At 63.8% G+C, this 108,675-nt stretch carries 122 protein-coding genes and 2 tRNA genes (2 of these 124 cut by a window edge); 59 read left to right on the top strand and 65 right to left on the bottom strand.

The genetic code is table 11. The features are described 5' to 3' along the window. Positions 1-310: the 3' end of a serine hydrolase gene (locus AC07Y0_RS14045; protein WP_498678243.1), read on the top strand. 1,007 nt of this gene lie to the left of the window's left edge; 310 of the gene's 1,317 nt are visible here — the last part of the coding sequence; its start codon lies off the left edge, out of view; it ends in the stop codon at positions 308-310. Positions 311-375: 65 nt separating this feature from the next. On the opposite strand, the gene AC07Y0_RS14040 is transcribed toward AC07Y0_RS14045, so the two are convergent. The 4 genes from AC07Y0_RS14040 to AC07Y0_RS14025 all read right to left on the bottom strand — a co-directional run bounded on the left by AC07Y0_RS14040 (position 376) and on the right by AC07Y0_RS14025 (position 2,976). Further along, a complete protein-coding gene (locus AC07Y0_RS14040; protein WP_498678242.1) occupies positions 376-663 on the bottom strand; it encodes a type II toxin-antitoxin system RelE/ParE family toxin in 288 nt (95 codons plus the stop codon). Continuing rightward, a complete protein-coding gene (locus tag AC07Y0_RS14035) occupies positions 620-844 on the bottom strand; it encodes a hypothetical protein (RefSeq protein WP_498678240.1) in 225 nt (74 codons plus the stop codon). The genes AC07Y0_RS14040 and AC07Y0_RS14035 overlap by 44 nt, the downstream gene beginning before the upstream one ends. 77 nt (positions 845-921) lie before the next feature. Next, positions 922-2,337 carry a metalloprotease TldD gene (tldD, locus tag AC07Y0_RS14030; protein WP_498678238.1) on the bottom strand — a complete coding sequence of 472 codons (1,416 nt, stop codon included), beginning with the start codon at positions 2,335-2,337 and terminating at the stop codon, positions 922-924. Between the two features lie 114 nt (positions 2,338-2,451). Continuing rightward, positions 2,452-2,976 (bottom strand): invasion associated locus B family protein, encoded by a 525-nt coding sequence (locus tag AC07Y0_RS14025; RefSeq protein ID WP_498678236.1) that lies wholly within the window; start codon positions 2,974-2,976, stop codon positions 2,452-2,454. 318 nt (positions 2,977-3,294) lie between these two features. On the opposite strand from AC07Y0_RS14025, the gene coxB reads away from it, so the two are divergent. The 10 genes from coxB (at position 3,295) to ispH (ending at position 11,383) form a co-directional block, all read left to right on the top strand. After that, the gene (gene coxB, locus AC07Y0_RS14020; protein WP_498680240.1) at positions 3,295-4,179 is read left to right on the top strand and encodes a cytochrome c oxidase subunit II; all 885 of its coding nucleotides are present in this window, start codon (positions 3,295-3,297) and stop codon (positions 4,177-4,179) included. Between the two features lie 18 nt (positions 4,180-4,197). Further along, entirely contained in the window at positions 4,198-5,880 is a 1,683-nt protein-coding gene (ctaD, locus tag AC07Y0_RS14015) for a cytochrome c oxidase subunit I (protein ID WP_498678234.1), read from the top strand. An 88-nt stretch (positions 5,881-5,968) separates the two neighbouring features. After that, complete coding sequence (locus tag AC07Y0_RS14010; protein ID WP_498678232.1) at positions 5,969-6,925, top strand: heme o synthase; 957 nt, start codon at positions 5,969-5,971, stop codon at positions 6,923-6,925. Beyond that, positions 6,925-7,062, top strand: a complete 138-nt coding sequence (locus AC07Y0_RS14005; protein WP_498678230.1) for a cytochrome c oxidase system small membrane protein — start codon at positions 6,925-6,927, stop codon at positions 7,060-7,062. The genes AC07Y0_RS14010 and AC07Y0_RS14005 overlap by 1 nt, the downstream gene beginning before the upstream one ends. Before the next feature lie 17 nt (positions 7,063-7,079). After that, entirely contained in the window at positions 7,080-7,688 is a 609-nt protein-coding gene (locus tag AC07Y0_RS14000; protein ID WP_498678228.1) for a cytochrome c oxidase assembly protein, read from the top strand. A gap of 57 nt (positions 7,689-7,745) precedes the next feature. Further along, positions 7,746-8,624, top strand: a complete 879-nt coding sequence (locus AC07Y0_RS13995) for a cytochrome c oxidase subunit 3 (RefSeq protein WP_498678225.1) — start codon at positions 7,746-7,748, stop codon at positions 8,622-8,624. Between the two features lie 193 nt (positions 8,625-8,817). After that, the gene (locus AC07Y0_RS13990) at positions 8,818-9,201 is read left to right on the top strand and encodes a DUF983 domain-containing protein (RefSeq protein WP_498678221.1); all 384 of its coding nucleotides are present in this window, start codon (positions 8,818-8,820) and stop codon (positions 9,199-9,201) included. Continuing rightward, positions 9,194-9,928 (top strand): SURF1 family protein, encoded by a 735-nt coding sequence (locus AC07Y0_RS13985; protein WP_498678219.1) that lies wholly within the window; start codon positions 9,194-9,196, stop codon positions 9,926-9,928. Before AC07Y0_RS13990 ends, AC07Y0_RS13985 begins: the two co-directional genes overlap by 8 nt. Positions 9,929-10,010: 82 nt before the next feature. Continuing rightward, a complete protein-coding gene (locus AC07Y0_RS13980) occupies positions 10,011-10,376 on the top strand; it encodes a DUF1304 domain-containing protein (protein WP_498678216.1) in 366 nt (121 codons plus the stop codon). Positions 10,377-10,378: 2 nt separating this feature from the next. Further along, positions 10,379-11,383, top strand: coding sequence for a 4-hydroxy-3-methylbut-2-enyl diphosphate reductase (ispH, locus tag AC07Y0_RS13975; RefSeq protein WP_498680239.1), 1,005 nt, complete (start codon positions 10,379-10,381; stop codon positions 11,381-11,383). 204 nt (positions 11,384-11,587) lie between these two features. On the opposite strand, the gene AC07Y0_RS13970 is transcribed toward ispH, so the two are convergent. Both AC07Y0_RS13970 and AC07Y0_RS13965 read right to left on the bottom strand, forming a co-directional pair. Continuing rightward, positions 11,588-11,821, bottom strand: coding sequence for a type II toxin-antitoxin system RelE/ParE family toxin (locus tag AC07Y0_RS13970; RefSeq protein ID WP_498678214.1), 234 nt, complete (start codon positions 11,819-11,821; stop codon positions 11,588-11,590). A 55-nt stretch (positions 11,822-11,876) separates the two neighbouring features. Continuing rightward, positions 11,877-12,122, bottom strand: coding sequence for a type II toxin-antitoxin system ParD family antitoxin (locus tag AC07Y0_RS13965; protein WP_498678213.1), 246 nt, complete (start codon positions 12,120-12,122; stop codon positions 11,877-11,879). 188 nt (positions 12,123-12,310) lie between these two features. On the opposite strand from AC07Y0_RS13965, the gene AC07Y0_RS13960 reads away from it, so the two are divergent. The 3 genes from AC07Y0_RS13960 (at position 12,311) to AC07Y0_RS13950 (ending at position 14,203) form a co-directional block, all read left to right on the top strand. Then, on the top strand, positions 12,311-13,276 hold the full coding sequence (locus tag AC07Y0_RS13960) for a homoserine kinase (RefSeq protein ID WP_498678211.1): 966 nt from the start codon (positions 12,311-12,313) through the stop codon (positions 13,274-13,276). Then, positions 13,273-13,743 carry a ribonuclease HI gene (rnhA, locus tag AC07Y0_RS13955; protein WP_498678210.1) on the top strand — a complete coding sequence of 157 codons (471 nt, stop codon included), beginning with the start codon at positions 13,273-13,275 and terminating at the stop codon, positions 13,741-13,743. The genes AC07Y0_RS13960 and rnhA overlap by 4 nt, the downstream gene beginning before the upstream one ends. Before the next feature lie 151 nt (positions 13,744-13,894). Then, positions 13,895-14,203, top strand: a complete 309-nt coding sequence (locus AC07Y0_RS13950) for a Dabb family protein (RefSeq protein WP_498678208.1) — start codon at positions 13,895-13,897, stop codon at positions 14,201-14,203. Here AC07Y0_RS13950 and AC07Y0_RS13945 read toward each other — a convergent pair. Next, a complete protein-coding gene (locus AC07Y0_RS13945; RefSeq protein ID WP_498678207.1) occupies positions 14,200-14,829 on the bottom strand; it encodes a TetR/AcrR family transcriptional regulator in 630 nt (209 codons plus the stop codon). The genes AC07Y0_RS13950 and AC07Y0_RS13945 overlap by 4 nt on opposite strands. A 177-nt stretch (positions 14,830-15,006) precedes the next feature. On the opposite strand from AC07Y0_RS13945, the gene AC07Y0_RS13940 reads away from it, so the two are divergent. Next, a complete protein-coding gene (locus AC07Y0_RS13940) occupies positions 15,007-15,612 on the top strand; it encodes a hypothetical protein (protein ID WP_498678206.1) in 606 nt (201 codons plus the stop codon). Positions 15,613-15,653: 41 nt separating this feature from the next. On the opposite strand, the gene AC07Y0_RS13935 is transcribed toward AC07Y0_RS13940, so the two are convergent. Continuing rightward, positions 15,654-16,145: a peroxiredoxin gene (locus tag AC07Y0_RS13935; RefSeq protein WP_498678203.1), complete on the bottom strand. Its 492-nt coding sequence runs from the start codon at positions 16,143-16,145 to the stop codon at positions 15,654-15,656. Positions 16,146-16,214: 69 nt separating this feature from the next. Continuing rightward, positions 16,215-17,045, bottom strand: a complete 831-nt coding sequence (locus AC07Y0_RS13930) for a protein-disulfide reductase DsbD domain-containing protein (RefSeq protein ID WP_498678201.1) — start codon at positions 17,043-17,045, stop codon at positions 16,215-16,217. A 198-nt stretch (positions 17,046-17,243) separates the two neighbouring features. Here AC07Y0_RS13930 and AC07Y0_RS13925 point away from each other — a divergent pair, with 198 nt between their 5' ends. Both AC07Y0_RS13925 and AC07Y0_RS13920 read left to right on the top strand, forming a co-directional pair. Beyond that, a complete protein-coding gene (locus tag AC07Y0_RS13925; RefSeq protein ID WP_498678199.1) occupies positions 17,244-17,849 on the top strand; it encodes a YqgE/AlgH family protein in 606 nt (201 codons plus the stop codon). A gap of 108 nt (positions 17,850-17,957) precedes the next feature. Beyond that, entirely contained in the window at positions 17,958-18,593 is a 636-nt protein-coding gene (locus AC07Y0_RS13920) for a LysE family translocator (protein ID WP_498678198.1), read from the top strand. Positions 18,594-18,639: 46 nt separating this feature from the next. Here AC07Y0_RS13920 and AC07Y0_RS13915 read toward each other — a convergent pair whose 3' ends face one another. The 4 genes from AC07Y0_RS13915 to thrC all read right to left on the bottom strand — a co-directional run bounded on the left by AC07Y0_RS13915 (position 18,640) and on the right by thrC (position 24,953). Next, positions 18,640-21,486, bottom strand: coding sequence for an EAL domain-containing protein (locus AC07Y0_RS13915; protein WP_498680238.1), 2,847 nt, complete (start codon positions 21,484-21,486; stop codon positions 18,640-18,642). Positions 21,487-21,548: 62 nt separating this feature from the next. After that, a complete protein-coding gene (locus AC07Y0_RS13910; RefSeq protein ID WP_498678196.1) occupies positions 21,549-22,163 on the bottom strand; it encodes a GNAT family N-acetyltransferase in 615 nt (204 codons plus the stop codon). Between the two features lie 72 nt (positions 22,164-22,235). Next, on the bottom strand, positions 22,236-23,534 hold the full coding sequence (locus AC07Y0_RS13905; protein ID WP_498678195.1) for a M16 family metallopeptidase: 1,299 nt from the start codon (positions 23,532-23,534) through the stop codon (positions 22,236-22,238). 21 nt (positions 23,535-23,555) lie between these two features. Continuing rightward, the gene (gene thrC, locus AC07Y0_RS13900; RefSeq protein ID WP_498678194.1) at positions 23,556-24,953 is read right to left on the bottom strand and encodes a threonine synthase; all 1,398 of its coding nucleotides are present in this window, start codon (positions 24,951-24,953) and stop codon (positions 23,556-23,558) included. Positions 24,954-25,269: 316 nt separating this feature from the next. Here thrC and AC07Y0_RS13895 point away from each other — a divergent pair, with 316 nt between their 5' ends. Beyond that, positions 25,270-25,842: a hypothetical protein gene (locus AC07Y0_RS13895; protein ID WP_498678192.1), complete on the top strand. Its 573-nt coding sequence runs from the start codon at positions 25,270-25,272 to the stop codon at positions 25,840-25,842. A 118-nt stretch (positions 25,843-25,960) separates the two neighbouring features. After that, entirely contained in the window at positions 25,961-26,878 is a 918-nt protein-coding gene (locus AC07Y0_RS13890) for a diacylglycerol/lipid kinase family protein (protein WP_498678190.1), read from the top strand. 54 nt (positions 26,879-26,932) lie between these two features. Here AC07Y0_RS13890 and AC07Y0_RS13885 read toward each other — a convergent pair whose 3' ends face one another. The 4 genes from AC07Y0_RS13885 to AC07Y0_RS13870 all read right to left on the bottom strand — a co-directional run bounded on the left by AC07Y0_RS13885 (position 26,933) and on the right by AC07Y0_RS13870 (position 29,490). Further along, entirely contained in the window at positions 26,933-27,622 is a 690-nt protein-coding gene (locus AC07Y0_RS13885) for an HAD family hydrolase (protein ID WP_498678187.1), read from the bottom strand. 89 nt (positions 27,623-27,711) lie between these two features. Continuing rightward, on the bottom strand, positions 27,712-28,284 hold the full coding sequence (locus tag AC07Y0_RS13880; RefSeq protein WP_498678186.1) for a TetR/AcrR family transcriptional regulator: 573 nt from the start codon (positions 28,282-28,284) through the stop codon (positions 27,712-27,714). Continuing rightward, positions 28,284-28,631 carry a DMT family transporter gene (locus tag AC07Y0_RS13875; protein ID WP_498678184.1) on the bottom strand — a complete coding sequence of 116 codons (348 nt, stop codon included), beginning with the start codon at positions 28,629-28,631 and terminating at the stop codon, positions 28,284-28,286. Before AC07Y0_RS13875 ends, AC07Y0_RS13880 begins: the two co-directional genes overlap by 1 nt. 172 nt (positions 28,632-28,803) lie before the next feature. Beyond that, complete coding sequence (locus AC07Y0_RS13870; protein ID WP_498678181.1) at positions 28,804-29,490, bottom strand: ArsR/SmtB family transcription factor; 687 nt, start codon at positions 29,488-29,490, stop codon at positions 28,804-28,806. 400 nt (positions 29,491-29,890) lie between these two features. Between AC07Y0_RS13870 and AC07Y0_RS13865 the strand changes: the two genes are divergently transcribed. The 7 genes from AC07Y0_RS13865 to AC07Y0_RS13835 all read left to right on the top strand — a co-directional run bounded on the left by AC07Y0_RS13865 (position 29,891) and on the right by AC07Y0_RS13835 (position 34,290). Continuing rightward, positions 29,891-30,220: an NIPSNAP family protein gene (locus AC07Y0_RS13865; protein ID WP_498678179.1), complete on the top strand. Its 330-nt coding sequence runs from the start codon at positions 29,891-29,893 to the stop codon at positions 30,218-30,220. After that, positions 30,217-30,561, top strand: a complete 345-nt coding sequence (locus AC07Y0_RS13860) for an antibiotic biosynthesis monooxygenase family protein (protein ID WP_498678177.1) — start codon at positions 30,217-30,219, stop codon at positions 30,559-30,561. Before AC07Y0_RS13865 ends, AC07Y0_RS13860 begins: the two co-directional genes overlap by 4 nt. 67 nt (positions 30,562-30,628) lie before the next feature. Next, positions 30,629-31,297: a GntR family transcriptional regulator gene (locus tag AC07Y0_RS13855; RefSeq protein ID WP_498678173.1), complete on the top strand. Its 669-nt coding sequence runs from the start codon at positions 30,629-30,631 to the stop codon at positions 31,295-31,297. Between the two features lie 200 nt (positions 31,298-31,497). Continuing rightward, positions 31,498-32,085, top strand: a complete 588-nt coding sequence (locus AC07Y0_RS13850) for a biotin transporter BioY (RefSeq protein WP_498680237.1) — start codon at positions 31,498-31,500, stop codon at positions 32,083-32,085. A gap of 19 nt (positions 32,086-32,104) precedes the next feature. Next, entirely contained in the window at positions 32,105-32,527 is a 423-nt protein-coding gene (locus AC07Y0_RS13845) for a DUF1284 domain-containing protein (RefSeq protein WP_498678172.1), read from the top strand. Positions 32,528-32,653: 126 nt separating this feature from the next. Beyond that, on the top strand, positions 32,654-32,998 hold the full coding sequence (locus tag AC07Y0_RS13840; protein ID WP_498678170.1) for an MmcQ/YjbR family DNA-binding protein: 345 nt from the start codon (positions 32,654-32,656) through the stop codon (positions 32,996-32,998). Between the two features lie 161 nt (positions 32,999-33,159). After that, positions 33,160-34,290 carry a site-specific DNA-methyltransferase gene (locus tag AC07Y0_RS13835; protein WP_498678167.1) on the top strand — a complete coding sequence of 377 codons (1,131 nt, stop codon included), beginning with the start codon at positions 33,160-33,162 and terminating at the stop codon, positions 34,288-34,290. A 124-nt stretch (positions 34,291-34,414) separates the two neighbouring features. Here AC07Y0_RS13835 and AC07Y0_RS13830 read toward each other — a convergent pair whose 3' ends face one another. Further along, positions 34,415-34,777, bottom strand: coding sequence for a nuclear transport factor 2 family protein (locus tag AC07Y0_RS13830; protein ID WP_498678165.1), 363 nt, complete (start codon positions 34,775-34,777; stop codon positions 34,415-34,417). A gap of 139 nt (positions 34,778-34,916) precedes the next feature. Here AC07Y0_RS13830 and AC07Y0_RS13825 point away from each other — a divergent pair, with 139 nt between their 5' ends. Then, the gene (locus AC07Y0_RS13825) at positions 34,917-36,773 is read left to right on the top strand and encodes an O-linked N-acetylglucosamine transferase, SPINDLY family protein (RefSeq protein ID WP_498678162.1); all 1,857 of its coding nucleotides are present in this window, start codon (positions 34,917-34,919) and stop codon (positions 36,771-36,773) included. A gap of 6 nt (positions 36,774-36,779) precedes the next feature. On the opposite strand, the gene AC07Y0_RS13820 is transcribed toward AC07Y0_RS13825, so the two are convergent. The 4 genes from AC07Y0_RS13820 to mutY all read right to left on the bottom strand — a co-directional run bounded on the left by AC07Y0_RS13820 (position 36,780) and on the right by mutY (position 39,275). After that, positions 36,780-37,136 (bottom strand): XRE family transcriptional regulator, encoded by a 357-nt coding sequence (locus AC07Y0_RS13820; RefSeq protein WP_498678161.1) that lies wholly within the window; start codon positions 37,134-37,136, stop codon positions 36,780-36,782. Beyond that, a complete protein-coding gene (locus AC07Y0_RS13815) occupies positions 37,120-37,479 on the bottom strand; it encodes a type II toxin-antitoxin system RelE/ParE family toxin (RefSeq protein WP_498678158.1) in 360 nt (119 codons plus the stop codon). Before AC07Y0_RS13815 ends, AC07Y0_RS13820 begins: the two co-directional genes overlap by 17 nt. 80 nt (positions 37,480-37,559) lie before the next feature. Next, complete coding sequence (locus AC07Y0_RS13810; RefSeq protein WP_498678156.1) at positions 37,560-38,174, bottom strand: HAD family hydrolase; 615 nt, start codon at positions 38,172-38,174, stop codon at positions 37,560-37,562. A 3-nt stretch (positions 38,175-38,177) separates the two neighbouring features. Next, positions 38,178-39,275, bottom strand: coding sequence for an A/G-specific adenine glycosylase (gene mutY, locus AC07Y0_RS13805; protein ID WP_498678155.1), 1,098 nt, complete (start codon positions 39,273-39,275; stop codon positions 38,178-38,180). Between the two features lie 84 nt (positions 39,276-39,359). Between mutY and AC07Y0_RS13800 the strand changes: the two genes are divergently transcribed. The 3 genes from AC07Y0_RS13800 (at position 39,360) to AC07Y0_RS13790 (ending at position 44,850) form a co-directional block, all read left to right on the top strand. Next, positions 39,360-39,857 carry a DUF721 domain-containing protein gene (locus tag AC07Y0_RS13800; protein WP_498678153.1) on the top strand — a complete coding sequence of 166 codons (498 nt, stop codon included), beginning with the start codon at positions 39,360-39,362 and terminating at the stop codon, positions 39,855-39,857. Positions 39,858-40,005: 148 nt separating this feature from the next. Next, the gene (locus AC07Y0_RS13795) at positions 40,006-40,890 is read left to right on the top strand and encodes a DsbA family protein (RefSeq protein ID WP_498678152.1); all 885 of its coding nucleotides are present in this window, start codon (positions 40,006-40,008) and stop codon (positions 40,888-40,890) included. Between the two features lie 495 nt (positions 40,891-41,385). Beyond that, on the top strand, positions 41,386-44,850 hold the full coding sequence (locus tag AC07Y0_RS13790; protein ID WP_498678150.1) for a chromosome segregation SMC family protein: 3,465 nt from the start codon (positions 41,386-41,388) through the stop codon (positions 44,848-44,850). 41 nt (positions 44,851-44,891) lie between these two features. Here AC07Y0_RS13790 and AC07Y0_RS13785 read toward each other — a convergent pair whose 3' ends face one another. Continuing rightward, positions 44,892-45,803, bottom strand: a complete 912-nt coding sequence (locus AC07Y0_RS13785) for a GGDEF domain-containing protein (protein ID WP_498678149.1) — start codon at positions 45,801-45,803, stop codon at positions 44,892-44,894. A gap of 157 nt (positions 45,804-45,960) precedes the next feature. Beyond that, positions 45,961-46,758: a class I SAM-dependent methyltransferase gene (locus AC07Y0_RS13780; RefSeq protein WP_498678148.1), complete on the bottom strand. Its 798-nt coding sequence runs from the start codon at positions 46,756-46,758 to the stop codon at positions 45,961-45,963. A gap of 107 nt (positions 46,759-46,865) precedes the next feature. Between AC07Y0_RS13780 and AC07Y0_RS13775 the strand changes: the two genes are divergently transcribed. From AC07Y0_RS13775 to ppdK, 5 genes are all read left to right on the top strand, one after another. Then, the gene (locus AC07Y0_RS13775; protein ID WP_498678146.1) at positions 46,866-48,005 is read left to right on the top strand and encodes an ABC transporter substrate-binding protein; all 1,140 of its coding nucleotides are present in this window, start codon (positions 46,866-46,868) and stop codon (positions 48,003-48,005) included. A gap of 1 nt (position 48,006) precedes the next feature. Further along, on the top strand, positions 48,007-49,074 hold the full coding sequence (locus AC07Y0_RS13770; protein WP_498678144.1) for a FecCD family ABC transporter permease: 1,068 nt from the start codon (positions 48,007-48,009) through the stop codon (positions 49,072-49,074). Then, positions 49,068-49,823, top strand: a complete 756-nt coding sequence (locus tag AC07Y0_RS13765; protein ID WP_498678143.1) for an ABC transporter ATP-binding protein — start codon at positions 49,068-49,070, stop codon at positions 49,821-49,823. Before AC07Y0_RS13770 ends, AC07Y0_RS13765 begins: the two co-directional genes overlap by 7 nt. Before the next feature lie 147 nt (positions 49,824-49,970). Then, positions 49,971-50,411: an Ivy family c-type lysozyme inhibitor gene (locus AC07Y0_RS13760; protein ID WP_498678141.1), complete on the top strand. Its 441-nt coding sequence runs from the start codon at positions 49,971-49,973 to the stop codon at positions 50,409-50,411. Between the two features lie 149 nt (positions 50,412-50,560). Further along, complete coding sequence (ppdK, locus tag AC07Y0_RS13755; protein ID WP_498678139.1) at positions 50,561-53,239, top strand: pyruvate, phosphate dikinase; 2,679 nt, start codon at positions 50,561-50,563, stop codon at positions 53,237-53,239. 16 nt (positions 53,240-53,255) lie between these two features. Here the strand turns inward: ppdK and AC07Y0_RS13750 are convergent, their stop codons facing one another. Beyond that, positions 53,256-53,585, bottom strand: coding sequence for a hypothetical protein (locus AC07Y0_RS13750; RefSeq protein ID WP_498678136.1), 330 nt, complete (start codon positions 53,583-53,585; stop codon positions 53,256-53,258). Between the two features lie 125 nt (positions 53,586-53,710). Here AC07Y0_RS13750 and AC07Y0_RS13745 point away from each other — a divergent pair, with 125 nt between their 5' ends. After that, entirely contained in the window at positions 53,711-54,817 is a 1,107-nt protein-coding gene (locus tag AC07Y0_RS13745; protein ID WP_498678134.1) for a hypothetical protein, read from the top strand. Between the two features lie 288 nt (positions 54,818-55,105). Next, complete coding sequence (locus AC07Y0_RS13740; protein ID WP_498678132.1) at positions 55,106-56,017, top strand: DUF1499 domain-containing protein; 912 nt, start codon at positions 55,106-55,108, stop codon at positions 56,015-56,017. Positions 56,018-56,021: 4 nt separating this feature from the next. On the opposite strand, the gene AC07Y0_RS13735 is transcribed toward AC07Y0_RS13740, so the two are convergent. The 3 genes from AC07Y0_RS13735 to AC07Y0_RS13725 form a co-directional block, all read right to left on the bottom strand. Further along, positions 56,022-56,951: an MBL fold metallo-hydrolase gene (locus tag AC07Y0_RS13735; RefSeq protein WP_498678131.1), complete on the bottom strand. Its 930-nt coding sequence runs from the start codon at positions 56,949-56,951 to the stop codon at positions 56,022-56,024. Continuing rightward, positions 56,948-57,244, bottom strand: a complete 297-nt coding sequence (locus AC07Y0_RS13730; RefSeq protein WP_498678129.1) for a cupin domain-containing protein — start codon at positions 57,242-57,244, stop codon at positions 56,948-56,950. Before AC07Y0_RS13730 ends, AC07Y0_RS13735 begins: the two co-directional genes overlap by 4 nt. Before the next feature lie 410 nt (positions 57,245-57,654). Further along, a complete protein-coding gene (locus tag AC07Y0_RS13725) occupies positions 57,655-58,215 on the bottom strand; it encodes a type 1 glutamine amidotransferase domain-containing protein (protein WP_498678127.1) in 561 nt (186 codons plus the stop codon). A gap of 243 nt (positions 58,216-58,458) precedes the next feature. On the opposite strand from AC07Y0_RS13725, the gene AC07Y0_RS13720 reads away from it, so the two are divergent. Then, positions 58,459-58,533: transfer RNA gene (locus tag AC07Y0_RS13720), tRNA-Gln, on the top strand. Between the two features lie 454 nt (positions 58,534-58,987). Here the strand turns inward: AC07Y0_RS13720 and AC07Y0_RS13715 are convergent. From AC07Y0_RS13715 to AC07Y0_RS13660, 12 genes are all read right to left on the bottom strand, one after another. Beyond that, positions 58,988-59,461: a VOC family protein gene (locus AC07Y0_RS13715; protein WP_498680236.1), complete on the bottom strand. Its 474-nt coding sequence runs from the start codon at positions 59,459-59,461 to the stop codon at positions 58,988-58,990. A 113-nt stretch (positions 59,462-59,574) separates the two neighbouring features. Further along, the gene (locus tag AC07Y0_RS13710) at positions 59,575-60,018 is read right to left on the bottom strand and encodes an SRPBCC family protein (RefSeq protein WP_498678125.1); all 444 of its coding nucleotides are present in this window, start codon (positions 60,016-60,018) and stop codon (positions 59,575-59,577) included. 100 nt (positions 60,019-60,118) lie between these two features. Continuing rightward, positions 60,119-60,373, bottom strand: a complete 255-nt coding sequence (locus AC07Y0_RS13705; RefSeq protein ID WP_498678123.1) for a hypothetical protein — start codon at positions 60,371-60,373, stop codon at positions 60,119-60,121. Between the two features lie 220 nt (positions 60,374-60,593). Next, positions 60,594-61,580 carry a UDP-glucose 4-epimerase GalE gene (gene galE, locus AC07Y0_RS13700; RefSeq protein ID WP_498678121.1) on the bottom strand — a complete coding sequence of 329 codons (987 nt, stop codon included), beginning with the start codon at positions 61,578-61,580 and terminating at the stop codon, positions 60,594-60,596. A gap of 97 nt (positions 61,581-61,677) precedes the next feature. Next, positions 61,678-64,083 (bottom strand): polysaccharide biosynthesis tyrosine autokinase, encoded by a 2,406-nt coding sequence (locus AC07Y0_RS13695; protein ID WP_498678118.1) that lies wholly within the window; start codon positions 64,081-64,083, stop codon positions 61,678-61,680. After that, entirely contained in the window at positions 64,080-65,147 is a 1,068-nt protein-coding gene (locus AC07Y0_RS13690; RefSeq protein ID WP_498678116.1) for a glycosyltransferase family 2 protein, read from the bottom strand. The genes AC07Y0_RS13695 and AC07Y0_RS13690 overlap by 4 nt, the downstream gene beginning before the upstream one ends. Next, positions 65,144-66,085: a glycosyltransferase family 2 protein gene (locus tag AC07Y0_RS13685; RefSeq protein WP_498678115.1), complete on the bottom strand. Its 942-nt coding sequence runs from the start codon at positions 66,083-66,085 to the stop codon at positions 65,144-65,146. The genes AC07Y0_RS13690 and AC07Y0_RS13685 overlap by 4 nt, the downstream gene beginning before the upstream one ends. After that, on the bottom strand, positions 66,082-67,104 hold the full coding sequence (locus AC07Y0_RS13680) for a glycosyltransferase family 2 protein (protein WP_498678114.1): 1,023 nt from the start codon (positions 67,102-67,104) through the stop codon (positions 66,082-66,084). The genes AC07Y0_RS13685 and AC07Y0_RS13680 overlap by 4 nt, the downstream gene beginning before the upstream one ends. After that, entirely contained in the window at positions 67,094-68,308 is a 1,215-nt protein-coding gene (locus AC07Y0_RS13675; protein ID WP_498678111.1) for a glycosyltransferase family protein, read from the bottom strand. The genes AC07Y0_RS13680 and AC07Y0_RS13675 overlap by 11 nt, the downstream gene beginning before the upstream one ends. Before the next feature lie 34 nt (positions 68,309-68,342). Next, positions 68,343-69,134 carry an endo-1,3-1,4-beta-glycanase ExoK gene (gene exoK, locus AC07Y0_RS13670; RefSeq protein ID WP_498678109.1) on the bottom strand — a complete coding sequence of 264 codons (792 nt, stop codon included), beginning with the start codon at positions 69,132-69,134 and terminating at the stop codon, positions 68,343-68,345. Positions 69,135-69,140: 6 nt separating this feature from the next. Further along, positions 69,141-70,223, bottom strand: coding sequence for an acyltransferase family protein (locus tag AC07Y0_RS13665; protein ID WP_498678107.1), 1,083 nt, complete (start codon positions 70,221-70,223; stop codon positions 69,141-69,143). 440 nt (positions 70,224-70,663) lie between these two features. Continuing rightward, on the bottom strand, positions 70,664-72,142 hold the full coding sequence (locus AC07Y0_RS13660; protein WP_498678106.1) for a lipopolysaccharide biosynthesis protein: 1,479 nt from the start codon (positions 72,140-72,142) through the stop codon (positions 70,664-70,666). A 120-nt stretch (positions 72,143-72,262) separates the two neighbouring features. Here AC07Y0_RS13660 and AC07Y0_RS13655 point away from each other — a divergent pair, with 120 nt between their 5' ends. Beyond that, positions 72,263-73,228 carry a glycosyltransferase family 2 protein gene (locus AC07Y0_RS13655; protein ID WP_498678105.1) on the top strand — a complete coding sequence of 322 codons (966 nt, stop codon included), beginning with the start codon at positions 72,263-72,265 and terminating at the stop codon, positions 73,226-73,228. Between the two features lie 76 nt (positions 73,229-73,304). Beyond that, positions 73,305-74,258, top strand: coding sequence for a polysaccharide pyruvyl transferase family protein (locus tag AC07Y0_RS13650; protein WP_498678103.1), 954 nt, complete (start codon positions 73,305-73,307; stop codon positions 74,256-74,258). On the opposite strand, the gene AC07Y0_RS13645 is transcribed toward AC07Y0_RS13650, so the two are convergent. Both AC07Y0_RS13645 and AC07Y0_RS13640 read right to left on the bottom strand, forming a co-directional pair. Then, positions 74,249-75,268, bottom strand: a complete 1,020-nt coding sequence (locus AC07Y0_RS13645; RefSeq protein ID WP_498678101.1) for a glycosyltransferase family 2 protein — start codon at positions 75,266-75,268, stop codon at positions 74,249-74,251. The genes AC07Y0_RS13650 and AC07Y0_RS13645 overlap by 10 nt on opposite strands. Positions 75,269-75,400: 132 nt before the next feature. Continuing rightward, positions 75,401-75,694 carry an exopolysaccharide production repressor protein gene (locus AC07Y0_RS13640; RefSeq protein WP_498678098.1) on the bottom strand — a complete coding sequence of 98 codons (294 nt, stop codon included), beginning with the start codon at positions 75,692-75,694 and terminating at the stop codon, positions 75,401-75,403. Positions 75,695-76,440: 746 nt separating this feature from the next. On the opposite strand from AC07Y0_RS13640, the gene AC07Y0_RS13635 reads away from it, so the two are divergent. From AC07Y0_RS13635 to AC07Y0_RS13610, 6 genes are all read left to right on the top strand, one after another. Beyond that, positions 76,441-77,118 carry a sugar transferase gene (locus AC07Y0_RS13635; RefSeq protein ID WP_498678096.1) on the top strand — a complete coding sequence of 226 codons (678 nt, stop codon included), beginning with the start codon at positions 76,441-76,443 and terminating at the stop codon, positions 77,116-77,118. A 64-nt stretch (positions 77,119-77,182) separates the two neighbouring features. After that, on the top strand, positions 77,183-78,451 hold the full coding sequence (locus AC07Y0_RS13630) for a polysaccharide biosynthesis/export family protein (RefSeq protein WP_498678095.1): 1,269 nt from the start codon (positions 77,183-77,185) through the stop codon (positions 78,449-78,451). Between the two features lie 7 nt (positions 78,452-78,458). After that, positions 78,459-79,751 (top strand): O-antigen ligase family protein, encoded by a 1,293-nt coding sequence (locus tag AC07Y0_RS13625; RefSeq protein WP_498678094.1) that lies wholly within the window; start codon positions 78,459-78,461, stop codon positions 79,749-79,751. Beyond that, positions 79,748-80,779 carry an acyltransferase family protein gene (locus tag AC07Y0_RS13620; protein WP_498678092.1) on the top strand — a complete coding sequence of 344 codons (1,032 nt, stop codon included), beginning with the start codon at positions 79,748-79,750 and terminating at the stop codon, positions 80,777-80,779. The genes AC07Y0_RS13625 and AC07Y0_RS13620 overlap by 4 nt, the downstream gene beginning before the upstream one ends. Positions 80,780-81,060: 281 nt before the next feature. Then, on the top strand, positions 81,061-81,729 hold the full coding sequence (locus AC07Y0_RS13615; RefSeq protein WP_498678091.1) for an SH3 domain-containing protein: 669 nt from the start codon (positions 81,061-81,063) through the stop codon (positions 81,727-81,729). 20 nt (positions 81,730-81,749) lie between these two features. Next, on the top strand, positions 81,750-82,061 hold the full coding sequence (locus AC07Y0_RS13610; RefSeq protein ID WP_498678090.1) for a hypothetical protein: 312 nt from the start codon (positions 81,750-81,752) through the stop codon (positions 82,059-82,061). A gap of 143 nt (positions 82,062-82,204) precedes the next feature. On the opposite strand, the gene AC07Y0_RS13605 is transcribed toward AC07Y0_RS13610, so the two are convergent. Beyond that, a complete protein-coding gene (locus AC07Y0_RS13605) occupies positions 82,205-82,510 on the bottom strand; it encodes a hypothetical protein (protein ID WP_498678088.1) in 306 nt (101 codons plus the stop codon). Positions 82,511-82,780: 270 nt separating this feature from the next. Here AC07Y0_RS13605 and AC07Y0_RS13600 point away from each other — a divergent pair, with 270 nt between their 5' ends. Continuing rightward, complete coding sequence (locus tag AC07Y0_RS13600) at positions 82,781-83,020, top strand: DUF2798 domain-containing protein (RefSeq protein WP_498678086.1); 240 nt, start codon at positions 82,781-82,783, stop codon at positions 83,018-83,020. Positions 83,021-83,311: 291 nt separating this feature from the next. Here the strand turns inward: AC07Y0_RS13600 and AC07Y0_RS13595 are convergent, their stop codons facing one another. Both AC07Y0_RS13595 and AC07Y0_RS13590 read right to left on the bottom strand, forming a co-directional pair. Beyond that, positions 83,312-83,641 carry a hypothetical protein gene (locus AC07Y0_RS13595; protein ID WP_498678085.1) on the bottom strand — a complete coding sequence of 110 codons (330 nt, stop codon included), beginning with the start codon at positions 83,639-83,641 and terminating at the stop codon, positions 83,312-83,314. A gap of 126 nt (positions 83,642-83,767) precedes the next feature. Then, on the bottom strand, positions 83,768-84,196 hold the full coding sequence (locus AC07Y0_RS13590) for a hypothetical protein (protein WP_498678083.1): 429 nt from the start codon (positions 84,194-84,196) through the stop codon (positions 83,768-83,770). 139 nt (positions 84,197-84,335) lie between these two features. Between AC07Y0_RS13590 and AC07Y0_RS13585 the strand changes: the two genes are divergently transcribed. Then, on the top strand, positions 84,336-85,301 hold the full coding sequence (locus AC07Y0_RS13585) for a flagellin N-terminal helical domain-containing protein (protein WP_498678081.1): 966 nt from the start codon (positions 84,336-84,338) through the stop codon (positions 85,299-85,301). 93 nt (positions 85,302-85,394) lie between these two features. Here AC07Y0_RS13585 and AC07Y0_RS13580 read toward each other — a convergent pair whose 3' ends face one another. After that, positions 85,395-85,793, bottom strand: coding sequence for a hypothetical protein (locus tag AC07Y0_RS13580; protein ID WP_498678079.1), 399 nt, complete (start codon positions 85,791-85,793; stop codon positions 85,395-85,397). A 125-nt stretch (positions 85,794-85,918) separates the two neighbouring features. On the opposite strand from AC07Y0_RS13580, the gene AC07Y0_RS13575 reads away from it, so the two are divergent. Both AC07Y0_RS13575 and AC07Y0_RS13570 read left to right on the top strand, forming a co-directional pair. Beyond that, the gene (locus AC07Y0_RS13575; RefSeq protein WP_498678077.1) at positions 85,919-86,092 is read left to right on the top strand and encodes a hypothetical protein; all 174 of its coding nucleotides are present in this window, start codon (positions 85,919-85,921) and stop codon (positions 86,090-86,092) included. A gap of 14 nt (positions 86,093-86,106) precedes the next feature. After that, a tRNA-Pro gene (locus AC07Y0_RS13570) sits at positions 86,107-86,183 on the top strand. An 86-nt stretch (positions 86,184-86,269) separates the two neighbouring features. On the opposite strand, the gene AC07Y0_RS13565 is transcribed toward AC07Y0_RS13570, so the two are convergent. Together AC07Y0_RS13565 and AC07Y0_RS13560 are read right to left on the bottom strand one after the other, a co-directional pair. After that, positions 86,270-87,379, bottom strand: coding sequence for an integrase (locus AC07Y0_RS13565; RefSeq protein WP_498678075.1), 1,110 nt, complete (start codon positions 87,377-87,379; stop codon positions 86,270-86,272). A 199-nt stretch (positions 87,380-87,578) separates the two neighbouring features. Further along, positions 87,579-88,145, bottom strand: a complete 567-nt coding sequence (locus AC07Y0_RS13560; protein WP_498678073.1) for a hypothetical protein — start codon at positions 88,143-88,145, stop codon at positions 87,579-87,581. A 129-nt stretch (positions 88,146-88,274) separates the two neighbouring features. On the opposite strand from AC07Y0_RS13560, the gene AC07Y0_RS13555 reads away from it, so the two are divergent. After that, a complete protein-coding gene (locus AC07Y0_RS13555) occupies positions 88,275-88,811 on the top strand; it encodes a hypothetical protein (RefSeq protein WP_498678072.1) in 537 nt (178 codons plus the stop codon). Between the two features lie 221 nt (positions 88,812-89,032). On the opposite strand, the gene AC07Y0_RS13550 is transcribed toward AC07Y0_RS13555, so the two are convergent. Then, positions 89,033-89,443: a hypothetical protein gene (locus AC07Y0_RS13550; RefSeq protein ID WP_498678069.1), complete on the bottom strand. Its 411-nt coding sequence runs from the start codon at positions 89,441-89,443 to the stop codon at positions 89,033-89,035. 82 nt (positions 89,444-89,525) lie between these two features. On the opposite strand from AC07Y0_RS13550, the gene AC07Y0_RS13545 reads away from it, so the two are divergent. The 4 genes from AC07Y0_RS13545 (at position 89,526) to AC07Y0_RS13530 (ending at position 90,905) form a co-directional block, all read left to right on the top strand. After that, positions 89,526-89,855 carry a helix-turn-helix domain-containing protein gene (locus AC07Y0_RS13545; protein WP_498678068.1) on the top strand — a complete coding sequence of 110 codons (330 nt, stop codon included), beginning with the start codon at positions 89,526-89,528 and terminating at the stop codon, positions 89,853-89,855. Between the two features lies 1 nt (position 89,856). Then, positions 89,857-90,111 carry a hypothetical protein gene (locus tag AC07Y0_RS13540; RefSeq protein ID WP_498678067.1) on the top strand — a complete coding sequence of 85 codons (255 nt, stop codon included), beginning with the start codon at positions 89,857-89,859 and terminating at the stop codon, positions 90,109-90,111. Positions 90,112-90,211: 100 nt separating this feature from the next. Continuing rightward, positions 90,212-90,391, top strand: coding sequence for a hypothetical protein (locus tag AC07Y0_RS13535; protein WP_498678065.1), 180 nt, complete (start codon positions 90,212-90,214; stop codon positions 90,389-90,391). A 121-nt stretch (positions 90,392-90,512) separates the two neighbouring features. Next, positions 90,513-90,905 (top strand): hypothetical protein, encoded by a 393-nt coding sequence (locus AC07Y0_RS13530; RefSeq protein WP_498678063.1) that lies wholly within the window; start codon positions 90,513-90,515, stop codon positions 90,903-90,905. Between the two features lie 174 nt (positions 90,906-91,079). On the opposite strand, the gene AC07Y0_RS13525 is transcribed toward AC07Y0_RS13530, so the two are convergent. The 7 genes from AC07Y0_RS13525 to AC07Y0_RS13495 form a co-directional block, all read right to left on the bottom strand. Beyond that, positions 91,080-93,446: a tail fiber domain-containing protein gene (locus AC07Y0_RS13525; RefSeq protein WP_498678061.1), complete on the bottom strand. Its 2,367-nt coding sequence runs from the start codon at positions 93,444-93,446 to the stop codon at positions 91,080-91,082. Between the two features lie 71 nt (positions 93,447-93,517). Continuing rightward, entirely contained in the window at positions 93,518-94,195 is a 678-nt protein-coding gene (locus AC07Y0_RS13520) for a hypothetical protein (protein ID WP_498678059.1), read from the bottom strand. Further along, positions 94,192-95,514, bottom strand: coding sequence for a tape measure protein (locus tag AC07Y0_RS13515; protein WP_498678056.1), 1,323 nt, complete (start codon positions 95,512-95,514; stop codon positions 94,192-94,194). The genes AC07Y0_RS13520 and AC07Y0_RS13515 overlap by 4 nt, the downstream gene beginning before the upstream one ends. Positions 95,515-95,617: 103 nt before the next feature. After that, positions 95,618-96,217, bottom strand: coding sequence for an HK97 family phage prohead protease (locus AC07Y0_RS13510; RefSeq protein ID WP_498678055.1), 600 nt, complete (start codon positions 96,215-96,217; stop codon positions 95,618-95,620). Between the two features lie 74 nt (positions 96,218-96,291). Beyond that, complete coding sequence (locus AC07Y0_RS13505) at positions 96,292-96,888, bottom strand: hypothetical protein (protein ID WP_498678053.1); 597 nt, start codon at positions 96,886-96,888, stop codon at positions 96,292-96,294. After that, on the bottom strand, positions 96,885-97,376 hold the full coding sequence (locus tag AC07Y0_RS13500; protein ID WP_498678051.1) for a hypothetical protein: 492 nt from the start codon (positions 97,374-97,376) through the stop codon (positions 96,885-96,887). Before AC07Y0_RS13500 ends, AC07Y0_RS13505 begins: the two co-directional genes overlap by 4 nt. Positions 97,377-97,590: 214 nt before the next feature. Further along, entirely contained in the window at positions 97,591-98,694 is a 1,104-nt protein-coding gene (locus AC07Y0_RS13495; RefSeq protein WP_498678049.1) for a hypothetical protein, read from the bottom strand. A 60-nt stretch (positions 98,695-98,754) separates the two neighbouring features. Here AC07Y0_RS13495 and AC07Y0_RS13490 point away from each other — a divergent pair, with 60 nt between their 5' ends. The 3 genes from AC07Y0_RS13490 to AC07Y0_RS13480 all read left to right on the top strand — a co-directional run bounded on the left by AC07Y0_RS13490 (position 98,755) and on the right by AC07Y0_RS13480 (position 100,588). Further along, on the top strand, positions 98,755-99,189 hold the full coding sequence (locus tag AC07Y0_RS13490; protein ID WP_498678047.1) for a hypothetical protein: 435 nt from the start codon (positions 98,755-98,757) through the stop codon (positions 99,187-99,189). Positions 99,190-99,439: 250 nt separating this feature from the next. Continuing rightward, positions 99,440-99,769: a hypothetical protein gene (locus tag AC07Y0_RS13485; RefSeq protein WP_498678045.1), complete on the top strand. Its 330-nt coding sequence runs from the start codon at positions 99,440-99,442 to the stop codon at positions 99,767-99,769. A 213-nt stretch (positions 99,770-99,982) separates the two neighbouring features. Further along, complete coding sequence (locus tag AC07Y0_RS13480) at positions 99,983-100,588, top strand: BRCT domain-containing protein (protein WP_498678042.1); 606 nt, start codon at positions 99,983-99,985, stop codon at positions 100,586-100,588. Between the two features lie 592 nt (positions 100,589-101,180). On the opposite strand, the gene AC07Y0_RS13475 is transcribed toward AC07Y0_RS13480, so the two are convergent. The 6 genes from AC07Y0_RS13475 to AC07Y0_RS13450 form a co-directional block, all read right to left on the bottom strand. Next, positions 101,181-102,497 carry an AAA family ATPase gene (locus AC07Y0_RS13475; RefSeq protein ID WP_498678041.1) on the bottom strand — a complete coding sequence of 439 codons (1,317 nt, stop codon included), beginning with the start codon at positions 102,495-102,497 and terminating at the stop codon, positions 101,181-101,183. Next, positions 102,498-102,887: a hypothetical protein gene (locus AC07Y0_RS13470; protein WP_498678039.1), complete on the bottom strand. Its 390-nt coding sequence runs from the start codon at positions 102,885-102,887 to the stop codon at positions 102,498-102,500. Continuing rightward, the gene (locus tag AC07Y0_RS13465; protein ID WP_498678037.1) at positions 102,871-103,110 is read right to left on the bottom strand and encodes a hypothetical protein; all 240 of its coding nucleotides are present in this window, start codon (positions 103,108-103,110) and stop codon (positions 102,871-102,873) included. The genes AC07Y0_RS13470 and AC07Y0_RS13465 overlap by 17 nt, the downstream gene beginning before the upstream one ends. Positions 103,111-103,429: 319 nt before the next feature. Further along, positions 103,430-103,927 carry a DUF2165 family protein gene (locus tag AC07Y0_RS13460; protein ID WP_498678034.1) on the bottom strand — a complete coding sequence of 166 codons (498 nt, stop codon included), beginning with the start codon at positions 103,925-103,927 and terminating at the stop codon, positions 103,430-103,432. Between the two features lie 136 nt (positions 103,928-104,063). Beyond that, complete coding sequence (gene sigJ / locus AC07Y0_RS13455; RefSeq protein ID WP_498678030.1) at positions 104,064-104,951, bottom strand: RNA polymerase sigma factor SigJ; 888 nt, start codon at positions 104,949-104,951, stop codon at positions 104,064-104,066. Between the two features lies 1 nt (position 104,952). Continuing rightward, positions 104,953-105,384: a carboxymuconolactone decarboxylase family protein gene (locus AC07Y0_RS13450; protein ID WP_498678029.1), complete on the bottom strand. Its 432-nt coding sequence runs from the start codon at positions 105,382-105,384 to the stop codon at positions 104,953-104,955. A gap of 269 nt (positions 105,385-105,653) precedes the next feature. On the opposite strand from AC07Y0_RS13450, the gene AC07Y0_RS13445 reads away from it, so the two are divergent. Further along, the gene (locus AC07Y0_RS13445) at positions 105,654-105,935 is read left to right on the top strand and encodes a DUF6522 family protein (protein ID WP_454744963.1); all 282 of its coding nucleotides are present in this window, start codon (positions 105,654-105,656) and stop codon (positions 105,933-105,935) included. Between the two features lie 84 nt (positions 105,936-106,019). Here the strand turns inward: AC07Y0_RS13445 and cysN are convergent, their stop codons facing one another. The 3 genes from cysN to AC07Y0_RS13430 all read right to left on the bottom strand — a co-directional run. Continuing rightward, on the bottom strand, positions 106,020-107,495 hold the full coding sequence (gene cysN / locus AC07Y0_RS13440; protein WP_498678027.1) for a sulfate adenylyltransferase subunit CysN: 1,476 nt from the start codon (positions 107,493-107,495) through the stop codon (positions 106,020-106,022). Position 107,496: 1 nt separating this feature from the next. Then, the gene (gene cysD / locus AC07Y0_RS13435) at positions 107,497-108,447 is read right to left on the bottom strand and encodes a sulfate adenylyltransferase subunit CysD (protein ID WP_454744965.1); all 951 of its coding nucleotides are present in this window, start codon (positions 108,445-108,447) and stop codon (positions 107,497-107,499) included. A gap of 176 nt (positions 108,448-108,623) precedes the next feature. Then, a protein-coding gene (locus AC07Y0_RS13430) for a phosphoadenylyl-sulfate reductase (RefSeq protein ID WP_498678023.1) crosses the window boundary here: on the bottom strand, positions 108,624-108,675 show its 3' portion. Its footprint extends 698 nt past the window's final position; only the last 52 of its 750 coding nucleotides appear in the window; its start codon lies beyond the right edge, outside the window; its stop codon occupies positions 108,624-108,626.

Here is a 108,675-nt window from a genome sequence, read left to right as displayed (position 1 = left end):
CTTGACGCCCGAGGCGGAAATCCCGCTTGCGGCACCGAAGGCTGAGGCCCGGATGGCCGGCGGATGGCAGATCCAGATCGCCGCCGCCGCCAGCGCCAAGGCCGCGATGGAGCTTCTCGCCGACGCCAAGGCGAAGATCGGCGGTCCGTTGAACGATCGCGATACCTATACCGAAGCCGTGACCCGCGGCGGCGCGACCTTCTACCGCGCCCGCTTCACCGGTTTCGCCAGCAAGACCGAGGCCCGCTCGGCCTGCGACCAGCTGGTGAAGAACCGCTACGACTGCGTGCTGATGCCGGCGAGGGGCTGACTGTTACTTGATCGATGGATGCCTGAAGGCCCGCTGCCCGCATGGCGTGGTTGGGCGCCTGCGTGTCAATCGCAACGGTCCGGGCATTTCCGTGCCGTGTGGAGGATCGTGAGGATTTCGATGGTCGCCTGCACACGGTAGACGATGATGTACGGCGTGCCTGGGACAACGAGTTCGCGCGTCTTGGCGACCCGACCCAGCCGTCCGATTTCCGGGTGACAGGCAAGGAAGGCCGCAGCTTCCAGCAGTCTTCGCACGATTGTCTCGGCAGAGCGTGGGCTGTCCTCGGCGATATACGAGCCTATGTCGTCAAGATCCTGAACCGCAGTTTGCGTCCAGCGAATCTCGTCCATTCGAAACGAATTTGCGGATGACCGATTTTACCGTCTCGTGAGAAGCAAATCGTCCTTCGTCTGCATCCTTGAGACCGGCCTCGATCTTCTTGCGCTGCCAAACCTCACCCTCTGCGCTCGCGGTCTCTTCGACCGGAAACGCCAGTTCGTCAAAGGGAATGTGCGGCGGTACGTGGTTCATAATTTTTACTATGCCAGATCCCGGAAAAGTTGCAATCCGACGCGAAGGCCCCAAAGCAGAGTGCGACCCGCGGGCCCTTACGCCCGCGTTCCGCCCACCGTTACCTGGTCCATCCGCAGATGTGGCTGGCCGACGCCGACCGGCACCCATTGGCCGGCCTTGCCGCAATTGCCGATGCCCTTGTCGAGCGCCATGTCGTTGCCGACCATGGAAATGCGCTTCATCGCTTCCGGCCCGTTGCCGATCAGCATGGCGCCCTTGACCGGCGCGCCGATCTTGCCGTTCTCGATCATGTAGGCCTCGGTGCAGCCGAAGACGAACTTGCCCGACGTGATGTCGACCTGGCCGCCGCCGAAGGAGACGGCATAGATGCCGTTCTTGACGGACGAGATGATTTCTTCCGGGCTCTTGTCGCCGCCGAGCATGTAGGTGTTGGTCATGCGCGGCATGGGCTGGTGCGAATAGCCCTGGCGGCGCCCGTTGCCGGTCGCCTTCATGCCCATCAGCCGGGCGTTCTGGCGATCCTGCATGTAGCCGACCAGCCGGCCGTTCTCGATCAGCACGTTGTAGGCCGAGGGCGTGCCCTCGTCGTCGATGGTGATGGAGCCGCGCCGCGCGTCGATCGTCCCGTCGTCGACCACGGTCACGCCGGGCGCGGCAACCATCTCGCCCATCAGGCCGGCGAAGGCCGAGGTCTTCTTGCGGTTGAAGTCGCCCTCGAGCCCGTGGCCGACCGCCTCGTGCAGCATCACGCCCGGCCAGCCATTGCCGAGCACCACGTCCATGGTGCCGGCCGGCGCGTCGATCGCCTCGAGATTGACCAGCGCCTGGCGTAGCGCCTCGTCGGCGCCTTGCCGCCAGCTCTCTTCCGTCAGGAAGTCGGAAAACGCCATGCGTCCGCCGGTGCCATAGGAGCCGCTTTCCTGCCGGTCTCCCTTGCCGGCGATGACGGAAATGTTGATCCGCGTCATCGGCCGGATGTCGCGCACCCGGTGGCCGTCGGCGCGCAGGATCTCCACCACCTGCCAGCTCGCGGCGATCGAGGCGGTGACCTGGCGCACGGTATCGCCCTTGCCGCGCAGATAGGCGTCGATTTCGGCAAGCAGCTTGACCTTCTCCTCGAAGGAGGGCGCGCCGATCGGATTGCCTTCGCCATAGAGCTTGGCATTGGTGCGCTGGGGCGCGCTGGCATAGGAGCCGGAATAGCCATGGGTGACGGCGCCGACCGCATCGGCGGCACGCGACAGCGCAGCCAGCGAAAGTTCCCCCGCATGGGCGTAACCGACGGCTTCGCCGGCGACGGCGCGCAGGCCAAAGCCCTGGTCGGTGTTGAAGCTGCCGCCCTTCAGCCGCCCGTTGTCGAAGGTCAGTGATTCTGCCTGGGCATGTTCGACGAAAAGCTCCCCGTCATCGGCGCTGCCGAGTGCTTTTGACACATGCTGACGCAGCGTCATTTCGTCGCAGTCGAAGAGGCCGAGAAGGTCGGTGGTCATGGATGTCTCCTTGCAGTGCTTGCTCCGATGTAGGCGCATTGCGCCCTGCGGACAAGGTTCGACCGGAGCCATGGCCCCGGTCGCGTCACTTTATAGATCATAGGAAGGGTGCTCTCAGGGCAGCTTGTCGTAGCCTTCGCCGAAGCCGGCAAGCTCGATCGGAATGCCGACCCGGTCCTGGTCGGCCGACTCGCGCAGCGCGAACACCGCGTTCTTGCCGGCCCGCAGGATCTTCATCAGTTCCTCGTCGATCTCGACTTCGACATAGCAGCCTTCGGAGAAGCAGCGGGTGAAATAGGCGCGGCCGATATTGTTGCCGTCGACATAGAGCTCCATGCCGTCCTTCAGCAGGACGCCGAGCGGGGCGAGGATGCGCAGGATCTTCGCCTTGCGGTCCGCGGTCTTCAGCACCACCACGGACAGGCCGACTTCGGGGCGGTCCTCGGCGATGACGTTCTGCATCAGTGCGCATTGCTCGGTGGAGGCGCCGGCGGGCGTATCGCAGATCACCGACCACGCGCCATGATTGGAACGGATGGTTCCGGGCTGCTGTTGCTGGGCCTCGGCCGGAGCGACGAGCGCGGCAACGACGATGGCGCTTGCGATCAGGCCCGACCGGTAAAGTCTAGGAAGACCCATGGGTACCTCTGGAAATCGAATCATCCCTGACATTCATGGCGTCCGGGCGGGCAAAATGAAAGCCCCGGCCCGTGTTTTCCAAGGGAGTGAGGCTTAATTGCGACCGCTGTTGCAGCCGTGCCGGCCGCCGCAGGCGATGCAGGCTGGATTGTCGGTGGATGGCTCGCGAGCGGAATTGATGAACAGCAAAAATGCGGCCGTGGCATTTGCCCGGGCGTATTGCGAATGCGGCCAATCTGTGATTTTAAACGCTGATGATAGCATGAATTTTGCGTATTGATTTGATGTGGATCAAACGCTTGTGGGAGAGACATCGTGATGAAGAGAGCTTTTGCAGCTTTGGCCGCCCTGGCCTGTCTGCTTTTCGCCTCCGGCAGTTTTGCAGACCAGCCGACAGAGTGGCAGATGGACTTGCAACAGGCGGCGACGCCGATCATGGAGCAGATTCGCTGGTTTGAGAACTACACCTTGTGGTTCATCGTTCCGATCACCGTCTTCGTCCTCCTTCTCCTGGTCGTGGTCGTCGTGCGCTTCCGCGCATCCGCCAATCCCGTTCCCTCGAAGACCAGCCACAACACGGCGATCGAGATCGTCTGGACCGTCGGTCCGGTGCTGGTCCTGCTGTTCTTCGCGATCCCGTCCTTCAATCTGCTTTCCGCCCAGCTCACCCAGCCGGAAAACCCGGATGTGACGGTCAAGGCGACCGCCACCCAGTGGCAGTGGAACTACGAGTACCAGGGTGGCACGGAAGTGGCCTTCGACAGCTACATGCTGAAGGAAGAAGACCGCACCGCCGCCGGCAAGGAAGACAAGAGTGTCTATCCGCGCCTGCTGGCCGTCGACAATGAAATGGTCATTCCGGTCGGCAAGACCGTGCGCATGCTCGTCACCGCGGCGCCCACCGACGTCATTCATGCCTTCGCCATGCCGGCCTTCGGCGTGAAGATCGATGCCGTTCCGGGACGTCTGAACGAAACCTGGTTCCGCGCCGATCGCGAAGGCCTCTACTACGGCCAGTGTTCGGAACTCTGCGGCAAGGACCATGCCTTCATGCCGATCGCCATCCGTGTCGTGTCGGCTGACAAGTATGCCGCCTGGCTCGAGGCTGCTGCGTCGGATCTCGCCGGTGCCAACAAGGCGCTCATGGCTGCGGTGGACGGTGCGGACAAGTCCGTGCAGCTCGCCGACAACGTTTCGAACTAAGGAAGAGGAGTGCGGACAATGGCTGGACCTGTTGCCCACGAAGATCACGCCCACGGTTACGGCGCGCATCACGACAATCATGACCATAAGCCCGGTTTCTTCACCCGTTGGTTCTTTTCGACCAACCATAAGGACATCGGCACCCTCTACCTGATCTTCGCGATCTTCGCCGGCCTCGTCGGCGGTGCGCTCTCCGTCGCCATGCGCATGGAGCTGCAGGAGCCCGGCATCCAGATCTTCCATGGTCTGGCCTCGATCGTTTACGGCTTCGAGGGCGACGCTGCCATCGACGGTGGCAAGCACATGTTCAACGTGTTCACCACCGCCCACGCGCTGATCATGATCTTCTTCATGGTCATGCCGGCCCTCATCGGCGGTTTTGCCAACTGGATGATCCCGATCATGATCGGCGCTCCGGACATGGCCTTCCCGCGCCTCAACAACATTTCCTTCTGGCTGGTCATTCCCGCCTTCCTGCTGCTGGTGCTGTCGATGTTCGTCGAAGGCCCGGCTGGCGCCTACGGCGTCGGCGGCGGCTGGACGCTCTACCCGCCGCTTGCGACCTCCGGCCAGCCCGGACCGGCCGTCGACCTGGCGATCTTCGCGATCCACATCTCGGGTGCCTCGTCCATCCTCGGCGCGATCAACTTCATCACCACCATCCTCAACATGCGCGCCCCGGGCATGACGCTGCACAAGATGCCGCTGTTCGCCTGGTCGGTGCTCGTCACCGCGTTCCTGCTGCTGCTCTCGCTGCCGGTTCTGGCAGGCGGCATCACCATGCTTCTGACCGACCGCAACTTCGGCACGACCTTCTTCGCGCCGGAAGGCGGCGGTGACCCGATCCTGTTCCAGCACCTGTTCTGGTTCTTCGGTCACCCGGAAGTCTACATCCTGATCCTGCCCGGCTTCGGCATCATCAGCCACATCGTCTCGACCTTCTCGAAGAAGCCGGTCTTCGGTTACCTCGGCATGGCCTACGCCATGGTCGCGATCGGTGCCGTCGGCTTCATCGTTTGGGCCCACCACATGTACACGGTCGGCCTGTCGCTTGCCGCGCAGCGCTACTTCCTGTTCGCCACCATGGTCATCGCAGTGCCGACCGGCATCAAGATCTTCTCGTGGATTGCGACGATGTGGGGCGGTTCGCTGTCCTTCCGCACGCCCATGGTCTGGGCGATCGGCTTCATCTTCCTGTTCACCGTCGGTGGCGTCACCGGCGTACAGCTGGCCAATGCCGGTCTCGACCGTTCGCTGCACGACACCTACTACGTGGTCGCCCACTTCCACTACGTTCTGTCGCTCGGCGCCGTGTTCGCCATCTTCGCCGCCTGGTACTACTGGTTCCCGAAGATGACCGGCTACATGTACTCGGAATTCCTCGGCAAGCTGCACTTCTGGGTGATGTTCATCGGCGTCAACATGGTGTTCTTCCCGCAGCACTTCCTCGGCCTCGCCGGCATGCCGCGCCGCTACATCGACTATCCGGACGCATTCGCCGGCTGGAACTATGTCTCGTCGATCGGCTCCTACATCTCGGCCTTCGCTGTGCTGATCTTCCTGGTCTGCGTCTTCGAAGCTTTCGCCAAGAAGCGCATCGCCGGCAACAACCCGTGGGGCGAGGGTGCGACCACGCTCGAATGGCAGCTGTCTTCGCCGCCGCCGTTCCACCAGTGGGAGCAGCTGCCGCGCATCAAGTAAGCGCAGGCCTGGCCTCAAAGCATAGCGGGTGCCGCGCCCTTCGGTGGCGCGGCACCCGACAAGAACAGACAAGCATGGGACGGAGACAATGACGGTTATTGATAGTCGCGACCTCGCGGGGCTCGAAGGCGACGTCCGCCTTTCGGAAGCCACTGCGCGCGATTTCTTCGCGCTTCTGAAGCCGCGCGTCATGTCGCTCGTCGTATTCACCGCCTTTGCCGGCCTGGTGCTGGCGCCGGGCGACATCAATCCCTTTCTGGGCTTCATCGCCATCCTGTGCATCGCGGTCGGCGCCGGCGCATCCGGTGCGCTCAACATGTGGTACGATGCCGACATCGACGCCGTCATGACGCGGACCGCATCGCGTCCGATTCCGGCCGGTCGCATCGCGCCCACCGAAGCGCTCGCCTTCGGCCTGATCCTGTCGGTATTCTCGGTCTCGATCCTCGGCATCATCGTCAACTGGTTTTCGGCCGGCCTGCTTGCCTTCACCATCTTCTTCTATGCCGTCGTCTATACGATGTGGCTCAAGCGCTCGACGCCGCAGAACATCGTCATCGGCGGTGCTGCCGGCGCCTTCCCGCCCATGGTCGGCTGGGCCTGCGTGACCGGCGGCGTGTCGCTCGACAGCATCGTGCTGTTCATGATCATCTTCCTCTGGACGCCGGCCCATTTCTGGGCGCTGGCGCTGTTCAAGATGCGCGACTACGGCTCCGTCGGCGTGCCGATGCTGCCGAACGTATCGGGCGAGCGCGTCACCAAGCACCAGATCGCCCTTTACGCGGTGCTGACCGCGGTGACGGCCGTGATCCCGACCTTCACCGGCCTCGCATCGTTCTACTACGGCCTGTTTGCCGGGGCCCTCGGCCTCTATCTCGTCATCTGTTCCATCGCCGTCTGGCGCATGCCGGACGGCGACGAGAAGATGGTCCCGGCCAAGAAGCTGTTCGCCTATTCGATCGTCTATCTGTTCGCAGTCTTCTCGGCCCTATTGGTCGATCATTACGTCGCGACCCTCGCGACGCTTTTCGGAGGTGCCGCCTGATGGAAACCATCAAGCTGAATGATGCGCAGAAGAAGTCGCGCCGCGGACGCAATATCGCGCTCGGCGTCGTGCTCGCCGCGCTTGTCGCCATTTTCTACGTCGTGACGCTGATCAAGTTCGGCGCAGTCGGCAGTTGAGAGCAGGGGAGGTCCGCGTGGCGATGACAGGCAACGATACGACGGCGACACCGCGCGGCAATGCGCGGATCCTGCTCGCCTGCGTCGTTTTCGTCGGCTGCATGCTCGGCGTTTCCTTCGCATCGGTTCCGCTCTATCGGCTGTTCTGCCAGGTGACCGGCTACAACGGCACGACGCAGCGCGTCGAGCAGGTCTCCGACGTGGTGCTCGACAAGAGCATCAAGGTCACCTTCGACGCCAACGTGTCCTCGGGCCTCAACTGGGAATTCAAGCCGGTCGATCGTTCGATCACGCCGAAGATCGGCGAGACGGTGCAGATCAACTATACCGCGACCAACCGTTCGCCGGTGGCGACCACGGGCCAGGCGATCTTCAACGTGACGCCGATGGAAGCGGCGGCCTATTTCAACAAGGTCGAATGCTTCTGCTTCACCGAAACCGAGCTGAAGCCCGGCGAAAGCCTGGAAATGCCGGTGGTCTTCTTCATCGATCCGGCCATCGTCGAGGCCGCCGAGACGAAGGACATCGGAACGATTACGCTGTCCTACACCTTCTATCCGCATGAGGGGGAGAAGCCCGTGGCATTGCTGCCGCAGCAGGGTGACAAGGGACAGCCGAAACTGTGAGAGGAGGGGTCCGGTCCGCCGGGCTCTAAGGAAATTTGACATTCGGGGATTGCTGACATGGCCGAAGCGCATCAGAAGAATCACGACTACCACATCATCGATCCGAGCCCCTGGCCGGTCTTGGCCGCGATCGGGGCCTTCATCATCACCTTCGGTGGCGTGTCCTACATGCGCTATCTGTCGGGCGGATCGTTCAAGATGTTCGGTCTCGAACTGGCCAATCCGTGGCTGTTCTACATCGGCCTCGCCATCATCCTCTACACGATGATCGGCTGGTGGTCGGACACCATCAAGGAAGCCCACGAAGGCGCCCATACCCGCGTCGTGTCGCTGCACCTGCGCTATGGCATGATCATGTTCATCGCTTCCGAAGTGATGTTCTTCGTCGCTTGGTTCTGGGCCTTCTTCGATGCCAGCCTGTTCGCCAACGAAGCGATTCAGGCGAGCCGCGTCGAGTTCACCGGTGGCCAGTGGCCGCCGCAGGGCATCGAGGTTCTCGATCCCTGGCACCTGCCGCTCTACAACACCATCATCCTGCTGCTGTCGGGCACGACCCTCACCTGGGGCCATCACGCCATGCTGCACAACGACCGCAAGGGTCTGGTCAGCGGCCTCGTGCTGACGGTTGCGCTCGGCGTCCTGTTCTCCGCCGTTCAGGCCTACGAATATGCCCACGCCCCGTTCGGCTTCAAGGAAAGCATCTATGGTGCGACCTTCTTCATGGCGACCGGCTTCCACGGTTTCCACGTGCTCGTCGGCACGATCTTCCTGACCGTCTGCCTGCTGCGCGCGATGAAGGGCGATTTCACTCCGAAGCAGCATTTCGGCCTGGAAGCTGCCGCCTGGTACTGGCACTTCGTCGACGTGGTCTGGCTCTTCCTGTTCTTCACCATCTATGTCTGGGGTGGCTGGGGCGCGCCGCTCGCCCACGGTTGATCCGGGCGAGACGGCTAGGAACACGGGCGGCACCTGCGGGTGCCGCTTTTTTTTGTCGGCGGCTGCAGCCTCCGTCCAGATTGACCGAATGGCTGTGCGCATTTGCGGTTTGTGGATCGCGGCGTATAAGCCAAGGTATGAATAGCCGGGGCGGTGGCGGCTGGCCGGCCAATGCGCAGCTGAAAGGAAGATCATGAGCGAGGACAATGCCCATTTTGCACCCGTCGATCCGGTCAAGGCCGGACTGACCGCCTCGTGCCCGCGCTGCGGCCAGGGTCGCCTCTTCGACGGCTACTCCAAGGTCAAGCCGCGCTGCAGCAATTGCGGTCTCGACTATTCCTTCGCCGATTCCGGCGACGGCCCGGCGATCTTCGTCATCCTGCTGGCCGATTTCCTCGTGGTCGGTCTCGCGGTCTGGACCGAGCTGACCTACCAGCCGCCCGTCTGGCTGCATTTCGTCCTGTTCGGACCGCTGGCGATCATCGTCTCGCTCTGGCTGCTGCGCACCATCAAGGCGGTGCTGATCGCCCTGCAATACCGCAACAAGGCGTCCCAGGGGACGATCGATCGTGGCTGACGTGCCGCGCCGCGGCCCTTTCCGGCTCGTCTTCACCATCGCAGCGGTCGCCGTCGCGATGGCGATCCTGCTGTCGCTCGGCACCTGGCAGGTGAAGCGGCTCCACTGGAAGGAGGCGCTGATCGCCGACATCGAGGCACGCCGCAACGCAGCCCCCCTCGACCTGGCCGGCATCGAGGCGATCCTGGCGAAGGGCGGCGACGTGGACTACCGGGCCGCCGCTGCCGAGGGGACCTACCTCAACGACAAGGAGCGGCATTTCCTCGCCACCTTCCGCGGCCGCGCCGGTTTCTACGTCTACACGCCGCTCCAGCTCGCCGATGGCCGTTACCTGTTCGTCAACCGCGGCTTCGTGCCCTATGAACTGAAGGAGCCGGCAAAGCGTCCGGAAGGACTGCTGGTCGGTCCGCAATCCGTCGAGGGGCTGGCCCGCGCCCGACTGGGCGAAAAGCCGTCCTCGCTGGTGCCGGACAATGACGAGGGCAAGAACGTCTTCTACTGGAAGGACCTCGACCGCATGGCCGCAAGCACCGGCCTGCCGGCCGACAAGGTGCTGCCCTTCTTCCTCGATGCCGACGCAACTCCGGTGCCGGGCGGCATGCCGGAAGGCGGGGTGACCGAGATCGACCTGCCCAACAGCCACCTGCAATATGCGATCACCTGGTACGGACTGGCGCTGGCGCTTGCCGGTGTCGTCCTCTACGCGGTCTTTTGCCGCAAAACCTGAACCCGCAGGCGGGGCGGGGCACACAATGCCTCGCCGGCCTGTTCCGAAGTGCAACGCGCCCGGTGCGCCCAAGGAGAGACTGATGAAACTCGTTGCCGATCTGCTGGTCGCCCTGGTGGCGCTGGAACATGTCTATATCCTGGTGCTGGAAATGTTCCTGTGGACCAAGCCCGCCGGCCTGAAAGCCTTTGCCATGAAGCCTCAGCAGGCCGAGGCGACCAAGGTGCTCGCGGCCAATCAGGGCCTCTACAACGGCTTCCTGGCGCTCGGCATGTTCTGGGCAATTGCCCAGCCGAACCCCGATTTCGCCTTCCAGCTGAAGCTGTTTTTCCTTGGCTGCGTCTTCGTCGCCGGCCTATATGGAAGCGTGACGGCGTCGCGGAATATCCTTTACATCCAGGCGCTTCCCGCCGTGCTCACGCTGATCCTTGTCCTGCTGGCTGCTTGATGATGAATGAGACCGTGTCCCGACCGCCCCTGACGATCCGCCTGTGCGGCCCGCGCGGCTTCTGTGCTGGTGTCGACCGCGCGATCCAGATTGTGGTGCTCGCGCTGAAGGGCTATGGCGCACCGGTCTACGTACGCCACGAGATCGTCCACAACCGCTATGTGGTCGAGGGGCTGGAGGCCAAGGGCGCGGTCTTCGTCGAGGAACTGGACGAGATCCCTGCCGAGCACCGCGAGAAGCCGGTCGTCTTCTCCGCCCATGGCGTGCCTAAATCCGTGCCGGCGGATGCCCAGGCCCGCAATCTCTTCTATCTCGACGCGACCTGCCCGCTGGTCTCCAAGGTCCACAAGCAGGCCATGCGCCACCAGCGCCTCGGCCGCCATGTCGTGCTGATCGGCCATGCGGGCCATCCTGAGGTGATCGGCACCATGGGGCAATTGCCGGACGGCTCGGTGTCGCTGATCGAGACGATCGAGGACGCCGACCGCTACGAGCCGGTCGATGCCGACAATCTCGGCTACGTCACCCAGACGACGCTCTCGGTCGACGACACCGCCGGCGTCATCAAGCGGCTGCAGGAGCGCTTCCCCAACCTGACGGCACCTTCCGCCGACAGCATCTGCTACGCCACCACCAACCGCCAGGAAGCGGTCAAGCAGGCGGCGCCCGGCTGCGACCTGTTCATCATCGTCGGCGCCCCCAATTCGTCCAACTCCAAGCGTCTCGTCGAAGTGGCGCTGAAGGCGGGCGCCAAACGCTCGCTGCTGGTGCAGCGCGCCGCCGAGATCGACTGGGACGACATCGGCCCGATCGGCACGCTCGGCCTGTCTGCCGGCGCGTCCGCCCCGGAAGTGATCGTCAACGAGATCATCGAGGCCTTCAAGGCCCGCTACGCCGCGACGATCGAGCTTGCCGAATTCTCGATCGAAAACGAACACTTCCTCGTTAACCGCGAACTGCGCGACATCGAACTCACCCACGACGACATGGCCTGGGTGAATGGGTGAGACGCGGCCGAGCGCGCCAAGCGCGCTCGGAGAAACGATCCGGCGAATCGTTTCTAGCGTCGAACGCCCGGAGCCTAAAGCGAAGGGCCGGGATACGTTTCTGCATGTTCCCATTCGGCAAAGCCCGGGCAATCGATCCGGTCAATCGTTTTTGGCAACGAACGTGCTGAGCCTTAGCGATGCGCCGGCAGAATGGTCGGGCGTCTACAAATGCTTCTCGGACAACATTCGTTCGTGAAGAAGCCGGACGACGAATATGTCGATGTCGCGCTTGCGATAGTAGATAACGTGACTTCCATGGCGGTATCGACGGTAGATCCGTCCCGATCGTTCGTGAGCAAACTGCGCACCCATGTCGGGATGCGCGGCAAGCAGATTGAGGGCTTCCTCGATCCCCGCCATATAGGCGGTCGTCTGCGCATCGCCGAACTGGGCCATGCTGTGCCTTACGATTGAGACGATGTCTTTCTCCGCCGACCGTGAGAAGACAAAGCTACCCGCCATGCCGGGATGCTTTCGCTTTCGCGACAATGTCACTGAGCGAATGGGGGCTTTCCCCGCTTTCCTCTCCTTCGTCCAGAGCGTCCAGAAGGGCCTCGTGCTTCGCTTCTTCCTGTTCCAGGAGTCGAAGCCCGGCCTGCACCGCTTCACTCGTCGAACCGTATCGGCCGCTCGCGGTCAGCTTCGATAGGAAAGCGGTAAAATGCTCGCCAAGCTTGAGGCTCGTCGTATTGCTCATCGGCCACACGTCTCCAACCCTGATACTCAATATTACTGCGTATTGGTGACTACAACAACCGGACTGTGTCCGGCTGGTGGCTCCGGTGTCTCCCGCATTTTCTGTGCCGCATGTCCCCGCAGGGCTGGTGCGCACCGCCTGCCCGTTATATGCCTTGCCGAACATCGAAGCGGCTCGGAACCTCAATCGTGGCAGTCTACACCGACATCAACGAAATCGACCTCAAGGCCTTTCTCCAGCAGTACGACGCCGGTGAGCTCCTGTCCTACAAGGGCATTGCCGAAGGGGTCGAGAACTCCAACTTCCTGCTGCACACGTCGAAGGCGCCGCTGATCCTGACGCTGTACGAGAAGCGCGTCGAGAAGAACGACCTGCCGTTCTTCCTCGGGCTCATGCACCATCTCGCCGATCGCGGCCTGTCCTGCCCGCTGCCGCTGCCGCGCAAGGACGGCGCGCTGCTGGGCGAGCTGTCCGGCCGCCCGGCGGCGCTGATCTCCTTCCTGGAAGGCATGTGGCTGCGCAAGCCCGAGGCGAAGCACTGCCGAGAAGTCGGAAAGGCGCTGGCCGCCATGCATGTGGCCGGCGAGGGTTTTGACCTCAAGCGCCCCAATGCGCTGTCGCTCGAAGGCTGGAAGACGCTTTGGGCGAAGTCGAAGGACCGCGCCGACGAGGTCGAGACCGGGCTCGAGGCCGAGATCGGCGACGAGCTGGCCTTTCTGGCGAGCCATTGGCCGGCGGACCTGCCTGAGGGCGTCATCCATGCCGACCTCTTCCCCGACAATGTCTTCTTCCTCGGCGAAGAACTGTCCGGGCTGATCGATTTCTATTTCGCCTGCAACGACTTCCTGGCCTACGACCTGTCTATCTGCCTCAATGCCTGGTGCTTCGAGAAGGACGGCGCCTACAACATCACCAAAGGCATGGCGATGATCGAGGGCTACCAGTCGGTGCGACCGCTTTCCGCCGCCGAGATCGACGCCCTGCCCATCCTGTCGCGCGGCTCGGCCCTGCGTTTCTTCCTGACCCGGCTCTACGACTGGCTGACCACGCCGGCCGGCGCCCTGGTGGTCAAGAAGGATCCGCTCGAATATCTGAAGAAATTGCGCTTCCACCAGAAGGTGACGACCAGCGCCGAATACGGGCTCAAACCATGAAGCATGTCGATATCTTCACCGATGGCGCCTGTTCGGGAAATCCCGGCCCGGGCGGCTGGGGCGCCGTGCTGCGCTATGGAGAGACGGAAAAGGAACTCTTCGGCGGCGAGGCCGACACGACCAACAACCGCATGGAGCTGATGGCGGCGATCTCCGCGCTTTCCGCCCTCAAGACCCCGTGCGAGATCGACCTCTACACCGACAGCAAATATGTGATGGACGGCATCTCGAAGTGGATCTTCGGCTGGAAGAAGAACGGCTGGAGGACGGCCGACAAGAAGCCCGTCAAGAACGGCGAACTCTGGCAACAGCTCGACGTCGCAAACCAGAGCCATAAGGTCAAATGGCACTGGGTCAAGGGCCATGCCGGCCATCCGGAGAACGAGCGCGCCGACGAACTCGCCCGCAAGGGCATGGAACCCTTCAAGAAACCCAATCTCGGGCGCGCCCTGATGCAGGGCCGGTGAGGGCAGGCGTCGTCGCCTGGTCTTGAGGGACGAGCGGTCTCCTGGATCGGCGTCTGTCCGTCTTCTGACATGGCCTCGCTTTCCCGCCTTGCCATCTCGCCCGTTGGCCCTATCCTGCCTTGGCAAAAGACCACACAGGGAGAGACACACCATGATCCAGCACTGCGTGTTCCTGCGCTTCAAGGCGGCGACGCAAGAGGCAGAGAAGCAGGCGATCTATGAGGGCATTGCGGCGCTGAAAGACGTCGTACCGGGCATGCTGGACGTCAGGTTCGGCCCGAATGTCTCGCCGGAGGGCCTGAACGGCGGCTATCTCGACGGCTTCATCATCACCTTCGAGGACGCTATGGTGCGGGACTATTATCTCAAGCACCCCGACCACGTCGTCGTCGGCGACCGCATCGTCAAGGCGACCGACGGCGGACTGTCCGGCGTTCTGGTCTTCGACATGGAAATCTAGCCGGGATCACCGTCCAAATCGACGCGTGGCCTGGCGTGCCCCGGATCTTTTCGCAGCCTATCCATGAACAGGTCGAGCGAACGCACCATCTGCTCTTCCGGCGGTCGTCGCACCTGCCATTCGGGATAGTGGCCGTCGATCCACAGCCGGGCAAGGCCGTAGGCCAAGCCGCGCAATGTCACCATCAGGTCGTCGGCGTCGATGTCGGCGGAGAGCTCGCCGCAAGCGCGGGCCCGGTCGATCAGGTCGACCATCAGCAGGCGGATGGCCTCGTTTTCGTCGACCAGCCGCGCCGACGACTGAAAGTCGATCAGTGTCCGTGAACTGACGATCTGGAAATGCGTTGGGTTTTCCGTCGCCCAGCGCAGATAGCCGCGCCCGATCGCACGCAATTCTTCCAACGGGGAGCGCTCACCCGCCTCGGCCAAAGCATCCGCTACGGCTGCGGTCAGTCGCGAGATGGCCTGCTCGGCGACGGCCGTCAGGAGCGCGGTCTTGCTGGCAAAATGTCGGAACGGCGCACCGGACGAAACACCAGCCTTTCGGGCCACATCGCGCACGGAGATGTTTTCGACGCCTTTTTCCTCGATCAGCGCAATCGTCGCGGCAATCAGCGCCTCGACCAAATTGCCGTGGTGATAGCGCCCGGATACTCCGGCCTCGCGTGGAGAAGCATTGCGATTCGTCATGAATTCACCCTAGCACGTGATCACGATTTCGTAAGCAGTGCTTACATCCCTTGATGAAGGAGAATTCGCATGTAATCATTGCTTACATTCAATGAGCCAAGGAGCGCGGAAAACATGCCGTATCTGTTCGAAGGAGGGCGTCTGACCCTCACTGTCACCATCATTCTTCTCACCGCGGTGCTGGTGCCGTATCTTCTTCTGGATGACGTAGTGGAGTCCGCGCGCATGATCATCCGTGGAACCGCCCGCACCTCGCTGCTGCTGTTCCTGATGGCATTCGTGGCCTCGTCCATGGCCCGGGTCTTTCCGGGCTGGCTGACCAGCTGGCAAAGGCGAAACCGCCGCTATCTCGGACTGGCTTTTGCCGTGTCGCACGCCCTGCACCTTGTGGCGATCGTCACCTTCGCGCGGCTGGATCCGGTTGCCTTCTGGCAGGTGACGAACACGTCCATGGTGGTGACCGGCGGTCTCGCCTATCTGTTCATCGCCGCCATGGCGGCCACCTCATTCGACCGCGCCTCGGCCTTGATCGGTCCGCGTGCCTGGTCGCTGCTGCATCGAGTGGGCGCATGGTACATCTGGCTTTCCTTTGCCGTCGCCTTCGGCCGGCGGGCGGCAATTGATCCGGCCTATTGGCCGGCCATACTGCTGATCGCGGCTGCCCTTGTCATTCGCATCCTGGCCTGGGTTCGGATGCGGCGGCAGGTTCTCCGGGCGTGACGCCCCGCAGTTGCGGCGGGGCGTTTGCAGCTTCGTCTGCCTCAGCCGTTCAGTTGTTCCAGCATCGCTGCGGCGGCCGAGACGGTCGCCTGGCCGGGAGTTTCCTCGACGTTCAAAGACTTCACCACGCCGTCCTCGACCAGCATGGAATAGCGCTTCGAGCGCACGCCGAGGCCGCCGCCGGACAGGTCGGCATCGAGGCCGAGCGCCTTGGTGAAGGCCGCGTTCCAGTCGGCGAGGAAGTGGATCTTGCCCATGCCGCCGCTCTGCTGCGCCCAGACGCCCATGACGTGCCAGTCGTTGACCGAAATGACCGCGATGTCGTCGACGCCGCGCGCGAGGATCGCGTCGCGGTTTTCCAGGTAGCCCGGAAGGTGGTTGAGCGTGCACGTCGGGGTGAAGGCGCCCGGCACGGCGAACAGCACGACCCGCTTGCCCTTGAACAGATCGTCGGTCGAAAGCTCGACGGCGCCGTCCGCTGTCTTCTCCTTGAAGGTGGCCTGGGGCAGGCGGTCGCCGACTGCGATGGTCATGGAATTCTCCTCGCTGGTTTCGGGCGGGCCGGGTTCGGCACGCCGTTCGCCGCGAAATATAGATTGACGCTAGTCAAAGGCAAGGGTGGTTTCCATGGCCCGCCCGCCGGCCTTGACCAGCAGACCCCAGCGCTTGCCGTGGATGTCGTACTTGCGCGGCAGCCCGCTGATCGGCAGGACGACGGTCAGCGCATTGCCTTCCAGCCGGTGCTCGTCGTTGCCGAAAAAGACATGGCCGCTCGGCCCCGTGACGAAGATCTCGGCCTCATCCGGCGCGGCCCCTTCGGGCACGGTCAGCGTCAGCGACAGCTGTTTGCCGTCGGTCGACAGTGCATGCGACTGGACGGAAAAGTCCGGGGAGGGCGCCTCGGGCAGGGTCTTAAGTGCCGCGGCCACGATCTCCGCCTCCTCGGCCTTTGCCGTTTCGCTGAGCGTCAGCGACAGCTGGAATTCGGCCTGGAAAGGAATGCAGATGTTGCGGCAGATGCCGATGAACACGGAGGCCTTCAGTTCGCCGGAGGACGAACTGCCGGCAGATCCGGAAAGCACCAGCGGCAGGGTCACGGGGCCGTCATAGCCGATGTCGCGCAGGTCGCCGTTGTCGATCCGCTTGGGCACGGGATAGCCGATGTCGCTCAGCGTATAGCCGCTGTCCGGGGCAAGGGTGATGGAGGGCGGTATGCCGGCATCGCCGGGCTCGCGCCAATAGGTGATCCAGCCGGGCGAGGGTTCGATCTGCAGCGCGGCAGCGCGCTTGCCATCCGCATCCGCCGGCAGCACGACGAGGCGCATGCGTCCCCCCTCGTTCAACGCCCAATCGCTGCTCTCCGCCCGGGCGTCGGCAACGAAGCCAAGCATGGCGCCGGTCAGTGCAATCAATGCGAGGAAAGGTCGGCGCATTTTCGCAGGTTCGAGACACATCATGGATCAGCCGTTTAGACCAAGCATTGCCGCTTCACCAGTAACGCTTGCGGTACCGGGATCATTTTTAGTTGATTGATGAGCGATCCTGCCCCATCTTCTCCTAATAGACGGGATCCGCGCTGGACCATCCGGTCTCGAACCAGCGCCCCGGCAGGGGCCAGTGGAGGGTGGAAAATGGCTTTCTCGACGCTGAAGAAGGATCGCGAACGGGGCTTCCTCGACGGTCAGCTGCTGATCGCCATGCCCGGCATAGCCGATGGCAATTTCGCCCGTTCCGTCGTCTACATCTGCGCCCATTCGCCGGCCGGCGCCATGGGCTTCATCATCAACCGGCCACAGCCGGTAACGTTTGCCGACGTGCTTCTGCATCTCGGCCTGATCGACAAGACCGATGCGATCATGCTGCCCGCGCATGCCCGCGATTTCCCCATCCAGGACGGCGGCCCGGTCGAGACCGGCCGCGGTTTCGTCCTGCACAGCGACGATTATACCAGCGACAGCAGCATTCCGGTCAGCGACGACATCTCACTGACCGCGACGCTCGACATCGTCCGGGCGATCTCCGAGGGCCGCAGCCCGCGCCGCGCCACCATGCTGCTCGGCTATGCCGGTTGGGGGCCGGGCCAGCTCGAATTCGAACTGGCCAACAATGGCTGGCTGAATTGCGGGGCAACCGAGGACCTGATCTTCGACCGCTCGCTCGACAACAAATATGACCGCGCGCTCGCCCTGATGGGCGTCAGCCCCGCCATGCTGTCGATGGAAGCCGGCCACGCCTGAGGGTAGAGACCGATAGGCTGTAATCATTCGCGCTTGCACGCGTTGGCTCAAGCGGCCATTGTCGGTGATCGGACCGTCCTGGTCCGACGCTCCCCCGAGATTTATCCCATGCCCTCCATCGACATCCTCATTGTCTTCTTCGTCACCACCGCCGCCTTCGCCTTCATTCCGGGGCCGGCCATGCTCTATGTCGCCGCCCGCACGCTGGCGGCGGATCGCCGTGCGGGGCTAATGGCGACGCTCGGCATCCATGTCGGCTGCTATGTGCATGTGGTCGCCGCCGCCGCGGGACTGTCAATCCTCTTCCACCTTGTGCCGACGCTCTATCTGGGGGTGAAGCTCGCAGGTGCGGCCTACTTGATCTATCTTGGCTTTCGCATGTTTCTCGCTGCCCGAACGGCCACCGGCGCGAGCGAGGTTGTGCAGGCGCGGAAATCGGCCCGCCGCGCCCTTGTCGAAAGCATGATGGTCGAAGTGCTCAATCCGAAGACCGCGATTTTCTTCCTGGCCTTCCTGCCGCAATTCATCGATGCAGCGGCAGGCTTTCCCGTTTGGCTGCAGTTCCTGATTCTCGGCACGGTGGTCAATGCGATGTTCACGGTTGCCGACATCGCCTGCGTCATGGCCGCCGGTACGATCACCAAGAGCCTGTCACGGGTCTCCTCATTGCAGCGCAATCTGCAAAGGGCAGGCGGCGCGGTCCTGATGGGCCTTGGCCTGCATGTCGCCTTCCAGCGCACCTGAAGGGCAGCGCACATGAAGGGGCCAGCGCAGGTGAGCGCTTTTCCCCTCAGGCCCGCTTGGTCAGCGGGAACCGTTCCTTGAGCAGCCGCTGCACCGATTCCGCGCCGAGCGGCGCCCCGAACAGGTAGCTCTGGCCGAAATCGCAGCCGAGCTTGCCGAGTTCCTCGGCATCGGCATCGCTCTCGATGCCTTCCGCCACCACCTGCATCTCCAGGCCGCAGGCCATGGCGATGACGGATTTCAATAGCACGGCGCGCTTGTCGGAGCGGTCGTTGACCAGCGCCTTGTCGAGCTTGATGGTGTCGAAGGGGAAGCGGGTCAGGTAGGCGAGCGAGGAATAGCCGGTGCCGAAGTCGTCGAGCGCCAGCGAGATGCCGGTCTCCTTGAGCTTGGCGAGCACCAGGCGGGCCTGTTCCGGGTTCTCCATCACCACGCTCTCGGTCAGTTCCAGCTTGATGCGGCGCGGGTCGCACTGCGTCTTGGTCAGCATGGCGCGCACATCGGTGTAGAGTTCGCTCGACAGAAGCTGGGCGCTCGACAGGTTGACCGAGACGAAGACCGGGATCTCGCCCGTGTGCCGTTCCCATTCCATAAGGTCGCTGGTCGCCTTTTCCAGCGCGAACATGCCGAGCGGCTCGATCAGATCCGACATTTCCGCAATGGGGATGAACTCCGACGGGGGCACGTTGCCGCGCTTGGGATGGTCCCAGCGCATCAGCGCCTCGAACCCGGCCACCTCGCCGTCGGCGAGACGCACGATGGGCTGGTAGACCATGGACAGTTCCTTGCGCTCGATGGCGCGGCGAAGGTCGGTCTCGAGCTGCAGCCGGTCGGTGCCGGCGCCGCGGAAGGCGGGGCGGAAGGGCTCGACCCGGTTTCCGCCCGACCGCTTGGCGCGGTACATGGCGAGTTCGGCGTCGGAGAGAAGGCCGGCAGCGTTCTCCTGTTGGTCGACCCAGGAAACCAGGCCGATCGAGGCGGTCAGGATGATCTCGCGATTGGCGAAGTTGATCGGCACCATGATCGCCTTCGACACGGCGTCGGCAAAGTCGGCGATCTTGGCCGGATCGCGTTCCGAAACGAGGATCAGGCCGAACTCGTCGCCGGAAAGCCGCGCCAGCGTGTCCTGCGGCTTCATCAGGCGGCGCAGGCGCCGCGTCAGCGCGATCAGGATGTTGTCTCCGGCGGCGATGCCGAGGCTGTCGTTCACCTGCTTGTAGCGGTCGATGTCGATCGCCATGACGGTCGGACGCACGGTCTCCGCGCCGCTCGTCAGCGTCAGCACCGACTGCAGCCGGTCAAGGAAGACCTCGCGGTTGGGCAGGCCGGTCAGGTTGTCGTGCATGGCATCGACCAGAAGCCGGTCGATCGAGTTCTTCTGCTCGGTCACGTCGATGATCGTGCCGACGCAGCGGATGACCTCGCCGTTCGAGCCGAGCACCGGCCGGGCGCGGATCTTCAGCCAGTGGTAATGGCCGTCTTCGGCGCGGATGCGGAATTCGTGGTTGAGGCGGCCCTTGCGGTGTTCGAGCAGCACGTCGAGCGTGGCGCGGAAGCGGTCGCGGTCGTCCGGATGCAGCCGCGGCAGCCAGTTGCGCGCCGGGCCGTGCATCGTGCCCGGCTGCAGGCCGAGACGGAAGGAGATGTCGGGGCTGGTGACGACCCGGTCGCGGGCCACGTCCCAGTCCCAGACCGTGTCGCCTGAACCGGTGAGCGCCAGCGACTGGCGTTCGAGGTCGGAGAACAGGCCCTGCTGGTAGGCGCCGCCGGCAAAGGCGTGCTGCATGACGGTGAAGCCGATCAGAAGTACGATCAGCACCAGGCCGCCGCCGAGCGCCGGCTGGATGATGTCGTTGTCGAGCCGGCCGGTGACGGTCAGCCAGCCACCGAACAGCCAGACGAGGATCAACGCCCAGGTGGGGATCAGCAGGATGGCGCGGTCGTATCGGTTGAAGCCGAGATAGAAGATCAGCGCGATGCCGGCCGTCGCGGTCAGCGCGAAGGAAAGGCGGGCGATGCCGGCGGCGATCGACGGATCGTAGATCGCCACGCCGAACAGCAGGACAAGGCCGAGGACCCAGGCGAAGGTCGCATAGCCGAGATGGACGTGCCAGCGGTTGAGGTTGAGATAGGTGAAGAGGAAGATGACGAGGCTCGAGGCGAGCGCCACTTCCGCGCCCGCGCGCCACATGCGCTGGTCGCTCGAGGTGATGCTGATCAGCTTTTCGAGGAAGCCGAAGTCGACACAGATATAGGCGAGTACGGCCCAGGCAAGGGCCGCCGCCGCCGGCAGCATGGAGGTGCCCTTGACGACGAACAGGATGGTCAGGAACACCGCCAGCAGGCCGGCAATGCCGAGCACGATGCCGCGATAGAGGGTAAAGGCGTTGACCGTGTCCTTGTAGGCGTCCGGCTCCCACAGATAGATCTGCGGCAGATTGGGGGTCGCGAGTTCGGCGACGAAGGTGATGACGGAGCCCGGGTTGAGCGTGATGCGGAAGACGTCGGCGTCCGGGCTCGGTACGCGGTCGAGGGCAAAACCTTCCGACGGCGTGATGGAGATGATGCGCTGCGAGCCGAGGTCGGGCCAGAACATGCGCGAGCCGGCGAGGCGGAAATGCGGTGCGACGATGACGCGCTCCAGCTGCTCTTCCGAGACGTTGGCCAACGCGAACACCGCCCAGTCGCCCTGGTGCTCGGGCGAGGAGGCGCGCACCTCGATGCGGCGGCGGATGCCGTCGGTGCCGGCGGCCGTCGAAACCTGGAAGGCATTGCCCTGGTTGGCGTAGATTTCGGTCGTGGCGGTCAGGTCGAGCGCCGTATCGTCGCGGGCGATCTTCACCGGCTCGGCGGCAAGCGCCAGCGACGAAAAGAGACCGACGAACGCAAGCATCGCCGTGGCCAATACGGCCACCAGCCACTGGCCGGCCGCCGCTTGCCTGTTCCGGTCGGACGTCATGAGTTCTCTTTGTTCCCGTTCCCCGAGGCACGGTCGCTCAAGCGCGAAAACATCGCGTGGTCGCGCCACTGCCCGTTGATTTTCAGATATTCCCGCAAGAGACCTTCCCGCTCAAAGCCGGCCTTCTCGAGGAGCCGGATACTTTTCTCGTTGTCTGGAATACAGGCTGCTTCGATCCGGTGCAACTCAAGCCCCCTGAAGATGTAGGGAATAGCCAATTGAAGTGCGGCAAACATATGACCTTTCCCGGCATGCCGCTCGCCCATCCAGTATCCGATCATGCAGCTCTGCGACGCGCCCCGGCGGATCAGCCCGATGGTCAGGCCGCCGAGCAGGGCGTGGTCGGCCTGGGAAAACAGGAAGAAGGGGACGGCGAGACCGGAATGGTATTCCTGGCTGTTGCGTACGACCCGGGCGCGAAAGGCGCGCTCGGTCAGTTCGTCCGGCCGCCAGGTCGGTTCCCAAGGCTGCAGGAAAGCCCGGCTGTCGCGGCGCAGCGCGTGCCATTGCTCGAAATCGTCGTAGCGCGGCAGGCGCAGGCGATGCGATGCACTGTTGAGGTCCGGTGTTTCCGGCTGCCGCGACAGAAACCGAAAGACCGAACGTGTCATCGAACCTCCTGAGGCCTCAGCCGGCGGGATCGCGCCCGCTGGCGACAATTCTAGTGCAATCCCGGCCGGGCGTCAGCCGGCGACCTTGAACGACGAGGTGCGGCCGGCCGAAAGCGCGCCGGAGATCTCGTGCATCGGGGCCAGGTGCTCCAGCGGACCGATGGCCGAAATCGTCGGCGCCGTCTCGAAGAACAGCCGGCCGGCAAGGTCGGTCAGCCGCTGCGGGGTGATGCCGGCAAGCCGTTCCATCATCTCCGGATTGGAGATCGGGCGGCCGTAGAGCATCATCTGGCGGGCGATCTGGCCGGCACGTGCCGCCGGGCTTTCCTGGCCCATCAGCAGCTGGGCGCGCACCTGGGCACGCGACCGGTCGATCTCCTGCATGTCGATCGACTGCGACGCCTTGCGCAGCTCCTCGATGATCACCGGCACGAGCTCGGGAAGGTTTTCCCCGCCGGTCGCGGCATGGATGCCGAAGATGCCGCTGTCGGAAAAGCCCCAGTGGAAGGCATAGATCGAATAGCACAGGCCGCGGATCTCGCGCACTTCCTGGAACAGCCGCGAAGACATGCCGCCGCCGAGGATGTTGGCCAGGATCTGCGAGGCGTAGAAGTCGCGCGCATGATAGGCGCGGCCCTCGAAGCCGATCAGCACCTGCGCGTCCATCAGGTCGCGTTCCTCGCGGGCTTCGCCGCCGGTATAGCGGGCCGCCTGCGTGACGGGGCTCACCTCCGGCTGGGTGCGGAGCGACGAGAAGCGCTCTTCGACCTGTTTGACGAAAGAGTCGTGGTCTACGGCACCGGCCGCGACGACGAACATGCGGTCGGTCGTGTAGTTGCGGTCGAGATAGGCGCGGATCTCCGCGCTGGTGAAGGACTGAACCGTGTCCGGCGTGCCGAGGATCGGCCGGCCGAGCGGCTGGCCGGCATAGGCCAGTTCGGAAAAACGATCGAAGACGACGTCGTCCGGCGTGTCGTTCGCCGCGCCGATTTCCTGCAGGATGACATGTTTCTCGCGCGTCAGTTCCTCTTCGTCGAAAACGGAATCGGTCAGGATGTCGGCGAGGATGTCGACGGCGAGCGGAACGTCGTCCTTGAGAATGCGGGCGTAGTAGGAGGTCGTCTCGGTCGAGGTGGCGGCATTGAGTTCGCCGCCCACATTCTCGATTTCTTCGGCGATCTGGCGCGCGCTGCGGCGGGTGGTGCCTTTGAAAGCCATGTGCTCGAGCAGGTGGGCGATGCCATGCTCGCCCTCCGTCTCGTCTCGGGCTCCGGACTTGATCCAGGTCCCGAGCGCCACGCTCTCGAGGTGCGGCATGGTCTCGGTTACGACCGTCAACCCGGAGGGCAGCCGGGTACACTCAACATTCATAGATCTGTCTTTCTGCACTTCTTAATTTTCCCGTCGGGCATGCTCGCCGACAAAGGTTTCGACGGCTTTAAGCTCGGCGTCCAGGATATCGAAGTGCTCCTCCCTGTCCATCAGGTCAGCAAGCCACGCCGGAAGCGCGGGGTCAATACCGCTCGCAGATTTTACCGCAGCGGGGAATTTCGCCGGATGGGCGGTGGCGAGCGTCACCATGGGGGTGGACGGCTTCTCGAACTTCTGCGCGACGAACACGCCGACGGCGGTGTGCGGATCGAGCAGATAGCCGGTCTCAGCCAGCGTGTCGCGGATGGTCGAGGCGACCTGCTTCTCGCTGGCGCGGCCGGCGCGGAACTCCTTGCGGATCGCCTTCAGCGCATCGGGCTTGATCTCGAAGCCGCCGGACTGCTTGAGGCTTTCCATCGCCGCGCGGATGGCGCTGTCGTCGCGGTCATAGGCTTCGAACAGCAGGCGTTCGAAGTTGGACGAGATCTGGATGTCCATCGATGGCGAGGTGGTCGCCGACACGCCCTTCATCTCGTAACGGCCGGTCTTCAGCGTGCGGGCGAGAATGTCGTTCTCGTTGGTGGCGATCACCAGCTTGTCGATCGGCAGGCCCATCTTCTTGGCGACGTAGCCGGCGAAGATGTCGCCGAAATTGCCGGTCGGCACGGTGAACGACACCTTGCGGTCCGGACTGCCGAGCGAGATCGCGGCGGTGAAATAATAGACCACCTGCGCCATGATGCGCGCCCAGTTGATCGAATTGACGCCGGAAATCTTCAGCCGGTCGCGGAAGTCGATGTCGTTGAACATCGCCTTCACCAGGTTCTGGCAGTCGTCGAAATTGCCCTTGATGGCCAGCGCGTGCACGTTCTCGGCCGTGGACGTGGTCATCTGCCGCTGCTGGACGGGCGAGACCTTTTCGTGCGGGAAGAGGATGAACACGTCGGTGCGGGCCCGGCCGGCAAAGGCGTCGATCGCCGCCCCGCCGGTATCGCCCGAGGTGGCGCCGACGATCGTCGCCCGTTCGCCGCGCTGGGCGAGCGCATGGTCCATCAGCCGCGCCAGCAGCTGCATGGCGACGTCCTTGAAGGCGAGCGTCGTGCCGTGGAACAGTTCCAGGATGAAAGAATTCGGCCCGGTCTGCACCAGCGGTGCCACGGCCGGATGCCGGAAGGTGGCATAGGCCTCGTCGATCATGGCGCGGAACAGGTCGGCCTCGATCTCGCCGCCGGTGAACCGGTAGAGCACCTCGAAGGCGATGTCCTGGTAGCTCTTGCCGCGCAGCGCCCGAATTTCCTTCTTGCTCATATGCGGCCACTTGCGCGGCACGTATAGGCCGCCGTCGCGGGCGAGCCCGGCGAGAAGAGCGTCACAGAAACCGAGGCCTTTTGCCTCTCCGCGGGTCGAGATATAGTCCACGATGCTTGTCCTTGGTCTTGAAGAGGGGAGGGCCTGTTTCAGGCCCAAGACTACGCCGTTTTGGGCGCCGTCGGTCGTCTTTTCCTGCCGGTCGTGGCGGGCTCGTCCTGTCTGCGCGCCGCTGAAGGATCGGTGCCGACCCGCAAGGCTGGGGCACTGCCACCCCGGAGGCGTTGAAAATTAAACCAAAACACCGGCGACCCAATCGATTTTTCGCTGCGCCGCTGGTATAGACCATCGGCAAGGGGCATGAAAAGCCTCAATTCGAATGGCTTTTGGCTTCCTCGAAGCCAGCAATGCGGAAGGTGTGAGTATCGTGTCTGTAATGGTATCGCGCGGGGTCTTGGCCGCATCCTTGTTGATGGTTCTTTCCGGCTGCAATGCCGGCAATCCTGGTGGAGTGCTCGGCTCGGCCGCGGACAAGCCCGCCGCCACCCCCGCCGCCGACCCTGCGGCCAACGTGGCGGCAGCCGTTCAGGGCTTCTGCCCGCCGATCACGCTGAGAGACGGAACGGCCTATCATCGCGTCTATGCCAAGGGCGCCAAGGACGATGCGACGAAGATCGTCTACCAGGCATCGCTCGCCGACACGACCCGCTCCTGCACGCGCTCCGAAACCGGCATGACGATCACCGCCATGGTCCAGGGCCGGCTGGTTGCCGGTCCCGAAGGCAAGGCCGGCCAGGTCATGCTGCCGATCCGCGTCGCGGTGACGGACGGCGACAAGGTCATCTATTCCGAACTGACGCAATTCCCCGTCACGCTGGCCGACGTGGCCCAGGCAAGCCAGTTCGTCTTCACCAAGGATGTGCCGGTTCCGCAGGATGTCGGCGGCCTCACCAAGGTCCATGTCGGTTTCGACGAGGGCCCGGTCAAGAAGAAGAAGTAACCAGCCGGATCGGCACAAATCAGCAAAGGGGGGCGACGGCCGGGCGCCGCGTTCCGCAAAGACTTTTCAGGAACGTTGCCACTCGGTCGTTGATCTCACCGGATGCCGGGGGGCATGGGTGAAAATCGGAATCGTCAGAAATCCCGTCTCGGGTGGCCGGTCAGGCCACGCGCGGTGGCGGGACATCAGCAAAGCACTGCGCGAACGCTTTCCCGGCTGCGAGGTTCGCGAAACCGCGCGCGCCGGCGATGCGGGGCCGCTGACGCTCGAGCTGATCGCTTCGGGCTGCGACCTGATCATCGCCGTCGGCGGCGACGGCACGATCGGCGAGGTGGTCGACGCGATCATGCGCTCGGCCCGGCCGCAGACGGCCTTCTCCTTCATGCCGACCGGCACCGGCTGCGACTTCGCCCGCAACTTCACCCTTCCCAACGAACCGGAAGCGCTGGTGCGCCGGATCGCCGAGGCGCCCGTGCGGCAGATCGACATCGCCCGCTTGAGCGGCCTGTCGGCCGACGGCACGGTGCTCGAACGCCACTTCGCCAATATCGCCAGCGTCGGCGTTTCGGGCCGCATCGTGCAGGCGGTGAACGGCCGCGGCCGGCGCGTGGCGAGTGGTTCGCTGCGCTTCCTGCTGTGCTCGGTGCGCGAGATCCTGCGCTACAGGCCGGAGGGCGTGCGGGTGTCGGTCGATGGCAACGAGATATTCAAAGGCCCGGTCACCGTCGCGGCCGTGGCAAACGGCGCCTGGTTCGGCGGCGGCATGCATGTCGTGCCCTTCGCCGATCTGGCCGACGGCCTGCTCGACATCGGCGTCCTGCGCGGTGCGAGCAAGACCGGCGTGCTCGGCATCCTGGCGCGGCTCTATTCCGCCGCGCATGTCGGTCATCCGCTGATCAGCTTCCATCGCGGACGTGTCGTCGACGTGGAGCCGTATGGCGTCGCCACGCTCTCGATCGAGGCGGACGGGGAGACGTTGCCCTTCGAGCGACTGCACGTCGAGGTGATGCCTTCGGCGCTCAGCCTGAAGATCTGAGCTTTGCTCTCGCAATAGGGGCTGTAGACGGTCGGCTTTCGCCCGACGACCGGCTCAGAATGCGCCGGCCCATTCTTCCATGGCGGCGATCACCGCCGGCAGGTCGACCATGCGGGAAATCACCGTCTCGGCGCCGGCATCGGTCAGCCGGTCGGCATGCGACGGATAGGTGTGCGAGGCGCCGGTAAAGCCGATCACCCGCATGCCGGCGGCGCGCGCCGCATGCACGCCGTGCACGCTGTCCTCGATCACCACGACCTTGTCGGGCGAAACGCCGAACTGGGCGGCGCCATGCAGGAAGATGTCCGGCTTCGGCTTGACGCGGTCGGCGCCGAGATCCTTGGCCGAATAGATATGCGGCGCGAAGAATTCCTTGAGGCCGACCTTGGCCAGCATCATGTCGAGCCGTGCCGGCGAGGAATTGGAGCAGATGCAGCGCGGTCCCTTGAGACGCGCCAGCGCGAACTGCACGCCCTCGATGATCTTGACCTCCCGGGCGAGCCGCTGGTCGAGCAGTTTTTCCGACTTGTCGAGAAGGCTGGCCGAAAGCGGGATGTCGACTTCCTGTTCGACGGCGAACAGGATGTTCTTCCACGTCATGCCGGCGAAACGTTCGCCCATTTCCTCGACCGAGATCGGATAACCGGCCTCGGCGAGCAGCTTGGATTCGACCTTGGCCGCAATGATTTCGGAATCGACGAGCACGCCGTCGCAATCGAAGATGGTGAGGTCGAAGCCGCTCATGGGGGAGATCCGTCTTGTCGTCTTGGGAAGGCGCCTCACCTACACGATGATCCGGCAAAGGACAATCCGCGAGTTGATTGCGGCCCGCTTCAGCCGGCCGCCGCGGGCGAGGCAAGGGCCAGCAATTGCGGCTCGAGAGCCGACAGGTCGCGGAGATTTGCGCGGTCCTGCCCCATCAAGTCGGCCATCCACACGCCGTCGGCGGCGAGCCGGACGATCTCCATCTGGGCCGTGCCGTCTGTCTCCCGATGCGCCTCCAGCCGGTCGTCGAGCCAGTCCGACCACAGCCGGCGCATGGCAGGATCGGCGACCATCGTCACCGAAAGCGCGGCCCAGGGGCTCCTGATGCCGAGCTTGTGGTCGGCGAAGGCGGCCCGCACATAGGCGCGGGTGAAACGTCCGACCGGTTGTTGATCCTTGGCCATGTAGCGGTCGATCTCGTCGCCCAGCTGCTGCAGGAGATCGGCGAACACCGCCTCGATCAGCGCCTGCTTGCTGGCAAAGTGATGCAGCAACCCACCCTTGGTCACGCCGGCCGCCTCGGCGACCGCCTGGATGGTGATCGCCGACGGACCCTGATCGACGGCGAGCCTGGCGGTGCGGTCGAGCAGCGAACGGCGGACCTTGTCCGGCTCCTTCTTGCGCATATGGGCGTTGGTCATCAGCCGTGCGAAACCGAGTTGGAGAAGACATTCATGACGATGACGCCGGCGACGATCATGCCGATTCCGGCCATGGCGGGCAGGTCAAGCGACTGCTTGAGCAGCAGCACCGAGATCATCGCGGTGAGCACGATGCCCAGCCCGCCCCATACCGCATAGGCGATGCCGAGCGGCACGCCCTTCAGCGCCTGCGAGAGCAGGTAGAACGACACGAGGTAGAACAGCACCATCGCCGCCGTCGGCAGCGGCTTCGAAAACTGCTCCGATTTCTGCAACAGGGTGGTGGCGATCACTTCGCAGACAATGGCGCCGCCCAGCGAACCATAGGCAAGAAACAGAGGGGTCATCGAAAATCTCACAACGGGGATGGTCAGAGCACAAACATACCGTCTGGACGGTTTCTTTGCAAGCGGGACGAATCGTGTCGATGACGAGCGTCGCGAAGGAGGTAGCGGGGGGGGCAAGCTCCGGGACGGTGGCCCGATGGATGGCGATCCGTCGCTGTCGGGCGCCGCCGGTTCAGGCGCTAAGCGGGAACATCGCCGCGAAGCGCCGTTCGCCCTCGGGCGAAAAGACGATGGCCCGGCTGCCGGGCGCGCGCCGCGCATGGCCGTGGGTGAGGACGTGGTCGAGCAGCGCCTTGCCGAGCGCACCGGACAGGTGGATGCGGCGCTCGCTCCAGTCGAGGCAGGCGCGGCAGAGCGGACGGCGCTGCGCCTTCAATTCGGCAAGGTCGATGCCGTTGTCGCAGACCAGCGCTTCGCCGGCGGGCGTCAGCTGCGGATGCTCCTCCTCGCCGACGATGGCACCCAGGCTCCGCAGGCTGTCGAGCATCCTGACACCGTAATCCCCGGCCAGATGGTCGTAGCAGATACGCGCCTTGCGCAGCGCCGGCTCCTTCGGCCCCGCCTTGTGGCGCACATGGCCGCGGGCGGCGGCAAAGCCCATCAGGCCCTCGATCATGCGGCCGACCGCCGGGTCGGCCAGCGTGAAATAGCGGTGCCGGCCCTGCTTGCGCTGGGCCAGAAGTCCGCCTTCCTCGAGCTTGGCGAGGTGCGAGCTGGCCGTCGGCAGGCCGATGCCGGCCGCGCCGGCAAGCTCGGTGGCGGTCAGTGCGCGCCCGTCCATCAGCGCCAGAAGCATGTTGGCGCGGGCGGGATCGCCGATCAGGGCGGCGAGGCGGGCAATGTCGGGTCCTTCTGCCACGTTAGCGAAAGCCTCTTGACTTTTCCACTAGAATGTGATAAGGAACTGGTCACCAATCTCCGGGAAAATCCCGGAGATTGGTGACCGGAGGCCAAAAAAGAAACGAAAAATTCTACACGCCTGCTCGTTTCGAGGCAAGCTTAAATGGGCTTTTTTTGCCTTTGCTGCTTTTCTAATTTTGGTCATAAAGGAAGTTCTCCTAGGGCTGATCGAAGATTTCATTCTACATCAGATTGGCGTATAAGTATATGTTACAAAAGCATAAAACACTAATTTTGCTGTCTTTTAAGTTAGTTGTAGTGCAGCTTTGAACTCCGATGCTTCGGTCTGCGTCGAAGCATCGAGTATCTCGATCATGGCAAGGCTAGGCTCTCATTTCACTGAGCCATGGAGTTTTGTAATGATCACCTGCGTCATCCGCTACGAGATCGACCCCTTCGCCCGGGACGCCTTCACCACCTATGCCCGCAACTGGGGCGAGGCGATCCCGCGCTGCGGCGCCGATCTGGTCGGCTATTTCGCCCCGCACGAAGGCTCTGCCACCACGGCCTACGGCATCTACCACGTCAAGGACCTCGCGGCCTACGAAGCCTATCGCGCCCGGCTCGCCGCAGACCCGCTCGGCAAGGCCAATTACGAATTCGCCCGCAATGCCCGCTTCATCCTCAAGGAGGACCGGCTCTTCCTAAAATGCGTCTCCGAACTGCCCGCGCTCATGGTGCAGCCATGATCGCCGTCATCTTCGAGGTGACGCCCTTTCTCGGCGAGCGCCACCGCTATCTCGACCTGGCCGGAGACCTGCGGGCGAAACTGGAGGCGATGGACGGCTTCATTTCCGTCGAACGCTTCGAAAGCCTCACCGTGCGCGGCAAGCTTCTGTCGCTGTCCTTCTGGCGCGACGAAGACGCGGTGCGCCGCTGGCGCGAGACCGAGGAGCATCGGGCGGCGCAACAGGCGGGACGCGGCGGCGTGTTCGCCGATTATCGCCTGCGCGTCGCTCATGTGCTGCGCGACTACGGACTTCATGAACGGGAGGAGGCGCCGCCCGACAGCCGGGCCGTCCATGGATGACCTCCCGCCGGCGGTTGATGGGGGTGCTCGTCTCGACAATTCGCCGGCTGCTGACTATGCAGGTGGCATGGAGAAAGAACACGACGACACCATCGCCAGCCGCATCAGCCGTGCCCTCGCCGAGCGCATTATCCATGGGGAGCTGACGCCCGGCGCGCGCCTTGCCCAGGACCATATCGCCGAGGAATTCGGGGCGAGCCACGTGCCGGTCCGCGAAGCCTTCCGGCGGCTCGAAGCGCAGGGTCTCGTCGTCAGCATTCCCCGCCGCGGCGTGCGCGTCGCCTCGTTCGACCTCCGGCAGGTGCGGGAGGTCGCCGAAATGCGCGCCGCACTCGAGGTGCTGGCGCTGCGCCATGCCGCGCCCCATCTGACCGGCGCGGTGCTTGACGCGGCCGAGCAGGCGGCGACCGATGCCGACGACGCCAAGGACGTCCGCGCCTGGGAGGAGGCCAACCGTCGCTTCCATCGCCTGATCGTCTCGACCTGCGGCATGCCGCGCCTGCTCTCCGTCATCGACGACCTGCATGCCGTCAGCGCCCGCTTTCTCTTCGTCGCCTGGCGCGCCACCTGGGAGGCGCGCACCGACCACGACCATCGCGCCATCCTCACCGCGCTGAGGCAGGGGGATGTCGGCGAGGCCTGCTGCATCCTCGAGCGGCACGTCCAGTGGATCGGTCGTGCGCCGGTGCCGCTTCCTGGCCGCCCCGAGACTGAAGGTTTTGCCATCGTCGGCTGAATTTCCCCAATTTATAGATTAAATCACTCTCCTGCGAAAAAGCCTGCCAGGTATGGATTCTTGCATCCATCGCTTGAGATCGCTTCCGCGGGTCCGCGGATTTCCGCTCCGACCTCGGTTCACTTGTCTTGGCAACACTCAAAATAATAGATAAAAGATTCGGCGTGCATCAAACTATCTATAAAATGGAGATTGCAATGATGTCTGTCCTCGCTCCCGCCGCTCGCGGCTTCGATCCGCTCGGCATCGGCCGCCGCTCGCTGGCCACCCAGTCCGTGCTCCTGGTCTTCGGCACGGCCGTGCTGGCGCTCGCCTCGCAGGTGAGCGTACCCATGGTGCCGGTGCCGATCACCCTGCAGACCTTCGCGCTGACCATGATCGGCGTGCTCTACGGCTGGCGTCTTGGCGCCCTGACGGTTCTCGCCTGGCTCGGCGAGGCGATGGTGGGGCTGCCCGTTCTCGCCAACGGCAGCGGTGGCCTGGCGCCCTTCGTCGGCCCGACCGCCGGCTATCTCGTCTCCTTCCCGATCATCGCGGCCCTGGCCGGCCTCCTCGCGGAAAAGGGCTGGACCGGCGAGCGGGTGGTGCTGAGCTTCTCGGCGCATCTCCTCTCCAACCTGTTGTGCCTGGCCATCGGCGGCGCATGGCTTGCCTATCTGCTGGGCGTGGAGAAAGGTCTTGCCCTCGGCGTCATGCCGTTCATCCTGGGCGCCGTCATCAAGTCCGCGCTCGCCGCCGCCCTGCTGATGGCGCTCGACCGTCGGACGAGCAAGCCGATCGAGCTCTGAGGCAGGAACCGGCGAACCCGTGACCGTCCGGCTCCGTGCCCACCATCTGCTCTGCATGCTGACCTATGTCGGCAAGGGCTATTCCCCCGCCTTCGTCGAGAACTACGAGGCGATTGCCGCCCGTCTTTCGGCCGGTGAGGAGATCGAAATGGTGGCGGGGCCGGACGACATTTGCGGGCCGCTCACCGCAGACCCCGATGCCCATTGCCATGGCGAAAGCGTCGTGGAGCGGGATCGGGCGGCGACGGAGGCCGTCGCCCGCCTGCTCGGCAGCCCCCTTCGCCCTGGCGCCCGCATCACGCCGGGCGCCAGCCTCCTCGCCCGCCTGCGGAAAACCTTCGCGACCGGCGAGATCCGTACTGCCTGTTCCGGCTGTGAGTGGTCCGACCTCTGCGACGGTGTCGCGGACGGCGGCTATGTCGGCGCCCGGGTCGCGCCCTAGGCCGGCGGTCGCCCGTCTCCCCGCCTGCGGGGAGACGGTGGCGCGATAGCGCCGGATGAGGGGCAGAGCCCGAGGCAGATGACACGTCCCACGACCTCTGGCAGATTGCTGCAAGGAGGCGCCACCATGATTACGCTCGACACCCTGCGCGACATCATTCTCGCCCTGCCGGGCACCGAGGAGACCACCTCCTGGGGTTCGCCCTCCTTCAAGGTCAACGGAAAGGCCATGGTCTTCTGGAACCCGACGCATGACTGCCCGGTGTTCAAGGTGCCCTTCGAGGAGCGCGACCATCTGATCGAAGTGGAGCCCGACACTTTCTTCACCACCGACCACCACCGCCCCCATCCGCTGGTGCTGGCCCGCCCGGACCGCGTCGACATCGAATGGGTCCGCGCCAACCTTACCCGCGTCTGGCGCGCGCAGGCCCGGCGCGCCACCGTTCGCGCCTTTGACGAGGGCCGGGACTGACGGGCCCCGGCTCGCGCGGATTCACCATGTCGTGCTCCGTTTCGAAGCGAAGCGCTTGAGTTCTCCGGAATTTCATCTGTTTCATTCAGCCTTTGGTAACCAAGATCAGTAACCATAAGCCTCGTTATCCCGTGCTGCGTCAGCGTAAGAGTGAGTAACCGATGGCTTCCGTATTCCCGCTCGCCGATCTCCGCCGTTCCACTGATCCCTTCTCCTGGGTCAATTCGATCATCAAGGGCGACTGCGTCGCTGCACTCGAGGCGCTGCCCGACAAGTCCGTCGATGCGATCTTCGCCGATCCGCCGTACAACCTGCAGCTCGGCGGCGCGCTGCACCGTCCCGATCAGAGCCTCGTCGATGCCTGCGACGACGAATGGGACCAGTTCGCCTCCTTCGAGGCCTATGACGCCTTCACCCGCGCCTGGCTCTTGGCCTGCCGTCGCGTGCTCAAGCCCACCGGCACGATCTGGGTCATCGGCTCCTATCACAACATCTTCCGCGTCGGCGCCACACTGCAGGATCTCAACTTCTGGATCCTCAACGACATCGTCTGGCGCAAGACCAACCCGATGCCGAACTTCAAGGGCCGCCGGTTCCAGAACGCCCACGAGACGATGATCTGGGCCTCGCCCGACGCCAAGTCCAAGGGCTACACCTTCAATTACGATGCGCTGAAGGCCTCGAACGACGACGTGCAGATGCGCTCCGACTGGCTCTTCCCGATCTGCTCGGGCGGCGAGCGCCTGAAAGGCGACGACGGCAAAAAGGTCCATCCGACCCAGAAGCCGGAAGCGCTGCTCGCCCGCATCATCATGGCCTCCACCAAGCCCGGTGACATCGTGCTCGACCCGTTCTTCGGCTCCGGCACCACCGGTGCGGTGGCCAAGCGTCTCGGTCGCAATTTCGTCGGCATCGAGCGCGAGCAGGACTACATCGACGCGGCCTCGGCCCGCATCGCGGCCGTGACCCCGCTCGGCAAGACCGAACTGACCGTGCTGACCGGCAAGAAGGCCGAACCGCGCGTCGCCTTCAACACTCTGGTCGAGAGCGGCATGGTCAAGCCGGGACAGGTTCTCACCTGCGCCAGGCGCCGCCATTCGGCGGTCGTGCGCGCCGACGGCACGCTCGCTTCCGGCGGCGATGCCGGCTCCATTCACCGTCTGGGCGCCAAGGTGCAGGGCGTTGATGCATGTAACGGATGGACCTTCTGGCACATCGATGACGGGCAGTCCCTGCGTCCGATCGATGAACTCCGGACGATCATCCGCAGTGGGCTGGCAAAGCTGGACTGACGATCCGCCCAGCTTTGCCAGTCCGGAGTTTCTCCGGCCGGTCTTGTACCTCTAGTCCCGGCAGGAGAGCCTTGACGCCCGGTGCGAAAGCGCCGGGCGTCATCCGTTTCAGGCGTGCCGGATCCTAGACCTTGTAGTCGGTGACCTCGACGGAGACGATCTTGCCGTCGGCATTGAAGGTGATGGTCTCCTCGCCGAAGCGGATGAGCGGCTCGCCGGTCTCGGCATTCGTCGCCTTCAGCCGCCAGACGGCGCGGGCGGCAAGCGGCGAGACCGCCTCGATCAGTTCGTCGACCGCCTGCTGGTCGGGATAGGTTTTGAAATACTGACGGAATGCCGTCAGGATCGCGTCGCGGCCCTTAAGACCTCCGACCTTCACCGAGCCATAGACCGCGTCCTCCGCGTAGAAATCCTCGATGACGGCGAAGTCGAGATCGTTGACGGCGTCGAGATAGCGCTTGGCGGCGGCGACGGGATCGAAGGTCATGAAGGCTCCAGGAGGCGCGGGGAGAGTGTGAAAGGCTGCCAGCGGATCGGGACGGCCGGACGCCACCTTCGCCCGGCCGACAGTTTCGGACAAGTCGGTCCGCCTAACCATGGCGGCGAAACATGGGGATGACGAAGACGTGACGGCATTGCTGGATCAGGCGAAGCAGCAGTTCAACGAGGGCGATCTCAAATCCGCCCTGGCGACGCTCTATTCGCTGTTCGAGACCGAGCGCGGTGATGCGCAGCCGATGATTCTGGCCGCCACGATTCACGAGCGGCTGGGCGACCGGGCCATGGCCGCGACCTTCTATGCCGGCGCCATCGATCTGACCCCGAACCTCAAGCGCGAGGTCGCCTTCCGCGCCGCCTCCCACTATCTGGCCGTCGGCGACGGCGATGCGGCGCTCTCCGCCATGCTGATGCTGGAAAAGCATCTGCCGGACGATCTCGATCTCGTCCATTCGATCTGCAGCCTTCATCGCGAGGCCGGCCGCTATGCCGATGCGCTGCCCTATGCGCGCAACCTGGCAGTGAAGGGCCAGAACTTCGGCAATTTCCTCAATGCCGGCATCGTGCTCTCCGGGCTCGGCCTCTACGAGGAAGCCTATCCGCCGCTGCTTCAGGCCTATGCGGCGAACCCTCAGGAGCGGCTGGCGCTGTCGGAACTCTTCTGGTGCGCCGGAAACCTTTGCGATTTCCCGCTGGCCGATCGTCTTCAGGCCGAGCTTCAGGCAGCCTATGCCCGGGAAGGCGTGACCGCCGACATTCGCGAAAACGCCTTCCGCGCGCTGGTCTGGTCCGGCGACGAGGAATACCACGCCCGCTGCGCCCGCCGCACGGCCGAAGCGGTCTTTCCCTCTGTCGCACCGAAATGGTCGCGCAGCGAGCGTGCGCCCGGCCCGATCCGCATCGGCTACCTCTCGTCCGATTTCTGCGACCACGCCACCATGGCCCTGTTCGCCGGCGTGCTGGAAGCCCATGACCGCGAACGCTTCGCCGTCTACGGCATCTGCCACACGGCGGAGGACCAGCGCAAAGGCCCGGTGCGCGAACGTTTCCTCGAGGCGATCGATTTCTATATCGACATCCTCGCCCTCGACGACGATGCCGCCGCCGATCTGGTGCGCTCGCTGGACCTCGACATTCTCGTCGACCTCAAGGGCTTCACCCAGGGTAACCGGCTCGGCATCTTCTGCCGCCGTCCGGCACCGGTGCAGGTCACCTATCTCGGCTTTCCGGGCTCGGTCCCCGGCGTCGGCATCGACTATGCCGTCACCGACCGCATCGTCACGCCCGATCGCTCGATCCCCTTCTACCAGGAAAAGCTGCTCCGCCTCGACGGCAGCTACCAGGCGAACGACCGCAGCCGCGAAGCTGTCGAGCGCGCCCCCAACCGCGCCGCCGCACGCCAGGCGCATGGCTTGCCGGTGAATGGCGCCGTATTCTGCTCGTTCAACCAGCCGCAGAAGATCCGCGGCACTGTCTTTGCCGCCTGGATGCAGGTTCTGGCCGCAGTCGACGGTTCGGTTCTGTGGCTCTCGGACCAGTCGCCACTGATCCGGGCAAACCTGCAGAAGGCGGCGAGAGCCCATGGCATCGACCCGGCCCGCCTGGTCTTTGCGCCGAAAAAGCCGCTGGCCGAGCATCTGCGCCGCCTCACCGAGGCCGACATCGCCCTCGATGCCGCGCCCTATAATGGCCACACCACGACTTCGGACGCGCTGTGGTGCGGCGTGCCGGTGGTGACCGTCAAGGGCACGAGCTTTGCCAGCCGCGTGTCGGAAAGCCTGCTTTCCGCCGTCGGACAGCCGCAGCTCGTTGCCGGCGACCTTTCAGAATTCGTCCGCCTGGCGGTCGAACTGGCGCAGGACGGGGACCGCCATCTCCGCCTGCGCCAGAACTTGATCGAGGCGCGCACCACCGCGCCGCTGTTCGATACCGCCCTTTTCACCCGCCGGCTCGAGGAGAAGTTCCTCGAGATTGCCGCGAGCTGATCATTCCTATCGGTTGCCCGCTCGTTTGGGCTTGTCCTCGCCGCCGTCTTCGGAAGCAAAGATGCTCGTGAGAACGGCGGGTTTCCTGTCCGGAAAGCGTGCGATGATCTCGAGGTCGCCTCCCATCGCCGTGATGTAGTCGCGCAGGGTCGACAGGAGCAGATCGCTGCGACGCTCCATGCGCGAAACGTTTTCCTGATTGACGCCGAGAATTTCGGCCACCTTTTCCTGCGTCAGGTCGCGTGCCTTGCGCAGGTCCTGCAAGGTCCTGTATTCATCGAGCCGTTCCTGGCCGCGCTTTTCCAGTTCCTTGCGCTTTTCTTCCGGCAGGGCGGCCAGAGCCTCATCAAGCGTTCTTGCCATCGTTTTTTCCTTCCAGATCCTTCAGATGCTCCGTGAAGCGCCGGTCCGCCTTGTCGATCAGCTGTCTATAGAAGCGCTTTTCGCTTCCGCCGGACTTGTCCGCAGCGACAAGCAGCACGGCTTGCCGCTTCGGATCGAACGCATAGGCGACGCGCCAGACGCCGTCATCGGCCTTGAAACGCAGTTCCTTCATGTTCGGGTGGCGAGAGCCCTTTAGTGTGTCTGCCCATGGGCGCCCGAGCTGCGGGCCATAGGTCTTGAGTAGCGGCAGGCTCGCAAAGATTTCGTCCCTGACCAGCTCGGGTAGGGCCTCGAATTCCGGATCGAAGGCTTCATGCAGCAATACGCTCCAAGTCATGGGGAAACATGACATAGAGCGCATATGATTTCAAGGGCATTTTGCCGCGGTGCCCCGCGCCGATCTTAGACCTCGACGCCCAGATCCTTCAGGTCGGCCCGCAGCTGGTCGGCGCCGAGGAACTGAACCGCCTGCCAGCCGGCGGCGCGGGCGCCTTCGACGTTGACGGTCACGTCGTCGATGAACAGGCAGGTCGCCGGATCGAGGCCGAAATCGCCGGCATGACGCTGGTAGATCGCCACATCCGGCTTCAGCAGGCCGACCTCGCCGGACACGGTCACGCCGCGCGGCAGGTCGAGGAAGGGATACATTTCCCTCGCCTCCCGGAACGTGTCGGCGGCGAAATTGGTCAGCATGGTGACGTCGCGCTCTGCGTCGATCAGGCCGGTCATCAGCGTCACGCTGTCCTCATAGGCATGCGGCACCATCTCGCGCCAGTTCAGCCGGAAGGCGCGGATCTGCTCCTCGCGCTCGGGATAGCGGGCGATGACCTCCGCTTCGGCCTCGGCCCAGCCGCGTCCGCGGTCCTGCTCCATGTTCCAGTCGTGGGTGCAGACATTGTCGAAGAACCAGCGACGCTCCGCCTCGTCGGGAATGATGCGGGAATAGGGCAGGTTGGGATCGTAATGGATCAGTACCTTGCCAATGTCGAAGACGATATGGCGGATGGGCGCGGGCATGTCTTATCCTTTGCTGGTCGAAAACGCGGTCGGAATAGCAGCGGCAATCGCTTTTTTCATGACGGTCGGCAGCGCCTCGCCGTCAAGATTTGTCACCGGCGCCCAGAAGCCGTGAACCGGACCGGTCTCCGCGCGGGATACCTGCACGCGGTAGACGCCGAGCCGAAGCTCGAAATGGGTGAACACATGGGTGACGGTGCCGCAGGCCTGCCAGCCGGCGGCAAAGGGCGCCGCTTCAATCCCCGTCTCGCCGTCCACCCGCGACGTCCAGGCGGTGGTCGGCACCTCGGTCATGCCGCCGAGCAGGCCGCTGTCCGGTCGGCGCCTTAAGAGCAGGTGCCCGTCGGTATCCACCGCGACGAAGGCCGCCCCGAGCCGCACCGGCTTTTCCTTCTTCGCTGCCTTGACGGGAAACCGCTCCGGATCGTCGGTGGCCAGGGCGATGCAGAGATCGTTGAACGGACAGAGCGCGCAGGCGGGCCGCTTTGGCGTGCAGATCGTCGCGCCGAGGTCCATCATCGCCTGGGCGAAATCGCCCGGCCGGTCCTGCGGCGTCATCGCCGAGACGCGGGTACTCATCTGCGGTTTGGAGCCGGGCAGGGGTGCGTCGATGGCAAAGAGCCGCGAGATCACCCGCTCGACATTGCCGTCCATCACCGCCGCGGGGCGGTTGAAGGCGATCGCCGCGACGGCGGCTGCCGTATAATCACCGATGCCGGGAAGCGCCTTCAAGCCTTCTTCCGTGTCGGGAAAGCGTCCGCCATGCGCAGCCGCCACCGCCTCGGCGCATTTCTTCAGGTTGCGGGCCCGCGCGTAATAGCCAAGCCCCGCCCAAGCGACCATCACGTCCTCGGAGGGAGCGGCGGCCAGATCGGCGACTGTCGGCCAGAGGTCGACGAACTTGGCGAAATAGGCCTTCACCGCCGCAACCGTAGTCTGCTGCAGCATGACCTCCGACAGCCAGATGTGATAGGGATCGGGCGTCACGCCACGCGCGGCCATGGCCGGCGATATGCGCCAGGGCAGGTCGCGGTGGTGGCGATCATACCAGGCGAGCAGGGGCGCGGCCGCGGGTTTCTTCTGGATTGTCACGCTCGTCATTTGCTGCTCATGGGGGAAGTGCCCTATATCTGGCCAAATCACCCGGCCGTTCAAGGGGTGATGTGAAAGGCTCAGTCGGTTTCCATGCGTGCTCCCAGAAAAGGCGTGATCCAGATCTCCGAGGTGGCGAATGGCATCATCGATCCGATGCTCGCCCGCCGCGCCGGCATCAACACGGCGCTGCTCGGCTCCTGGGACGAGATCGCCGGCGAGAATTTCGCCGATTGCACAAGACCCGAAAAGATCGCCTGGCCGCGCCATGGCGATCCGGGCGACGAGGGCGGCCACAGGCCCGGCGTGCTGACCATCGCCTGCGAGGGCGCCCGCGCGCTCTTTCTCTCCCATGCCCAGGGCGAACTGATTGCCCGCATCAACGGCTTCTTCGGCTATCCGGCGATCGGCCAGATCCGCATCGTCCAGAAGCCCGTCTCCACCGCGACGCTGAAACGTCCGCGGCCGCGCAAGCTGGAGGGCGAAAAGGCGAAGAAGCTCGCCGGCATGATGGAAGGCATCACCGACGACAAGCTTCGCCTGGCGATCGAGCGTCTCGGCACGGGCGTCATGTCGCCGCGGCGCAAATAACCGCCCAGCCGCGAACATGAAGAAGATTTAATGCGTTAGCCTCCTGAAGTCACGATTCTTTGATGCATCGGGCCGGTGCCCGCCTTGTTTGCTGCCGATTGCCGCGATAACGGTTGGCAACGTCAAAAACAGTCATCAGGGTGCATTGATGCCGAAACTCGATCCGATCCTCACCAAGAGCCGCCTGCTCGGTGGCGCAGCCGTCATCGCCATGGCCGCCGTGCTCGCGTCCTGCAGCGACGACACCGAAAAGAAGGCTGCCGACGCGGCGCCGAAGCCGGCTGAAACCAGCACGGCGGCGCCCGCCGCTCCGGCAACGCCCGCAGCCCCGGCCGAGACCGCAACGGCGCCTGCGGCCACGCCCGCGCCTGCCGCCGCACCGGCTCCGGCCGCCACGGAAACCGCCCAGGCACCGGCGCCTGCGGCCGAACCGGCTGCTCCGGCCGCCAAGGTCGAACTGCCGACCTCCGACCGTGACATCGACATGGCCGAGGCGCTGAAGCCCGGCCCGATGAAGGAAATGGCTCTCGGCGATCCGAACGCACCGGTCAAGATCATCGAATACATGTCGATGACCTGCTCGCACTGCGCCAACTTCCACACCAAGACCTTCGACGCGATCAAGGCCAAGTATGTCGACAGCGGCAAGGCCTACTTCATCATTCGCGAATTTCCCTTCCCGGGCGACACCGCGTCGCTCGCCGCCTTCATGCTGGCGCGCTGCACGCCGGAGGAGCGCTTCTTCCCCTTCGTCTCCATGTTCATGAAGCAGCAGATGACCTGGGCCGCCCCGGCGGACAACGATGTGCGCGGCGCCATGCTGCAATTGTCGAAACTCGGTGGTTTTACACAGGAGAGCTTCGACGCCTGCTTGACGAACCAGAAACTTGCCGGTGATGTGACGGCAGTCCGCGATCGCGGGGCCAAGGATTTCGGCATTCAGTCGACGCCGACCTTCCTGATCAACGGCAAGAGCTATTCGGGGGACATGTCGGTTGATACCATGTCGGCGCTCATCGACAGCATGCTCTGATCGGCGCCCCCGCATTCCGGCGGGTGGCGGGGAAGCCCGCGCGCCCGTTTTGCTGGCTGCAACCATGGTGAAGGCGAGCACTTGCCCCTCTCCCCGCAAGCGGGGCGAGGGGGTGCCGACGTCGCGGCATTCGTCCTTCTCCCCGTTTGGACGGGGAGAAGGTGCCGGCAGGCGGATGAGGGGCAGCGACAGCGACCTCTCGGTCCGTACTCATTCGGCGAGCTTGGGGTCACCCCCCTCTGTCCTGCCGGACATCTCCCCCTCAAGGGGGGAGATTGGCCGCACGCGACCCGCACGACCATTTCCTTTTCTGCGGGGCTCCTCCGAGTTCACGCCCATACCGTGTCGCTTGGCCTCGTTCGCAGCCGCAGGAGTCGGCATCAAGGCGCCGGCCACACGCCGATCTCCCCCCTTGAGGGGGAGATGCCCGGCAGGGCAAAGGGGGGCAGACTTGCTCGGCTTCCGCGGCCCGTCTCGCAACTGGGCGGGGGCGGCATGAAGTTCAACCGCCTGCGCCTGCTCGGCTTCAAGTCCTTTGTCGAACCGACCGAATTCATCATCGAACGGGGCCTGACCGGCGTCGTCGGGCCGAACGGCTGCGGCAAGTCGAACCTTGTCGAGGCGCTGCGGTGGGTGATGGGCGAAAACTCCTACAAGAACATGCGCGCGTCCGGCATGGACGACGTGATCTTCTCCGGCTCCGGCAACCGGCCCGCCCGCAACACCGCCGAAGTCGGCCTCTATCTCGACAATTCCGACCGCACCGCGCCCGCCGCCTTCAACGATGCCGACGAGATCCAGGTGACGCGCCGCATCGAGCGCGGCGAGGGCTCGGTCTATCGCATCAACGGCAAGGAAGCGCGCGCCAAGGACGTGCAGCTCCTGTTCGCCGATGCCTCGACCGGCGCCCGTTCGCCGTCCATGGTCGGCCAGGGCCGCATCGGCGAGTTGATCCAGGCCAAGCCCCAGGCGCGCCGCCAGTTGCTCGAAGAGGCGGCCGGCATTTCCGGCCTGCATTCGCGCCGCCATGAGGCGGAGCTGAGATTGCGCGCCGCCGAGACCAATCTCGAGCGGCTGGAGGACATCACCGCCCAGCTCGAGACGCAGATCGAGAGCCTCAAGCGCCAGGCCCGCCAGGCCAACCGCTTCAAGATGCTCTCCGCCGATATCCGGGCGCATGAGGCCATGCTGTTGCACATCCGCTGGAGCCAGGCCAAGCAGGCCGAGGGCGAGGCGGAAAGCGCGCTGAACCAGGCGACCTCGATCGTCGCCGAGAAGGCGCAGGCGCAGATGGAGGCGGCCAAGGCGCAAGGCATCGCCAGCCTCAAGATGCCGGAACTGCGCGAGGAGGAGGCCCGCTGCGCCGCGGCGCTTCAGCGCCTGCAGATCGCCCGCACCCAGCTCGACGAGGAGGCCGGCCGACTGCTGCGCCGCCGCGACGAACTCACCCGCCGGCTTGCGCAATTGGGCGAGGACATCCGCCGCGAGGAAACTCTGGTCGCCGAGAATGCGGAAGTGCTGGAGCGGCTGACGGCGGAAGAGGTGGAACTCGAGGACATCCTCGCCGATTCCGGCCGCACCGGCGAAGAAGCCCGTATCGCCTTCGAGGCGGCCGCGGCGACCCTTTCCGACAGCGAGAAGCGCTTTGCCGCGCTGACCGCCGAGCGCGCCGAGGCCGCGGCCGGCCGCAACCAGCTGGAACGCCTGGTCCGCGATCTGGCCGACCGCCGCCAGCGCCTGGAGCGCCAGGTGGCGGAGGCCAATGGCGAGCTGGAGCAGATCGCCGCCCGCATCGCATCCCTTCCCGATCCGGACGAAAAGCGCGAAATGGTCGAGGCCGCCGAACAGGCGCTGGCCGACAGCGAAGCCGCAACCGCCGAGATCGAGGACCGCCTGGCCGAAGCCCGCCGCGCCGAGAGCCTGACGCGCGCGCCGCTCGAAGCCGCCCGTTCGAAACTCAATGCGCTGGAAACCGAGGCGCGCACGATCTCCCGCATGCTGGCCTCGGCCGTTTCGGGCGATTTCACCCCCGTGGCGGAAGAACTGACCGTCACCCGCGGCTACGAGACGGCGCTCGGTGCCGCCCTCGGCGACGATCTCGACAGCCCGCTCGATGCGGCGGCGCCCGCCCACTGGATGCTGAACGGCGACGGTGCCGGCGATCCGGCCCTGCCGGCGGGCATTGCCTCGCTGGTCGATCATGTGCGCGCGCCGCCGGCTCTGACGCGTCGCCTGCGCCAGATCGGCATCGTCGACGAGGCGACGGCGCTTCGCCTGATGCCGCAGCTTCGCCCCGGCCAGCGCCTCGTCACCCGCGAAGGCGCCGTCTATCGCTGGGACGGCCATGTGGCGGGCTCCGAAGCCCCGAGTGCGGCCGCCCTTCGCCTGGCCCAGAAGAACCGCCTGACCGAGATCGAGACGGAGGTCGAAGAGGCGCAATATGCGCTGAACGAGGCCGAGGAGCGTCTCGCCGAGGCGCTCGACGCGATCCGCAGCGAGGAGTCCCGGCTGGCCGAGGCGCGCGACAGGCAGCGCCTGTCGATCCGCCATCTCGCCGAAGCGCGCGAGGCGCTGACCCAGGCGGAACGCGCCTCGGGCGATCTCATCCGCCGGCGTGTCGTCATCGAGGAGGCGGTGAACGGCCTGAAGGCGCAGATCGAGGAAGCGCTGGAACAGGAGGAAAACGCCCGCATCGAGATCGAGGAAACGCCGGACCTCTCCGCCCTCGACGTCAGGCTGCGCGAGGCCGAGGCCGAGGTCGCGACCGACCGCGGCCGGCTTGCCGAGGCGCGCGCCCGTTTTGAGGGGCTCGCCCGCGAGGACGAGAGCCGTCGGCGCCGTATCCTCGCCATCCGCCAGGAGCGCTCGACCTGGCAGGCGCGGGCGAGAAACGCCGAGGAGCATATCGCCACGCTGCGCGACCGCGTGGCCGAGGCGGAAGATGAGATGATCGGGCTTGAAATGGCGCCCGACGAGGTCGAGGAAAAGCGCCGCGCCCTGATGAACGAGCTGGAAAAGGCCGAAGCCGCACGCCGCGCCGCCGCCGACCGGCTGGTCGAGGCCGAGACGCGCCAGCGTGACGCCGACCAGAAGGCCGCCGCAGCACTGGCCGAACTCGCCGAAAGCCGCGAGAAACGCGGCCGCGCCGAAGAACGCCTGGTCTCCGCCCGCGACTGGCGCAAGGAAGCCGAAACCCGCATCCACGAAGCGCTGGCCGTTCCGCCGCACGAAGCGTTCCGGCTGACGGGGCTCAAGGATCCGTCGGAGATCCCGGATCTGCGCGAGGTCGAACGCGATCTCGACCGCCTGCGCATCGAGCGCGAGCGCCTCGGTGCGGTCAACCTTAGGGCCGACGAGGAACAGAAGGAGCTGTCGGAGCGGCTGGCCGCGCTCATCAAGGAGCGCGACGACATCATCGACGCGATCAAGAAGCTGCGCGGCGCGATCCAGAGCCTCAACCGCGAGGGCCGCGAGCGCCTGCTGGCCGCCTTTGACGTGGTCAACGCCCAGTTCCAGCGCCTGTTCACCCACCTGTTCAACGGCGGCACGGCCGAGCTTCAGCTGATCGAAAGCGACGACCCGCTCGAAGCCGGCCTCGAAATCCTCGCCCGTCCGCCCGGCAAGAAGCCGCAGACCATGACGCTTTTGTCGGGCGGCGAGCAGGCCTTGACGGCCATGGCGCTGATCTTTGCGGTCTTCCTCACCAACCCGGCGCCGATCTGCGTGCTGGACGAAGTGGACGCGCCGCTCGACGACCACAATGTCGAGCGCTATTGCAACCTGATGGACGAAATGGCCGCCTCGACCGAGACGCGCTTCGTCATCATCACCCACAATCCAATCACCATGGCCCGCATGAACCGCCTGTTCGGCGTCACCATGGCCGAGCAGGGCGTCTCCCAGCTGGTGTCGGTCGACCTGGAGACGGCGGAGGCGCTGCGTGAGCGCGACGCGGTCTAGGTCGGGGTATCCGTCTTCCACGTTTTCGATGAAACAGGGTTTCACGCCGCCAGCATCAGGCGGTCGCGGCCTTCGTGCTTGGCCTGGTAGAGCGCCTGGTCGGCGCGCGAGTAGACGGTCTGGGGCGTGTCGTCGGCTCTGATCTCGGAAAGGCCTGCGGAGAACGTATAGGTGAAATCCTTGGCGTTCTGCAGCGGCCGGCGCTCGTGGATCGCGGCAAAGATCCGATCGACGATCTTCTTCGCATGGAAGATCGACGTGCCGGGCATGAGCAGCATGAATTCCTCGCCGCCGATGCGGCCGAAGCCGTCCTGCAGCCGAATGTTGCTCTGAACCGTGCGGGCGAAGTCGACTAGCACCATGTCGCCGGCCTGGTGGCCGAAGCGATCGTTGATCTGCTTGAAGAGGTCTAGGTCGAACAGGCACAGGCAGCCCTGCCGCGTGCCGGATGGATGCGTGCCGCTGAGGAGATCTTCCAGCAGAACCCACATATGGCGACGATTGGAAATGTCGGTGAGTTCATCGGTCTGCGCGGCGCGCGTGGCGAAGTCGCGCAATTGCCGCAGTTCGCGCTCTTCTGTCCTCAATTCGGTTATGTCGGTTGCGACATAAAGCATCCAGCCATCCGGCTGCACGGTCTCGACGATCCACAGCCAGCGTCCGTCCAGGAGATCGCTCTCAAAGGCGCGGCGCGGCACCTTGCCCCTGCGTGAGATGGTCGAGGCGAGCCAGGCATCCATGTCGGGATGGGCGATGATCGCACCGCGGCCCGCCTCCCAGTTTCGGCGCATCAGGTCCGGCCACAGCGGTGTCTCGTCGGGTTCGACAAAGTAGGCTTTGCGGAAAGCGGCATTGGCGTAACGCAGGCGGTCATCCGGATCGAAGACGGCAATCAGGGCCGCCGATTCCTCGTGGAGTGAGGCCAGTTTTTCCGAAACCTGCTTTGTAGACACCTGCTATCAGTTCCCATCGTTCTAGATACTGCGAGGGTCAGTATGAGCCGGAACTATGAAATATGAATAAATAGTAGAATTCGAACATATGCGATTTTGGGCTTGTTAGACGAGTACAGGGCGCCGCCGGCCCTGAGTTCGGTCTGCCCCGGTCCCCTCACCCCTTCTTGACCGCCGAGATCGCGTAGCGGTGCTGCGTTGCCCGCTCCAGCCCCTTCAGCAGCGAGAAATTCTTACGCTGCTGGCGATGGATGGCCTTCAGGTCGAAATCGACCCGGATGTCGGTGAAACCGGCTTCGCTCAACAGGTGCACGACCTCGTCCGCCCGCGCGCCGTTGGAGAAGTAGACGCGCGACAGGATGCTGCGATGGGTTTCGCCAAGCGCGCCGGGACCGTGCCGCTTGTCCGGCGCCATCAGGCCGATTTTCTGGACAAGGCCGGAGAGCCTGGAGAACAGGCGCGACAGCGGACCGGGATTGACGAAGTCGCCGTCGATGATCAGCAGCTTGCCGCCGGGCTTGAGGATGCGGTGCCATTCGCGAAAGGCCGCGGCCGGATCGACCAGCGTCCACACCAGGTGGCGATTGGTCACCACGTCGGCGGAATTGTCCGGCTCCATCGTCACTTCCGCATCGCCGAGCAGGAATTCGATCGGCCGCTTGCGGGCCGCGGCCTTGCGCCTCGCGCGCTCCAGCATGGGTTCCGCCCAGTCGATGCCGGTGACCCGAAAGCCGATATCGTCGAGCAGGTGGGAGACGACCGCCGTGCCGCACGCGAGGTCGACGGCGCGCCGTCCTTCACCGCGACCCAGATGTTTGAGGAACAGAGCCTGCCATGCGGCGCGTTCGCCCTCGGAAAAGATCTCGTGACCCGGCTGCTCGTCGAAGGTCGCCGCCCGTTCCGACCAGTAGGCCTTGATCTCGTCCTTCAGGCTGTAATTGCTCGCCAGGTTCATTCTCTCTGCTCCGACACGTCTCGAGTTTGGAAGCGTTATAAAAGATAATTCTTGACTGTAAAGATCATGAAATCTATTCCAGCGATAAATTATCGCTGGAGAGAAAAATGAATATCTTCAATCAGGTGGCGTCAGCCGCCCTGGGTCTTGCTGTGCTTTTTTCAGGGGCTGCGATGGCCCAGGACAAGGTCAAGCTGACCGATATTACCGGCCGCGAGGTCGAAGTCGCCGTGCCGGTCGAGCACGTGATCCTCGGTGAAGGCCGGCAGATGTATTTCGTCGCCGCGCTCGATACGGAAGAGCCCTTCAAGCGTGTCGTCGGCTGGCGCGACGACTTCAAGAAGGCCGACCTCGACGGCTACAACGCCTATCTGGAAAAATTCCCGGAAATGGAAAAGCTGCCGACCTTCGGCGGCATGAAGGACGGAACCTTCGACATTGAGCAGGCGGTGGCGCTGAAGCCCGACGTCATCATCATGAACATCGACGCCAAGACCGCGACCGAGGAGGCCGGCTATATCGAAAGGCTCGGCAAGGTCGGCATTCCGCTGGTCTATGTCGATTTCCGTGAAAAGCCGATGCTCCACACCGAGCCGTCAATGCGCCTGATGGGCGAACTGTTCGGCAAGCAGGCCCGCGCCGAGGAGTTCATCGCCTTCCGCGCCGCCGAGATCGCCAGGGTCACCGACGTGCTCGCCAAGGTCGCCGATCTCAAGCGCCCGAGCGTCTTCATGGAACGCGCCGGCGGTTATTCCGATGATTGCTGCATGTCCTTCGGCAACGAGAACTTCGGCCAGATGGTCGCGCTCGCCGGCGGCACCAACATGGCCTCGGACTTCATCCCCGGCACCTTCGGCACGGTCAATCCCGAGCAGATCATCGCCTCCAACCCGGATCAGGTCATCATCACCGGCGCCAACTGGGAACTCTATGTCCCCGGCGGTGCATGGGTCGGCGTCGGCCCGGGTGCGGATGCCGCAAAGAGCGCCGAAAAGCTTGCCAAGCTGATGGAGCGCCCGGCCTTCACCGGCATCAAGGCGGTCAAGGACGGCAATGTCCATGCCATCTGGCACCAGTTCTACAACAATCCCTATCAGTTCGTCGCCGTGCAGCAGATCGCCAAGTGGCTGCATCCGGACCTGTTCAAGGATCTCGATCCGGACCAGACCTTCCGCACCCTGCATGAGCGCTTCCTGCCCGTCGACTACCGGCCCGGTTACTGGGTCTCGCTGAACGCCGGCAACTGATATGGCCGCGGCTGTCGAAACCGTCACGATCAAGGAGGGGCGCGGTCTTTACCGCGCCCTGACCTTCAGGCGCATCCTGCTGATCGCTTTCCTGTGCTGTCTGCTGTTCCTGTCGGTCGCCGCCGACATGGCGCTCGGGCCGGCCAACTACACCATCGCGGAAGTGCTGAAGGCGCTCTTTTACAAGGACAGCGTCGACATCCAGCGCCAGGTGGTGATCTGGGACATCCGCATGCCGATCGCGCTGATGGCGGTCACCGTCGGCGCCTCGCTGTCGCTCGCCGGCGCGCAGATGCAGACCATCCTCGCCAATCCGCTCGCGAGCCCGTTTACGCTCGGCATTTCTGCCGCCGCGAGCTTCGGCGCCGCCCTCGGCCTCGTCGCCGGCGTCTCGCTCGTGCCGATCGCCGTGCACCTCATGGTGCCGATCAACGCCTTCATCATGGCCATGCTCGCGGCCCTCTTCATTCATTTCGCCTCGACGCTACGCGGCGTGACCGTCGAGACCATCGTGCTGCTCGGCATCGCCCTGGTCTTCACCTTCAATGCGGCGCTGTCGCTGCTCGAATATCTCGCCTCCGAACAGGCGCTGGCTGCCGTCGTCTTCTGGACCATGGGCAGCCTCACCAAAGCGACCTGGGTCAAGGTCGCGGTCACCGGCGTCATGCTCGTCATCGCAGTCCCGCTCTTTGCCCGCAATGCTTGGCAGCTGACCGCGCTCCGGATGGGCGACGAGAAGGCCGCAAGCCTCGGCGTCAACGTCCGAAGGCTTCGGCTCACCACGCTGATGGTGGTCGCGCTGCTCGCCGCCATTCCGGTCTCCTTCGTCGGCACGATCGGCTTCGTCGGTCTGGTCGGGCCGCATATCGCCCGCATGCTGGTGGGGGAGGACCAACGCTTCTTCCTGCCGGCCTCGGTGGTCTGCGGCGCGCTGCTGCTCTCGGCCACCTCGGTGGTCAGCAAGTCGATCATCCCGGGCGCCATCCTGCCGATCGGGGTGATCACCGCGCTGGTCGGCGTGCCGTTCTTCTTCGTCCTGATTTTCACCCAGCGGAGGCGCGCATGGTAGGCCTGGCAATGCAGGATCTCTCCGTCCGCTACGGACGCACCGAGATCGTCTCCGGCATCACCGCCGAAATTCCCTCTCCGGGCGGCCTCACCGCGGTCATCGGTCCGAACGCCGCCGGCAAGTCGAGCTTCCTGAAACGCATCGCCGGGCTTGCCAAGGGGGCGGGCACCGTCGTCGTCGTGGACGGCATGAAGGGCGATTCAGGCATTTCCTACATGCCGCAGGACACCGCCTGCAATGCCGTTCTCTCGGTCTACGAATCGGTGCTGATGGCGGCCAAGCAGGGCTCCGGCTGGCAGGTCGAGGACCACGAGCTGGCCGACATCGACCGGGTGCTCGCCTCGCTGAAGATCACCCCCTGGGCCTTCCGCAATCTCGGCGAACTGTCGGGCGGCCAGCGCCAGTTGGTGGCGATCGCCCAGGCGCTGATCCGCAAGCCGGAAATCCTGCTGATGGACGAGCCGACCTCGGCGCTCGACCTCTACCGCCAGATCGAGGTGCTGACCTATATGTCGGCGCTCGCCAGACGCACCGGCATGGCGGTGGTGATCGCGCTGCACGATCTCAACCACGCCCTGCGCTACTGCGAACGCACGCTGGTGATCGCCGAGGGCAAGCTGGTCGCCAGCGGCCCGTCGGAAGAGGTGATCACCCGCGACATGCTGCGCGACATCTACCGGGTCGATGCGCGCGTCGAGCACTGCTCGATGAGCCGGCCCATGGTCATCGTCGACAGTTCGATCATCTGAAGTCGGGTCGCGCTTCGGTGCGGTCGGTAAGGCTGCATCCGATGCGGCGCGCGCCGGTCCGCAATTCCGCTCTTCCCATCGGCCGCGCATCGCGGAAGGATGCGGGCGCGCCGTGACGCCCGAGTCGGGGCGGGAGGATCGAGAATCATGAGAGGAAGAGAACGCAAGACAGTCGCTTCGGCTCTGCTGCTGGGTTTGAGCCTCGTGCTCTCCGGCCGGTCGGCGGCGACCGCCGACCAACCGTCCCTGTCCGGCAATTTCCTCCCCGTCGTCATCGCCGCCTCCGAGCCGCATCGCACCGCCTTGGTCGACCTGATCCGAGGCAAGCCTGGCCTGCCGGCCTGGGTGCGTAACATGGTGAGCCGCGACCGGTATGTGGCGCTGGCATCCAGCCGGGTGGAGGTCGGGGGCAGGGCGATGCAGCTCTTTGCCGCCTGTCAGCCGGGCAACTGTGCCGAAAGCGCGATCCGCTTGCTCTATTCCGAAGACGGCAAGCGGGCGGTGATGCGCGTCGCCGACCTGAAACTGGGGACTGTCGTGCTCGGCGATCCGACGCCGGCCGAGATGGGGGTTCTGGCTGCGGAGTAAGCGTCCGCCGGCGGCGCCCGTGGCTCTTCCGCCTTAACTGTCTGCCGCAATTATGATGCAATGCAACATAATCATGTGCCACCGGCGTTTTCATTCCGTCACATATGCTGTAAACCGTCGGGAAAAGCCTGTTCGGGTGGAGATGAGGCATGAGGAAATGGGTTTACACCTTCGGCAACGGAGCCGCCGAGGGTAGTGCTGCCGATCGGAACCATCTGGGCGGCAAGGGCGCCAACCTGGCCGAGATGGCGAGTCTTGGCCTGCCGGTTCCTCCCGGCCTCACCATCGTCACCGATGCCTGCGCCTTTTACTACGAGAACGGTCGCAGCCTGCCCGACGACCTGAAGACTCAGGTGCTGGAAGGCATCAAGGGCATGGAGGCGGCGACCGGCCGCGGTTTCGGCGATACCTCCCTGCCGCTGCTGCTGTCCGTCCGCTCCGGCGCCCGCACCTCGATGCCGGGCATGATGGACACCGTCCTCAATCTCGGCCTCAACGACCGCACCGTCGAGGCGCTCGGCCACAATTCCGGCGATGCCCGCTTCGCCTGGGACAGCTATCGCCGCTTCATCCAGATGTATGGCGACGTCGTCATGGGCATCGACCACGAAGTCTTCGAGGAGATCCTGGAGGATGAAAAGGCCCGCTTCGGCCACGAGCTCGACACCGATCTCTCGGCCGTCGAGTGGCAGCATGTCACCGGACTCTATAAGGACATGATCGAGGAATCACTCGGCGAGCCTTTCCCGCAGGACCCGCATGTCCAGCTTTGGGGGGCGATCGGCGCCGTCTTCGCCAGCTGGATGAACCCGCGCGCCGTCACCTACCGCATGCTGCATGCCATTCCCGCCGAATGGGGCACGGCTGTCACGGTCCAGGCCATGGTCTTCGGCAATCTCGGCTCGTCGTCGGCGACTGGCGTCGCCTTCACCCGCAATCCGTCCACCGGCGAAAAATCGCTCTACGGCGAGTTCCTCGTCAATGCGCAAGGCGAGGACGTCGTCGCCGGCATCCGCACGCCGCAGTCGATCACCGAGGCCGCCCGCATCGAGAGTGGCTCCGACAAGCCGTCGCTGGAAAAGGTCATGCCCGAGGCCTTCGCCGAATTCGGCCGCATCTGTGACCGGCTGGAAGCGCATTATCGCGACATGCAGGACCTCGAATTCACCATCGAGCGCGGCAAGCTGTGGATGCTGCAGGCCCGCTCCGGCAAGCGCACCACCAAGGCGGCGATGAAGATCGCCGTCGACATGGTCGCCGAGGGTCTGATCACCGAAGAGGAGGCCGTGCTGCGCATCGAGCCGTCCTCGCTCGACCAGCTGCTGCATCCGACCATCGACCCCAAAGTCCAGCGCCACGTGATCGGCTCCGGCCTGCCGGCATCGCCCGGGGCGGCGACCGGTGCCGTCGTCTTCACCGCCGAAGAGGCGGTGATCGCGGACGAAGAGGGCCGCAAGGTCATCCTCGTGCGCGTCGAAACCAGCCCGGAAGACATTCACGGCATGCATGCGGCCCAGGGCATCCTGACCACCCGCGGCGGCATGACCAGCCATGCCGCCGTCGTCGCGCGCGGCATGGGTATCCCTTGTGTTTCCGGAGCCGGCACCATGCGTGTCGATCTCAGGAACGAACTGCTGATCGGCACGGGCGTCACGCTGAAGAAGGGCGACGTCATCACCATCGACGGCTCGACCGGCCAGGTGCTGAAGGGCGAGGTGCCGATGCTCCAGCCCGAGCTTTCCGGCGATTTCGCCCAGTTGATGGTGTGGGCCGACAAGGCGCGCCGCATGACCGTGCGCACCAATGCCGACACGCCGGTCGATGCGCGCGCCGCGCGTTCCTTCGGCGCCGAGGGCATCGGCCTTTGCCGCACCGAGCACATGTTCTTCGAGGGCGAGCGCATCCAGGTGATGCGCGAGATGATCCTCGCCGAGGACGAGACCGGCCGCCGCCTGGCCCTCGGCAAGCTCCTGCCGATGCAGCGTTCCGACTTCACCGAACTCTTTTCCATCATGCACGGCCTGCCGGTGACCATCCGCCTGCTCGATCCGCCGCTGCACGAATTCCTGCCGAAGACGGAGGAGGAGATCGCCGAAGTGGCTGCCGCCATGGGCATGGATGCACAACTGCTCAGCCAGCGGGTCGACGCCCTGCACGAGTTCAACCCCATGCTCGGCCATCGCGGCTGCCGTCTCGCCATCTCCTATCCCGAGATCGCCGAGATGCAGGCCCGCGCCATCTTCGAGGCGGCCGTCGCCGCCGCCCGCGAGACGGGCGCTGCGGTCGTTCCGGAAATCATGGTGCCGCTGGTCGGCCTGAAAGCCGAGCTCGACTACGTCAAGGCGCTGATCGACAAGGTGGCGAAGGACGTCATGACCGAGGCGGGACTGGATATCTCCTACCTCGTCGGCACGATGATCGAGCTGCCACGCGCGGCCCTGCGCGCCCATGTCATTGCCGAGGCCGCCGAGTTCTTTTCCTTCGGCACCAACGACCTGACGCAGACCACCTTCGGCATTTCGCGCGACGATGCGTCGGCCTTCATTCCGACCTACCAGCGCAAGGGCATCATCGAGCACGATCCCTTCATCTCGCTCGATTTCGACGGGGTGGGCGAGCTGATCCGCATCGCCGCCGAGCGTGGCCGCAAGACCCGGCCCGACATGAAACTCGGTATCTGCGGCGAACATGGCGGCGACCCGGCCTCGATCCACTTCTGCGAAAGCGCTGGCCTCGACTACGTCTCCTGCTCGCCCTTCCGCGTGCCGATCGCGAGGCTGTCGGCCGCGCAGGCGGCGATCGGCAGTGCCGCGAAGGTCGATCCCTGAGGCAGTCTGCCCATCGCTAACCCGGCACAGCCGGCACGTCACGCCGCATGTCCGGCTCGTCGTGGATGAAGGTGATCTGCAGCGTCGCCATGCGCTCGGCCGCCGGATCGTTGCCGGCAAGGTCTGTCCCGGGCTCGTCGACCGCGATGCCGCCCTCGCGCAGTGCGGCGACCAGGGCAGGGTAGGTGCCGGCGGACAGCGTCAGGCGGATCGTGTTCATCAGGTTGGAATACATCTGCACGTCGTCGATCCAGCCGCCGAGGTCGTTGACGGTGTCGAAGACGAAGCTGGTGGCGTCCTTGCGCTCGCGCCGCGTCACTGCGTTCAGCATCAGAATCCGCATCATGTCGGCCATTCCCGCCGGTGGTTGCCTGAGGACGATTCTCGTCACGGCGGATGACAAAGCAAGCCGTTTGTGGAATAGGCGAGGCCTAGCCTTTCAATCGAGACAGCAGAAAGACCGGACGACCGATGAGCAAGCGCCGCCAGAGCCAGAGATCCCGTCCGAAGGCAAGGGTAAGGGCCGACGGCAGCACGGCGAACGGCCAGCGTCCGCGCCCCGAGGCGGCGTCGTCCGCGGCGAAAGGGCAGGCCGAAGCCAAGACCAAGGCCACCGCCAAAGCCACCGCCACCGTAAGCGCCGGCGGAAAATCCGCTGCCAGTGCCGCCGCGGCCTCCGCCCGGGCCGCCGGGTCGGCAGCAACCCCGCTTCCCGCCGGCAACCGTCCCGATTTCGCCCAGATCTTCGCAAACCCGTCGTTTCGCCGCTCGCTCTGGCTGCTCAATGCCGGCGTCATCGGCCTGCTTCTGTCGCAGGGCATTCCGCACGACTACGGCTTCCTCGAACTCGGTGCGCTGTTCACGCTGTCGGTCTATGATCTGGCTCTGGCCATGCTGGGCCTGGCGCTCGGCGCCGCCATGGCCGAGACCCGCCGCGACTTCGCCGCCGTCGTCGGCGCCTTCCTCGGCGTGCTGGTCGTCATGCTGACCTTCTTCGATCCGATCTTTCGCGTCATCCTCTCGTCGCCGCTGGGCGAGGTGCTCTACCTGATCGCGCCGACGGCCGTCATGCTGACCGGCGCCTCGCTCTGGCTGACGGGGCGCTACCGGCAATGGGCCGTCATGCTCGCCGCGGCCGTCGTTGCCTTTGCCTTCTCGCTGTTCGTCGGCCTCGACGACATCGGCGTGGGCCTGCTCGACTTCGCCTTCGGCACGGTCATGAGCGCGCTCTGGCTGGTGCTGGCCCCCGCCCTCATGCTGCGCCATTTCCGCGGCCCGTGGCTCGTGATCCCCTCGCGCATCGTCGGCAGCTGGCTGGTCGTCATCGGCGTCATCGTGCTGGTGTCGCTCTATGTGCCCATGCCGCTGAAGGCGCCGGCGCTGTCCGACCCTTCGCAGCCGGACGGCGGCGCGATCGAGCTGCAGATCCCCGACGACGGCTCAGCCCCGACGCTGAACGGCGAGGTGCTGGATCTGGAGGACGCAGAGCCGCGGGCGCCGGTGGCAGATCCCGCTTCCCCCGAGCCGCCGGCGGCAGCCGAACCGGCCCCGGCTGAGACCACGTCGCCCAAACCTTGAACGCGCTCCGGCCACGGAGAGGTCGTGCGGTGCGGCGTTGCTCGATTGCGGACGGCACGCTCTCGGTGCCGGACATCCAGGCGAGGAATGCACCTGACGATTTCCCCCACTTGAGGGGCAAGCCGCCCGCGCTTCGGTGATGCAGGAGGGCAGGGGGTGTCCGATACGGACGGCTTGCGCCCGTATGGCCGCGACAATCTCCCCGCCCGCTTGTCGCCCCTGCGGCCAGACGATAAACAGGAAAGGACTGCTTCGCTTGTCCCTCCGCCTGACCCGGTGCCGCCCCCGATGACCATCCGCTACGACAGACCCGTTTCGCGCTCGGCCTTCCTCGCCCGGCGGCTCGGGTTCTTCGCCGCCGGCATGCTGGCGATCGTCATCCTCGCCCACCGCTTCGGCCCGCTGACCACGCCCGACTTCGTCGCGCTGGCGGCGATCTCCACCGTTCCGGCGGCGCTTGCCGTGCCGCTCGCCCTGATCGGCCTTGCCCGGCTCTGGCAGGTCGGCGCGCTCGGCGGCGTGGCCGCGGCCTGGGCATTGTTCTATGCCACGCTGCCGCTCGGGCTCACCGGCTGGGCCGCCGTGCGCTATCTCGACCGTCCGCCGATCTACGATGTCTTGAGCGACCCCGTCGATCCGCCGCAATGGCTGCGCGCGCCGGCCGCCAGACAGCAATGGATGGAGCGCCCGCCCGTCACGCCGGTCACCCGCGAGGCGCAATACAGCGCCTATCCCGGACTGACCGGGCGGCGCTACGAAGGCGCGCTCGACCGCGTCTACGAGGCGGTCCGCAAGGTCGCCGACGCTAACGGGCTCACCATCATCGCCGAGCGCGGTCAGGAATTTGCCGTGCCGGAGTTCCAGCCGCTGGCGCCCGCCGCGCCGGCCGGTGCCGTCGACCCCAATGCGGAACCGCTCAGCGTGCCCGTGCCGTCGCCGCGCCCCGAGCCCCAGCTTGCGGCACCGTCGCTGCCGCCCGAACCGGTCGGCACGGTGCGCCTCCAGGCGGTTACCCGCACCTTCGCGCTCGGGCTCCCCTTCGACGTCGTCATCCGGCTGCGCGAGGAGGTCGAGACGACGCTGGTCGACCTGCGCGTCGCCAGCCGCTACGGCCCGCATGATCTCGGCATCGGCGCGGAGATCGCCGAGCACTACATGCATGCGCTCGACGCCGAGCTTTTGGGGATTGCCGGGGACTGACCGTTCAGGCTGGCCGGTAGACGCCGGCCAGCCGGGCCGGGCCGTCGGTCGTCACCTGGCCCTTCTCGACCAGGTCTTCCAGATGTGCGAGCACGGAGAGCGCGGCTGCGCCATGCAGGCGCGGGTCGGTGCTGGCATAGATCACCCTGACCATGTCGGGGATCAGCCGGTCGCCGGCGCGGATGCGCTCCAGCACGGCCCGCTCGCGCATGCGGCGGTGGGTCCGAAGCCCGCGCAGGAAGGCCGCCGGCTCCTTCACCGGTCCGCCATGGCCGGGAAAATAGATCCGGTCGTCGCGGGCGAGCAACCGCTCCAGCGAGGCCATGTAGTCGCCCATGGCGCCATCCGGCGGCGCGACGATCGAGGTCGCCCAGGCCATGACATGGTCTGCGGAAAAGACGATGCCGTCTTCGTCGAGCGCGAAGGCGGCATGGTTGGCCGTGTGTCCCGGGGTCAGGATGGTGGTGAGCCGCCAGCCGTCGCCTTCCACCACGTCGCCGTCGGCCAGCGCGATGTCGGGCACGAAGTCGAGATCCGAGCTTTCGGCGAAGGGATTGGCCTCGCCCTCGTGCAGCGGCCGGGCCGGGCGATAGGGGCCTTCGGCGACGATCAAGGCACCCGTTTCGGCCTTCAGCCGGCGGGCGAGCGGCGAGTGGTCCTTGTGGGTGTGGCTGACGGCGATATGCGTCACCTCACGACCGGCGAGCGCTGTCATCAGTGCCGCGAAATGGGCTTCGTCCTCCGGCCCCGGATCGATCACGCAGACGGAGGCACCGCCGACGATGTAGCTGTTGGTGCCGTGAAAGGTGAAGGGGCCGGGATTGTTGACCGTGATGCGCTGGACATGCTCGGCCACCGACACGGCCTCGCCATGGGCGGGCTGGAAGACCAGGTCGAAATCCGGGCTCTCCGGCGCGTCGCGGGGTTCGCTCATTTGTACTCGATCTCGATGAAGGACATCGGCTTCTTGCCGCCGTTGACGACATTGTGCTCGACGCCCGCGTCGCGGCGATAGGCCTCGCCCGCCGGCCGCGTCAGCCGATGTTCGCCGGTCGCATCCTCGACGAGGAAGTCGCATTCCGTCATGGTGACGACGACATAGCCCATGCCGTGTACGTGATGCCCGGTCGCGGCCCCCGGCTCGAAATCCCAGCGCGTGATGCGCACCACCTGATCGTCGACCAGGACGGTGGGAATGGCGGGCGGGCGGGCGGAATATCCGGGCATGGTGGCTCCTGTTGGCGTGCGACACTCGGCCAGAGGTATCGCACCGCAAAAGGGTCGGCGTAAAGGGCGAAGGCGATTTGCGGCGGCCGCGACCGCGCATTGATGTTGGCGGTCTGCGGGCTGGGGCGTGGATACTCGGGTCAAGCCCGAGGATGACGGAGTTTCAAAGGACGCAAGGCCGCTGGCCCAGGCACTCTGCAATTCAATGTGGAAGACGAGAAATCTCCAGACAACCCTTACGACGTCGTCATCCTCTGGCTTGACCCGAGGATCCTCGCCCAAGGCTTAGAGCCCGAGGGTTCATCCGCCGCGGCACCCTCAGCCGGCACGCCACGCGCGCCTCGGCCGAGACGCCAGGGGCAAAGAAGAACCCGGCCCGGTTCAGGGGCCGGGGCAATGTCGTCGTTCGATCAGGCCGCGCGGCGCTCGTGTCGGCCTTCCTCGACCTCCTCGACGATTTTCTTGACGAAGGCATCGAGGTCGTTGGGGCTGCGCGAGGTGATGATGCCCTGGTCGTTGACCACCGCCTCGTCGCGCCAGGCGGCGCCGGCGTTCATAAGGTCGGTCTTGATCGAGGCATAGGACGTCGCCTTGCGGCCCTGGAGCGCGCCGGCTTCGACCAGAAGCCACGGGCCGTGGCAGATCGCGGCGACCGGCTTGCCGGACTGGACGAAGCGCTTGACCAGATCGACGGCGCGCGCGTCGGCGCGCAACAGGTCCGGATTGATCTGGCCGCCGGGGATGACCAGCGCGTCATAATTGTCGACCGAGACGTCGCCGACGACGAGATCGACGTCGACGGTGTCGCCCCAGTTCTTGTCGTCCCAGCTCTTGATCGGCGCCTTTGCGAGCGAAGCGATCTCGACCTTGGCGCCATGGGCCTTCAGCTTGTCGAGCGGGAACCTGAGTTCCGAGCGCTCATAGCCGTCGGTGGCGAGGATGAGGATGCGTGCCGAGTTGATGGAGGGCATGGGGATCTCCTTGTCTTTGCTTGGTTTCGCTTGGGGTGGATGCAACATAAAACCCGCGAGAGCTGCGATCGTTCCCCGCAAGCCCCGTTTCCGGGGAAAAGAACGGCGAGGCGCCTCCCTGCGTTGCTGGATCGCATGATCTGCGGCCCGATCAACGCGAAAAAATCCGTCACAAGGTCATTGCCGCTCGGGCCGGCCTTTGCTAATCAGGCGGCCATCGGCGAGCGGCTTCTTCCGCTCTGTTGGGGCGTCGCCAAGCGGTAAGGCACCGGTTTTTGGTACCGGCATTCCCAGGTTCGAATCCTGGCGCCCCAGCCAAGCTCTCCTTTTCACGCCGAAAGTCAGCATTTCCGGCACATTCCGTCAGCTGGGAATCGATTTGGGGACATTGGCGTAAGCGATTGTCGTCATGGACCGAACCACACCGGGTTCGCCGGAGCCGCCAACTCGTGAGAAGCAGGGTCGATGGCAAGCAAGACGATGAACAGAGCGAGACCCCTTCTTTCAGCGCCCGGCGAACGCGTGTCGCGCGTCAGACCCTTGCCGCCATCAGGCGACCGTTCAAGGGCTGTAATTTATAGTCATCGCTGTTCTCCATAACTTGCGTTCTCGACACAGTTCTCGCGGTGATTTCAAATGGAACTCGACGGGTGCGCATTGCTGCTCAGTCAGGTCGAAGCTCGCGGCAGGGCGCCAACTATCTCGTGAGCCGGCATGGGACCGTCGTCCACGCTGACGATCACATGGTGACGATCCAGCTCGACAAGAGCCGTTAGCCTCGCCGAGCTGTCTCGATGGCGGCCACGTCGATTTTCTTCATATCCAGCATCGCCTCGAATGCGCGTTTTGCCTCTTGGCCTCCGGCAGCCATCGCCTCGGTCATTACGCGCGGCGTGATCTGCCAGGAGATCCCCCATCTGTCCTTGCACCAGCCGCATACGCTTTCCTCGCCGCCATTGCCGACGATGGCGTTCCAGTACCGATCCGTCTCTTCCTGGTTGTCCGTGGCGATCTGGAAGGAAAAGGCTTCATTGTGCTTGAACAGAGGTCCGCCATTCAGGCCGATGCAGGGAATGCCGGCGACGGTGAATTCGACCGTCAGCACGTCGCCGGCTTTGCCGGATGGATAGTCGGCGGGAGCGCGCAGGACCGCGCCCACCGAGCTGTCGGGAAATGTCTCGGCGTAAAAGCCGGCCGCGACCTCGGCGTCCCTGTCGAACCAGAGGCAGATGGTGTTCCTTGCAATCGTCATTGGTGATCCTTTCTGTACCCAGGAGAGTTTAGGTCGGTCCCCACGGGATTGCCCGTCGCTATCCTGCGCGTATCCGTTGTTGCAGAAGAACCGCGAGCGGGCCGGGCCTACGGGTTGATCTCCGGCTCGACGAGTCTCTTGAGCTTGTGCAGGGAATCCTGCCAGCCGAGATAGCAGGCCTCCGCGGGGATGATATCCGGCACGCCTTCCTGCTCGATGTGCATCTCGGTGCCGACCGACACGGCCTTCAGGTCCACCGTGACCGTCATCTCGCCCGGCAGGTTCGGGTCGTCGAACCGGTCGGTGTAGACGAGGCGCTCGCCCGGAATGAGCTCGAGATAGGTCCCGCCGAAAGAGTGGCCGTGGCCGGTCGTGAAGTTGCGGAACGACATCCTGTGATGGCCACCAACTTTCGCATCCAGTTCATGCACGGTGCAGGTGAACCCATGGGGCGGAAGCCAGCTGGCCACCGCATCCGGTTCGAGGAAGGCGCGATAGAGCTTGTCGGGTTTGGCGGCGAAGACGCGGTGCAGACGGATTGTGCTGGGCATGGTTTTCTCCTTGTGGTTCGGACGCTATGTTCATGACGAACGGAGCCAGCAGGAATCGACATGGCGTCGGAAAAAAAATCTGGCGTCGCCCCGATTTCCGTCAACGGCCCGCGGTTTCCCGCGGATATTCGAGCTGCATGGCGACCACATCGGCGGTGCCGGTGCCGAAGCGCGCAGCGATCGCGTCAAGCGCAGCGAGCGCACCTTCCACGGCAAATTCGTTGCCGCGACCGGAGAGACGGCGGCGCACTTCGTCGAGACCGCCCGGCTCGACACCGCGCGAATGCTTCTCTCGCGCGGTGTCGTTGAAATCGGTCGCGGCGCAGGTCGGCCTCTTCCCGCCCGCGCGCCTCACGGAAGCATTCGAGCGGCCGCTTCGACACAAAACCGCGCCTCTTCCGCGACAAGCACGCCGCACTGTGAACGCTGAAGGCGGCCTCGCACAAGTGCTGTGACCGGCATGGCTTGCACCTAGCGCCCGCCTCCTGCGGTCTGCCAATTCTGCCATCGGTCACGGCTGTTCCGGTTGACTGATCCTCTTGGGAGATGAACTCCAGCAGGTCCTCGAAACCGCCTCATCCCGACATGTTCTGGGAGGTGTGCCATCGCCAGGCGGACCGGGCGATCTCCTCGAGGGAAAATTGCGGCTGCCAGCCGAGCACTTCCTGCGCCATCTCGTTGTTCGCCACCAGCACGGGCGAATCCCCTGGTCGCCGGGCGCTGAAGCTGACCGGAAAACTCTGGCCGGAGACCGCGCTGATCGTCTCGAGGAGTTCGTTCACCGTCGTTCCGGTGCCGGTGCCGAGATTGAGTGCAAGCGATGTGCCGCCGTCGAGCAGATACTCGACCGAGCGCACATGGGCGTCCGCCAGATCGATGACATGGACGTAGTCTCGGACGCAGGTTCCGTCGCGGGTGTCGTAGTCCGATCCGAACACTTCGAATTTCGCCCGGCGGCCGAGTGCGGCCTCGATCGCGAGCGGAATGGCATGGGTCTCGGGCGTATGCCATTCGCCGATGCGCCCTTCGAAATCGGCGCCGGCGGCATTGAAATAGCGCAGCGTCACGGAGCGCAGCTCCGTGTAGCTGTCATAGTCCTTCAGGGCTTGTTCGACGACCCATTTCGTCCGCCCATAGGGATTGATCGGTGCCTGCGGGTGGCTCTCGTCCATCGGCACCAGTTCCGGCAGGCCGTAGGTGGCGCAGGTCGAGGAAAAGACGATCGCGTCGATGCCGGCCGCCTGGGCCGCCGAAAGCAGCGTCAGCGATCCGATCACGTTGTTCTCGTAGAAGGACACCGGGTCCCTGACGCTCTCGCCGACTTCGATGAGCGCGGCGAAATGGATGATGGCGACGGGCGCATAGTGCTGGAGCACCTCGTCGAGCCGCGCCCGGTCGCGGATGTCGCCGACGACCAGGGGACCCCATCGGACGAACTCGTCGTGACCGTTGGACAGGTTGTCGTAGACCACGGGCAGGAAGCCCGATTGCGAGAGCTTGAGGCAGGTGTGGGAACCGATATAGCCGGCGCCGCCGACCACGAGAACAGGTATATCCGTCATCGATGGGATTCCTTGCTGTTGATGTTCCATGACTGTCCGTTCCGGAGGTCCGCGCTGCGCACCGCCGGTTGATGATGAGCAGACGGCATTCGCCGGCTCAGGCCTGGGAAGAGGACGCCGCGGCTCCTTGTCCCTCTGCAGCCGGAGGCGCCGCAGGACGCGGTCTTGCGGCCTTTGGCATGGGCGACTGGTAGTAGGCCTCGTACTGGCTGCGGAATTTCTCCTGTCCGCCGAACTCGCTGTATCTCGGCAACTGCGTCATGTCGGTCTTGTTGAGCAGCACGCCGAGGATCTTCGAGGTGATCAGCGGTTCGGAGTCCAGGAGGTCGGAGACGAGGCGTGTCGGCGTCTTGCCCCATTCGACGACGAAGACGAAGCCGTCGACCTGGGCCGAGAACGCCTTGGCATCGACCACGGGGCCGAGCGGCGCGAGATCGACGATGATGTAGTCGAAATGCTGCCGGGCGCTCTCCATCAGGCTAGCCATGCGGGGCGAAGCCAGCAGTTCGTTGGTGTGCGGCAGCTGTTCGCCATGGGATCGGGGCTGGATCGGCAGGATGGCGAGCTTCGACTGCGGGTCGACCCGAATGAGGCTCGTCCAGGCGACGTCGCCGATCACGGCCTCGACCAGGCCGGCCTTGGGCGCGGGCTTCAGCATGCGGCTCAGTCTCGGGTTGCGAAGGTCGGCGTCGATCAACAATGTGCGCTTGCCGCTGGCGGCCAGCAGCATGGCGAAATTGGCGGCCACCGTGGTCTTGCCTTCGCCCGGCAGCGAGGAGACGACGCCGATGACGCGGCTCGGGCGTCCCTGCAGGACGATGTCGCTTGCCAGCTTCACGTTGCGCAGGGTTTCGGCAAAGGCCGAACGCGGGGCTTCGAGCACCAGCCGTGTCATCCGCTCCAGCGGCAGTTCCGGCGGCGGTTCGGCGGAAGGTTTGCCTCCGCGCCGGAAGAAGCCGTTGACGCGGTCGATCGGCCGATTGGCGGTTGCGCCGACAAGCGGGAGATAGCCGAGCGAGGTCAGCCCGAGAACAGAACGAACCTCGCTTCCGAGGCGGAAGTAGCGCTCCTGCATTTCCTGCGCGAAGGCGAGCGCGCCGCCCGCCATCAGGCCGAGAACGGCCGAGAGGGCCAGCACCATGGTCTTCTTCGGGCTGGACGGCGAGACGGGAACACCGGCATCCGAGATCACGCGCGCCTGGGCAATCGGGAAGGTCTGCTTCTGGTTCGCCTGCTCGTAGCGGTCGAGATAGGACTGGTAGAGCGTCTTGAGCGCGGTCGCCTTCTGCTCCAGCTCGCGCAGGTGGACGAGCGATTTCGTCGCCTGCGAATTCTTGCCGGTGACCCCCGCTATGCTTTCGCGCAGCGACGTTTCGCGCGACCGCGTCACTTCGTATTCGTTGCGATAGCTGTCGGTCAGCCGCTGCAGTTCCTGGAAGATCTGCTGGGAGATCTCGCCCTTTTCGCCCTTCAGGGCGACCGCCTGCGGGTGATCGGCGCCGAAGCTTTCGGTCACCTCGCGCTCGCGTTGCTCGATCGCCAGATAGCGGCCGCGCAGCTGCTGGATGACCGAATTCTCGCTGCCGCCGGCACCGATCATCGCATTCTTGACCGCATTGTCGGGGCCCTGGTCGACGATCGACTTGAACTGGTCAAAGCGGGCCGAGGCCTTGGCCACGTCCGCCTGGGCGATGATCAGCTGGCTGTTGAGGTCGGTGAGCTGCTGTTCCGTCATCAGTTCGCCGCGCGTCGAGGTCAGGCCGTTCTCGGTCTTGTAGCGCTCTGCCTCGAGCGAGGCGGCCTGGGCGCGCTGTCTCAGATCGTCCAGGCGTTCCTGCAGCCAGACGGACGCCCGCTCCGCCGCATCGAAATTGGCGTTCAGCTGGTCGGCGAGATAGGCATCGGCATAGGCGTCGGCGACCTTGGCGGCCAGCTGCGGATCCGGCGAGCGATAGGACAGCGCCACGACGGCGCTTCGCCCGACCCGCTCCACGGCGATGCCCTGCTGCAGCATCGCGGCCGCCTTTTGCCGTTGGCCTTCGAGCACGGCCTCGTCTGAGACCGCATCGGCGAAGAGGCTGAGCGTGCCGCGCAGCCAGGACTTGGCGGTCGAGACGAGCGATTTCGGCGGGTTGAGGATCGTATCATTGTCGGCGAGCCCCGCCTCGTCGACGACCCTCAGGGCCATCTTGTTCGATTTCAGGATCTCGACGGCGCTCGAAATCTGGGTGTCGGCCTGCTGCTTGCTCTGCGGCGAGGCGAGCTCCTCCTCGGCGTAGCGCGCAAGGTTCTCGTCGAGCAGGATCTGCGTCATCGAGGTGTAGACCGGGGTCGTGAAGACGAGATAGGCAACGCCGAGCATCACGAAGAGAGCGGTCGCAAGGCCGATGGTCATTGCGCGCCGGAGGACCGAGGCGAAGAGGCGGTCGAGGTCGATGAAGGAATCGCCATCGTCCTTTTCCGGACGCAAGACGCCGTTCAGGGGCAGGGCTCTGTGGTTCATGGACGCGTTCCGTTTCCAAAGGGGGCCCGGGCGAGGCGATCGGGGGCCGTCGAGCGTTCTTTGTTCGTGTGGGGGGTCATCGCGGGGGCGGTCCGCTCGGCTGAATATTCCGAAGGCCGGACCGTCGAGGGCCGTTCCTTCAGGCGCCGCAGCCGGGCGGCGATCGGCATGGAAAGGTGGCGGAGCGCGGCCGGGTCGCGAAGGGCGGTGGCAAGCGCGCCGGCCAGCGACCGGCGCTTCAGGTGCCCGATCAGCGTCAGGAAGGAGTGCGCCTGCGTGAGGCTCCGGCGGCGGCGGCGCTGGGCGGCAAGCGCCGCGGCGTCGAGCCGGTAACGCCGCAGGAATCCGGCATCGGCGGTCAGCATCGCCTCGACGTGTTCGAGCTTCAGCACGCGAGAAATCGATCCCTCGGTGATGTGGTAGAGATAGCCGACCGTCGGATCGACCACGCATTTCGCGCCCGCCGCCAGCGCGGAAGCCAGCAGCAGATAGTCCTCGCCGATCCTCAGGCCCTCGTCGAAGCGCAGGTCGTGCTCCGTCAGGAACTGCCGCTCGAAGACCGGTTTCATGTAGCCGAGATTGTGTTGCGAGCGGAAAAGCATGTTGGATTCGATGAAGGCGGGCAGCATGAGTTCCGGGCGGGCTGCGAGTTCGTGTGCGTCGAACATGATCTGCGTACTGCCGTCGGCCGACACGATCGCGAGATTGTCGACGACGATCTGGGCGCCTTCGGCTTCGGCCTTTGCGATCATGCGCTTCAGGCGATCCGGATGCAGCGTGTCGTCGGCATCGAGCACGGCGATCCAGCGCCCGCGTGCGGCGTCGATACCGGCATTCCGCGCGCCGCCCGGGCCGCGGTTTTGTGGCAGGGCGACGAGCCGTAGGCGCGGATCGGCGATCGCGGCGACGACCTCGCGCGTGGCGTCGGTGGAGCAATCGTCGGCGACGATCAGCTCCAGCACGACACCTTGCTGCGCCAGGGCGCCGGCCACTGCGCGGCCGATCGTGTCCGCGGCGTTGAAGGCGGCGATGACGATACTGACGTCGGGGGTCGGCTGCATCATGGTGAGGTGGCCCCCAGCTCGCCGTATTGACGGATTTCGCGTACACCGATCAGGCCGCTGACGACGCCGATGTGCAGGGCGGCGCGAAGCCCGTAGCGGTTGCGCTGGATGGCGAAGGGCGCACAGGCCAGGCCTGCCAGGAGACAAAAACCCGCCTTCATCGCTGCAAGAGCCAGCTGTGCCGGCCGCTTCGCCATGGGCGCTGGCCCGGCCAGCAGCCGGCCATGCGTCTGCCCCATGCGAAAGCGCCGCCTGGCGAGCCAGGATAGCCGCGCGCGTGCCGGCGGCACCGGTTCTTCGACGAAGGCATCGGCAGCATAGGCGATCTTGCCGCCGGACCGATGCAGGTGGGTGAAATAATCGGTGTCCTCGCCGCCGCTCTTGCCGAGCGCAAGGTTGAAGCGGCGCCCCGTGACCGCCGGAGAGGCGCGGCGCAGCAGGACATTGCAGGTGTAGCCGGTGCGGATCTCGTCCCCGACCCAGACCGGTGCCGTCGAATGAAAATCGCCGTGGCGCATCCAGCCCGGCGCACCCGCTCCGTAGCGTGCCCTGACCGGCCCCAACACAGCATCCGCGCCTGTTGCCTCGGCGATCATGTGCAACAGCAGCAGCCACTCGGTGGAGGCCACTTCGTCGTCGTCGATGAAGGCGAGGAAATCGCCGTCGCTGTTCTGAAGGCAGGCATTGCGGGCGATCGATATGTTGGCGACTGGGCAGTGGACATAGAGAAGGTCGAAGGGCAGGGACGGGCGCAAGCGGTCGACCAGGGGACGGGCCGAAGGCGACGCGTCGTTGTCGGCGACGATGACGCGGACCGAAACCCCGTCCGGCAGGGCAAGGCCGGCGAGCGAGCGCAATGTCTGTTCCAGTTCCGGGCGACGGAAGGTGCAGACACCGATGTCGATGCGGGTTGAGGGGAGGCTGAGGCGCGCGCTCATAGCGAAGGCTCCCGGCGCGGCACTGAGATGGGGTCCCGCCAGTCCCTGGCAAGCACTTCACGCCAGAAACCGGCTGACCAGGCGAAGTGCATCACCATGGCCGAAACGGCGGCGAGCGGCCCGTGTGGGTTGCGCTGCTTCACCGCGAGCCACACGCCATAGCCGATGCAGGCCCCGGCCCATACGACAAAGGGGATCGCCGCCGCCCAGTTGAGGATCGCAAGCAGCGTGCCGACCGTCACAGGGGCGACCGCAAGCGGGATCATCTGGCGCAGGCTGGGCAGGGCACGATGCTTGAGGAAGTTGCGCGCCCGACCGCGCCCATAGCCGAAATACTGACGAAACAGCGGCTTCACGCTGGCGCGCGGATAGTAGACCATGCTGGTCTTGTCGGTCATCCAGATGCGATGACCGGCCTTGACCAGCCGATAGTCCAGTTCGGCATCTTCGTTGTGCTGGAAGCTCTCGTCATAGCCGCCCATCTGGCTGAAGGCGGCGATGCGCATCAGGGCGTGATGGCCGTGGTCCGTCCAGTGGCTGGCCGCACCGATGCGGTGTCGCGATCCGCCATTGCCGAGTTTCGAGTTCTGCGCGAGCGCGGTCGCCTTCTGGAACGGGCCGAAGCCGACCGTCTGCATTCCGACCACGACGGAATCGGCTCCGGTTTCGAGCGCCTCGTCCACCAGGTTCTGGCAGTAGTCGAGCGGATAGTCGCCATGGGCGTCGATGCGGATCAGGTATTCGCAATTGCCGCCATGGGTGGCGACGGCCAGATTGACGGCGGCGCTCTGGATCCGCTTCGGATTGTCGAGGAGCGCAACCTTCGGGTTCTCGCCTGCGATCCGTTTGACAATGGCGCGCGTGCCGTCGGTGCTGCCCCCGTCGGACACCACGATCCGCGCGTCCAGGTCGGAAAGCGCCCCTTCAAGATTGGCAATCACCGCCTCGATGTGCGTCGCCTCGTTGAGGCAGGGAATGACGATCAGGCATCGGACGGACTCGCGTCTTTCATTCGTCATGGGAGGTCTCCTTGGCGGCAAGAGGCTGGGCAAGCGGACGGGCGGAACGCACCGCCGGCTGGCCGGCGGCCAGCGTCGACAGGCGCTTCACCAGCCGCTGGCAATCGGCACGGTTGAAGGTCCATGGCCCCGGTCCGAGCATGCGGATACGCTCGGAAGCCTCGCGGTAGGTCCGGTCGGTCATGGTCTCGAACAGTTCGGTCAGCCGTTCCGGCGCGGCATTGGGCAGGATGACGCCGAGGCCCCGCTCCTTGAGGAAGCGGGCGGTCTCGGTACCCGCGAGGGCGATCGGGACCGTGCCGTGGCGGCAGCTTTCGTAGAGCCGGTTCGGCAGCAGCCAGGACGAATTCTGGCCTTCTTCGAAGAAGTCGATCGCCCAGGAAAAATGGACGCCGGAATAGATGCGGGCCAGATCCTCCGGGTTGCGGTAGGAGCCGTGGAAGGACATGAAGGGCTCGTTGCGCACGAGACCGTCGAAATCGTCGAACTCCGAATAGGCGGGCCGCCCGCGCAGCACGATCTCGGCGCGGCCGGCCATGGCATGGGAGAACGCCTTCAGCAGGTCGAGCGATTTGGCGCAGCGGAGCGCGCCGAACCAGCCGATGCGCCAGGGCTGTGCCGGTGCCGGTGGGGCCGTCGCGGCCGCCTCGGTCCCGTCGTCATCGTCGAGGTCGAGAACCTGGTTCTGCAGCAGCAGGGACGGCAGGTCGAGGCCCGAGAGCGGGCGGAAATAGTGTTCGATGAAGGCGGGAGAGCTGGTGATCAGCAGCCCCGCCTTGCGGCCGAGCCTCGCTTCGGCCCCGCGCAGCGCCTTGCCGACGATGTCGTCGCGCAGCAGCAGGCGATGGATGTCCAGGCACTCATAGGCGATCGGCACGTCACCGCCGAGGACAGACGTGGCCCGATTGGCGAGGGCCAGCATTTCGAGGTTGCGCGCCACGATGACATCCGGCCTTGCCACGCCGCGGAGCCTGGCGCCGATCGCCAGGCATGCCTTCGAGACCGCGCCGATGCGCTGGGCGAAGCGCCCGTCGGCCGTCACGCCGAGCTCGATCGGCGCCACGCCCTCGATGACTGCCAAGGCGTTGTCGCCACGGCGAAAACCGGCGAGCGTCACCTCAGCGCCGCCGGCCTGGAGCATCAGCACGCGGCGACGGACGGCGGGATCGGCGAGGTCGTGGACCAGATACAGTATCTTCAGCATAGGGACATCCGTTCTCGGGGGGCGGAAGGCGACGTCATTTCAGCTTGCAGACCAGCGACTGCTCGAACTGGCAGGCGTCGCCGGAGGCGGTGAAAGCGAGGCGTTCGACCTGCATTTTCGACGGAGAGGCGTAGGAGAAGGCGCCCATCCAGTCCTTGAGGGTGTCGGTGCCCCAGAGGCTCAGGAAGATCTTCTGGGCGTTGGTCGGGATCTTGGCCGGGTCGGTCACCTCGTGGACCATCTGGCCATTGACGAAATAGCGCAGCCGGTTCTTTTCCCAGACGAAGGCGAAGTCGTTGAAGGCCGCACCGGCCCCGCCCGGCACATCGGCGAGCGCTTCGTTGCCGCCCTTGCCGGCGATATACTGGTTGAGCTGGACTTTGGAGATATCCTTGCCCAGGACCTCGAAGTCGATCTCGTCATGCGGCTTCTTGTCGGTCGGGCCGATATAGGTGAAGAAGGCGGAGTTCAGGCCCGGGGGCTCGGCGCTCTTCATCCGCACCTCATAGGTGCCGTAGCCGAAGCGGCTGCGGGTCTGGATCTCCCCGCAGACATAGTCGCGTTCGCCCATCTGCCGCTTGTCGAAGGTGAGCTCGAGCGCGCCGTTGGCAACACCGACTTGGGTCTTCGACCAGGTGCAGTTCTGGTGCGGCCCGTTGTTCCAGCCGTCCGAAATGTACCACACAGCGGTGTCGAGCTTGTCGAAACTCTCGACGAAGGACTTGCCGGTCACGCCTTCCTGGGCGCTGGCGGATGTACCGAGGGCGAGGGCAAGGCCGGTCAAAAGGAGCAGACGCTGGGTTCGTATCATGGGGCGCGCATTCATGGGCGGTCACCTTTTATGGGAGGAAAATTCGGGAGACGTCCCGGCGCCGGTGCCCAGCGGCCGCCTGCGGGCGGAACCGATGCGATCGCCGGTGAGGAGGGCGAGCAGGCCGGGCGCCAAGAGCTTCATGAGGCCATGCGAAACCACGAGTGCGGCGATCGTCAGGACCGGGGCCACGAAGTAGAAGAGGGGGTAGTGCCAGGCGCCGGCGCGGTTCCAGGCCATCCACAGGACGATCAGCAGCGGATAGTGGGCACAGAAGATCCAGAAGCTGAGGCCGCTGCCGGCGCCAAGCCTGGCGCCCAAACGCGTGCGGATCAAAAGGCTTGAGAGAGCCCAGGCGCCGAAGATGCCCGATATCGCGACGATCCCCCGCAGCACGTCCATCCACTGCGGATATTGTGGGCCGGTGGCATAGAGGCCGGCGGCAAGCAGGAGCGACACCAGTGCGACCGCCAGGACGACCGGTCGGGCATGGGCGTCGAGGCGCTTCACGTCGACCTGATGCAGTGCGGCATAGACGCCGACGCTGAAGCCGAAGAGGATGGATTTCTTCAGGAATATGCCGTTCGGAACGGGCAGGACCGCATAGGCGAGGAAAAGCAGCAGCGTGGCGCGCGGGTAGCGCATCACCAGATGCCCGATCAGCGGCGACAGGACGAGGCACAGCAAAAGGTCGCGCAGGAAATAGAGCGGCAAGTTGATCGGCCATGCCTCGAGCGCCAGAGCGTGACTTACCAGCTCGCGCGGCGTGGCGCCGGCCGCGTCAGGCAGATAGCCCTGGCCCATGTCGAGCTTCTGCGCGATCAGGACCGCCAGCAGGAAGGTCGAGTTCCACAGCAGGAAGGGCAGCAGCACGGTCTTCGCCTTCGTGCGCATCACCTTGGGATAGTCGAAACCCGAGAGACCCCGGTGGAAGAGCAGGTAGCCGGAAATGGCGCTGAGGCACGGCACGCCGATGCGAAACAGGCTGTCGCCGAGATAGACCCGGATCCAGTCCACGACGCCATAGGCGCCGAGATAGGGGCTTCTTGGCGGATCGTAGGGGATGTGTACAAACACGATCCCGGCGATGAGCAGAATGCGCATCAGGTTGATCCGCGATGATACGTTCGCGTCCACGTTCACGATGTCAGTCACTCCTATTGTGGACGCGACAAATCGCGGCCGTTCAAACCAGAGCAGACTTCAGCCCGCACCCTTAGGCTAGGTTCGGGAGGGGCGTAAAATGTGGCGCCGCAGCGAAAAACAGGCTGCGGTCTGCTGCGCCGCAGCAAATGGGCTGCGGGAATGCGGGCTGTGGTCCGGCTCGATCCGTGCCGGCGGCGAGCGAAAAGCGCCACGCTTCCGGTGCCTTATGAAAAATTGCGATGCGTCAATTCACGACTGCAGGCGGCACCCGATTTTTCTGCAGTTTTTTTCTCGTAAAAGTAGCCGAGAGCGCGAACTACATGCTCTGGGAGGCGCATTGTGGTCGAAATGAGGCGGTTTTTCCGGCCGTTTCGGGATTTATTGGCGACGACCGATCGTCACGATTCTCCCGCCAGGATCGGGGCGGGGGTCCGCTTGCGCACCAGATCCTTCAGTGTCTGCAGCAGCCGGCGTTCGAACAACAGGGTCAATGCACCGTAGATGACACCGCCGATGCCGATGCCGGCGACCAGCTGGAGAGCGGGATTGGGAAGGAGATGCCCGTAGGCATCGAGCAGATAGCGCACGACAAGCGCCATGGCGATCGCGGAGACCATGGGGCGGGCGGTGAGGAGGAAGGCGGTGAGCGGGGCGCGGTCCGCCTGATGGACCACCCAGGAATAGCCGACCAGGACGACGGCATTGACGAGGCAAAGGGCGATCATCGCGTCGGTCAGGCCGCCATGCATGGCCGCATAGGCCACGGCGCCCGTCGTGGCGACGGCGCGAAACAGGGCCCAGGCGAACAGTATGCCGCCACGGCCAATGCCCTTCAGATAGGGGATGTAGGTGCTGCAGGGGGTGAGTATCCCCTTCGACAGTGACAGCAGGGCCAGCACCGGCCAGGCATGGGCCCATTGCTGGCCGAAGAGAACGCGCATCCCGGGTTCGGCCAGCGCCCACAGCCCGAACATCATCGGCGCCAGCAGCACGGTCGTGACCTGAGTGCTGAGCGTCAGTGCCTGCAGGCGGCGCTGGCGATCATGCATCATGCTGCTGAAGGCGGGGAAGAGCACGCCCATGACGGCGGACAGGACCACCTGGTTGGGGATGCTGGAAAAGCGGTTCGCCGCCGAATAGGCGCCGGCGTCGGAGAGGCCGAGATAGCGGGAGATCACCACCATGGGGGACTGGAAGGTGATGAAATTGGCGATCTCCGAGCCCATCATGCCCATACTGAAGCGCCCGAGCGACAGCACCAGGCGTGGGCGAAAGACGAAGCGTGGGCTGTAGCGCGACACCGCGTAGAGCCCGGCCAGTCGAATGAGCGCCGAGGAAAAAAGCTGGGCGATGAGCGCCCAGACGCCAAAGCCGAGAAGGGCCAAGGCGACCGCGATCAGCGCCCCGGCCGATTCCGAGATCATGCTCCACAGCGCGTCGCGGGAAAACTGCATGCGCCGGGCCAGCAGCGCATAGGCCACGTCGCCGGTCAGTTGGAGCGGGATCAGCAGGCTCATGATCCGCAGCAGATCGCCGGCTTCGGGCGCGCCGAACAGGGCTGCCAGATGATCCGCACCCAAAAACACGCCGAGGGTCATGGCCGTCGAAATCGCCAGATTGGTCCAGAAAACCGAGTGGATGGTCTCCATGTCCTCTTCCGGCTGGATGACCAGACCGGAGGCAAAACCGGCCCCGCCGATCATCGCCAGAAACTGCACGAGAGCCAACGCGACGGCCACTGCGCCGAATTCCTCAGGCGAGAGGATGCGGGCCAAAATCGGCACGGTGACAAATTTAAGCCCGAATGTCCCTGTCTTGGATAGGACGCTCCAGCCGACGTTTCGGGTCACCGACTTCGCGTTCACTGCTGGCGGCATGGCGACATCCTGACGATTGTGGAGGGGAAAGGGCAATAAAAACAACGCGCCTTGCAAGGGCGGCAACCAGATGGGCGGAGACCGCGTAACCTCTTTTAGATAAACCGCAGGGGCGAAAAGATGGCGAAGCTGACAGTTATCATTCCGTATTACCAGAAGGAGCCGGGTATCCTCGGGCGCGCATTGACCTCCGTCTTTGCCCAGACCTTCTCCGATTTCGACGTGATCGTCGTCGACGATCAGTCACCCTATCCGATCGACGAGGAGCTTGCGCTGCTGCCCGAGCACCAGGCCGAACGCATCACGGTGATCCGCCAGCCGAATGCCGGTCCGGGCGGCGCGCGCAATACCGGGCTCGACGCCGTGAAGCCGCAAACCGAATTCGTCGCCTTTCTCGATTCCGACGATGTCTGGACAACCGACCACCTCGCCAACGCCTATCTCGGCATGACGCGCTTCGGTGCGGACTGCTACTGGGCATCCATCAGCGGCGGCGAGGCATTCTACTATCATTTCGGCATTGCCGAGCTGGAGAAGACCGAACAGGTCATCCGGCTGCAGGACGATCCGCTGATCGTCGAACTGCCGGAAATGACCAGTGTGATGCTGAAGAACTGGAGCTTCCTGCACCTCTCCTGCATGGTGATCGGCCGGCGGTTGTTCCGGTCGATCCGGTTCGAGGCGGAGCTCAGGCTCGCGGCGGAAGACGTGCTGTTCTTCTGCGACTGCGTGCTGGCGGCCGATAGGGTCATCCTGTGCGATGTGCCGGGCGCCGAGCGCGGGGAGGGCGTCAACATCTTCCACGGCATCGACAGCGACTCGCCGCAGTTCCTCAAGCAGCAGTTCAACACCTGGATGGCGCTCGATACGCTGGAGGGGCGCTTCTACGGGCGCGGGCAGGAAGTGGCGTCCATCCGCAGCTACAAACAGACGGCGCGCCGTCAGGCGCTGTGGAGTCAGGCGCGGCTGGTCAAGCGGCGCAAGCTGCCGCAGGTCGAGCTTCTGGTGCGCTGGCTGTGGCGCGATCCGCGCCTGCTGGGCAGTGCGGTCGGACTGGCGGCCGGCAAAATCTCGCGCCAGGCCTGACGCCGCAGCCTTTCGCAATCATCTATGGCCGAGGCCCGTCCGATCGATCGGTCGCGGCCGCAACCAGGAGCAAGCCATGAAACCGTATTACTGGGAATCGCAGTACGGCAATTTCGGCGACGACCTCAATCTCTGGCTCTGGGATTTCCTGCTTCCCGGCTTCCGCGAGACCCATCCCGAGACCCTTCTCGTCGGCGTCGGCACCGTGCTCAACACGGCGCTGCTTCCGGCGGACGGCCACAAGCTGGTTCTCGGCAGCGGCTACGGCTATGGCGCGCTGCCCGATATGTCGGACCGTTCGCAATGGGATGTGCGCTGCGTGCGCGGGCCGCTGACGGCCGAGCGGGCGGGACTTTCCGCGGACATGGGCATCGTTGATCCGGCGGTGATGGTCGCCGACATGCCCGAGTTCAAGGATCTGCCGAAGACCCACCGCAAGAGCTTCGTTCCGCATTGGGAAACGGCGATCGCTGGAATCTGGCCGGCGATCTGCGAGACGGTCGGCCTGCACTATATCGATCCACGCGGGGAGGCGAAGGACGTCATCCGGGCGATCGCCCAGTCGGAGACGATCGTCGCGGAATCCATGCACGGCGCGATCCTCGCCGATGCCTTCCGCGTGCCATGGGTCGCGGTCACGACCTCGCAGAGCATCAACAGCTTCAAGTGGAACGACTGGGCGAGAACGGTCGGCGTTTCCTATGCGCCGCGCAAGGTGCCGGTCTCGACCCGTGCGGAGGCGATGATCAAGGGCGCGCGGTTCTGGGGCGTCGATTTCAAGGATGAAGGGGCGGAGGTCGCGGCCGATCCGAACAGCCGGGTGATCGACGGTGGAATGCTGGTTGCGACCCGCGAACCGCGTCAGACGAAGCTGCGCGTCGCCGCCAAGCAGGCGCTCGCCATGCCCTCGACCTTCGCGCTCTGGCAGGCGAGCCGCGCGGAGCCGCAGCTCAGCGCCGGCGCGGTGCTGGCCGAGCGCAAGGCGCGCCTGCTGGCGGTGATGGACGGCGTTCGCCGGGACTATTTCTGAACCGGAACCGGTGTCGCGGGCAGCAGGTAGCGGAGCGCCGGCACGCCGCCGGGGCGGGTCGGAACTTGCGGAGACGCACGTCGGAAACGCTCGGTCTTGTCGGCGAGGATGCCGCCGGCAATGGCGGGCAGCGCCACCGGATGCGAGAGCGCGTAGCGCAGGGCCGCGCCCGGCCCCTGGCCGTTCTTCAGGTCGAGGAAATGGCGAAGCTCGTAGCGGCCGCGAATGTGGCGTTCATGCCGGCGGATCAGCCGTGCCGCCCCGGGTGCGAGGTCGCCCGCCTGCAGGATGGCGCGGTCGGCCTCGTAGAGCCGTTTCAGGTCCTCGGTGCGATGCTGGCCGCTCAGCGAATTCTGCCGGACCACGGCGCCATAGCCGCAGGCATGGCTGACCCGGTAGCGGGCGCCCTTGGCCAGCGCCCGGACATAGAGGTCATAGTCCTCGCCCAGCCTCAGCTCCTCCCGGTAGCTCAGGCCGTTCGCCTTAAGGAAGTCCCGCCGCATCACCGGCTTCAGGAATCCCGTCTCGCCCCGGCTCTTGCCGCGCCTGGAGATGTTTCCCGCGATGAAATGTTCGAGATCGATCAGTCCGGAGGTGGGCTGAAACGCCGCCACGTCGAGACGGGTCATGTCCGCATGGCGCTCGTCAACGAAGACGATGTTGTCGGCAGCGAAGTCCCAGTCGGGAAGGCCAAGCAGGTTGCGAAAACGTCCCGGCAGGAAGAAATCGTCGGCGTCGAGCACGGCAATCAGCGGGGAGGATGACAGGGTGATTGCATGGTTGCGCGCCGCTGCCGGGCCACGATTGTCATCGAAGCGCACGATCTGCAGCCGTCCGCTGCCGTCGTCCGCGCCCAGGGCCGCGGAGCCCGTGGCGTCGGTCGATCCGTCGTCGATGACGATCACTTCGGCGACCTCCGGCTCGGCCAGGGCCGAGGTTACGGAGCGTACGATCGTGGCGGACGCGTCCTTGGCGGCAATGATGACGCAGATCGATGTGGGGTTGGTCACGCCTCACTCCTTTGTCCGGCCGGGAAATCAGTTCCCGGCCCGTGGGGGGTCGGTGGATCAGGCCAGCATGGAGGTCGATCGTGACGCAAACGGGGCAGGCGCGACGATTTGCGTCGCTGCGGGTACCCGGTGCTAGAGGTTGGGATGTTCGGGAGCGTTCAGACGCGAGACGGGAACGGCACCGGACTTGGCGGCGTTCTGGTCGGGTTTGACGGTCTCGCCGGCAGAGGCGCCCTGGCTTTTCTGGCGCGCGGAGCGGCTTACCAGGATCAGCACGCCGACGAAATAGCCAACCTGGAGCAGAACGGCGGCGACGGCGGTCTGCCATAGCGTCGTGCCGATCGAACCGGTCAGGACATAGGTCACGATCGCAAAGACGATCAATGCGCCCAGCATGCTGGCAAAGACCCGAGGTGCATACATCATGCGACCCCACATCCGCTGTTCTTTTTCATGGCGGTTCGCCTTCTCCTCCAAGGCATTTGCATAGGTATATTGGTCGGCGAGGCTAACTTCAACGCCTTAAGTTCATCGCAAGCCCTGCGCTTCCGGTTATGACAGCAGAGCCTTTCGTATCCGTTAGCGCGTCTTGAAGGACCGTCATGAGGCCCGCTGCATCGCATGGTGCCGGTCCCTCGCGGGTCAAGTTGGGCGAATCAGGTCGATCGAGGGTGGTTTTGCCGCGTTCTGTTCGCGTCAGGATTGCCATCCATGGGATGGGGCCGGATGAGGGGGCGGGATCGATCACTTATTGTTACAATTTTAGAATATTCGCAACGCAAAATGTGCGGCGCAATATAATGTTGCAACGCAAAAGGTTTCCGCAGGCGCGTGTATTTCCGTGGATCGGGCAACGGCCAGCCGCCTGTGCCAAGAAGATTTGTGTATAGGTGGCAGGCTGTCTTGGCTCGGTTCCAGTAAAATGGCGTGAGCCGGCAAGTCCGGTTCGTCGCATCGCCGGCATCGTCACTTGGCAAAGATCAGGAAATGCGCGGGGCGAACTGCACCTGAACTATGATCGCGAGGCCGATCAAGGGCCGGCGGAACCGCGTTCAGGCCTTGCCTTAAAGTTTGGGCGGATCGGACAAATTGTCACCACACAGTCAACCTTGGATAGGGCATTGCGTCCCGAGGGACCCGACCAATCGCAAAACGTAAATGGAGTTACCTCTATGAAGTCCGCGACTCGATCGGCCAGTTCGCCGTTTCTCCATACGCATACCGCCGCAATGTCGCCGGTCGGCGGAATCCCAAAACGTGGATTCGATATCTTCATGGCCTTGTCGGCCCTCCTGTTCCTCAGTCCCATCTTCCTGATGCTGATGGCGCTGGTGAAATTCTCCGACGGGGGCCGGATCTTCTACGGACATAGCCGCGTCGGCCATGGCGGCCGGCCGTTTCGCTGCCTGAAATTCCGCACCATGCGCGAAGACGGCGACCGGATTCTCAAGGAATACCTGGAGAACAACCCGTCCGCCTACGAAGAATGGCGCGCCGCCCGCAAGCTGCAGAACGACCCGCGGGTGACCACGGTGGGCGGGGTGTTGCGCAAGCTCAGCCTCGACGAGCTGCCGCAGCTCATCAATATCGTCCGCGGCGAAATGAGCGTGGTCGGGCCGCGCCCGGTCGTCGAGGACGAGCTCGAACTCTACGACGCCGCCGCCCAGTACTACCTGCGCAGCCGTCCCGGCCTGACGGGTCTCTGGCAGGTCAGCGGCCGCAACGACGTCTCCTACGAATCCCGGGTCGCCCTGGATTCGCACTACGTCCAGAACTGGTCGCTGATGACCGACATCAAGATCATCGGCTTGACCGTTCCCGCGGTCTGCCTCTCGCGCGGCAGCTATTGAACGCCCGCCCTGTCCGCCTGCGGGCGGACGCGACTGTCCTGAAAACAGCCAAACGGGGATACGCATGTCCATCATCGCCAGCATCGGGGCGCAGCCGCGCTCCCGTTTCGTTTTCCATTTCGCGTCGGCCCTCTTGGGTCTGCTCATTCTCGCTGTGCCACTGGCATCGGCGCGGGCGGACGACTACCGGCTGGACGTGATGGACAAGCTGCGCATCCGCGTTGCCGAATGGCGTACCGCCGAAGGCGCGGTCAGGGACTGGTCCACGGTCAGCGGCGACTACACGGTCGGCGCGTCCGGCACGGTTTCCTTGCCCTTCCTCGGAGAGCTCACTGCCTCAGGCAAGACGACGGCGGAGGTCGCCGAGGAGGTGGGCACGAAGATGCAGCTGCTCTTCGGCCTCAGGGACCGGCCGTCGGCTTCTGTGGAACTGGCGCAATACCGCCCGATCTATCTCGCCGGGGAAGTGCAGACGCCCGGAGAGTATCCTTATGCGCCGAACATGACGGTGCTGAAGGCAATCAGCCTCGGCGGGGGGCTGAGGCGCGGCGAGACCGGACAGCGCTTCGCCCGCGACTTCATCCGCGCTGAGGGCGATTCCTCCGTGCTGGTTGCCGAACGCAATCGTCTTCTGGTGCGCCGGGCCCGCCTGCAGGCCGAGATCGCCGGCAGTGCCGCGATCGCCATGCCGGGCGAGATCAAGGACATGCCGGAAGCCGCCGACCTCCTGGCGAGCGAAACCGCGCTGATGCAGACGCGCGACAAGCGTCTGAAGCTGCAGCTCACCGCGCTGGCCGACCTCAAGACACTGCTGCGAAGCGAGATCGAATCGCTGGCGAAGAAGTCCGAGACCCAGTCGCGCCAGTTGAAGCTGGTCGAGAGCGACCGGGAGAAGGTCTACAACCTCACCGAAAAGGGCCTGACCGTCAGCTCGCGGCGGCTCGCCATCGAACAGCAGGTCGCCGACCTTCAGGCGGGGCTTCTCGATATCGATACGGCCACGCTGAAGGCGAAGCAGGATGTCAGCAAGGCAACCCAGGACGAAACCGATCTGAAGAACGACCGGGATGCGCAGCTGGCGCAGGAACTGCAGAATACCGAACGGGAACTCGACACGATCGCTCTCAAGCTCGGCACGAGTCGCGACCTGATGGCGGAAGCCATGATGCAATCGGCCGAGGCGGCCACGGTCGCCAAGCAGGCGGTTGCCAGCGTCAGCTATGCCATCGTGCGCGAGAAGGACGGCAAGGCGAGCGAGATCCCCGCCGACGAGAATACCAGGATCCTTCCGGGCGACGTGGTTAAGGTGGCCGCGGGCCTGGCGATGCGGTGAGGTCGGGATGCGGATCGCCAAGTCGAGCCTGATCGATCAGGGACGAAACGGAGCCTATGGCACGGTCGCGATCGCGCTGTCGCTCTTCGTCTTTGCCTATTCGGCGCGGTTCGGCCAGGTCTCGATCCTTGCCTACTATGCCCTGTGGCTGCCGCTGGTCCTCATCGACTATCGCCGAGTGCTCGGAAACTATGCCCGCTATTCCTGGATATTCGCCTTTGCCGTCTTCGCCTGCCTGTCGGTGTTCTGGTCGGCCGCTCCTTCGCTCACGGCACGAACCGCCGTGCAGTATCTCTCCCATGTCGTCTGCGCACTGATCGCCATGCGCATCATCGACGTACGCACGCTTTCGCGCGGCGCGGTGCTCGGGACGGGGCTGGTTCTTGTCTATTCGCTGCTGTTCGGGGTCTACCATCTCGATCCGCTGGATGGCGGCTACAGTTTCGTCGGGGCCTTCGCCTCGAAGAACCAGCTCGGCTTCTACGCCTCGCTCGGCGTCTATTTCGCTTTTGCCGCAGTCTTCCTGCTGGGCGAGCGGCGGCACTGGCTGGTGCTGAGCGGCGGCGTTGCCCTGCTCGCCGCCTATGCGCTCGTGGCGTCCCAGTCGGCCACCTCGGTGCTCACCACCGCAGCGATCGTGGCGGTGGCACTCGGGGTGCGTCTCCTGCAGGCGCTGAGGCCGGCGAGCCGCCGCAACCTGTTCCTTGCCGGTCTGATCCTGGCAATCGCCGGCGCCTTTGCTTTCCTCAATGCCGGCGGAGCCGATCTCGTGCTGGGCGCCTTCGGCAAGGATTCGACGCTCACCGGGCGCACCTATCTCTGGCAGCAGGGCTTCGAAGCGGCGCGGGCCAATCTCTTCTTCGGCATCGGCTACCAGGCCTATTGGGTCCAGGGCTTTTCGGAGGCGGAGCGCCTGTGGGAGGAGTTCTTCATTGGCTCGCGGTCGGGCTTCCACTTCCACAACACCTTCATCGAGACCGTGGTCGAAACCGGTGTGGTCGGCCTTGCCCTGCTTTGCCTCGTTCTCCTGGCGACGATCTTCGGGCATCTCCGACGGGTCCTGACCCGCACCGTCGATGCTGACTCGGCCGTTCTCTTCGGCGTGGCCGCGCTGCTGGCGATGCGCGCCTTCGTCGAGATCGACATCCTGACGCCCTACCATGTCGGATCGTTCCTGCTCTACTTCTCCGCCGGCAAGCTGACGGAACTGCGCCGGGCATTGCATTTCCGGTTGCCGGACCTTCCCGCCACGGCTTACCAGCGCACCGGCGCAAGCCCAGTTGCGGGTACGCCGTCATGATCTCGCTCCCGCAGCAAACGCTGAGCGGCATCCAGTATCTGCGCGCGGCGGCGGCGATCGCCGTGGTCCTGTTTCACGCAGCGGAGAAGACGGGCTATCATTTCGCCATCGGTGCGGCCGGCGTCGACGTGTTCTTCGTCATCAGTGGCTTCATCATGTGGGTGGTGAGCGCCCGCCGCGAGCCGACGCCCCTGCAATTCCTGCGCGCCCGCATCCGCCGCATCGTGCCGGTCTACTGGCTGGCGACCGCCGTCATGGTTGCGGGCGCCCTGGGCGGGCTCTTTCCCAATCTTGTCCTCTCGCTCGAGCATGTGCTCGCATCGCTGTTCTTCATTCCGGCCCGCTCGCCCAGCAAGGGCGGAATATGGCCGGTGCTGGTCCAGGGCTGGACTCTGAACTTCGAGATGTTCTTCTACGTGGTCTTCGCCGGCACCTTGCTTCTTCCCCGCGCCTGGCGCCTGCCGGCGATAGGCGCCCTGTTCGGCCTGCTGGTGATCGCTGGTACATTATTCGTCCCCGACAATGCGGTGCTCTTGAGCTTTACGCGGCCGATCATCCTGGAATTCGTCGCCGGCATGGTGATCGGCGAGCTGTGGCTGAAGGGCAAGGTGCCTTCTCCGGCCATGGGTCTCGCCCTGATCGCGCTTGCGCTCTCCGGTTTCGCCACGATCCAGGTTGCCGGCCTGCCCTTCGATGCGCTGGTCTGTGGACCGCTGGCCGCGGCGTTGGTCGTCGGCGTGCTCGCCCTCGAAGCCGGACGCCGCATTCGATTTGTCCCGGTCGCGGTTGTCCTGGGCGACGCCTCCTACGCCATCTATCTCTGGCACACCTTTGCGATTTCGGTCATTGCCAAGGTCGGCGCATCGATGGGCGTACCTGCGCCGGCAGTCTTCGCCGCCGCCGTGCTGGCAGGGATTTGTGCCGGCGCGCTCGGTTATTACCTGCTGGAAAAACGGGGTCTGGTCACCGCATGGCGAGCATTGCGCGAATGGTTCGCCCGTCCAGTCTCGCGAAGCTATGAGAAGTAGCCCGGTCCAGCCGGGCATGTCGCAAAGCCATCTTTAGGGCACGACTAGCCGAGGCTCGCCCTGATTTGGCGCTCCGGCCATTTTCGCCGAATTTCTTCCGGAACGGAGCGGCCGCCAATCGCCCTCCCGTCCGTGGCATCGACGCCCGTCCGCCGCGCCCTCCTTACCGGCTGATACAAAACTCTACAATTCGCAACGAGCGGGAAAGACGCCAGCCAAGTCCGGCCCGCACTCTCGAGCCATTCCCGCTGCCCCGGCGGGATTGGACTTAGGAGAGAAAGATGCTGAACAGACTTCTACTGGCGCTTGCCGTCCTGGCCGGCGCTTCGACGGTTGCCGCAGCGGCGACCGTCGCCGTGGCGACCGGAAACGTCAATCTGCGGGCGGGTCCGTCCACGGCCTATCCCGTCGTCACCGTGGTGCCGGTCGGCGCCCGCATCGTCACCCGTGGCTGCGTGGCCGGATATAGCTGGTGCGACATTGCCTATGGATCCTATCGCGGCTGGGTCGCGGCCAGCTATGTCCAGGTCGTCTACCAGGGCGCCCCGGTGGTGCTGACGCCGGCCGTTGCCCCGGTCGTCGGCGTCACCGTCGTGACCTATAACCGGGTCTACTGGGACACCTATTATGCCGCCTATCCGTGGTACCGGAACTGGAGCGTCTATGCCCGCTATCCGGCCGGCCGGGTGAACGCCTACGACCGCTCGGTCGACTGCGCCGACGGCAGTTGCACGGCGAACCGCTCGGCGACCGGTGTCTATGGTGGAACGGCAGACCACACCCGCACCTGCTCCGGCGGCGAGTGCACGGCGACCCGCAATGTGGTCGGTTCTTCCGGCAACAGCGCGTCCCGGGTGCGCAATTGCAGCGCCAACGATCGCACCTGCACGGTGACGAGGACCGGCCCGCGCGGCGGCACGGGGACCGGCACCCGCGTCTTCAGGCCCTGAGGGAAGGAGGCGAAACGATCATGCGATTGACCGCACTCGTCACCCTGATGGCGTTTTACGTCGCGCTGGTCCTGCCCGTGTCCGCGCAAGCGCAGATGCCGGTGGCGCCGGACACCGGCGACAGCGACGACTACCCGATGGCGGAGATCTGCCTCCTGCCGGACGGAATGCGAGGCAACACCTGCGCGGCCTTCTTCCTCGACGAGGACGGCTACGAGATCTGCCTGCGCGACGAGACACGCGGCCGGATGCGCTGCTCGAGCAGCCACGGCACGAAGGACGACCAGCCGCAAGCGCCCGAGGCCCGCCCCTCGGGGATGTTCGGCATCTGAGGGCCCTCGACAGCCGCAACCGCCCGCAGGACGGTCAGGTCAGGCGCAGGGCAGGCAGTCGGGTGATCGGGTACACCGGCGGTGGCAGGCCGAAATCACGTGTGGGGGCGTGGCGCACTTCGTCGTCTCGCCTCGCAGGTCCCTTACTCGCACTTGCCCGGAACGTCGAGCTTGTAGGTCGTCTTGCCCGGGCCGTCCGGCAAAACGGGAATCAGGTAGACCAGGAGATCGCATTCCTGGGTTCTGACCTGCCATTCGCTGGCTCCGTCCTTGCGCGTGCCGGTGTTGGAGATCGAGCCAATTGGCGCTTGGCGCACGGCATCCGCGACAGCGCTGCTGGAAAGGATGGTGGTGATCTTTTCCGCGCTGTCGTAATAGCCCGAAAGGGCGGCGGCGGCCGGCGTGGCAAGAGCGGCGCAGGCGAGTGTGGTGGCGATGAGATGCTTCATGCGTTCTTCCCTTGAGAGCGCGCCAGCCTCCCACGGGTTTGCCGAATTCGCAAGACGAGCCGATGCCGTCCGGCGCCGGACTTGACTTTCTACCAGTCTGCGTCCAAGCAGCGCCTGCCGAAAAAATTTGAGACCGGTCTGGTTATTCCGGTCCCCGCCTTGCGGGATATGGTCGCGCTTCGCGAACCCACGGCACCAACCCCAATCCAGGGTGGTGCCGTGTCAGTTTTTGGCTCCTGTCACGCCCGACCCTTAGACAGTGAGACCGCTATGTACGACAAGAAAACCCTGCTGCTTGCCCAAGTCCTCATCACCTTCATGATGGCCACCTCCATGTCGGGCATCATGTCCGTGCTGGCCCTCGGCCCCACCCTCGAGTGGCTGCAGGCCTGGCCCCGGCTGATTGCCACGGCCTGGCCGATCGCCTTCGTCCTGACGATGTTCGTCAGCAAGATCGGCTTTGGTCTCGCCGTCAGGATCTGCGGAAGAAAGCCGGTCGCGGGCGAATAAGCCGCTGTTCCGACGGTCTGCCGCCGTGCGCGCGGACGACACCCGGATGTTCAGCGGCAGATCCAGTCGCAACAAAGCCCGGGGGCCGGGCATTGCCGGCCGGACCGGTGGCGCCGCCGTCACCGCGGACCGGCGCCGGCTTCGGTCAGATCACCGTGAAGTCGGCTGCGGTGAGGTTGAGCCAGTGATCGAGATGGGCTATCGCCACGCGGCCTCCGGCTGCGCTGCCATTGCTGTCAAGGCCCGCCGGTTTCCCCCGGCGGGCACAAGGGCAGCGGCGAGGCGTGCCGCTTATTCCTGGATCGTGTATTCGCCCATCTCGCACAGGTTCTGCGTATCGGTCGTGGTTTCGAGATCGTCGCCCTGGAATTCGAAGCGCATGTCGTAGTCGCACTTGTCGCGACCGTCGGCGATCGTGATCTGCATGCTCTCGCCCGGCTCCAGAACGTCCTGGCCGAAGATGTCGTCTTCCCACTTGTCGACGCCGACCGGCGAGGTGTGGAAATTGTTCAGCACCGACTTCGTGCCGTTCTTCAGCGTGAAGACGAGATCTTCCGCTTGCGAGGCGCCGGCCGACAGAACCAGCGTCGAAGCAATCAGGGCGAGTTTCAGTTTATGCATGTGAGACAATCCTTTGACACCCAATATCGGGCGAGGGGGATCTATCGCGATCGCCGCTGAACCCCGAGTGAATGGGCCGTTATCTTTTCATTCACCATGCGGGGGAGGGGCGCCGTCGGCCGACGTTCACCCGCGAATCTTCACCGGCCGCCAGACGATTGTCTCCGGCGTGCGGTCGAAGGGCGGCTCCATCAGGGTCACCCGGCAGTCGCGCACATCGCACACGCTGCAGCGGAAGGGCAGGCTGCGCAGGTCGCGCCCGTGGCCGTAGAAACCGCCAAGGTCGCTGGCGAGAAAGCGCGCCTGGCGCCCGCAACGCCGACAGGTCGCCACCACGAACATGTGGTGCCGGATTGCCTTGCCGAGGGTGTCGATGCTGACGGCCATCAAAATCAAATGAAACAAAACGAGAACGTCGTCAAGACCGCGCGAAATCCGGCACGAGGCTGTCGCGTCCGGCGCCTGCGCCGGGGAGGACCGGCATTTCCACCGCCCGACAGTCACACCATGTAATATACTGAATATTAACCATAAAATCCAAAGCGCGTAAGGCAAGTGTTAACCCTAACGCATGTATAACCGGCTTGCTTCCAGTCGGTAGTGCGTTCGTGAGGCGTGTTGGTTTTGAGTGTCTTCTGGGAGGGCGTCATCCACGGCGCCCTCCGCAAGAGACCAGGTATTGCGTAGGTGTTGTATGTTGAGTTTTAACACGAATAACGGCGCTATTCTTGCGCTGGACGTCCTCAGATCGACGACGGGCAATCGCGACGACACTCTGTCCCGGGTCTCTTCCGGCCAGCGCGTCGCCACCGCGGCCGACAATGCGGCCTACTGGTCGATCGCCACGACCATGCGCTCGGACAACAAGATGCTGTCTGCCGTCGAGGATGCCCTCGGCCTTGCGGGCGGGATCGTCGACAGCGCCACCAGCGGCTACTCGGCCGCCACCGACGTGCTGGTCGAGTTCAAGAAGCTGCTGGTCCTGTCGCGCGAGGCGGGGATCGACCGGGACAAGATCAATACCGATCTCGACCAGTTGAAGGATCAACTGAAAAACATCGCCAATTCGTCCAGCTTCGCCGAACAGAACTGGCTGAGGCGCACCGATGTCACCGACGATGCCGATCGCCAGCTGGTCGGTTCCTTCCGGCGCGATGCCGACGGCGGCGTGACGGTGACGAACATCACCTACGAGATCGCCGGAACGGCCGGCACCTCAGACGTCAATTTCCTGGTCGACGACCTGTCGGGCGACAGCGGCATCCTGACGGGTTCCGGCTTTGCCGCCGAGCTCGGCACCTCCAAGGACTGGGTGCTGTTCAACGGTGAGAACGGCGGCGCCTATGACGAGATCACCCTGACCGACACGACGACCGGCGCCGAGATCGAGGAAATGATCAGCGTCGTCGACGCCATGGCTGAGCGCACCATCGAGGTCGCGACCGTGCTGGGCGCCATCGGCACCCGCATCGAGCTGCAGTCGGAATTCACCCGGGACCTGCAGGATTCGATCGAGTTCGGCGTGGGCAAGATGGTCGATGCCGACCTCAATGCCGAATCCACCCGGCTGAGGGCCTTGCAGACCCAGGAACAGCTCGGCATCCAGGCTTTGCAGATCGCAAACTCGGGAACCGAACGCTTCCTCGATCTGCTGCTCTGACGGTCCCCCCCCGGACCATACCGATACAAGAAAGCGCTCCGGTCCCCGCCCGGAGCGCTTTCTCCTTGTCGCGTGCGGATGCGTCGCCGGCGGTCACTCGCCGGCGAGGAATTCCTCGCAATAGCTCTTGCCGCCGGTACGCTTGTCCACGACCGTGCGAATGCCGCGGATCACATAGTCCGGCGAGACCGTCAGTTGCACTTCGCAACGCAGGTATTCGGTGCGGGCGGGCGTCAGGATCTTGCCCTTCTTGCCATTGCCGAGGTCTTCGTAGACGGCCGCGACGGTGCGGTTCTTGTAGCCGCCGCGCCAGGTGTAGAGTGTCGTGCCGCCGGTCTCGGTATCGGTGGTGGGCGGGCCGAACTTGGCGAAGAAGGCGCCGGCCTGCTGGCCGTTCCAGCGCGCTTCGATCGGGTTCTTGGCGGCACCCGTTGTGGTGCATCCGGCAAGCGCCAGCGCAAGGCCGGCCATGGTGATCACGCGGAAATTCATTTCTCTGTCCCTTGAGCTCATGTCGGCGAGAGCGCCCGCCCGGAGACCCCAGATTCTCCGCCCGTCGGCGACGCTTCGCGTTTCAGGCTTTATCGTCAAACCGGCGGGGAGGAAATCATATCAGCATGATCGAACGCATGTTTTTTGTCCGTGATGCCGACCTGCCACGTTTCGCCTTGCATTGCGGGCTCTTCCGGATGCCTGCGGCGGCTGGCGAAGGCGCGCCTGTCACGAAATTTTTGTCTTTCGGCGGAATTCTTCAAATCACCGCTTGTGCAACAAAAAACGCTGGTCTATAGAGGCGCCGCTGGCACGGAGTGTAGCGCAGTCTGGTAGCGCACCACGTTCGGGACGTGGGGGTCGAGTGTTCGAATCACTCCACTCCGACCAGCCGAAAACCCCGCTTTCGCGGGCTTTTTTCTTGCCTTGTTGGCAAGCCCCGGTTTTCGCTCGGCAATGAATACGGCAACGAATGGTCAAGTTCTTCTTCCTGCCCTCCCTGACGTGAATGCCGCACCAACGCCGGCTTGATGATCCGGATGATGATGGCCGTACGTCTTTTCCAGCGTCTCCAGGGTCATGCCGAGATAGCCGGACGCTTCCCATTTATCGGTAGCTGCCTGCATCAGCCAAGTCGCCGCAGTGTGCCGCAGTGTATGTCTTACAACCCCCTCGGCATCCGCCCCCAGAACGTCGTCAACGAGGTTCCGAAAAGCACGCTTGGGGTCGGCGGGCTTGCCGTTGTACTCAACGACATATCGTGCGCCAAGACGGTGCCACCGCCGCATATGAGCGAGCAGACGACCTGGCAGGCGGATCGGTGGGGCGCGCTTGTTCACCGCAATGATCTCCCCCTCCCATGCGCGGTAGAATACGCCAGCGTCGAGGTCTATGAACGGGCGACCTTCCTCCTTGACGAACGATGCCTGCCAGATGCGTGAAGAGCGGCTTCCAGTATAGACGGCGGCGAGGGTGAAGCGTGCGATATGGACGGTCGGGCGCCATTTATTCGGCGTGCCGCGGTACGTGCTCCGCTTCCTGTATGCCGCCCAGATCAGCTTCGCCAGCATCGAGCGGTCCAGATGCTTGACGCGACCCTTTGCCTTTGGAGGTAGCGTGACTGTGACCGCCTGCCGGGTGACATTGTCGGCGATAGCCTGCCTGCATGCGGCTCGCAAATCCTCGAGCTCGCGCCTGGCGCCGTTTGGCGTGCCTCTACGCCTCGCATAGTCTGCGCACGTCGCACTGGTGATGTCGTCGAGGGTCTTGTCGCCCCAATATGCCAGTAGGTTTTCCGCCCTTGCGGCAAGCTCCTTCGGTCTAGTGGCCGTTTCGCTCTTCAAGGTCAGGTAGTGCGCCAACACCTCCGCTATGCTGACTTCTGACGCGTCTCGTCCCCTCTTGGGCGGCGTGGCGATGAACTGCCGCGCGATGTGTTCGGAGAGTGCCCTTTCAGCCCCTTCACGATCAGACGCGCCGCAGCCAGTGCCATGCTGCTTTCCGCCGTCGAGAATGATCCACGTGGCGGCTCTGTCCTTGCTCGCTGGTCGGAGCCATAGCCTGGCTGGTTTGCGGGCACGCGACATGCTTGCTTCATCTCCTCTATCGATCGAAGCGTGGTGAAGTCCTTTCCGGCAATCCGCATGACGATCAATCGTCCCCTGCAGGCCTCACGACGCAAGCCGCTTACGGTCATCCCGCCTTGAGGAAATGCCACGCGAACAATGTCCGCCAGCCGGACAGGATCGTCAGGCTGGATGTTATCGTTGGCGGGGGAGGGGATCATCAGTGCATCGAACCGGATGACTGTGTCGTCGCCGACGCGATCATCTGCGCAACGACCTGCCGCTGGCGGATATCCCGCTGCTCGACGGCGCGTTTCTCCTCGGCTTTAGCTCGGCGCCTATCCTGCGCTGCGATTGCCTTCTGGCGCTTGTGACGTTCATGGAGCCGGTGCAGTTCGAGAACAGCCTTGTCGTTGAACGCCTCATGAAGTGCCTTCAGGCCGGACCGCTCCGCCCACTGGGGAGGATCGATATCGCAGTCCTCCGTCCAGCCGCTGTCATCTGGGTATTGGTGGTGCTCTTTCTCCCGGAAGATGTCGGGCCCGTGGTAGAAGTCGCGGTTTTCCTTCATCACCTGCGGCGTCTGCTGGATCCAGATGGCGACGCAGATCGATGCGAGTTCCGCCATATCAGGAACCAGCGTCAGGATGTGGGCCGCGAGCCGGCGAGCTGCGTCGCGATCCTCTGCGGACCGCTGCTCATCATATTTCCGGTTCGGTGGATCGTCCATTGCCGTGAGGCCCAGGACGAGAGCGGAGGCGATTTCAGTATTCGACAATCCAGTCATGGTTTCTCCTTCTTCAGATTCATTTGCGTTTTGCACAATAAGCAAATGAGGTCGCTTGTCAATCTCTTTTCCGTTTTGCGCATTTAAGATTTATGGTAGTGGCTAATCTGCATCAACATCGAGGACGTAATGGCCACTCCGAAACAGCTTGTTGCGAAAGTCGCAGAAATCACTGGCGTTCCTGAAGGGACTGTAGTCCAGCACGACCGGAACCTGTCAGTAGCCGAACTGCGGACGACAGGCGGGCGAGGACTCGCGGTTGCCAAGGTTACATTCGAGGACGCAGCTAATTTGCTGATCGCCGTCGCAGGAAGCCGGAACGTGAAGGACAGCGCCAGGACGGTGCTCGCATATCGAGATCTTGTCGCTTCGCAGCCGCTTGAGTTCGGTGATGTTGAGCGAGGGCATACTTTTGGGGATGCGTTAGCCGCTCTACTTGAAGCAGCCCCGAAAGATCGTGACGCGTTCGCCGGCCCCTATGGCGGCACGATCGATGTATCCATGTTCGGTCCGTCGCCGGCCGCCAGGATAGAATGGAACCTGCCAACTAGTCACGGGACGGTCGAGTACAGTGGAGAGCACAGCCGCGCCTTCGCCGATCTACAGTTCGTGTCCAGGTTCACTCAGGTCACAATCGGTCATATCGGAGACCTTGTTTCCGATTGAATAAGGTGGCGCGATGGTGGCGGCGCGTAACGCCTTTCGCAGTTCTGCCGCAACATTGGCTCGAGCTCGCCTGTCTGACGCCGTGTTGGCCATCACCTGGCGGACCGCACGGTCGCCGAAGCGGAACTCGATCAACAGGTGGCGACATTCCCTGACCAGCGTCCAGCCGTCAGCGCCGACTGTATCGGCGATGACGTTCACATCGCGGACCGCCCTCGCCTTCATGCTGCGGCAACGGCCTGTGCGGGCTCGCCGAAGGAATCGCCATCCAAGAACGTCGGAGCGAACCATTCGAGTCGATAGTTCTCACGGCTGATGCCAGCGGTTCGTTCGATGAAATGAATCAGAGAGATCGCGAGGCGATGCATCCGATCAAGCCGCACCAAATCCGTCTCCTCGCCCTCGCTTATGCCTTCGATGTCGCCTGCCAGCACGGCGGCAAACATCAGGGCGGCCTCAGGCGAGCCGGCGGGATGCCATGACGCCTCTTCTACCAGTGTTCCAACGCGTCCGGCCAAGATCCTGCAGGCGCGCTGTCGCGCCACGTTGGTCGCGTCGTGCTTCTTGATCGTGCGGTGGACCTGGCGCACCAGTTGGGTGGCGACGTGATAGGTATTGGTTTCGTTAACCATGATCTTAGTTCTCCGTTGCTCAACATTTGATGCCTCAGGTATTATTTGATTCCTGAAGCGTCGTCAATACCTGAGGTATCAAATGTTGAGCAGTGAGCAGGTGCGCGCCGCGCGTGCGCTATTGCGTTGGGAGCAGAAGGAGCTGGCAGATGCGAGCGGAGTCTCGCTTCCATCCATTAAAAGGCTGGAAACGCAGCATGGAGAATTGGCGGCACAGCCACGAACTGTAAGCGCCATTCGTCGCGCCTTCGAAACCTTCGGCATCACCTTCATCGACGATCATGCAAACTCGGCCGGCGGAGGGCCTGGCGTACGCCTTTCCGCGTCTCCGGACACGCCCAAGAGCGACGATGAGACAATCCAATACAAGGAATACTTGAATCCGGACGCCAGTTTCGGCAGTGGCGGGTGACATGAAGCAGACCGTTGATCTGCTCGCCGCAGTGAGCCGCATGCGTGACCAATACCGCGGCGGCAAGGTCGACCGAGACATTCTTCGAAAATGGATTACCGGACTCGGTTCATATCCGGCGCCGCATGGTCCTCCCGTCGATGCCGCCAAGGCATGGTTCGCGCAGCCGCTTGCCGAAGTCACGGAAGCGGTCAGGGACTTGGATATAGAGCACTTATCGGCCATCGTCTTGACGCCGCCCACCAACGAGCGCTAGCTTCTCATTGGCGGCTTCACCACCCGTCAACCACCACACGAGATCTAAAAAGCTTTCGGCATACGTGCCGGCGGCAGATTTTACCTTGGTGGAGAGGCGAATGCCCTACGATATCCCGAAACTTCGAAAACACCTTCTGATGGCGGCCGAACTCGTTGACCGCTATCCAGACCTGATGCCTCTGCTGGAGCGAGTGGAGCGCGAGTACGATCTGGCCGTCGCCCATGGCACCACGCTGTCGCGGGTTCAGGCCAAGCTCGAGCTCGCCAATGACGATTGAACCCCGCCTGCTAACGAGGGCAGAGGCGGCGGCTTTGTGTCGGATATCCCCGTCGACGTTCAGTCTATGGGTGGCTAAGGGCACCATGCCGCCCGCCCTCCCTGGGACGCGACGGTGGGACATGCGCGCGATTGAGGCCAAGTTGGCCGAGTTGAGCGGCCTGGCCGTCGTCGTCGTCGAAGATGCCTTTGATAAATGGGAACGCGAAAACCGGCAGAGCGATAATCGGCAAGTCGAGTCTCTGAGTGAATGGCGCGAGAAGAAGGAAAGGCGCCGCGCGAAGCACCAGCCGCGCATGGGTCTCGACGCCAAGCACGAGCGAGTTCTTTTATTCATGGCTGATAGGCCAGACTGCGACGTGATCGAGATGATTCCGGGTGCCGGGCCGGTGATCATGCGGCGCCTCGTTGCTGTCGGCGCGTTGAAACAGACGTCCGGCGACCGATACGAACTGACGGATGAAGGCCGCGAGGAGGTGGTTCGGATCCGGAAGTGGCGCAATTTGGCGCCATGAGCGCCTCAAGGTGATTACGTCAGCGACGACGCTCAAGCGTGCCGATTTTCGGGAGGCTTATTGTCCAGGCCGTGAGATCCTGGTGCATTGCACCTCCCGAAAATTCCGCTTATGCTTTTTGGCAATATGGATGATGCTGCATAAAGCCCTGTTTCAACTTTTTGGGACGAAAACCTATTTTCCCTCCAACTCTTTGACCTTCGCCGATAGTTCCTGAACCGCTCTAATCAGCGGGGCAATGAATTGCTCATAGCGAAGGGAAAGAAAGCTGTCGGGGGCAGTCAGGTCGTCGATGACGAAGCCGCCGAAGTCCAGGCCTTCAGGCAACGAATCCCTCACCTCTTGAGCGACAAGCCCAAAGTGCTGACGTTGGCCCACCCGTTCAACTTCAATAGGCCTCCTTTCGACCTTCTTGACCCGCTTCATTTTAGGAACTGCCCTCATGACGGGTTCGCGGACGGTATCCGTAAGGGGGATAATTCGAGGCGGTCGCGGTACCTCTACAACCGTTCCGTCCAGGTCACGCACTACCACCGGCTCTTGCGGGGTGATTTCAACCAGTGGCAGCCCGTCTTCGCCAAGGCGAGGCTTCTTAACGTCCCTGAAAACAAGCTCTCCCGTTCTCGGATCTGTAGCCTGTACCGGATCATCATAGACCGGTATTTTACCGATCTCTTTGTGATCGATGACAACTTCCTTTTCGCCATCGAAGTACCGTTCCTGTCGGATTATTTCTCCCTCTGCGGTTTCAGGTTCTTCAACCCATACCTCTTTCTCGGTCCATTCGATGTCCCTTCCGCCCTCTTTTAGCCGATAGGCAACAGGTCGCTGCTTGAGGATGAAGTCGAGCCCGAGGGGGCTGTCAATGACATCCTTCTTAAGACGAGAATCTGACCCAATGGTCGGTGAGTTGACGAAGTAAGCGTTGGCAAATCGGCCAGTCGTCGCAGCTCCTATCGAATAAGTATTGTCAGCGCCTGGAATGAGGCCACCCGAACTCATATAAAGACGAACCGAACCACCAGCGCTGAAGCCAAGCTGGTCAGATCCAAGGCGGTACATGCCTGTGTCGGGATCTGAAATGAATGAATAGGACGGGAACAAAGCACCCCCGTTACCTACATAGCTCCTTCCGACACCATCGACTTTGTAGAACATGGTCGCCGCGTTCCGGTCCTCGCAGGCAGTGATAATATTCTGCCAAAGCGCACCAGTCGCAAGTTTGGCCTGATCAATGTGGACTGCGGAGTATGGAGCGCCGACCTGAGCCTCCAGATAGACCCCGTAACCTGTCCCCGACGATACGCCTCCAGGGCTCTCCGCAAAATTGAAGAGCCCTTGGACGCGCTGTGTGGGGGTTCCGACAGTATCGATTCGCTTTACGGCACTTTCCAGCGCCATCACTCCACCGGAGCCTCCGCCAACCTTTTCTACGTCGACCAGGATGCCGCCCGCGTCGCCCAGAGAACTTTGGCCGATGAAGATATCAAGCCCGTCTATTTCACCCTGATCAGGGTTCGTGAAATAGTTCTTCTTCGATACTGAGAAATATGCGGCCACATCCGCTAGATCCGGGCCATTCCCGCCACTCCCCTGGACCTTGCGGTCCACTGCTAGTGTGCCTCGGGACCCCCCTGTCTGTGCATCGTCATCGCTTGACAAGCGATGCGATGCAAGGAACGCTCCGCCGTATCGACCATTGTCCCACGCCTGCGTTGTGCTGGTGGAATGCATGGTGAAGCCCAGGTCAACGTTCCGCTGCTGGACGTTGATATCAGACGCAACCTGACTTGGGGTACGAGCCTCATAGCCCGACAAATCGGACTTTTGCCTTAAGTAATTCAAGGCGACGGGCGTAGGAAGATTGTTGCTAGCGGCAGATGCAGCTGCAGCCGCAGCTGCCGCCTCAGCAGCCGCCTGTGCAGCCTCGGCCGCGGCCTGGATCGCCGCGGCCGATTGATCGCTCACCATCCGGAACGTCGAGCCAGTGATCTTGCCAAGAAGTGCCATGCCGGCGACAAGCCCGCCGATCGCGACGTCGTTGCCGGCCGCGGTCTTGATCGTGAGTGCCGAACCGCCGTTGAACGCGACAGTAACCGGCGATGCCGTGTTGGCTTCGAAGACGTTCAGGAGAATGAGCGCCGATTCCGAAACCGGAAGCGAGCTCGTGGCAACGATCGCGTTCGCTGTGCCTGCGCCAGCATCGGTGGCGATGATCACGTCGTAAGGCAGGTCAAGGATGCGCGTCCAAGAGCCGGTGCCAGTGCCGCCGACCTTGACGTATATGCCGTTGTAGGCTGCCGTGCTGTCCGCGTAGACCCATGCCGTGACGTCGGCGACGTGCGCCAGGTCTGCATAGAGCAGAGCACGGGTAGATTTGGCGATCGAACCGGCGCCAGACGAGTAGGCGTCAATTGCCGTCTCGACATCCGTGCCCCAGGTGCGAACATCCGACTTGCTGATGTTGTGATTGCCAGAAGACGGGATTCCATCCGTCTCGTAATTGCGCCAGACAGTGCGGGCGCTAGGGGAAATTGTCATGGATTCTCCATACGGAAAACCCCGCTCAAGGCGGGGCTTGTGTAGGTTGATTTTTGTGGCGGCGTTAGGCGCTAAGCGGCCTTGCGGAGTGGGTCGATTTTCTCACCGACCACGTCGGGCCAGGTGTGCAGTGTGCGCTGGTCGTAGCCGTCAGCCCGAACGATCGTCAGGTCGATGTGTCCGCCGACGCTGTAAAATGGTTCGCGATCCGGATCTGACGGATTGGTCATCTTCTGCCTGCGCATGCTCTCAAGGAAAAATATCGCATCACGCTCGAGCCCGTCTCTGATCGAAACCGGCCTGTATTTCTCCAGGTCTTCGCCAGTCGGCGCGGCGCCCTGCGCAAAGCACCTCCGCATTTCTTGAAGCGTGAAGGCTGGCACGCTGCTAGCGTGGTCACTAAACGTGCTGAATACGTAGCAGACAGGCCCTCGTGTTTCGGAAATGGCGCCGATTGCCATCCGCATGCCAACGTCGCCCATGGCCTCGTCGCGGACCGCATCAAGCGAGCCGGCAAGGATGGCGAGCACGTCATCAACCGAATTCGTTGATTCCGCAGCCATCAGGATCATGGCGGCTAGCGACGATGTTTCGGAAATCGTGCCGCTACCAACGATAGCCAATGGCACGACGTCAGACGTCATCACCTTGCAGTGTGAACCAAGGAAGACGCCATCCGGCGAGTAGGCCGCCCCATCGCTCAAGATCTCGACACGGTCCGTGTACGGGCAAAGAATAAACGCTGTCATTGGGCAGCCTCCGACATGATGAAAATCGTTCCGCAGACGGACTTTTGAGCGTCGGTCTCCGCCTGAAGCGCCGCGGTGCGCTCGCGGATCTGCTCGACCTCGCGCGCGTATTCGGATTGCTTTGACTTGCCGCCGCCCTTTGAGCCGGTGCCTGATCCTGATGGCGGTGCAAAATCCTTGATGGATACGGGATTGACGGCAGGTGTTGGCGCTGCAGCGGGTAGTCGTCCGGTCTTCGGTGACGCGGCCGTGCTAAACGCTTGGTCAATCCTGCCTTGAATCGCGCTGTTGTCCTGCGTCTCAAGACCGAGATACTGGAGCGTCTTGTCGACTTTCCCTAGCGCCCCATAGATATTCGGAACGCCGACGCCAAGCTCCTGCAGCATGCTGATGGCGCTGGCGATCTTGCCGACAAAGTATGCAATATCGCTGTCCGCGACCTGCACCAGAATATCGCCAATGCGCGTCACAATGGCGCCTAGCTGCTCGATCGCGCCGCCAAGCGCGGTACTTGCGCCGGTTGCCACGTCTAGCTTTCCGGCAACGTCAATTAGAGTGTTCTGGAGTCGCTCAAACTGCTGAGACGTCGTCAAAGTCGAGTTGGCGACTTTCTGCTCAAGAATGACCGAGCCGGCCTCGAAAGCGCGGAAGAACGCTTCCGATGATACCTTGCCATCAACGATCAATCCGCGGAGTTTTGCGACCGATCCGCCCGCCTCTTCCAGGCCGGCAGCGGCCGCTTGCGCAATCGGAAGCGCACCATCCAAGACCGCATTGAATTCCTCGGCGCGAACGGTCCCGGAACCAAGCGCCTGGCTAAGCTGCAGAAGGGCGCCACTTGCCGTCTGTGCGTCAGTGCCGGCAACTCGAAGAGCCACGGCAACGTTGTTGGTAAAGCCGAGCAGTTCTTCGGTTGATACGCCAAGTTCTTTCTGCACGATCGACGCGCGACCGTAGAGCGTTACCAGGCTTTCAAGCGGCGCCGCGTTCTTCTGAGCAGACGCAAAAAGAGACTGGTAAACCCTATCTAGCTCGACGCCAGACAAGCCCGCGACCTTAAGCGCGTTCTGGATTCGCGTTGCCGCGTCAATCAATTCCTGCGCGCCGGCTAGAGATGCCTGCGCGGCGAAAGCTCCAGCTATCTGTGCGCCAGCACGCGCGAACGCGGCGCCGATGGCGTTGCCAGACGCTGCGGCCTTCCTCTGTATGGCTCCAAGCTGTTTGTTGGTAATTCCTTGTGCGCGGGCCATGCCGCGCTCATACTTCGTCAGATCAGCAGAAAGAGAGACAACGAGCTTTTCAAGATCTGTCGCTGCCATCAGTTTGCACCCACGCGTTTAGGCGCGGCCGCGGAAGCGTCCGTGAAAGTGTCCATGGTAGTCCTTTGGGTTAGCGGCGTCGGCGCCGGGGGGGGGCGTGGAGCTACCGCAGCGACTGCAGCGCCTTCACGACGCGCTCGGCGCGGGCTGCGGCGTTCGCGACCGCCTTGGCCATGCCGAACGACGTAGACCTGGCGGCCGTCCACAGGTCCGGCTCGTCGACTAGATCCACGATTGACGCAAACGTCTCTGGCACCGCTCCTTCCTCGACGAGGCTTGATTCGTCGAGCCTCGCTTTGGAGATTACCTCCACGTCATGCCCGTTTACGCGTTTCACCACGCTGGCGTCGATGTTGATCCCCACCGAAACGCAGGCGCGCTTTCCGTCGGTAACGTTTTGATAGATCGTCTCACCGTCGTCACCAGCAAGGGGATAGCGGAAAGCTAGGCCGCGAGTTGTGTTCGCAAACTCGAGCCCGCTGGCCGTAGATCCAACCTCGCGCTTGGGATCGTGGTTTAGCAGCAGCGCCTTCTCTCGCCCGTCGTAGAGCGTATCGATGAAGGCGCCCGCCTCGAAGTAGACAATGCGTCCGCCGTGAACGAATGCGGTTTCGTATAGACAGGCGAAGCCTTGTATGGCGGGTTGCTTCATTTCCTTTCCAGCGGAGTCAAGGAAACGCGGCTTGGCCTTGGCCTTAGCCAACGGCTCTCCCTCGACGCGCCGCCGCATCGAGCTAACCGCCCTTGGAAGGGCAACATTGATGGATTCCGGGCGCCTCATTTGTGCACCAGACCACGGGGGATTTCGCCAGCCTTGATGACGCCAGCCGCCGCAGCTTCGCGAAGCCAGTAAGCCAACTGACTGTGAGAGTCGTGCGGAGAACCAAGCCAGGCAGGCGGCTGCGGCTGCATGGCGCTTGACGCGGCCCCCGCCTCATCCATGGCGGTTGCCAGGTCGACGAGGGACTCGTTGGCATCGTGAACAGCAAGCAATGCTGCGCAGACCGCGCGAAGTCGGCGCTGCCATTCCGGCGCCATAACCTCGCGAACGATCGCGGCGGCCCTTGTGCGCTCCACAAGAATTCGGTTGTCCAGCAAGGACAGCGCGCCCTTAAGGTCGAATGCTTCCTTCGCCAGGCGCGCCAGTATTTCCCGCCGTTCAGGGACGATCTTCGGCGGCGGCTCTCCCATCAACTCAGCCACACGGGCGGCCGCAGGGTCTGTCGGGGGTGCGTCCGGTGAGTTGTTGCGAGCTACGGCAAGTTGCTCCGCAACCTTTGCCGAATACAATGCGCCGACTTCGTCGCGGCTCCGCTCGAGTTCAGCAAGGGTGGCGGAATGGTCCGTCAGTTTCGGGATCTGGATCGGCTTCATTTTGAATTCTCTCTTATCGATTCCGCCAATTTGCGGACCGTTGAAATTGGGATGCTCGTGCTTGTCGTGATGGCGTCCGCAGGTGCGTCACCGTAGCGAACTGCAGCGCGTTTTCCGGTCAGGGAAAGGCAGTCGAGCACAATGCTAGATGGCCCGATGTGTAGCGATCCGCCGTCAATGTCGAACTCGTCGAGCACTGGACTGGATGAAATTGTATCGACCAAGCGAGCCACCATGGCCTCCGCAGTCGACGGCAAACCGCAGGCAGTGCGCAGCGGCAACATGCGCAGCGCATTGACTCGCTCCGGTGCGCCGCGGGCAGTGTCTGAGGACAGGGCAAGCACGATGCGCGCAATATTCGCTGAAGTAGGCTTGATGCCATTGCCGGGCACAAGGCCGGATTCGCGTAGCGCTCGCAGCACCTGGCGGGCTGCCGAAACCGGCATGCCTACCGAACTCGCCACGAAAAATTGATACTGTCTTTCCATAGGGGTCTCCGGATGTGTGCCCGCGACGGAGCCGAAAGAGGCTCGACGCCGCGGGCCGGCGCGGCAGGACTCGCGCCGTTTCTGTGAAAGTGGTGGTGCGCGTTGCGGCGCGTCGCATTGGTTTGGGAAAAGAAAAACCGCCCCGGAGGGCGGCTGAATTGGGTTCTGCGAGAACCGTCATTGTTATAGGGTCACGGTTCTGCGGAAACCGGCGTCACGCCGCGATTTTCTCGATTCCTGCGCGCAAGTTGTCGTTTGCAGCCTCCAACGCGAGCCGCCCAGCGCGCTCTGCGTAACCCTCTGACGCGTGCACGGCGGTGCGTCCGATTTCCGCGAGCGAGCGCGCTTCCATCGCGGCCTCCAGAACGGCCTTATCTATCGCGGGCAGGCCATCGATCACGCTTTGCCACGCCTCACTGTATTCCTTCAATGACGCAAAATCCTGCCATTCGCTCGCACCAGACTTGGCACTTGCGCGCTTGACTATGCTCATGAAGATGCAAGCCAAGTCATCCGTCGCCATCGGCATGCCGTCGGGACATTTCTTGATGGTTGGCGCCGATGGTCCGTTGAGTGCGTCAAGAATGATGTGACGCGCATCCGCCTTGGAAATGCGCTTGCCCGTTCGCTTGCGCCGTCCCGACGGCAAGGGCTCAAAGACCTCGTCGATTCCAAACAGGCCTGCGATGCGGAGATTTGAGGCGAGAAGTTCATCAGCTTCTTGCGCGCTTCTGCGTTCGCGCGTCTGCTTTTCCGCAGTGAACATCATGGCGCCAACAGGCAAGCGAGCTTCGAAGTCTTCCACTCCATCTGGGGTTCGGCGCTGAGCTCGTTCCGTGTGCGTTCCATTGCTGAAGTGAAGACGGCCGAGCCGGCGAATTTTGCCCCCCAATATCTCGAAGTCGCCGGAAATTGGCCAGCTTAGCCGGTCGCGTTGCGCGTGCTCATACTTGCCTCCGCTCAAACGTGCTTCGCGGGTTTCCGTGAACTCAACAACCATCAAGCCATCGCGGTCGGTAGTGGCGCGCAGTATTTCCTCTACGCTCGGCGTCACCTCATGGCGACGCTCAGTAAAGAAGTCGATCGGTTTCCCATTGTCGTTAGCGGGCAGCGTTCGCCAGTTCGTTTGTAACGACTCGTCCCCAGGTGGATCTCGGAACGCAAGCAGCGGCCGCAGCCTTAATGCCTTTGCGGCGTGCCGTGGTTTCGATTGGCGCACATTGGTAAAGATGGCCGAGTCGCGTTGCGGCGCGGTTGATCGCCAAGCCTCTAGCGCGCACCGGTAGTCGGTCGGAGTCCAGCCGTCAGTTTTTAGCATTCAAGGTCTCGCAGAAAAGGTAAGCGGCGCCCGTTCCGGGTCTCCGCGTTTGCCTGGCACATGGCCGGCGGGCTCGACCGCTATGGCGGCTTGCATGCGCTTTGCGCGAATCGTCTTATAGTGGGTGCAAAAGAAATTGTCAAGAGCTATCTTGTATTCGTTCCGGACGTAGTTTATAATCTCCGCCCCGCGAATACAGGCCTCCTGACGGCGTTGCAGCTTGGAACGGGTGAATGGCAGCGGAAGCCGGGAGAAACGCGCCCTTGGCCATCTCTGTGGCGCTGCAGGGCTAATGGTCTGCGACGTTTGATTAAAAAATCAAAAATGGAAATTTTAGTTGCGCATGAGGTTGACGCGGGTTTGCCGGTCTTGGCGATTGCTAGACAACTCGACGCCCCCGGCCTGGTTCCGCTCAAAGGTGCCAGCAAGCGCCGGCATGGCTGCTATGCCCCAGTATCAGCATGGAGCGAAAACTTGAAAACCTGCGGCGTTTAACGCGTGCCTCCCAAGCCGGTCCGCGGTGTGCGCATTCCCCAAGGAACCATCCGCCCCGGGCCATGCAGAGCCTACCGTGGGCTTCCCAAGGAATTGCGAATTTTGCGGATGTGAGAAATTGCTTATGGCGCCGGTCTAGGTGGCGACGAGCAGAGAGACCTTCTTGCCCCTACCTGGTCGCTGCCTGCCTCGACAATCGGTTGTTGACGTGGTCTATTGACACGCTGTGGTAATTCGCCGGAGGGGCAGCATGCGCAGTCACCTTGCATTGTTGGGGCTGGCCAGCCTGATCGCGATAGCCAATTCGATTGATGCGGCGGCTCAGAACAGCGCAACCAGTGGACATGCCCTCTGTAAGCAGATCGACGCCACCGGTCTCGCGAGCGCGCCGTGCGCGGTGTCAGCTTGGAATTCGTCTGTGACCGCCACTATCGACATGAACAGCGACGAAGCTCGTAAGCTATGCGCTCAAATTTCTGGCCTGATGAGGCAGAGCGGCACGCGCTTCGATCCGGGATGGACGCTTCAAATACGTTCCCCATACAGCGGCGAAAACTCGATCGCGTATTGCGCCCTGTAACGTCCGAGCAGCCTCAGAAGCCAAAAAACTCAACGATTTCTCGCGCACGCGCGTTGCGCGCACGGGGAGGCAAATTCCTGAGTTAGCGTTAGTGCTGTGGGGGACGGCCGATACGCGGCCGCGACGCGGTGGACTTTGAGGCCCCCTGGGGTTGGGGGGGGCATTGACTTGATTGCAAACCTTGTCACTATTCCCGCAAAAGGGGAGGTGGCGATGGATGAGCGGTTTCTGTACCAGGTCTCGAATGATAGAATTGATAGTCGTCAGATAGACGAGCTCATAGGGTTGGCGCGCGGCCTTGTCGCAGACGGAATGATCAACCAGGCCGAAGTCGAATTCCTCCAGAAGTGGCTTTTAGCGAACATTGCTGCGAGCAATCACCCGATGCTTCGAACTCTTTACCAACGGGTGGCCGAAATACTGTCAGATGGCCAGGTCGACGATGATGAGAAGGAAGAGCTCTTGGATACGCTCAACCGCTTTTCAAATCGGGACTTCGAGCTCGGCGAGACGCTCAAGGCATCCACACTTCCATTGTGCGACCCGTCTCCCACACTCTCGTTCATGGGGAAGAACTTCTGTTTCACGGGGACGTTTAACTTTGGGCAGAGGAAGCACTGCGAGGACGCAGTTTTCAAACTCGGAGCGCTTTCTGGAAGTCTGAACAGGAAGACCGACTACCTCGTGATCGGCGTCTATGCCACGGAATCGTGGAAGCACTCTTCGTTCGGGAACAAGATTATCAAAGCCGTCGAGATGCGCGAAGCAGGGATACCAATACACATCATCTCGGAAGATTATTGGCGCTCATATCTTTGACGGATTGGTGTTGGCCGCACCCATTATCATTCGCAGCCTTCGGTGGCTCGCGACCTGTTAGCCCGTGGAACTCTGCCCAGGTCAACCGCCTGCCGCGATACGGTTTGTCGACGTCGGAAGTCTGCGGTGCGGTCATGGCTTTCCTTTCTTTGGGTTAGTGTGGTGCGCGTTTATGCTCCGCTCCCATGGTCAACGTAGTCGACGACTTCCGCGAAAATGCCGTCCGGTCCGCGACTGATAACAACGAGCCGCGGAATGGCGGACGAGGCGTCAACGCCGACGACAGTGACGGGCTTGCCTGTCTTCGGGTGCAGGCCCTTCAGTTGTTCGATTAGTGGTATCACTTCTGTCACTTACCGTTCTCTCCTCATTGTTGTTGTGGTGAATATGGCCGTACCGTACCGTGCGCCCTATAGAGAATTGGTACGTACGTACGGTAGAGTGTTCTCCCATTGGCGGGGTGGTGACTAAGTCCCCACACCCGCCAAGAGTTGGTTTTTTGGTCGTGCAGTCATTGCATTCGGTACGGAGTAAACGTTTGTTTTATAATGCGTATTTCGATCTCCGTACCGCTTCGCCGTGGTCGGTACGCTCACGCGGTACGCTTTCGTCGTGCGCCGGCAATGATACCCTCCGCCGCTTTCGCTGCCGTACGGTCAGCGTGTTCGGCCTGAGCCGCCTGCGTAGCGGCAGCTTCGCCTTTTTTGGTGAGCTTCCAAACACCCAGTTCCCACACAATCATGTCCAGCCGCTTCAGCCGGTCCGTGACTGTTTGGGCCTTCCGCTTTGCTACCTCTTCAACACCTAGCCCGATTGCCTCACCCAATTCCTTGAGCGAGCGGTTGCCATCAGCGCGTATAGCCATAAGCATCAGCCTGTCATCACGATTAGCTGCGTTTGCGCGAGCGGCGATTTCTGTCTCACCGACCGCCACGGCGCGGACAGTGGGAATCTCACGGCCTCGGCTATCAACAAGCGTGGGAACGCGCACCTCCGGCAAGTCGAACATGATTGACTTGAACTCCGGCCCGCGGAATTTTCCTTGCCAATGCAACTCTGAGGAACGGTCGCCCTTCTTCGCGAGCGATAGGTTTCCGTCAACCTCATTGAGAAAAGCGCCCCCGCCGCGAGGAAGAAGGTTGTCGCCCGAAGCGTTCTTGATGGGATGGCTTGCCGCGAGAACGGCAGGGCGCCCCTCGTTGCGAGTCAAAGAGCGGAGCAGGCGCGCATATTGTCCCATCTCCACGTTCGAATTCTCGTCCGTGCCAGGAAAGAACGCGGCCGTTGTGTCGACGAATATCGCGGCGCACCCACCCAATGCGGCCACGTCCTTTTCAATGCGCTCGGCAAAGTCCGTGATGGAAAAAACGCCCTCGATAAAATGCACGTCGATATCTTCAGGGGAGACGCCTAGCTCGTGGCACAATCCAATCCAGCGCATTCTCACGTCGTCCGGGTTCTCTCCAGCGAAGTACAGTACGCGGCCCGCCTTCACCTCATGGCCCGCGAAGGATTCGCCCATATCAATACAAGCGGCCAGCAGCAGCGCTACTGCGGTCTTGCCGCTGCCTGTTTGACCAGTGATTGAGTACAGAAAGCCGGACTGGACGATGCCGTCGACGAGATAGTCCGGAGGCGCGAATCCGCCTACGAAGGCGCCAGAAGACAGGATTCCTGGAAAAGGGTCGTTGTCGTTGGCTGGCTCGGTGAAGCGCAGTCGATAAGCAACCCGCTTGTCGACGTGGGCTTGAACGCCAGCCTCCATCCGTGTGGCCGCTGCGGTCAGTGCTTCCGCGTAATCGCGTGGATTGCCACGTCCAAGCTCCAAATCGATTATCGCGTTCTGGAACTCCAGAACAAGGTCGGACACCTCGAGGCGTTTAGGGGTCTTAGTCTTCAAAGAGACCATTTACGCGGCCTCCCTGTTGCCAGCGAAGACGACGGGCAGCAAACGAGGCTTGCTGTATTTGCGGCTGATGCTGTCGGCTACCGGCATGTCGAGCACGCCGCCGTCAAAGCTATACACTAACCAATTCGTAGCCGTCGGTACTATGCGGCCCGCTTCCAGCAGGTTCTTCATCGCAGCTATGGCTGCTTGCGACATATCTCCCCAAAGCACGACATTCTGGTCTTCACGGCCCCATGTGGCGTCGCCAGTGAACCCTGGTATGTCGCGGGACAACTCAACTAATGTGACGCCAGAGCGGCGCTCTAAGTATTTGCCTATGCGCGTTTCCAAGACCGACACTTGCCGCTCCTTCGAGGAAAGCCGCGACGCTAAATCAATTGCTGTATTCATGGCGGGCGATTTCCCCTTCGGCGATGACTGCGAGTTGTGCGGCGACTTCAGGCGCAAATGTCACGGCCGGTCCTCCGCTGATGGACGGTCCGTAAACGCGAAGACCTGTCTTGGCTTGCACAAGCTTCAGCCCGTAGGCTTTCACGCCGGGCGCCAACTCGGCGTCAAATCGTGCAAGCGTATTGCCGCCAGGCGGTGCCGGACGGATTGCTAAGATCTTCATGAAGTTCCTTTCTGTAGTGGTGGCTAGGCCCTGTAGGCCGCACGGTTCTCATGGCGGGACTACGGGGTCGACGGTTCGAATCTACGGCAATGATTGGCAACGTTTGAACGGAACAAAGGGTGTTTCAATGGACCAAACGGCACCATGGAATGCCCGCAAATGCGCACTTCTGCCGCCATTCCTGTTGTTCGGGACGTGGGGGTCGAGTGTTCGAATCACTCCACTCCGACCAGCTAGAAAAGCCCGCTTTCGCGGGCTTTTTTCGTTTTCTGCCGATGCTTTGCGCGATTCGCCGCATCGGGGATGCGACTGCCCGGTGTCATCCCGCAGGCATGTTGATGACGATGCCCGCAATGACACCAAGGCCGATCAGCGCCAGATGCGTGATCTGCATGCCTTCCTGCCGGATGTAATAGGCAAACCACGCACCGCCGACGAGCATGATCAGTCCCATCGCGACTAAGCCGGAGAGCGCCAAATTCGCGCGCGCCACGGCGAAGCTCGCATTTGCATATCCGAGGAATGCTCCAAGCGATGCTATAGCGGCATAGACGAGCAGCAGCGCAACGACGACTTCCAAAACGACGATAAAGCCATAGATCAACCGGTGCCAACCTTCGGCCGTGACGCGGCGGGAAAGAAGCGGTGAGCGGATCGGCGGAGCTTCGTCGAAAAGTTGCATCGCCATCATCGAGCCGACGGCGAAGACGCCGCCGCGAAAGGCGGTCAGATTGTTGAGAACCACCACGCAAAGCCAGAGCGCAAGCCCGGACAGAAGGACGGTCTTCAGGAGAAGGAGAGAGGAGAGCTGGGTCATTTCGAAATCTCCGCGTTGAGGGATTGGGCAACGGTGGGGCTTGCGGGCATGGCTTCGCCCACGCCTTGTCGAGGCATTTAGAATCTCGGCTTGGGTGTCGTGTGCTTCGGCCTGCCTGAAGGGCGGGCCGTCTTTCTCAGTGGAGCGCACTGGTGGCGAGACCGGCGAGCTTGTCCGGATTACGCATGATGAAGATGTCGGTCACCCGTCCATCCGTGTCATAGCCGAAGGTGACGGCGGCGACGGTCGCATCGTTCTTCGTCAGGATCAGGCCGCGTGAACCGCTGATATCGGCCCGCATCCAGCCATAGTCCGCCCACCATGCGTGCAGGCGGTCCACTAAGAAGGCAAGCACCTCCTGCCTGCCCGAAAGCGTCCGGCCAATCGTCACAACCTTGCCGCCGCCGTCGGCGCTGAGCCGGATGTCGTCGGACAGCAGTGCGGTCAGTTGCGATGGCGTCCCACTGGTGATGGCGCCGTGGAAGGCGGCGACAAGCGCATCTTGCCGTTCGAGCGGCGTCACATGCCGAACCTTGGCCAGCACGATATTGGCCTTGGCGCGGGAGACGAGTTTGCGAGCCGCGCTTTCCTGCATGTCCAGTGTCTCGGCGATTTCGGCATAGGGAAGCTCGAAGATGTCGTGCAGCAAATAGGCCGCCCGCTCCTTGGGCGTCAGTCGTTCCAGCATCAGCAGAAACGCCGTCGTCAGCGTCGAGGCGAGTTCGAGGTGGTTTTCCGCCTCGTTGTCGATTGGCGTGTGGATCGGCTCCGGCAGCCACGCGCCGACATAGGAAACCCGGCTGCGATGGGCGGCCCGCAGGAGGTCGAGGCAGCGTCGTGTGCAGGCGGTAGTGAGCCAGGCGGCTGGGTTGCCGATCTCGCCTCGGTCGGCGGCCTGCCACTTGAGAAATGTGTCCTGTACGGCATCCTCGGCGTCGGCCCGCGAGCCGAGGATGCGATAAGCAAGGCCCAGCAGCCTTTGCCGGGCCTCTTCGAAGGCGATGTAAGTCGGCTGACCGGTCATGTCAGTGCCTCGAGACTTGGATGCGGTTCCACATGTTGATCATGCCGATCGTCGCCGTCAGGATACCGATTTCCCGCTCGGAAAAATACCGGCGGAGCCGCACCCTCAGCATGCCGAGATCCGTGCGGTTGTCGAGAACGGTCAGCGCTTCGGTCCAGGCAAGGGCGGCCTTTTCCCGGTCGGTGAAATCGTTCACATGGTCCCAGACGATCAGTCGGTCGAGGCGGTCGCTGGTCTCGCCGTCAGTGCGGGCTTCCTTGGTGTGCATCTTCACGCAGTGACCGCAGCGATTGATCTGCGATGCGCGGAGCACCACGAGATGGTGAAGGCTTGGCTCGAGACCGTTCTCGTCCATCGCGGCATGCACGCCCTGAAGCGCCTTGAACACCTCGGGAATTTCAACTTCGTATCGGATTGCCTTGCTTTCGGGCATGGGAGGCTCCTTGATCCTTGTTGGGAGTTACGTCCCTATGACGATCGAACCTGGCTGGCTGTGACGCCGGCAGGCGAAATTTCGTTTCGGACAGGGCCGGGACAAAGCGGCGCCGCGCCGCAGGTGGCTGTCTCGCACACGCCTTGCTCTTGACCAACGGCAAAACGCATGCCGATGTGGCGGTTGAAGACCTGCGGTCATCGAGAGGCGCGCGCCGAACTGATGCGTGCCTCCGAGCGAAGAGCGCCGGCAGGGAAACGGAGCATGTCATGCAGATCGAACGCGACGGCAATGGCGACTTCATCCTCGATCCGGCCGAGATCGCGCAGCGCTTCGGCCTGGCGCCGAAGGATTTCCGCCGCCAGCAGGAGCAGGGTCTGGTCAAGAGCACCGTCGAAGTGGGCGAGGGAGAGGATGCCGGCACGAGCCGCTTGAGCCTGCGCATCGGCAATCGCATCTGGCGCGCCGTCCTCGACGAGAACGGGCAAGTGGTGCGCGAGGAACTGAACATCGCCCGCGGCGCTCCGGTCCGCCGCGACGGCAAGGCCTGATCCAATCCGTCGGAAACGAAAAAAGCCCGCTCCGGGTGAGGGAGCGGGCATGCGGGACGCTCGGCGTCCGGGGAGAATTTCGTCTCAGCCGTCGATGCCGTCGAACAGGTCGCGGGCGGCGGCATTGGTGATGCGGCGGGATTCCACCTCGTCGCGGCGGCTGGCGAGCAGTTCAGTCGCCAGGATCTGCTCGGCGAGATCGGCCGGCAGCGACAGGATCACCCGGCCGTCATTGGCGTTCAGCCCGCCGAGATCGGCCCGCTTGGCCGTGATCATGCCGCCGGCCACCGTATTGTTGGTGTCCGGATCGATCAGGATGAAGGCGCCGGTCGAGCGGTTCTGCTCGTAGGGGTCGAAGATCGCCGCCTCGTCGAAGGCGAGGTGCACCTTGCCGATGGCGTTCATGGCGAGCGCCTCGGCCGGGTTCCACTTGCCCGACTTGAGGTCGAGCTGGGAGACCGGATTGACCTGCACGCGCTGACGACGCGAGCCCGACTTCAGCCAGTAGCGCTTGCCGGGCTGGATGCCGTCCGGCTGCAGCGCCACGAGATGCGCGTCGAAGGACAGGCCCGACTGCGGCTGGCTGTCGAGCGAGACGATCATGTCGCCGCGCGACACGTCCACCTGGCGGTCGAGCACCAGCGTGATGGCGTCGCCGGCGACCGCCGCATTGCGCACCAGATCGAAGGTGACGATCTGTTTGACATTGGCGATCTGGCCCGATGGCAGGATCACCACGCCGTCGCCCGGCTTGACCGCGCCGCCGGCAACCGTGCCCTGATAGCCGCGGAAGCTTTCGCCCGGGCGGCAGACGCGCTGCACCGGCAGGCGGAAGCCGGTAGTCTGGGCCGAACGCAGCGTGGCGAGTTCGAGCGCCTCGACCAGTGTCGGGCCGTCGTACCAGGGCATGACGTCCGCGCCGGAATAGACGACGTTTTCGCCCTTCAGCGCCGACATCGGGATGGCGGTCACCTGCCGCACGCCGAGCGTCAGCGCCAGTTCCTTGAAATCATGGGAAATCCGGTCGAAGACGGCGCGGTCGTAGCCCACGAGGTCGAACTTGTTGACCGCCAGCACGAACTGCTTGATGCCCATCAGCGAGGCGATGGTGGCGTGGCGGCGGGTCTGTTCCAGCAAGCCGGCGCGTGCATCGACCAGCAGGATGGCGAGATCGGCGGTCGAGGCGCCGGTCGCCATGTTGCGGGTATACTGCTCGTGGCCGGGCGTGTCGGCGACGATGAAGGAGCGCTTGTCCGAGGCGAAGTAGCGATAGGCGACGTCGATGGTGATGCCCTGTTCGCGTTCGGCCTGCAGGCCGTCGAGCAGCAGCGCGAAGTCGGGCAGGCCGAGGTCGTTCTGCTTGCCCGAATCGCGGTGGAGCGTCGCGGCCTGGTCTTCCTTGACCGCCTTGGTGTCCCACAGCAGGCGTCCGATCAGCGTCGACTTGCCGTCGTCGACCGAGCCGCAGGTGATGAGGCGCAGCGGACGCGAATCGCGGGTCACGAAGGCCGGATGGACGTCCGGAAGCTCGGCGGCGAGGGCGGTAATGGCGGCGGTCATCTCAGAAATATCCTTCGCGTTTCTTCTTCTCCATCGATCCCGACTGGTCGCGGTCGATGGCCCGGCCCTGGCGTTCGGACACGGTGGCGATTTCAAGCTCGGCGATCACCTCGTCCAGCGTCGTGGCGGTCGAACGGATGGCGCCGGTGAGCGGGAAGCAGCCGAGCGTGCGGAAGCGGATCATGCCTTCCTGCTTGACCTCTCCGGGCAGCAATTCGAGGCGCGGATCCTCGGCGAGGATCATCATGCCGTCACGCTCCACGTAAGGCCGCTTCTTGGCGTAGTAGAGTGGTACCAGCGGAATGTCCTCGGCCTGGATGTAGCGCCAGATGTCGACCTCGGTCCAGTTCGACAGCGGGAAGGCGCGCACGCTCTCGCCGCGGCGGATCTGGCCGTTGTAGATGTTCCACAGTTCGGGCCGTTGGTTACGCGGGTCCCAGCGATGGTCGGGGGTGCGGAAGGAATAGATGCGTTCCTTGGCGCGGCTCGCCTCCTCGTCGCGGCGCGCACCACCGAAGGCGGCGTCGAACTGGCCGGCGTCGAGCGCCTGGCGCAGCCCTTCCGTCTTCATGATGTCGGTGTAGAGCGCCGAACCGTGGCTGAACGGGGTGACGCCTTCGGCCGCGCCGCGCGGATTGATGTGCTCGATCAGGTCGAGGTCGTAGCGTTCGACGATCTCGTCGCGAAAGGCGATCATCTCGGCGAACTTCCAGCCGGTATTCACGTGCAGCAGCGGAAAGGGCACGCGGCCGGGATAGAAGGCCTTGCGCGCTAAGTGCAGCAGCACGGACGAATCCTTGCCGATCGAATAGAGCATGACCGGCTTGTCGAACTCGGCGGCCACTTCGCGGAAGATGTGGATCGCCTCGTTCTCCAGCGCCTTCAGATGCGGATCGAGCGGCGGCTTGGCCGGCTGGTCCTTGGAATGGGGGTCGAATTCCGAATGATGCATTGTCTCTTGTCCTTGGCGCCCGGTGATGCCGGGTATCATTTGGTCGGGCCTTGCCCCTCATCCGGCTGCCGCCACCTTCTCCCCGCAGGCGGGGAGAAGGGACTTGCTGCGGCGTTTCCGTCCCCTCTCCCCGTTTGCGGGGAGAGGGTCAGGGAGAGGGGCAAAAGCCGCTAAAATCAGGCCGGCGTGCGTTCCAGCGGCGTCGCCGCCGCTTCCGGCACATGCAGG

The organism is Allorhizobium sp. GW101-3B10, from assembly GCF_059424725.1.
This window is presented reverse-complemented; position numbering and strand designations above follow the sequence as displayed.

Bases quoted from the DNA above. Each gene is read 5' to 3' on its own strand.
- AC07Y0_RS14040 (WP_498678242.1), bottom strand. From the start codon at position 663: ATGGACGAGATTCGCTGGACGCAAACTGCGGTTCAGGATCTTGACGAC.
- AC07Y0_RS14035 (WP_498678240.1), bottom strand. From the start codon at position 844: ATGAACCACGTACCGCCGCACATTCCCTTTGACGAACTGGCGTTTCCG.
- tldD (WP_498678238.1), bottom strand. From the start codon at position 2,337: ATGACCACCGACCTTCTCGGCCTCTTCGACTGCGACGAAATGACGCTG.
- AC07Y0_RS14025 (WP_498678236.1), bottom strand. From the start codon at position 2,976: ATGGGTCTTCCTAGACTTTACCGGTCGGGCCTGATCGCAAGCGCCATC.
- coxB (WP_498680240.1), top strand. From the start codon at position 3,295: ATGAAGAGAGCTTTTGCAGCTTTGGCCGCCCTGGCCTGTCTGCTTTTC.
- ctaD (WP_498678234.1), top strand. From the start codon at position 4,198: ATGGCTGGACCTGTTGCCCACGAAGATCACGCCCACGGTTACGGCGCG.
- AC07Y0_RS14010 (WP_498678232.1), top strand. From the start codon at position 5,969: ATGACGGTTATTGATAGTCGCGACCTCGCGGGGCTCGAAGGCGACGTC.
- AC07Y0_RS14005 (WP_498678230.1), top strand. From the start codon at position 6,925: ATGGAAACCATCAAGCTGAATGATGCGCAGAAGAAGTCGCGCCGCGGA.
- AC07Y0_RS13995 (WP_498678225.1), top strand. From the start codon at position 7,746: ATGGCCGAAGCGCATCAGAAGAATCACGACTACCACATCATCGATCCG.
- AC07Y0_RS13990 (WP_498678221.1), top strand. From the start codon at position 8,818: ATGAGCGAGGACAATGCCCATTTTGCACCCGTCGATCCGGTCAAGGCC.
- AC07Y0_RS13980 (WP_498678216.1), top strand. From the start codon at position 10,011: ATGAAACTCGTTGCCGATCTGCTGGTCGCCCTGGTGGCGCTGGAACAT.
- ispH (WP_498680239.1), top strand. From the start codon at position 10,379: ATGAATGAGACCGTGTCCCGACCGCCCCTGACGATCCGCCTGTGCGGC.
- AC07Y0_RS13970 (WP_498678214.1), bottom strand. From the start codon at position 11,821: ATGGCCCAGTTCGGCGATGCGCAGACGACCGCCTATATGGCGGGGATC.
- AC07Y0_RS13965 (WP_498678213.1), bottom strand. From the start codon at position 12,122: ATGAGCAATACGACGAGCCTCAAGCTTGGCGAGCATTTTACCGCTTTC.
- rnhA (WP_498678210.1), top strand. From the start codon at position 13,273: ATGAAGCATGTCGATATCTTCACCGATGGCGCCTGTTCGGGAAATCCC.
- AC07Y0_RS13950 (WP_498678208.1), top strand. From the start codon at position 13,895: ATGATCCAGCACTGCGTGTTCCTGCGCTTCAAGGCGGCGACGCAAGAG.
- AC07Y0_RS13940 (WP_498678206.1), top strand. From the start codon at position 15,007: ATGCCGTATCTGTTCGAAGGAGGGCGTCTGACCCTCACTGTCACCATC.
- AC07Y0_RS13935 (WP_498678203.1), bottom strand. From the start codon at position 16,145: ATGACCATCGCAGTCGGCGACCGCCTGCCCCAGGCCACCTTCAAGGAG.
- AC07Y0_RS13930 (WP_498678201.1), bottom strand. From the start codon at position 17,045: ATGCGCCGACCTTTCCTCGCATTGATTGCACTGACCGGCGCCATGCTT.
- AC07Y0_RS13925 (WP_498678199.1), top strand. From the start codon at position 17,244: ATGGCTTTCTCGACGCTGAAGAAGGATCGCGAACGGGGCTTCCTCGAC.
- AC07Y0_RS13920 (WP_498678198.1), top strand. From the start codon at position 17,958: ATGCCCTCCATCGACATCCTCATTGTCTTCTTCGTCACCACCGCCGCC.
- AC07Y0_RS13915 (WP_498680238.1), bottom strand. From the start codon at position 21,486: ATGCTTGCGTTCGTCGGTCTCTTTTCGTCGCTGGCGCTTGCCGCCGAG.
- AC07Y0_RS13910 (WP_498678196.1), bottom strand. From the start codon at position 22,163: ATGACACGTTCGGTCTTTCGGTTTCTGTCGCGGCAGCCGGAAACACCG.
- AC07Y0_RS13905 (WP_498678195.1), bottom strand. From the start codon at position 23,534: ATGAATGTTGAGTGTACCCGGCTGCCCTCCGGGTTGACGGTCGTAACC.
- AC07Y0_RS13885 (WP_498678187.1), bottom strand. From the start codon at position 27,622: ATGAGCGGCTTCGACCTCACCATCTTCGATTGCGACGGCGTGCTCGTC.
- AC07Y0_RS13880 (WP_498678186.1), bottom strand. From the start codon at position 28,284: ATGACCAACGCCCATATGCGCAAGAAGGAGCCGGACAAGGTCCGCCGT.
- AC07Y0_RS13875 (WP_498678184.1), bottom strand. From the start codon at position 28,631: ATGACCCCTCTGTTTCTTGCCTATGGTTCGCTGGGCGGCGCCATTGTC.
- AC07Y0_RS13865 (WP_498678179.1), top strand. From the start codon at position 29,891: ATGATCACCTGCGTCATCCGCTACGAGATCGACCCCTTCGCCCGGGAC.
- AC07Y0_RS13860 (WP_498678177.1), top strand. From the start codon at position 30,217: ATGATCGCCGTCATCTTCGAGGTGACGCCCTTTCTCGGCGAGCGCCAC.
- AC07Y0_RS13855 (WP_498678173.1), top strand. From the start codon at position 30,629: ATGGAGAAAGAACACGACGACACCATCGCCAGCCGCATCAGCCGTGCC.
- AC07Y0_RS13850 (WP_498680237.1), top strand. From the start codon at position 31,498: ATGTCTGTCCTCGCTCCCGCCGCTCGCGGCTTCGATCCGCTCGGCATC.
- AC07Y0_RS13840 (WP_498678170.1), top strand. From the start codon at position 32,654: ATGATTACGCTCGACACCCTGCGCGACATCATTCTCGCCCTGCCGGGC.
- AC07Y0_RS13835 (WP_498678167.1), top strand. From the start codon at position 33,160: ATGGCTTCCGTATTCCCGCTCGCCGATCTCCGCCGTTCCACTGATCCC.
- AC07Y0_RS13830 (WP_498678165.1), bottom strand. From the start codon at position 34,777: ATGACCTTCGATCCCGTCGCCGCCGCCAAGCGCTATCTCGACGCCGTC.
- AC07Y0_RS13820 (WP_498678161.1), bottom strand. From the start codon at position 37,136: ATGGCAAGAACGCTTGATGAGGCTCTGGCCGCCCTGCCGGAAGAAAAG.
- AC07Y0_RS13810 (WP_498678156.1), bottom strand. From the start codon at position 38,174: ATGCCCGCGCCCATCCGCCATATCGTCTTCGACATTGGCAAGGTACTG.
- mutY (WP_498678155.1), bottom strand. From the start codon at position 39,275: ATGACGAGCGTGACAATCCAGAAGAAACCCGCGGCCGCGCCCCTGCTC.
- AC07Y0_RS13800 (WP_498678153.1), top strand. From the start codon at position 39,360: ATGCGTGCTCCCAGAAAAGGCGTGATCCAGATCTCCGAGGTGGCGAAT.
- AC07Y0_RS13795 (WP_498678152.1), top strand. From the start codon at position 40,006: ATGCCGAAACTCGATCCGATCCTCACCAAGAGCCGCCTGCTCGGTGGC.
- AC07Y0_RS13790 (WP_498678150.1), top strand. From the start codon at position 41,386: ATGAAGTTCAACCGCCTGCGCCTGCTCGGCTTCAAGTCCTTTGTCGAA.
- AC07Y0_RS13780 (WP_498678148.1), bottom strand. From the start codon at position 46,758: ATGAACCTGGCGAGCAATTACAGCCTGAAGGACGAGATCAAGGCCTAC.
- AC07Y0_RS13775 (WP_498678146.1), top strand. From the start codon at position 46,866: ATGAATATCTTCAATCAGGTGGCGTCAGCCGCCCTGGGTCTTGCTGTG.
- AC07Y0_RS13770 (WP_498678144.1), top strand. From the start codon at position 48,007: ATGGCCGCGGCTGTCGAAACCGTCACGATCAAGGAGGGGCGCGGTCTT.
- AC07Y0_RS13765 (WP_498678143.1), top strand. From the start codon at position 49,068: ATGGTAGGCCTGGCAATGCAGGATCTCTCCGTCCGCTACGGACGCACC.
- AC07Y0_RS13760 (WP_498678141.1), top strand. From the start codon at position 49,971: ATGAGAGGAAGAGAACGCAAGACAGTCGCTTCGGCTCTGCTGCTGGGT.
- ppdK (WP_498678139.1), top strand. From the start codon at position 50,561: ATGAGGAAATGGGTTTACACCTTCGGCAACGGAGCCGCCGAGGGTAGT.
- AC07Y0_RS13750 (WP_498678136.1), bottom strand. From the start codon at position 53,585: ATGATGCGGATTCTGATGCTGAACGCAGTGACGCGGCGCGAGCGCAAG.
- AC07Y0_RS13745 (WP_498678134.1), top strand. From the start codon at position 53,711: ATGAGCAAGCGCCGCCAGAGCCAGAGATCCCGTCCGAAGGCAAGGGTA.
- AC07Y0_RS13740 (WP_498678132.1), top strand. From the start codon at position 55,106: ATGACCATCCGCTACGACAGACCCGTTTCGCGCTCGGCCTTCCTCGCC.
- AC07Y0_RS13735 (WP_498678131.1), bottom strand. From the start codon at position 56,951: ATGAGCGAACCCCGCGACGCGCCGGAGAGCCCGGATTTCGACCTGGTC.
- AC07Y0_RS13730 (WP_498678129.1), bottom strand. From the start codon at position 57,244: ATGCCCGGATATTCCGCCCGCCCGCCCGCCATTCCCACCGTCCTGGTC.
- AC07Y0_RS13725 (WP_498678127.1), bottom strand. From the start codon at position 58,215: ATGCCCTCCATCAACTCGGCACGCATCCTCATCCTCGCCACCGACGGC.
- AC07Y0_RS13710 (WP_498678125.1), bottom strand. From the start codon at position 60,018: ATGCCCAGCACAATCCGTCTGCACCGCGTCTTCGCCGCCAAACCCGAC.
- galE (WP_498678121.1), bottom strand. From the start codon at position 61,580: ATGACGGATATACCTGTTCTCGTGGTCGGCGGCGCCGGCTATATCGGT.
- AC07Y0_RS13695 (WP_498678118.1), bottom strand. From the start codon at position 64,083: ATGAACCACAGAGCCCTGCCCCTGAACGGCGTCTTGCGTCCGGAAAAG.
- AC07Y0_RS13690 (WP_498678116.1), bottom strand. From the start codon at position 65,147: ATGATGCAGCCGACCCCCGACGTCAGTATCGTCATCGCCGCCTTCAAC.
- AC07Y0_RS13685 (WP_498678115.1), bottom strand. From the start codon at position 66,085: ATGAGCGCGCGCCTCAGCCTCCCCTCAACCCGCATCGACATCGGTGTC.
- AC07Y0_RS13680 (WP_498678114.1), bottom strand. From the start codon at position 67,104: ATGACGAATGAAAGACGCGAGTCCGTCCGATGCCTGATCGTCATTCCC.
- AC07Y0_RS13675 (WP_498678111.1), bottom strand. From the start codon at position 68,308: ATGCTGAAGATACTGTATCTGGTCCACGACCTCGCCGATCCCGCCGTC.
- exoK (WP_498678109.1), bottom strand. From the start codon at position 69,134: ATGAATGCGCGCCCCATGATACGAACCCAGCGTCTGCTCCTTTTGACC.
- AC07Y0_RS13665 (WP_498678107.1), bottom strand. From the start codon at position 70,223: ATGCGCATTCTGCTCATCGCCGGGATCGTGTTTGTACACATCCCCTAC.
- AC07Y0_RS13660 (WP_498678106.1), bottom strand. From the start codon at position 72,142: ATGCCGCCAGCAGTGAACGCGAAGTCGGTGACCCGAAACGTCGGCTGG.
- AC07Y0_RS13655 (WP_498678105.1), top strand. From the start codon at position 72,263: ATGGCGAAGCTGACAGTTATCATTCCGTATTACCAGAAGGAGCCGGGT.
- AC07Y0_RS13650 (WP_498678103.1), top strand. From the start codon at position 73,305: ATGAAACCGTATTACTGGGAATCGCAGTACGGCAATTTCGGCGACGAC.
- AC07Y0_RS13640 (WP_498678098.1), bottom strand. From the start codon at position 75,694: ATGATGTATGCACCTCGGGTCTTTGCCAGCATGCTGGGCGCATTGATC.
- AC07Y0_RS13635 (WP_498678096.1), top strand. From the start codon at position 76,441: ATGAAGTCCGCGACTCGATCGGCCAGTTCGCCGTTTCTCCATACGCAT.
- AC07Y0_RS13630 (WP_498678095.1), top strand. From the start codon at position 77,183: ATGTCCATCATCGCCAGCATCGGGGCGCAGCCGCGCTCCCGTTTCGTT.
- AC07Y0_RS13625 (WP_498678094.1), top strand. From the start codon at position 78,459: ATGCGGATCGCCAAGTCGAGCCTGATCGATCAGGGACGAAACGGAGCC.
- AC07Y0_RS13620 (WP_498678092.1), top strand. From the start codon at position 79,748: ATGATCTCGCTCCCGCAGCAAACGCTGAGCGGCATCCAGTATCTGCGC.
- AC07Y0_RS13615 (WP_498678091.1), top strand. From the start codon at position 81,061: ATGCTGAACAGACTTCTACTGGCGCTTGCCGTCCTGGCCGGCGCTTCG.
- AC07Y0_RS13610 (WP_498678090.1), top strand. From the start codon at position 81,750: ATGCGATTGACCGCACTCGTCACCCTGATGGCGTTTTACGTCGCGCTG.
- AC07Y0_RS13605 (WP_498678088.1), bottom strand. From the start codon at position 82,510: ATGAAGCATCTCATCGCCACCACACTCGCCTGCGCCGCTCTTGCCACG.
- AC07Y0_RS13600 (WP_498678086.1), top strand. From the start codon at position 82,781: ATGTACGACAAGAAAACCCTGCTGCTTGCCCAAGTCCTCATCACCTTC.
- AC07Y0_RS13595 (WP_498678085.1), bottom strand. From the start codon at position 83,641: ATGCATAAACTGAAACTCGCCCTGATTGCTTCGACGCTGGTTCTGTCG.
- AC07Y0_RS13585 (WP_498678081.1), top strand. From the start codon at position 84,336: ATGTTGAGTTTTAACACGAATAACGGCGCTATTCTTGCGCTGGACGTC.
- AC07Y0_RS13580 (WP_498678079.1), bottom strand. From the start codon at position 85,793: ATGAATTTCCGCGTGATCACCATGGCCGGCCTTGCGCTGGCGCTTGCC.
- AC07Y0_RS13575 (WP_498678077.1), top strand. From the start codon at position 85,919: ATGATCGAACGCATGTTTTTTGTCCGTGATGCCGACCTGCCACGTTTC.
- AC07Y0_RS13565 (WP_498678075.1), bottom strand. From the start codon at position 87,379: ATGTCGCGTGCCCGCAAACCAGCCAGGCTATGGCTCCGACCAGCGAGC.
- AC07Y0_RS13560 (WP_498678073.1), bottom strand. From the start codon at position 88,145: ATGACTGGATTGTCGAATACTGAAATCGCCTCCGCTCTCGTCCTGGGC.
- AC07Y0_RS13555 (WP_498678072.1), top strand. From the start codon at position 88,275: ATGGCCACTCCGAAACAGCTTGTTGCGAAAGTCGCAGAAATCACTGGC.
- AC07Y0_RS13550 (WP_498678069.1), bottom strand. From the start codon at position 89,443: ATGGTTAACGAAACCAATACCTATCACGTCGCCACCCAACTGGTGCGC.
- AC07Y0_RS13545 (WP_498678068.1), top strand. From the start codon at position 89,526: ATGTTGAGCAGTGAGCAGGTGCGCGCCGCGCGTGCGCTATTGCGTTGG.
- AC07Y0_RS13540 (WP_498678067.1), top strand. From the start codon at position 89,857: ATGAAGCAGACCGTTGATCTGCTCGCCGCAGTGAGCCGCATGCGTGAC.
- AC07Y0_RS13535 (WP_498678065.1), top strand. From the start codon at position 90,212: ATGCCCTACGATATCCCGAAACTTCGAAAACACCTTCTGATGGCGGCC.
- AC07Y0_RS13530 (WP_498678063.1), top strand. From the start codon at position 90,513: ATGCGCGCGATTGAGGCCAAGTTGGCCGAGTTGAGCGGCCTGGCCGTC.
- AC07Y0_RS13525 (WP_498678061.1), bottom strand. From the start codon at position 93,446: ATGACAATTTCCCCTAGCGCCCGCACTGTCTGGCGCAATTACGAGACG.
- AC07Y0_RS13520 (WP_498678059.1), bottom strand. From the start codon at position 94,195: ATGACAGCGTTTATTCTTTGCCCGTACACGGACCGTGTCGAGATCTTG.
- AC07Y0_RS13515 (WP_498678056.1), bottom strand. From the start codon at position 95,514: ATGGCAGCGACAGATCTTGAAAAGCTCGTTGTCTCTCTTTCTGCTGAT.
- AC07Y0_RS13505 (WP_498678053.1), bottom strand. From the start codon at position 96,888: ATGAAGCCGATCCAGATCCCGAAACTGACGGACCATTCCGCCACCCTT.
- AC07Y0_RS13500 (WP_498678051.1), bottom strand. From the start codon at position 97,376: ATGGAAAGACAGTATCAATTTTTCGTGGCGAGTTCGGTAGGCATGCCG.
- AC07Y0_RS13495 (WP_498678049.1), bottom strand. From the start codon at position 98,694: ATGCTAAAAACTGACGGCTGGACTCCGACCGACTACCGGTGCGCGCTA.
- AC07Y0_RS13490 (WP_498678047.1), top strand. From the start codon at position 98,755: ATGGCCGGCGGGCTCGACCGCTATGGCGGCTTGCATGCGCTTTGCGCG.
- AC07Y0_RS13485 (WP_498678045.1), top strand. From the start codon at position 99,440: ATGCGCAGTCACCTTGCATTGTTGGGGCTGGCCAGCCTGATCGCGATA.
- AC07Y0_RS13480 (WP_498678042.1), top strand. From the start codon at position 99,983: ATGGATGAGCGGTTTCTGTACCAGGTCTCGAATGATAGAATTGATAGT.
- AC07Y0_RS13475 (WP_498678041.1), bottom strand. From the start codon at position 102,497: ATGGTCTCTTTGAAGACTAAGACCCCTAAACGCCTCGAGGTGTCCGAC.
- AC07Y0_RS13470 (WP_498678039.1), bottom strand. From the start codon at position 102,887: ATGAATACAGCAATTGATTTAGCGTCGCGGCTTTCCTCGAAGGAGCGG.
- AC07Y0_RS13465 (WP_498678037.1), bottom strand. From the start codon at position 103,110: ATGAAGATCTTAGCAATCCGTCCGGCACCGCCTGGCGGCAATACGCTT.
- AC07Y0_RS13460 (WP_498678034.1), bottom strand. From the start codon at position 103,927: ATGACCCAGCTCTCCTCTCTCCTTCTCCTGAAGACCGTCCTTCTGTCC.
- sigJ (WP_498678030.1), bottom strand. From the start codon at position 104,951: ATGACCGGTCAGCCGACTTACATCGCCTTCGAAGAGGCCCGGCAAAGG.
- AC07Y0_RS13450 (WP_498678029.1), bottom strand. From the start codon at position 105,384: ATGCCCGAAAGCAAGGCAATCCGATACGAAGTTGAAATTCCCGAGGTG.
- AC07Y0_RS13445 (WP_454744963.1), top strand. From the start codon at position 105,654: ATGCAGATCGAACGCGACGGCAATGGCGACTTCATCCTCGATCCGGCC.
- cysN (WP_498678027.1), bottom strand. From the start codon at position 107,495: ATGACCGCCGCCATTACCGCCCTCGCCGCCGAGCTTCCGGACGTCCAT.
- cysD (WP_454744965.1), bottom strand. From the start codon at position 108,447: ATGCATCATTCGGAATTCGACCCCCATTCCAAGGACCAGCCGGCCAAG.